The sequence below is a fragment of the Mesorhizobium caraganae genome, assembly GCF_016836705.1.
GTDB classification, from domain to species: Bacteria; Pseudomonadota; Alphaproteobacteria; order Rhizobiales; family Rhizobiaceae; genus Mesorhizobium; species Mesorhizobium caraganae.
Window position 1 is genome coordinate 107638 of the sequence record NZ_JAFCGY010000003.1, and the last position, 110386, is coordinate 218023.

The window sequence follows — 110386 nt, forward strand, 5'->3', positions numbered from 1 at the left end:
CCAAAACACGGCAAAAATTTCGTGACAGGCTAGCCCATCATACATGGGGCGAGTGCCCACAAATCCACGACGCTCTTCTATTGATAGACCCAAAATCACTTCTGGCTTTGCCCATCGATATGGACCGCGTTTACGTCTATAAACGTGCTGATTTTGAGGAAATTATCAGCGCCAATGATAGGCTTTGTGGCTATGGCGGCACGTTTCGCCAGATTATCGGCGACACCCTGAAGCATAAAGACTTTCTATACGAGCTGCTATACGCGGCACCTGAAGTGCGAGAAAAGCTAGGTCTTCAGGCATAGCCAAATCAATTTCCTCTCGCAAAATCTCCTCGATTGCGATTTTCAGTTTTTCAGTGCCGGCAGTCCCGAATCACTAGGCATTTTTTCCTCTGGTACGTCAAGTATATAATTAGGAAACGCCTATTGATCCCTGCTGGCCTAGCGCTTCTTCGGCTTCATTTCCTCGACCCGCACCTTGTCGCCGATCTTTTGGCCATATCGAGCGCCTTCTGCTTCAGGACTCAGTGCGGTTTCTCGAATCGCTTAGGCGTCACCGGCTCGTCAGCCATCAGCGGCTTTCCTCGGCAACGGCGAAAAAGGCCCGCTGCCGAGGGGGGAAACAGCAGCGGGCTAATCGATGGCCGGATGGGGAGTGGGCAACAATGGCATCCGGCCAGCATTTTCAACGAGGGGGGGCGAACATTGTTCCCGCGCCGTTCGCGTAAATTAGCGACAGCTTGACTAGGCCGTCGCTCGCCCGCGCATCCGGACCGAATCGGTCGCGGAGCTTCGTAAGGTCGAGTTCCAGCTTATGATGGCAGGCCGCGTTGTGGGCCAGCAAGCCGTCACCGTCATCTTGTCATCGATCAGAGATTGAACGTCCACTTGCCATGGCGTCGATATAGCGCCGCTGCGGTCAGTCCGCCACGACCGCATCGCGGTGCAAGATTGCGTTGCGGATTGCCTCGTAAACGCTGCCGGTGGCTTCCTCGATCTCGTTGCTGCTTATGCCGATCGCTTTGGCATCTTCGAATAGCTTCTGCGTCAACTCGGCAATCGAGATGACGTCGGCGCCAGCCGTGGCGGGAACGTTGGGCCAATCCATTTGTACAAAAAATCTGTGCCGCGTGTGCTCAATCAACGCCCCTCGGCTCGAACGGCATTAGACGCCTTGGCGAAGTATCGTTGTCAGGAAAACCTATATGCCGGTCTGCCGGCGCGGATTGTAGCGCGCTTTCAATATCAGCCCAGGCCTCGGGCTGGGTCATCATTTTCAGTAAAGCTGGGTGCAAGCCATCGCCGCGCGCCGCTGCAATTTCATGCATTGATCTAAAGAGCAACATGGGACGCATCCGTTATCCAGTGAGACCTGGAAAAAGCAAAACGACGCGTTTGAACCTATGTTCCAGCGAGATACAAAAAAGCCCGCGAGCCGAAGCCACAGTGTTCCGGAATAGCTCGTATATTAGGCTCCGCTCATCTTGACGTCGGCGCCGGCCGCACCAGAATTATCGGCATGGCTCGGGGTAATTTCAAAGTTGGCGATGAGGTCGCCGTCACGGCAGTTGTGCGCGGGCGCGTCACAGAGGATCGCATCAGCGTGACGATCCCCTCTTATGACTTCCCGCATTCCGTTGTCGATTCGACTTCGAAGGCTGTCATCGGCCAGCATATGGAACTGATCGGCCCGGTCACGCGCATCGACGGCGACAAGGTGACAATCAGCCTCCGGCCATTGGTGACCGTCGACGCCGAGCATGTCCGTCTGGTGGAGAGCTACGTGCCGCCCAAGCGGACGAGACCGCTCGTGGACGACCCTAGCCGAAAATGACCAAGCTTTCAGACCTTGGCCCGTTTATCCCCGGCAAACGACACGGCGCCGAGCAGGTCAACGAGCGAGACCACTTTTACACCTGCCCTAACTGTGGCCAACCCGTCGACCAGCGCGTTGCTAGGCAGGTGTTCTATCATGAAGGCCCAGGGCATGAGCCGCTCGAGCCAGAACATGCAGGAACGGTTTTGCAATTCCCCAGTACGCGCAAATGAAAAGCCCGTCGCTCGAAAGGGTTGAGCGACGGGCCTTTGTCGGTTGCTCTGTAACTGCGGTGCTTGAAGCCGCTCAATGAGGGTGAGCCGGAATTGGCCCGCGCCCATGGCAGTGCAGACGCGGGCCAACCAAGGTGCCCTTGGTCAACGGCCGGAAGGGCGAGGACTAGCCGCCGCGGATTAACTGGCCGTATCGGGGCGAGGTTCCCCAAGCGCAACGAAAAAAGCCCGCTGGCTCGTGCCGGCGGGCTTGGCTTTGATGTTGGGCTTATTTGCCCATCTTCATGGCCATTTTGCAGAAATCGGCGTGCGACTTCGCGACGGTTGCGTCGGCGCAGTCCTTCATAACCGCATTCCGGTCCTCTTCCGACATCGCCATCCATGCGGACTGGATGTCAGCCTCAGACCTCATGGTCTTCATGCCTGCATCCGTGAAAAACGGCGACATCTTTGCAGGATCGTCGAGAGCCGATGTACCTGTGCTGCTGCCGGCGAGAGCCGAGCCTGTAATCATTGCGAGCGCCATCGCGCTCACGGTGAGCATCTTTAATGTCATAGAAATTCCTCCTAAAGGCAGGCCGTTTTAGAACGGCCATCTCCTCAACGCCGAGAATTAGAAAAGTTTCCTCGTTTAATGCAAAAAGCCCGCCGGCCGGAGCCAGCGGGAGGGTTGTGGTGGCAGAGTGTGGTCTGACAGATTGCAAACGGTCTGGCCCGGCTTTGTTTCAGGATTGCTAAAACGATCTTGGAGTCGTGCCCCACGCCGACTCGGCGCTACTCAACTTTAAGCAGCCTTCAGGTTAATCACCCGCATCACGGCAACTACTGTTCCGTTGTTTGTAGCGGCCTCCTTCGTGCTACCCTTGCCGCAGCTCCATACGTCGCCTTCCTTGGCCGTGAACTCCATGTCCCCGGCCGTGACCTGCAGCTCGCCTTCAGTGACCGTGCAGACCATGTCGTCCGCCATGACGTCCCCCAGCGGGCTAGATCCTTTTGGCTGATAGACGACGTCTTCCATGGCAATTTTCTTATACCCCTTGATGTGGGAGTCTCGCGTTCCCAGCTCGACGAGCCGAACGCCGGGAAAAATCTCTTTGCCATCTGTCGGACCGTAGGCCTTGGCCGCTACCGGAGTGGGCTTTGCGATTAAAAGCGGAGCCGCCAACGAGGCGGCACCAAGGGCGAGAGCATTACGTCGATTTATCTTCATAACATCCTCCCTGAGTTGGTCCGCCCGGCTGGGCGAACCTGATATTTTACGCGCCCAAGCAGCCAGAGAGTCAAAACACAATTGAACTGTATCGCAAGGAGCCCCGCCAGCGCGCGTTTACCCCTGCCCGCTGTCCTACGCCGCCGAAGCCTGCCGCGCGTCCTGGCGACCGCCTGTGGCCAGCGCCATGCACTGCGAAGCCATTCCCCGGGAAAGCCCTTCCTGCTTGTCGAGCAATGGCCCGAAATGACCGTGCGGCAGTGACGCTTTGACAGCGAGCAAGCGCCGGCCGATCGCGAGCTTCTGGTCGACGGACATATGCCCGCCTGGCACCGCTCGAGGCTCTGCCAGTTCGGCTGCTGGCGTGTACGAGTTCGACGGCGACATGAGCGCGAGATAGGCGCGATCGACCTCTGCTTTGGTGGCATCAGGCAGTTTCATGAACTGGCGCGTCGTCATGCCGAGGCCCGCGGCAAGCGCCGCAATGTGCCGTTTCAGCCCGCGCAGCCGGTTGATGCGTTCCAACTGCCATTGGTTCGGCAAGCGATAGGTGCCAACGCCCTCGATCTCTATTTCGGTGAAGGGTGTCCTTGCCAGCATGCCGCGCCTCGCTGCGAACTGCCGGATATTGCATAAGTCATGGCTTATACGCAAGGTGCCCGACCTTGCGGCATCCGCCCGCTGGCCGGCACCTGTAAACTACAGTGCACATAATTGAATGCCCCAGCTTTTACCACAATCGGCAGGCGCAAATTCTGATATTTTCGGGCGTTGGTAAGGGAGGGCCTCTGCAATGCCTGAACTCTCGACTGTTCTCCGCGTACCGGCGGCGCAGTACGTTCGTATGTCAACCGAACACCAGTGCTATTCGCTGGAAAACCAAAGAGCAGCCATTTCCGAGTATGCCGAGGCGAGAGGCTTTGCCATTGTCCAGACCTATGCCGATGCGGGCAAGAGTGGGCTTAGCCTAAAAGGCAGGGAGGGACTCAAGCAATTGCTCGCCGATGTCGTGACCGGCCAGCGGAATTATTCTGTCATCCTGGTATTGGATGTCAGCAGGTGGGGACGGTTTCAGGATACCGACCAAGCCGCGCATTACGAATTCATCTGCCGCGACGCTGGCGTCAATGTCCATTATTGCGGGGAACCGTTCGAGAACGACGGCAGCATGGTCGCCAGCATCGTAAAGAACCTGAAGCGGGTGATGGCGGCCGAGTACAGCCGTGAGCTTTCCAGCAAAATTTCAAGGGCGCAGATCAATCAAGCTCGCCTTGGGTTTAAGCAGGGCGGCCCAACGCCGTATGGCATCACCCGCCTTTTGGTCAGCCGAGATGGAACTCCCCGATTTTTGCTCAACCCAGGCGAACGCAAGGGGCTGGATTCAGAACGAATAGTTTTTGTGCCCGGACCTCCGGAGGAACTCAAAGTTGTTCGCCGGATTTTCCGAATGTTTCTGGCGCACAAACGGAGTGTTGCGAACATCGCACGGACGTTGAACGACGAACACGTGCCGGCAAGGGGCGGCTTATGGGGCTGGGAACGGGTAAGACACGTCCTGCGCAACGAGCTTTTGACTGGCTTCTACGTCTTTAACCGGACCAACCACAAAATGAAGAAACCGCCCAGTCGCAACCCCTCCGGTCTCTGGGTACGAACGCGGGTTATGGAGCCTATCATCGATCTCAAGACCTTTGCGCGTGTGCAGCGGGAATTCCGGCTGAAGCGGGTCTATGCTCTCAAGAAACCGGAAATGCTCAAAAGTCTGAGGCGCCTTTTTCGAGAGAAAAAGATGCTTTCGCAGGACATCATCAACGAGTGCCCATACACGCCGTCCTCCCATGCATATTGGGTGCACTTCGGCAGTCTACTAAAGGCATATCAGGCCGTTAGTTTCAGGTGCCCGCCGGGTGGCCAACGAGGCAAATACTACTCAAATGACGAGTTGCTTCGTGGCGTTCGGCGATTGCACGCGACGTTCGGTTACGTCACAACCGCTCTCATCAACGGGGATCCCCATCTTCCGGGCGGTAAGGTTTTCAAGAGGCGCTTCGGCTCGATCGTGAAAGCATATGGCCTTGCCGGGTTCCCGACCACGATGCGCGAGAGTATGTCAGCGGCTCAAAAGCGAGCTGCGGCTCGGCGTTCCCTTCTTAAGCGATCGTGTTAGCCAATTTCCATACCTGGCGGACTGCGAAGGCAGCGCATAAAGAACTTGTAGACGCACAGCAGGATGAACTTATAGACGCACAACTCAATATCGTACTCGCCTGTGCCTTCTGCCCACCGCGTCCAGAAACTGTGAAGCCAGCATAGGGCACGTCCTCGACTGTCGTGACGATCGGGGTGCCGAAAATGGCGAGTGCGCCGCCGGCCGCGTTGCGGAACATTTGACCGGTAGATAGCAACATCGTCAGATCCTCTCCTCGGCGCCGGCGCGCGCCGTTGCTTCACATCCACGGACTAAAAAAACTTCGGCTTTTGCCATCCACGGACAGGAAAAACTCTGAAAAATGGACCTTGGCGAACCTATCGCGGACGGCTCAAAGCCATGTGCTGCAAGGGTTGGAGCGACGGAGGTTTTTCCGGTTTATTTGTCGGTTTCGGCTGAAATCGCGCAAACAGGAAAAAAAATCCGCGAATGCTGGTGCAGCGGCTATGAGCCGAAACGCGGCTTTTAGGTCAAATGGCCCCCCCATGGGTCTTGCAAGCGCTTGGGTCATCAATACCAGACCCCTTTCGGCATCGAGCTTTCCGCCTTCTGCTTCGTGGTGCTGTGGCAGGTGCGGCAAAGGGTCTGCAGCTTGCCTTCCCAGAACTTCACCGGGTCATTGCGATGGGGGATGACGTGATCGGCGACGAGGTTCGCGGTGTTCGGCTCGATCCGCTTGCACATGCGGCAAGTGAAGCGGTCTCGAGTGATCACCTCCATCCGCAGCTTGCGCCACCTGGCGGTATTGTACCAACGGAACGCCGGCTCGGTCTTAGACCGCAGCGATGATCGCTCCCGCTCATTGGCTGGGCCTGCCACGTTGAGGCGCGGTGCCATGCTGGAGAGCGCCGGCTTGAGGTTCGCGAGCTTAGCCATGGAGCACCTGCCACTCGCCTGGTCGCGCCGCATGAAGCCATTCGTCGGCAAGGAAGTGCTGAGGGTCGATCTCGATGGGCAGGTCGAACCACTGGCAGACGTCGTCATCGACGTTCGCACAATGGCCGATGACGATGACCGAGCGGCGATCATCTTCAGCAAGGACGGCTTCCACTGAGATGATGGTTGGCATCACTGCTGCCTCATCTCGGGCGGCTCGATGATGGTCTCGGGCACGCTATGGTATCGCTGCACCGCTACCCAGATCAGATCGGCCTCATGGCTTGTTGGAAAGCGCGAGTAGGCTTCGTGGAAGCGTGCCAGGCATCCCGACAGTGTCGACTTGAGGATGTCCGGGTCTCCGGCCCAATGCTGGCCTTGGCCCGTTATGTGGATACTGGCGATGGTCGGCGCCTCGGCCGGCGTATTGTCGTTGTCGTGGTTGGTCATGACCGCGCGTCCCTGCCTTTCTTGACCATCAATTTCCAGCCAAGCCCTTCGCCCGGCTGCAGCCCTTGAGCGTTGTCAAGCTCGCAATGCCAGCTGCTGCCCTGGTGGGTGCAGACATCGCCATGACGGTACGAAACACCTCGGTCCCAGACGCCGCGATAGGCCATGCTCGGCTTGCTCTCCAATTCGGCCAGGCGCTTCTCGATGGCCGCGCATCTAAGGGCATTCCACGCTTGGCCAGCCTCTGCTTGGGCAGCGACGAGCGCGACCAGGTCCAGATAAGCCCGGTCATCCGGGTGGCACCCGGCATTCTTCAGGTGCAGTTGCCGGTGATAGGTGAAGCCCGCCACGAAACGCTCGTAGGTCTCCGTGAATGCCTTCTGATTTTCCTCGGTTCTGGCGAGGGATGGGTACTCCGGCACCTGCACCGGCTCGAGTTTCCAATCCCGATGCACCTTGGCTGGTCCTGCCGGCGCCGCCTGTTGGCGCTTAGGTTCTGCCAGGTCGCCGAGTTCAACGTCGAAGCGCTTCTTGTGCATCTCGTCGACGTGACCGCGCAGAGCTCGAACCTGGGTTTCCAGCCGCTTCTGCATCTCCTCATCTTGGTCGAGTGGGTGCTTTTGCCGGTCAGCATCGACGACGGCGCGCTTGTCGGCGATCTGCTTTTCGAGGCGCTCGATCTCCTTATCGATTTTGCTGAGATCGGCTTGGCGCTGGTCGACGATGACTGGTCGCTTCATGTCGTGGCCTCGATCTCGTGGATGAGCCCATGCCGCAAGCACCAGTCGAGCGTTTGCTGTTCGTCTTTCGCGGCCTCGATCGCCAGTTCAGCGAGATCGGCACCGGAGCGATCGGCGATGATGTTGAGGTATTCGCCATCTCGCTTCCGCAGAGTGCGCATTGCCTCTAGATGCCGATACACCGTCCACCGCTCGCGATGGTCGGGACGGTCGGCGGTGAGGTGCATCAAATATTCGGTGTTGGCCGATGCGACGCGATGATCACAAGCCATCGAAATCAGAACGCCGGCCGACATGCACCGCTTTCCTAGCTTCGCCCGCTTCATGCCAGGGTGCCAGCGGATGGCACGATAGATCCGAACCGCAGCGGCGAAGTCGCCGCCCTCGCTGTCGATCACCACGTTGATTGCAGGGGAAAGCCGAGCCGATTCCAGTTGGTCGTGCACATTCAACGCCATGGCGTCGTCGATGTCGCCGATGATGCGAACTTCCGCCATCTCGACGACGGACATGCGGGCTTGGTCGCGCTTAATTTCGGCCTTGGCCCGAACTTCAGCCATCAGCCGGTCGCACGGCTCAAACACATTGCGGCGCCGCTCCAATGCCGCAGGGAGAAATTCCGCGAACTGTTCCTCCAGGGCGGCAAGTCGGCCAAGGATGAGGTCTGTGCTCATGCGCGCAAAGCCCTCAGCGATCGGCGTGATCGAGGACAGCGCGGACGAGCTTGAGGCGCTCGATCAAAGCCGGGCAGGCACCCGGAAGGCGGCTGATCTTGGAAAGGTCGAGGCCGGCCGCTGTGGCCCTGGCTTTGAACGCGACGCCGTGGCCGAGCAATGTTTCGAGATTGTCCAGAGCTTCACCGATCGCAGCCCTGTATTCCTTGCACGGCCCCAGGATCGCGGGCGCGATGCTTGCGTCGAAGGCCTCCACAATCTGGTCGCGTTGCACCCTGGCTTCGTTCTCCGCCGCGAACAGCGGCGCCAGTGCAAAGCCAAGGTCGTCGACTTCCTTCGCGGTGATCGTAGGCGGCTCACCCAGGCGCTGGGCGGCCAGGCGCTCGCCTGCCTCTATGTGGCGGCGCTGGCCTTCCTGGCGAGCCTGCATAGCCTTTTGCAGGGCTGCCTCTGCCTCGCCGATAGCGGCCGGTCGCTCCGGTATCTGGAGCAATGATTCGAAATCTGGTGCAGGCGAAGATTTCACACGGGCGAGCATGCAATCGGGCTCCTGATTTGGTTGTGATGATTCTCCCACCGAAGCCGTCGGCGGCATAGTTCGCTGCGGTTCGACGCGGTACGCTCAAACGCACTTTTCTCGGGCGAGCAGAGCCGCGGCGATGCCGGCGATGGCGTATTCGACGATTCGCCCGTTCTGCCGCGAAGCGATCGCAGCGCCGCCGTTCAGCCGCTGGTTTCGAAGCGTGAAGGGACTTACGCCAAGCAGTGCCGCGGCATCGGGCTGGCGGACAAAACCGTCGGCCGTGAGCAAGATGCCGCGCCTCAGGCAGGCCATTTCAACAACATCGATCTTCGCGTCGAGAGGCGAGCGCTCCAGGTTGGAGGACATCGCCCGCATGGTCTGGGCGAGATTGTTGCGATCGGCCGCGCTCATCACAAGCCTCCGAACTCATCGTCGGCGAGCGCGCCCGTCTTGCGCAGGTGCTCCTGTGCCTCCGCCAGCGACATCGTCATGATGTTTGGCTCTCGCGTGTGTGTGAGAGCCAAGTTATCTTCCTTTCTTCCCAGAGCAGAATCTTCTGGTGCTGGTGCTGGTGCTGGTGGGCATTGCTCAAGCATTGCTTTAGGCATTGCTTCAAGCATCCTTGGAGCATTGCTTGAAGCATTTCGCCTCCATCGAGCATCCGCGCCTTTCCTGGCTCGATCGATGGCGATTTCACGCTTTTCTGCTGCTGCTTCCCGCTCAATGTCGAGCCGCGGCAACCGCCATCCGTCATCGAAGAGCGAGCATATGGCCGAACGCACGGCCTCCCACCGATCAGGATCGACGCCGGTGATCCGCATCAGTCGGACATCGTCATCCGGCAGTATGCCGTGCTGCCAGTAGTGCCGGCGTAACCGCTCGAAGGCGCCGAACTCCTCAGCGCTGAGATGTGAGGTTATAGCGGCCTCGTCCCCGATGTAGGTTTTCATCCATGCGAGATCGGTCATGCGCCGCCTTCCAATCGTTCGACAAGATTGGCGAGTAAGGACCGCTCAAAAACCGCGGTTTGCGATTGCAACGGTTTCTCTTGAAAATCTGCGGGATTACCGTTAGATTTCTGAACACTGCCTGCTTTGATATCCCCCGATGCGCCTGCCGCTTGCCCCGCGGCGGGCGTTCGTGTTTCTGGAGTCGCCACCATCAGTGTGCCCTCGCAAGCCGAAGCGCGTTGGCAAGCCGGATCGCCTCGATCGCTTCCGGAGTCGTCAGGCCGTATCGAGTCCGCAGTTCGGGAACACAAGCTTGACCTGAACGCTCGCGCGGTCCAGCCAGGAACTCGGCTGCGGCTCGCACGGCTTCGTCGGGTTGGAGGTCGATGCTCATGGCGACCATCCGCAGATGATTGCGAGGACGAACAACAGAGCGGCGCCAGAGACGGCGTAAGGAAGGGTGCGCATCATGCCGCCTGCCCCTTCCGGGTCGTCTCCAGCATCCTTGCGAACGCTTCTTTTGGTACCTTCAGCAACTTGCCGAAACGGATCGTCGGTATCTCGCCTCTTGCCGCCGCTTCGTAACTGGCATTGCGGCCCAAGCCGAGCTTCGCGCCCGCTTCTGGCACTGTCATTACGACACTGTCAGTCTGCTCTTTCGTCATGTCTGTGCCCTTTCTGGCTTACATTATGTAAGGCAATATCGGCCTGTCCGTTGACCTACGCAATCGGACCGACTACATTCTGTAAGACAGTTTTCTGCAGTGGAGACATTTATGGGCAAGCGTGGACCGGCGCCAAAAGGCGAATACGAGAATAAATCCAACGTCTTGTCGACGCGAATAAGGAGTGACACCCGAGCGAATTTGGTATCAGCAGCTAAGGCGTCCGGCCGTTCTCTCAGTCAAGAAATCGAGCATAGATTGCGCCGCACGTTCATCGACGATGCGCGAATCGAGGACGCTTTCGGTGGTCGCCGAAACTATCTGCTGATGCGAATGGTCGCGCTCGCCGCTGAGACCGCGTTTCGCTTCGCTGGCAAGAATGAAAATTCGAATTGGCTGGATGAGCCGATCGCGTTCGACGCTGCCGTGAAAATGATCAATGAAGTCCTGAGCGCAATCCGGCCAGACGGCCCAGTCGATAGCGAAGATAATTGGGATGAGGAAGGCCGTGCCGATCTGGCGCGCGCCTATTCTGACATCACATGGTCAGACGTTCAGAAGGCTGACCCGACGCTTCCCTTGGACACACCGATCGAAAACGCGAGGGAAGCCTTATTCGACGGGATGCTGAAGGCCGATCTCGGCCCATTGGTAAATCGACCTCGCTATCAGATTGATGACGACGGAATTCCACACCGCACATCAAGCGGGAAAGGATGACGACAATGAGAGGTAACATCACGCGGCGCGGCAAGGCCTCTTGGCGCCTGAAATTCGATCTTGGAACCGATCCTGTCACCGGCAAGCGGCTTACTCAATTCGCGACTGTTAGAGGCACGAAAAAGGAAGCGGAAGCCGAACTAAACAAGCGCCTAAACCAGATCGATGAAGGCACGTTCGTAGAGCGGTCAATGGCCACGGTGGCCGAATATGCTCGGCACTGGTTGAAGGCGATCGCACCGTCCAAGACGTCGGCGAAGACGCTGGAGCGCTACGGCGAGATTGTCGAGCAGCACATCATCCCGCAGATAGGCGCCGTTGGTCTGCAGAAGCTCGACGGGACGCGAATCGATCAGTTCTATGAGCACCTGCGAACTGCCGGCCGGCGCGATGGCAAGGGCGGCTTGGCCCCGCAAACCATCCAGCATGTTCATCGGTTGCTTTCCCAGATCCTTTCATCGGCAGTGAAGGCGAGGAAGCTGCGCCAATCGCCCATGGAAGCCGTCCAGACAACGCCAAAGGTGCGCCGCGAGGAAATACAGGTGCTGGACGATGCGGAGTTGAAGGCACTCCTGGCCCACCTCAAAGGCCGATCTATCTACATGCCGGTGCTAATGGCAGCTTCGACAGGAATGCGCCGTGGTGAGGTCCTGGCGCTGCGGTGGAAAGATATCGATCTCGACCGCGCCACGCTGCAGGTCGTTCAGGTGGTCGAGGAGACCAAGGCAGGCATTGCGATCAAGGAACCGAAGACCGACCGCAGCCGCCGCACGATCGCCCTGCCCGCGCGTTTGGTGGTTGAACTCCGCCGGCATCGAAAGGACCTGGCCGAGCACCGCTTGAAGCTTGGCCTGGGCAAGGATGAAAAGGATTTGGCTTTCCCAACATGGGACGGCCGCATTCGGACCCCTCGCCCGTTCTCGAAAGAGTTCGCTCGTGAAGCCGAAACTGCCGGCGTTCCGCAAGTGACGTTTCATGGTCTTCGGCATACCCATATCACTCATCTGTTGCGCAGCGGCGTTCCTGTGCATGTCGTGTCGGCCCGCGCCGGCCATGCCAATCCGTCGGTCACGCTGAACATTTATGCGCACTTGTTGCCAGGACAGCAGGAAGGCGCCGCTGCGGTGGTTGACGCAGCCCTCAATGCCGCTTTACAGGAATGAAGCGCGAACCGGTCGGGAACGCCTTCGGTGCCAATCCGGTGCCAACCGCTCAAAATCGACCGATAGCGATGGTCCTAAGTGATTGAAAAATCACGACGGAGGGATGGCCGAGCGGTTTAAGGCACCGGTCTTGAAAACCGGCGTGGGTGCAAGCCCACCGTGGGTTCGAATCCCACTCCCTCCGCCAACCCCCTTGATTTTGCTATGTTTTTTGGCTTTTTTATCCTGTTGCCATAACCAAAAGAAAAGCCCGCCGAAGCGGGCTTCTGTCGTTGGGATGCGGAGCGGTCAGCCCTTCTTCGTAAGCCACGCTTCCTCTTCGGTGGCCAAGGCGGCAGCATCCTCTTCCGCAACGGGAACAAGCACCTCGCCAAGGATTCATGAGGTCGCGCACTTCACATGCTTCTCTTAGGCGCCGTACGCCATACACCTCGCGTCCCTTGGTGGTCCGCTCGTCCGACAACTTCCGAAAGCATCGGCCGATCACGGTGGGTTATCATCGCTTGAGGTGCAGTAGATCGAACGCCACGAAATAGAGGTCATGCTGCCGGCGGGTGATCGCCTTTCGCAACTCGCCGAAATCGGACAGGCCAGCGTCATTCAGGATGATCGATGATTGCGTTCTCGACGCCAAGCTCACCAGCGGCCTTGGCCAAGTCACGATACTTCGACGTCCAGTCGAGCCCACGCCGGGTGAAGATGCGCACGCCCTCGTCGTCGATGATCATCTGGGAGCGGTAGCCGTCGAACTTGACCCCGTGAATCCACTCGTCGCCCTCTGGAGGCTTCTCCACAAGGGTCGGCATCAAAGGCTCGACGAACTTCAAACGCATTACCCACACCCGGCGGATTCAATTAGCACGCGCTTCATTAGTTCAGGAGCATTTTAACGAATCATTGACCGCGCTGTCCCAAAATAGGACGGCGCGGTCAGTTCCCAACGGGCTGCGCGGGCGGCTCCGGCAAACCCTACCCGCCACTGTGTGTCGGAGCCGCTCCCACCCCCATCCGTATACCAACAATGGTTGAATCAACGGTTACGACACGTGCTTTCCGGTCCGCTTTTCCAGTCTTTAGACTTTGATGGAAAGTTTGGATTCGGGTTTCCCACACTGCCCAAGCTACAGGCGCATTAGCGATAGCTCAACTAAGACTGAAGTCCCCTAAGCCCTCTCCCGAAGGTCGGCTTCCACTCGCGATTGCGAGCCCTGTTAAGGCCCTCATAATGGGGAATGCATGTGAAGAACACACGCCTGAATATCGAGTTTTGTCGACTTGCAGCACATAGGATGCCCGCACTCACATAGATCGATTCGCGGGCGGCTAGGGTATCGGCTAGGGTCTTTTGGTGCATGGCGATCTCCGTTGAATGGGTCGCCTCTACGAGAGGATCATACTCCTGATCTCGGATCAAATGCCAAGGTGTTTTCCACCCTTTTGTTGCGTCATTCGTTCATTTGGTTGTGTTTCGCTTGTACTAGCGGGCGCGTATATCTCCCATCAGTCGGCGCCGCCATCTTGATGCCCCTGCCGGTTAGGCCCGGTGCTTACTGGCCTACCCGCCCCAAGTGCCGGGCCGCTGCTTTCGATAAGTGCCTCAAGTTCACCAAGCGTAATTTCAATCTGGTATCGGTATTTCGAATCATCCGAGTAAATGCCCTCGGCTTCGATCGTTATCACCGGGCCGCCTGTTCCAGGTTTGACATCGCCATCAATCAACGGTCGATCGAAGATGGTTCGAGAAGTTCCTTCCCGTTTGGCAGGCCTGACGAGCATCCGCATTTGCTTTACCCCGTTCCGTCGTTTCGCGACGAAGTGGCGGCCCCTCACCCACCCCCAACACATTCTGCTCCATGCAATTGCGGTGCCAAGTGACTGATCCAATATGGGTCACTCGGCATCAACGGCTCGACGAACTTCAAACGCATACACTGACCCACACCCGGCGGATTCAATTAGCATGCGCTTAATTAGTTCCGGAACATTTTAATCGACTGGAAATTGTTCGTTAGCAATGACGAAGCTATCAGACCCCGGCCCGCCCATCCCGGTCAAGCGACGCGGCGTCAAGCCGATGGAGCGGCTTGCCGAAAAACTCGCTCTTCGCGCGAAGGAACAAGCACTCACACAAACGAACGAGCGGGAAGCCCTGCGACACCAAATCGCCGAAGCCTACAAAAGCCTGGCTGAAATGTCTGAAAGACTCAAGGCCGCCGATCTCGCGAACGGGCGCCTGAAAATGTATCGGCCGCAATATGGAGGCAATTTCTCTTGCCCAATCTGTTGGGTGGAACGCGGTACAGTCAGGATGCTCCATCCCGAAGAGGAGCCGAACCCCGCGTATTGCTGCAAAGCATGCGGTTTCAACGAACTGAATGATCAATGACAGAAAAAGCACGTCGTCATGCGCGAAAAAGCCCGCCAGGAGAGACTAGCGGGCTTTAATATTTACGCTGACGAGGGGTTTGAATTCTCGTCTTAGGATAAATTAGCTGAAGCTCACATTGTGGGCAACTAGTCCTTACGGCGTATCGCGCTGCCCCAGCGCCCCGCACAGACGCGTGGAGCCCTGTCCGCCTCATTGCCCTGGACTTGGCCGGCAAGCTGGTCCTGGGCCTCGCTGTCGCCTCTAGGGCGTCGGCATTGGGATGGCGATCGCCGCTCCGGGGTTAAAGGTACACGGCGTGAACTAAACGGGCTAACGGAAGCCAGCCCAGGACGCGCGGCGTGGTATACCATCACTATCCGGGGAAGCATTGGATACGCAGCCGCTCAGCGCCATCAATATCAACACCAAAAATAGTCGCATCTTACCCTCCGAATTGGGGGCACTTAGGCACGGATGTCATGCTGGTGCCTGGCCGCCGACCGAAAGCGAGGCCCGTTCAGAAACTTATGGAGACGGACATTCCCCGGATGAACCGGTTTCTGGCGACACAGTGGCCGTCGTGGCCGCCCCAGGCAACTTTGAGCGGGTGCCAGCGCGCGTTCTTGCCGGCCGCTCTCGTATACCGCCGAAGCTTGTCGCGCGTCCTGGCGCCCGCCTGTGGCCAGCGCCATGCATTGCTGGGCCATGCTGCGGGAAAGCCCCTCCTGCTTGTCGAGCCAAGGCCCGAAATGACCATGCGGCAGCGATGCCTTGACCTGAAGCAGGCGCCGGCCGATCGCGAGCTTCATCTCGGCCGACATGTGCCCGCCTGGCTCGGCGCGAGTCTCGGCCGGCTCGCTTGCTGGCCTGTACGAGTTCGATGGCGACATTAGCGCCAGATACGCGCGATCGAGCTCGGCCTTGGTGGCGTCAGGCAGTTTCATGAATTGCCGGGTCGTCATCCTACAACCAGCGGCCAACACCGCAATGTGGCGCTTCAGCCCGCGCAGCCGCGAGAGGCGCTGTGATTGCCACATGTTCGGCCGAAATACGCCAACGCCCTCGATCTCTATTTCGGTGAAGGGAGTTCGAGCAAGCATGCCGGGCCTCGCTTGGGAGAACGCCGGAAATATCGCATAAGTCTCGACTTATAGGCAAGCCGCGGCCATCGTGTTCCGTGCTGGTAGACAACTCGCCGGGCGAAGACCCCCACGACCTCAAGCCCGGCGAGCCTACACCTGATCAGAGTACGCGATCAGGACCGGGGATCAGCCGGCAAAAGCTTGCGGTGCAATATTGATGCCGGCAATTTTGTCTCAGAATGGGGCGTTGCCCACGGCGTCCAGCCTTTGCCAGGCCGCTCGATTAGCTCGTGGTCTCGCAAGGGCGCACCTCATGCTGGGCGTGCGCCGATATTTGCATAAGCCGCAGCTTATCGGCAAGCCGCGGCATGGCTATCGCGGGATAGCGATCAGGGACGATTGACGGTCACTTCACCACGGCTAAATCACGACCCACCACACCAACCGGCTGCCCAGGCTTGCCGGTGGCGCCGGGCGCAGCGCGGGCATCTAAGTGTATGCCCCTGTCGGCTAGCCGAGGATCATTCCGGCAAACAACACCGTAATGAGGAGTGACAACGGAACGGCTAGGAGACCATACAACTCAATATTTTTTGTGTTTTGTCGCTTGTCCATCTTCGTCGCCTTGCGTCGTTGGCGGGGGCATATTGACGTTATCGGACAGTCATTGGAAGCGGTTCCGCGCGTGAGGAAGTCAGAGATGCAGTCGATGCTGTATATTAGCAACACCTTGACGGCCTGACGGGGTGGAGGCCTCACCAGCGCGCGTTCGGGCGGGGACTTGTTAATTCCTTACGCGATGGCGAGGTGTAGACGATGGATTGTCATTGCAGTGCCCCACCAGTAAAGCCGATGGAATCTGTGTTATCCGATGCCCGTTCAACGGCATGTGCGATTTGTTTCAGCGTCGCTTGAGCCGCGCCAGCCGACATGACGAGGCGGCACACAATGACGCGTTCGAACTTTCCACGCTCGTAGATCGCTCGCTGCCGGCTGTAGAATGTGCACCGGAAATTCCCGTCTCCCAAATTTTCCATGTCGGCCATCCCTGAAATGAAGACATCGGGGATGATGGCCGTTTCGACTAAGTCCATGACGATGGGATCGGTCATGATGCGTCCCTCACAAAGTTTAGCATTGGTATTGCTCCATTTGCGAAGCGGCGAGGCCCCAATTACTCCCTGCCGACAGCGCACCTGATTGAGCTACGAGCGCGAACATCTTGGTAGGCTAAAGGCGCAGGTGTCGTTTGATCAACTTGGAGATTGGAGGTAAGCGGCACCTGCAATGGAAGTAGGCCGCGCATGTCGCATCCACATTACCAAGTTAGCGGTAGTGATTGGCCGGCCTGCAGTCTTCCCCAGCCGGCGCCGCCGGTCACCGGACTGCTGTCTGTCTGGCTGTCTGCGCGAGGGCCGTAACGCGATGCCGTTTTGTCTTGGTTCTCGCAGCTCCATCCGGAAGATTACGCCTTCAACGTCGCACCGTTGCGCGCCGTTTCTGGTTTCAATTGCCAGTCCGGCTGGACGCGGCCGGGTCGGCACTCCGGTTGATTTTTGAACCGAAATATGCTGGTTCTCCCGCCCATGAAAAAACTATTCCTTGCGGCCCTGGCGTCCCTGACGCTGGCCTGGCCCGCCCACGCGATGGACGCCGCCTTGCGCGCCGGCCTGCTGAAACTCGATCCGCAGACCCGGCTGGAACAGCGATGCGACGCAGAGGTTCTCGACCGCATCAGCCATGACGACCACAAGTACAAGGCCGACCGCGTCGTCGCTTACGCCTTTGCGACGCCAGAAATGAAAGCCGATGCCATCCGCAGCCCGGGTGCGGCCTTCCGCAGCAAGGGGCAATGGTACCGGCTGAAATTCAAATGCGAGACGGCGCCGGACCATATGGAGGTTCTGCAGTTCCGTTACCGCATCGGTGACGAGATCCCGGAAGCCGACTGGGCGAAGTACAATCTCTACGACTGAATTTTCCAAACCAGAATTCTCTCTGGCAGAACGAGCTTCTCTATTCCTGTGGTTTTTTGGCCTTGCCCGTCGCGTTCTCTTGACGCGCGGGAAGCATACACGTTAGGGCGTCGGCATATCCGACGACGAACACGCGGCGAACAAAAAGGGGCCTCCGGTCGATGGACATTTTCAGCGCCGCAAGCATGACAGCCCTCCTCCAGGTCATCGCCATCGATCTGGTGCTTGCCGGCGACAACGCCATCGTCATCGGTTTGGCTGCAGCCGGCCTGCCGGTCGAGCAGCGCAAGAAGGCCATCCTCATCGGCGTCCTGGCTGCAACAGTGCTGCGCATCCTGTTTGCCGCCGTCACCGTCAAGCTGTTGGCAATCGTCGGCCTGCTGCTGGCCGGCGGCATCCTTTTGTTGTGGGTGTGCTGGAAGATGTGGCGCGAGCTGCGGACGTCCCATGCCGACGAGCAGGAGGCGACCGAGGCGCTGGCCAATGCCGATCTCGACGGCGACAAGACGGTTGCGACCGGCAAGGTGCGCAAGACGCTCGGCCAGGCAGCGCTGCAGATCGTCGTCGCCGATGTCTCGATGTCGCTCGACAATGTGCTGGCGGTCGCCGGTGCGGCGCGCGATCATTTCCCGGTGCTGGTCATCGGCCTCGTGCTGTCGATTGCGCTGATGGGCCTTGCCGCGAGCTTCATTGCCAGGCTGCTGCACCGCTACCGCTGGATCGCCTATATCGGCCTGCTGATTATCCTCTATGTCGCGCTCGACATGGTCTATCGTGGCGTTGTCGAGGTCTGGCCGCATGTCAGTCCTGCGGTGAGCTGACGCTGCCGGTCGTATAGCTTCTGTTACCGCCCAGTTATCAGCTGGAGGCTGCGGTCGCGTTCGCCGCAGCCGCTGCCCATACCAATGCCGCAATAAGTGTGGTACTGCCGCCGATCCCGAAAAACCCGGAAGTTGTTTCATGTCTGCCCCTCGCGTCAGTTTCGTCAGCCTTGGATGCCCGAAAGCCCTTGTGGATTCCGAGCGCATCATCACGCGCCTGCGCGCCGAAGGCTATGAGATCGCGCGCAAGCATGACGGCGCCGACCTCGTCGTCGTCAACACCTGCGGTTTCCTCGATTCGGCCCGCGACGAGTCGCTGAATGCCATCGGTTCGGCGCTTTCGGAAAACGGTAGGGTCATCGTCACCGGCTGCCTTGGCGCTGAGCCGGATGTCATCCGCGAAAAGCACCCCAACGTGCTCGCCATCACCGGACCGCAGGCCTATGAAAGCGTGATGGCGGCGGTGCATGAGGCCGCACCCCCGAGCCACGATCCCTATATCGACCTGTTGCCGCCGCAGGGCGTGAAGCTGACGCCGCGCCACTACGCCTATCTGAAGATTTCGGAAGGCTGCAACAACCGCTGCACCTTCTGCATCATTCCGGCACTGCGCGGTGACCTAGTCTCGCGGCCGGCGGCCGATGTGCTGCGCGAGGCCGAGAAATTGGCCAAGGCCGGCGTCAAGGAATTGCTGGTTATCTCGCAGGACACCAGCGCCTACGGCATCGACATCAAGTACCAGACCTCGATGTTCGGCGACCGCGAAGTGCGGGCAAAATTCCTCGACCTGTCGGAGGAACTGGGCAAACTCGGCATCTGGGTGCGCATGCACTATGTCTATCCCTACCCGCATGTGGCCGATGTCATTCCGCTGATGGCCGAGGGAAAAATTCTTCCTTACCTCGACATCCCGTTCCAGCACGCCTCGCCGCAGGTCTTGAAGAACATGCGCCGGCCCGCCCACGGCGAAAAGACGCTGGAGCGCATTCGCGGCTGGCGCGACGTGTGCCCGGACCTCGCGATACGCTCGACCTTCATCGTCGGTTTTCCCGGCGAGACGGAAGACGATTTCCAGATGCTGCTCGACTGGCTGGACGAGGCCAGGATCGACCGCGCCGGCTGTTTCAAATACGAGCCGGTCCGGGGCGCCCGCTCCAACGATCTCGGCCTGGAACAGGTGCCGCAGGAGATCAAGGAAGCGCGCTGGCATCGCTTCATGCAGCGCCAGCAGAAGATCTCGGCAACGCAGCTGGCAAAGAAGGTCGGCAAGCGCCTGCCGGTGTTGATCGACGAGGCGCATGGCACCTCGGCCAAGGGCCGCACCAAATACGACGCGCCCGAGATCGACGGTTCGGTGCACATCCAGTCGCGCCGCCCGCTGCGCCAAGGCGACATCGTCACCGTCAAGATCGACCGCGCCGACGCCTACGATCTTTACGGTTCAGCGGTCTAGAAAACCGCCGAAAGGGCGCCTCCCCGGCGCCCTCCAATTTTGGCGCACCCTTGGTCAGAGCTTCACCGATTCCATTGCGGCCAGCGACCGATCGATCGCCTGATTGAGGGTCTTGTCCAGCCGCGTGCCCGCCGAGCCAGCCGCGACCACGGACAGCCGTGCAGCAAATCCCAGATGATAGTCTACGAACCATTCGGGATGCGGCTCGGGTTCCGGAATCGGCGGCCACCACGGGGGCAGCTTCGGTATCTTCGGTCGCGTCGGGCACCAATCGTCGAGGTCGCTCATCAACGCCTTGCTATCGAGCCCGCCTCGCTCGGCGGACCAGGCGGAGCGGACGAATTCGTCCGCGATCGCGGCGCCCAGTTCGTGAGGCGGGAGCGGCTGAGGATTGAGTGCGATTTGCGCCAGCCGCCCCTGTGGTCCGCGCGGGATGACGTCATAAATGGCTGGAATGCGTTTACCGATAATGGCTAAGAGTTTTTTGCTCAATTGCATAAGATATTCTCCTGCTCAAATTAGTAACGTCGGCCAGTTTCGTCAGGCCGCAAGATGAGAATGCAAGTAAAAAGCAACTTCGTCTGTGAAGGGGGTCACGGAACCGTGTCGCAGACAATTGTGCCCGGTCGGATGCTTTCCGCCGCCATTTACCAAATTTCGCGATATTTGCCGCTGTTTACCCTGTTTCGTCGAGATCTGCGTTATGGTTTCCGGGCCGTAAACGCCGAGACTTCGCATGGATGCCAGACCTGCCCGACAGGATCATATCGCGACGCTAGACCTGTTGAGGCTGGCGGCGGCGTTGGCTGTGGTGTTCTTCCATTACTTCTTTCGCGGTGCGGCTGCCGAGGGTGCGCTGGCCGAGGGCTATCCGAGCGTGGCGCCGTTCGCCCTCTACGGCTATCTCGGCGTCAACCTGTTCTTCCTGATCAGCGGTTTCGTCATTGCCTGGTCGGCGGAAGGCCGCTTCTGGCAAGAGTTTGCGATCGCGCGTTTCGTGCGCCTCTACCCCGGCTACCTCCTGTGCATGACGATCACCTTCGTCATCGTCATGGCTTTCGGTGCACCGCTGTTTTCAACCTCGCTCGGTCAATACGCTGCCAACCTGTCGATGTTTGCGCCGGCCTTGGGCCAGCCTTTCATGGACGGCGTCTACTGGTCGATCCTGCTTGAACTGGTGTTCTACGGCTGGGTGACGCTGGCGCTCCTCGGCGGCGTTTTCCAGAAATGGAAGCTTGGGCTGATCTTCGCCTGGCTGGCGATCTCGGCGTCGAACGAGTTCTTCATCGAAAGCCGTGCGGCAAGGCTGTTGTTCATCACCGAATTCGGTCCGTTCTTCGCCGCCGGCGTACTCGTCCACCACATCCATGCGCATGGCCGCTCGCTGACAGCCCTGCTGCTGCTTGGTGCGGCTTTCCTTCTGTCGTGCAGCACGTTGTCGGTGACGCAGCAGTGGATGCTCAGAGAATATGGCATTGCCGTTTCGCAGCCGCATCTGGTGATCGCCAACATCGTCATGCATTCCCTGCTGATCGGCGCGATCCTGCTGCGCAGCTATGTCATGCCATCCGCGCTGACGCTGGCGCTGGGCGGGCTGACCTACCCGCTTTATCTCCTGCACCAGAAAATCGGCTATATCGCCATCAATACCGCCGCACCTTTGGTCGGCAAATGGGCTGCAGCGCTAGGCTGTGTCGCGCTCATGGTTCTGCTTTCCTGGGTGATCTGGCAGTATTTCGAACGGCCGGCCCAGCGCAGGGTGAAGGCCTGGATCGGCGGCGCGCTCGATACCGCACTGGCTCGGTTTCGCGGCAGGAGCGCACAGCCCGCGAAATGAGAAAGGGCGCCGGAGGGCGCCCTTTTTGCGTTGCGTTTCCTGGGCTTACTGCGGCAGTTTGTCGTCGACGCCCTTCACATAGAAATTCATGCCGAGCAGCGTGCCGTCCTCGGCGACTTCACCGTCCTTGAGCCACGGCGTGCCGTCCTGCTTGGCGATCGGTCCGGTAAAGGGGTTCCAGCCGTCGGCGATCTTCTTGGTGGTTGCCTCGGCCATCGCCTTCACATCGTCCGGCATGTTGGTGAAGGGCGCGAGCTTGACGGCGCCATCCTTGATGCCCAGCCAGACATTGTCGGGCTTCCAGGTGCCGTCGAGTGCTGCCTGCACGCGGCTGATGTAGTACGGGCCCCACTCGTCGGTGAGCGAGGTCAGCTGCGCGTTCGGCGCGAACTTGATCATGTCGGAGGACTGGCCGAAGCCGTGCAGCTTACGCTCCTCGGCCACCTGCAAGGCAGCGGTGGAATCGGTGTGCTGGACGATGATGTCGGCGCCCTGGTCAAACAGCGCCTTGGCGGCGTCGGCTTCCTTGCCCGGATCGAACCAGGAGTTCACCCAGACGATCTTGGCCTTGAAGTTCGGGTTGATCGACTGGGCGCCGAGCATGAAGGAGTTGATGCCCATCACCACTTCGGGGATCGGAAAGGAAACAATATAGCCGGCAACCCCTGCCTTCGATTCCTTGGCAGCGATCTGGCCGAGCACATAGCGGCCTTCGTAGAAGCGCGCATTGTAGATGCCGAGATTGTCACCGGTCTTGTAGCCGGTGGCGTGCTCGAACATCACCTTCGGGAATTTCTTGGCGACCTTCACTTCCGGGTCCATGAAGCCGAAGGAGGTGCCGAAAATGATCTTGCAGCCCTCGCGCGCCAGACGCTCGAAAGCGCGGTCGGCGTCGGGGCCTTCCGAGACGTTTTCGAGGTAAGCGGTCTCGACCTTGTCGCCGAGCGCCTTTTCCACCTCGAGGCGGCCCTGGTCGTGCTGGTAGGAATAGCCGAAGTCGCCGATCGGGCCGGTGTAGACCCAGCACGCTTTCAGCTTGTCGGCGGCTTGCGCGGACGCCGCCAGTGACATGGCGGCGGTCGTGGTCATCAACGCAATAAGCAGTTTTTTCATTGTGTTACCTCTCTGAGTTTAGCCTTGGAGCTTCCCGTTTGTTTTTGTTGTCAACGATCCGGAACGAATGGCTGCCCCAAGGAAGCCGGCGTGTTCATCATCGTCAGACGCTTGTTGCGCGAGATTAGAACGAGAACCACGACGGTTGCCAGATAGGGCAGAGAAGAAAGCAGCTGCGAAGGCACCGGAATGCCAAAAGCCTGTGCATGAAGCTGGCCGATCCAGACCGCGCCGAAGATGTAGGCGCCGGCCAGCACCCGCCACGGCCGCCAGGACGCGAAGACGACCAGCGCCAGCGCGATCCAGCCGCGCCCGGCGGTCATGTTCTCTACCCATTGCGGCGTGTAGACCAGCGACAGGTGGCCGCCGGCAAGGCCGGCGCAGGCGCCGCCGAAGATCACCGCGAGATAGCGGTACCGGATGACCTTGATGCCGAGCGCATGCGCCGATGTGTGGCTGTCGCCGATCGAGCGCAGCGTCAGCCCGGTGCGGGTCTTGAACAGGAACCACATGACGGCCGCCGTCAATGCGATCGAGATGTAGAAGATCGGGTCCTGGCCGAACAGCAGCCTGCCCACCACAGGAATGTCAGTCAGCACCGGGATGTAGAGATTTGGCAGCCGCTCGCCGGGCTGGCCGACAAAGCTGGTCCCCATCATGCCGGAGAGGCCAAGGCCGAGCAGCGTCAGCGACAGGCCCGTCGCCACCTGGTTGGTGGCGAGCGACAGCGTCATGACCGCAAACAGCAGCGAGAATACCGCGCCCATGGCGATTGCCGCGAGCAGGCCGATCCAGGGCGATCCGGTGAGATAGCCGGCGCCGAAGCCGCCGACGGCGCCCATGATCATCATGCCTTCGACGCCGAGGTTGAGCACACCGGAGCGCTCGACCACCAGTTCGCCGATGGCCGCGATCAGCAACGGCGTCGCCGCCGTGGCGATGGTCAAAAGGATGTTGACGGTGATGTCCATCAGCGGGCTTCCTTCAACTTCGGCGCAGCATCGAGTTTTGCAGCGCCCTTCGCCAGCGCCATGCCGACGAGACGAATGCGATAGTGGATGAGGGTGTCGCAACCGAGGACGAAGAACAAAAGCATGCCCTGGAACACGCGCGCCACCTTGTCGGAAATGCCGAGTGCGCTCTGCACCGCCTCGCCGCCGAGATAGGTCAGCGCCAGCACCAGGCCGGCGGCAACAATGCCGAGTGGGTTCAGCCGGCCAAGGAAGGCGACGATGATGGCGGTGAAGCCGTAGCCGGGCGAAATCACCGGCTGCAGCTGGCCGATGGCGCCAGAGACTTCCGAGATGCCGGCAAGCCCCGCCAGCGCCCCCGACAGCAGGAAGGCGAAGAAGACCATGCGGCTGAGGCCGAAGCCGGCGAAGCGCCCTGCCCGCGGGCTGGAGCCGAGCACGCGGACCTCAAAACCCTTGAGCAGGCGGCTCATCAGCACCCAGATCAGAACGGCGGCGACAAGCGCGAAGACAAAACCCCAATTGGCGCGGCCGGCATCCGGCATCAGCTCCGGCAAAACGGCCGAGTCGTTGAACTGGATCGTCTGCGGGAAACCGTGGCCCTGCGGATCGCGCCAGGGACCGCGCACCAACCAGTCGAGGAACAGCTGGGCGACATAGACCAGCATCAGGCTGGTCAGGATCTCGTTCGTGCCGAAGCGTGTCTTCAACAGGGCCGGGATGGCCGCGTAGAAGGCGCCGCCAACCATGCCGAACAACAGCATCAGCGGCAGTACGAGCGGGCCTTCGAAACCTGGGAACAACACCGGGATGATCGAACCGAAAATGCCGCCTAGGATGAACTGGCCTTCGGCGCCGATGTTCCAGATGTTGGCCTTGTAGCAGACCGACAGGCCGACCGCGATCAGGATCAGCGGTGCGGCCTTGATCGCCAGCTCATGCAGCTGCCAGACCTGGCTGATCGGCTCGATGAAATAGATTTCGAATGCAGTCAGCGGGTTGACGCCGAGCAGCGCGAACAGAATCGCGCCGGCAATGATCGTCAGGCCGAAGGCGATGAAGGGCGACAGCGCCGAAAACAGCATCGAGCGCTGCGGGCGTTTGACGAGTTCGAGGCGCATCATGCCGTCTCCAGCGTGTGTTCGGCGTGGCCGGGCTCGGCGCCGCCCATCAAAAGACCGATCTTTTCGAACGTGGCCTCGGCAATCGGCAGCGGCTTTGACAGCTCGCCATTGTGCATGACTGCGATCGCATCCGAAATCTCGAACAGCTCGTCGAGGTCCTGGCTGATGACCAGAACCGCCGAGCCGCTGCGCGCAAGTTCGATCAGCGCCTGGCGGATATGGGCGGCAGCACCGGCGTCGACGCCCCATGTCGGCTGGTTGACCACCATGACAGCCGGGCTGCGGTCGAGCTCGCGGCCGACGATGAATTTCTGCAGATTGCCGCCGGAAAGGGCTGCGGCTTCCGGATCGGGCGCGCTCTTGCGCACGTCCATCGCCACGATGATGCGTTGGGCGGCGGCATAGACCGCACCGCTTTTGACTGCGCCGCCGGCGCCGACAAAAACCTTGCCGTCGGTGGCGTGGCGCGACAAAAGCAGGTTTTCCGAAAGCTTCATGCGCGGCGCCGCGCCATGGCCGAGACGTTCTTCCGGCACGAAGGCGGCACCCATCAGCCGCCGGCCGGTGATCGAGAGCGCGCCGGCATCCTTGCCGCGAATGCGCACGGACGCGGCATCCTGCTGCAGCACCTCGCCGGAGACGGATTCGAAGAGCTCGCCCTGGCCGTTGCCGGCGACGCCGGCAATGCCGATGACCTCGCCGGCACGCACGTTGAGGTTGATGTTCTTCAGCGGGATCGAGAACGGCGTCGCCGGCTTTCGGCTGAGTGCGCGGATCTCGAGCAGCGGCTGCGCGGTCTCGATGCCTTCGGCCGGCGCGCGCACCACGGCTTTCACCTCGTTACCGACCATCATGCGGGCCAGCGACGAAGCGGTTTCCTCGCGTGGGTTGCAGTGGCCGACGACCTTGCCGTGACGCAGTACGGTGGCGCGGTCGCAGATGCGTTTGACCTCTTCCAGCCGATGCGAAATGTAGAGGATGGATTTGCCCTCCGAGCGCAGGCGCTCCAGCGTCTCGAACAGCTTGTCGGCTTCCTGCGGCGTCAGCACCGAGGTCGGCTCGTCGAGGATGATGAGTTGCGGCGTCTGTAAGAGGCAGCGGATGATCTCGATGCGCTGGCGTTCGCCCACCGAGAGATCGCCGACCAGCGAGTCCGGATCGAGCGGCAGGCCGTAGCTGAAGGAAAGCGCCCTCGCCTTGGCCGCGATCGAGCTGATCGGCGAGCCGTCATCCAGCGACAGCGCGATGTTCTCGGCCGCGGTCAGCGCCTCGAACAGCGAGAAATGCTGGAACACCATGCCGATGCCGAGTTTCTTGGCCATGCCCGGGCTGGTGATGCGGACCGCCTCGCCGTTCCAGAAGATATCGCCGGAATTGGGCTCCAGTGAACCGAACAGCATCTTGACCAGCGTCGACTTGCCGGCGCCGTTTTCGCCGAGCAGCGCGTGGATCTCGCCTTTGGCGATGTTGAGGTCGATGTGATCGCACGCAGTCAGCGTGCCGAATATCTTGGTCAGGCCACGAACCTCAAGCAGGTTCGCTCCATCATGATCTGCACTCACAGTGCCTCCCATCCGGTTTCCGGATATGTTCTGTGTTCCCGAAAGCATGGTATGCGCTGGCTGCTCTCGTGCGAAAGCAGCACCCACCTTGAAAGAGCTTCAAGAATTTCAGCGGAAACTCAAGGGGTAAAAATAAGCCTGCTTCGCACAAGAAACTGACCGACCGGTTTTCGCGCAAATAGCGCCCGGCACCTCGGCAAAGCGCTGAAAAGCTGGGCAAATTCCCGTTACGGAACCAGAATGGTGGTTCCCGTCGTCTTGCGGGCCTCGAGATCGGCCTGCGCCCTGCCGGCATCCTTCAGGGCATAGCGCTGGTTGATCTGGATCTTGACCGCGCCGCTCAGCACCACGTCGAAGAGTGCTGCAGCCGAAACTTCGAGGTCCTCGCGCTTTGCATTGTAGACAAACAGCGTCGGCCTGGTGACGAACAGCGATCCCTTCTGCGCCAGGAGCGACATCGAAAATAGCGGGATCGGCCCCGAGGACTGGCCGAACGCGACGAACATGCCGAGCGGCCGCAAACAGTCGAGTGAAGCGGGGAATGTGTCGTTGCCGACCGAATCGTAGACGACGTCGCATTTTTTGCCGCCGGTGATGGCGGCGACGCCGGCGACGAAATCCTGTTCCCTGTAGTTGATGACGTGGTCGAAGCCATGCGCCTTGGCGAGTTCGATCTTGTCGGTTGAGCTTGCCGTGCCGATGACGGTCGCGCCGAGATGTTTCGCCCATTGTCCCAGGATCAGGCCGACGCCGCCGGCGGCCGCGTGGAACAGGATGGTGTCGCCCGCTTTCACCTTGAAGGTGCGACGCAGGAGATACTCCGCCGTCATGCCTTTCAGCATCATGCCGGCGGCCTGCTCGTCGCTGATGCCGTCCGGCACCTTGACCACGCGGTCGGCAGCGACAACGCGCTGCTCGGCATAGGCGCCGACATTGACGGCATAGGCGATGCGATCGCCCGGCTTCAGCCAGTCGACGCCAGTGCCAACCGCCAGCACGACGCCGGCCGCCTCGCCGCCCGGGATCAGCGGGAAGCCGCCGGGTGGCGGATAGAGGCCGGTGCGATGATAGACATCGATGAAATTGAGGCCAATCGCCGTGTGCCTGACCAGGATCTGCCCTGCGCCGGGCTGCCCCGGATCGGCATCCTCATAGGTCAGGACTTCCGGACCGCCATGGGCGTGGATACGGATCGCTTTGGACATTTTCGGGCTTTCCTGCGGGTCAGGTTTTCTTGCTGTCAGTCGCTTTTGTTGGCGGCTTGGCGCCGAGCTTTGGGAAGAACTGCATGATACCGCCGATGCAGGCGAGGTAAAGCCCGGTGACGGTAATGCCGACCTTGGTGAAGATACTGACCTGTTCGCCCAGAACACCGATCTGGTCGTAGAAGGCGGCAAGGGCTGCCTGCGCCAGCGCCAGCGCGCCGAAAGCGCACCACAGCAGCGTCATGCCGAGATTGATGGGCCGCAGCCGCACCACCCGCACCGGATGGATGAAATTGATCGGCACGAAGGTCAGGATGCCGGCCGCCACGACGACGCCAAAGGACACCCATTGCCCCGGCTCGATGACGAACAGCGTGAACACCACCATGTTCCAGACCACCGGAAACCCTTTGAAGAAGTTCTCCTTCGTCTTCATGCCGGTGTCGGCATAATAGATGGCGCTGGACACGACGATGATGGCCGCCGACAGGAACGACAGTTTTTCGCCCATGAAGCCGCGCTGGTAGAGCGCGAAGGCCGGGATCAGCACGTAAGTGACATAGTCGATTATGTTGTCGAGGAGTTCGCCCGACCAGGTCGGCAGGATTTCCTTGACCTCGAGCTTTCGCGCGATCGGGCCGTCGATACCATCGACGAAAAGCGCCAGACCCAGCCACCAGAACATCGCCGTCCAGCGTTCCTCACTCGCCGCCACCAGCGAAAGGAAGGCCAGGAACGAGCCCGACGCGGTGAGCAGATGCACCGAGAACGCACGCGCCTGCGGCCAGGTGACCTTCTTCTTCGGCCTCGGAATCCGGTCGGTGATCTTTTTGGCGGCGTTCCTGGCGGTTGTGTTCTTGCTCACGGGCCCCGCCAATCCAGCTTGCAGATTTCGGCCGAGCGGCCGGCGAAATTCCAGTTGCGGCCGAAGGCACGCATCTTGCTCTTGTCGGACCTGGCCACGATGATCTCCGGCGCGATCCAGTATTCCGAATTGCTGATCACGGTGTCCTTCTCGCGATCCTTGCCGGGAATCGGTGTCACCGCCCCGTCGATGATCTTCGGTATCTGGAAAATACGGGTCTTGTCACGCGTCTCGTAGGTGATCGGCACCTGTTCGACGCCAAGGAATTTGCCGACGAGGATGGAGAGCAACGATGTGGTTCCGCCGGCCTTGCCAGTGAAAACCTTCGTCAACGCCTTCACCGCATAGACCGAGGCGCGCTTGTCGATGAACAGGCCCGCGGTCCAGTTGCCGCGGCTCATATAGCCGGGGATTTCCATGACCAGTCCGAGATTGAGACCGGACAGGTCGACCTCGCCGAAATGGCCGGCATCGATACGAAAACCCGCCCATGTCTGGCAATAGCCCTCTGTCGGCGGATGGCTGCCAAGCGACGCCACGCAAGGGCAAAAAACCGTGCAATTGCAGGAGAGTACGAGCTCTCCTTTCATTGCCCAGCCTTGCTCTGCCATTGAATTTTCCCCCGTCATGCCGAGACTACTAGCAGGGCGACTGCCCAGACAAGCAGTATCGTACCGGCCACCCGGGTAGGAACCCTGCCGGTGGTCTGTTTTTCGATCAAAGTGAACAGGCCGATCAGCGCCATCCAGAACACGTTCATGGTGCCGACGGCAAACATCACCAGCATCAGCGCCCAGCAACAGCCGAGGCACCACAGGCCCTGCTCCAGCCCGAGCCGGAAAATGCGACTGGGCTCAGCGCTCCAGTTGGAAAACAGGATCGAGAACGGGTTCCGGCATTTTGTCAGGCAGGCCTGCTTGAGGCTGCTGAACTGGTAGAGGCCGGCCACCAGCAAAGCGGCAGCAGCGGCAATGCCGCTCACCGGATCGAGCAATCGTCCGGACGAGGCGAATGTGTGGACGATCAACGTCAGCACCGCAAAGCCGGCCGAGGCAACCAGCCATGTGCAGAGGTAGCCGGCAACCAGGGCGAGCGGGTGGGCCACCGGTTCGCCCTTGATGTGGGCGGTGTCGGCGATTTCGCAATAGGTGCGGATCATCGGCGCTGCCGACGGCAACATCGCCGCCACGGCCATCAGGAACCACATGGCGATCAGTGCCAGAAATTGTGAGCCGCTGCCGGCATCGAGCGGTGCGGGCGTCAGGCACAGGCCGAAGAAGCGGTCGAGAAAATCCGGCAGCGGCAGCTGCGGCAGATGGCGCAACACCACATCACCCGGTGCGCCGGCGCCGGGAAGCCGGCCTTCGGCGCCGCGGATCGCCATGGCACTGATAATGAACCATGCGAGCAGAATGCCGCCGCCGATGGCGATGTTGACCGTCAGCCGGGGATGGCGGGCAAGGCCTGCCGTGGCGCGGCCGGCGCGGTCGAGATGGCTGAAATCGTCCTGCTGGCCGGTCATGGCAATCGAATGAGCCTAATCGCCGCGTTGATCAAGCCGGATGGTCTGACCTATATCCATGGACAGACAGGATGGATCTGCATCGCAAACTGGAAGTCCAATTTGGATCATCGCGAGACAGCACGGATACTGGTTGCCGGCAGCGGCCCTGCAGGGCTGATCGCGGCGCTCGGTTTTGCCGAGGCGGGATTTCCCGTGACTCTCATCGGACCCGAGGCGGGCGGTCCCGATAGCCGGACAACGGCGCTGATGAACCCTGCCCTCAAGACCCTCGACCGTCTGGGCGTGCTTGCTGAATTGACGCCGAAGGCAGCACCTCTGAAGGTGATGCGCATCGTCGATGCCACAAGCCGGCTGATCCGCAGCCCGGTGGTCACCTTTCGCGCCACGGAGATCGGCGAGGAGCAGTTCGGGCTCAATTTGCCCAACAGCGCGCTCAATCCGGCGCTGGCCAGGGCCGTCACCGCGCATCCCGGTATCGAATGGCTGAAAGTGATGGTCGAAAGCTGGCGCCTCGATGCCGACGAGGCGCATGCGGTTCTGACGGATGGCCGTGAAGTTTCCGCATCGCTGGCGATTGCCGCTGATGGGCGCCTGTCGCCGGCGCGTGAGGCGGCGGGCATAGCCGCGTCCGTGCGATCCTATCCGCAGGCAGCGCTGGTGCTGAATTTCGGCCATCGCAGCGAACACGGCTTCACCTCGACAGAATTCCACACCGAGACGGGGCCGTTCACCCAGGTTCCACTGCCCGGCAACCGCTCCAGCCTTGTCTGGGTGGTGAAACCGGAAACGGCAAAGGACCTTGCCGCGCTCGATGACGTGACACTTTCCGAGCGTGTCGAACAGCAGATGCAGTCGATGCTGGGCCGGGTTACGGTCGAGCCCGGCCGGCAAATCTACCCGCTGTCGGCGGCATCACCGGGACGCTTCGCGCAAAACCGGGTGGCGCTGGTTGGCGAGGCCGCGCATGTGTTTCCGCCGATTGGAGCCCAAGGCCTCAACCTCGGTATCAGGGACATCGACGATCTGATTGGAATCGCTGGTGAAAATCGCAGCGATCCTGGCGCGCCCAAGGCGCTCGCCGCCTATGATTCCCGGCGCCGTCCCGACATTCTGGCGCGTTCCGGCGCGGTCAATCTGCTCAACATGTCGCTGCTGTCGGACATGCTGCCGGCGCAGATGGCGCGCAGCGCAGGCCTTACTGTGCTCGGCAGTTTCGCGCCCTTGCGAGCCTTCTTTATGCGCGAGGGCTTGAGGCCGGGCAGCGGCTTTGCAGCACTTACTGGCCTAGGGAAACAGGTTCGACGGTAATATGCCGTGCCGGATCATGTTAGAGCAGCCGGTCAGACATTTTTGCCCTGGCCCGAAAACCCTGGACCGGGCTAGCCCGTAGCTTCACAAGGCGTCAAGCGCTTCGGCATTGAATTGAACGACCGTCTGCGCCAGATAGGGTCGGATACCAGCCTTAAAGTCGGGCTCGATTTTTGGTGACGGCGTGTGTAAATTCAAAGCCTTAGAGCGCGTGCCGTGCATTCCAAGGGACGCCGGGCGCTTCAGGGCTTAGTGGTGAGTATGATGAAAACAGCCAAATTCTCGATCGGACAGGTGGTTCGCCACAGGCTGTTTCCGTTTCGCGGCATCATTTTCGATGTCGATCCGCAATTCGCCAACACCGACGAATGGTACGAGGCGATCCCGGCCGACGTGCGGCCGCGCAAGGACCAGCCTTTTTATCATCTGCTCGCCGAGAATTCGGAAACCGAATACATCGCCTATGTGTCCGAACAGAACCTGCTCGAGGATCAATCGGGCGAGCCGGTCCGGCATCCGCAGATCGGCGAGATGTTCGACAAGCGGCCGGACGGACGCTACGAGCCGAAACGCCAGTCGAGACATTGACCGCATCCTGAACGGGGCAACAAAAAAAGCGAGGCAATGCCCCGCTTTTTGTATTTTGGAATTTTCCCGAGATCAGTTGGCGGCCTTGGCCTTGTCCTGCTCGTCCTTGAGCTTCTTGGCAAAATCCTGGTTGTTCTTGGCAACGAAGTCCTGAAGCTTCTTCTGCCGGTCTTCGATATCGGACTGCTGCAGCGGCGGGCCGTCATAGGCGCCGCTGAAGCCGGTCAAGGCAACCTTGATCGGATTCGGCTGGTTCTGGAAGTTGACCGAAGTGAGCGTGATCGCCTGGCCCTTCTTGAAGGAAGCGACGAGCGTGTCGGTCAGCGGCACTTCGGCCACGCAACGATCAGGGAAGCAGATGACATAATCGAGCTTCTGCGCCTTGCCGGTGTCGATCTGCAGGCCGATGCCGGGAGGCACCAGACGTCCGGTCGGAACCGTCACCTGGAACACCTTGCGGTTCACCTTGCCCTTCAGCTCGATCAGGCTGACGCCGGTGACCAGCTGGCCGTTGCCAGCGGTGACGATATTCTGGACATTGCAGATGTCGACGTCTTCCTGCTTGGTGCAGGCCTTGAACCAGCCCTGCGGAATCTGCTGCTGCTGTTGTGCCGAAGCAGAGAGAAGTCCGGCGCCCAGAAAGCCGACCACGCCCGCGGCAATGACCGAAAGGCGGTATGCGTTGCTGTTCAGGCTCGTCATGTCGTGCACTTCCTCTCAAATGATCCCGGAACCGGCTTCTTCGCGCCGCGTGGTCCAGCTACCTGTTGCCGAATTGAGGCAACAGGATGACTTCGGAGCGCGTGTTACACCGCATGCGCAGCCGAATCCAGCCCGGCGCCTGCGATTCTTGGCTGTGCCATTTGGGTCGTGCGATTTGGGCTGACGTATCTGGCCGGAGCGCGGCGGCGCCATGCTAGGGTGCACTCCGAATCATCAAGCCGCCCAGTAAGGAGACGGTCATGGGCCGCGTTCTTGTTTGGCTGATCGCCGCGATCTCGTTTCTCGCCTTTTCACTTCAGCCCGCAATGTCGGAGCCGAAACATGCCATTGCCATGCAGGGCGAGCCGGCGCTGCCGGCCGACTACACCCATTTCGACTACGCCAATCCCGACGCGCCGAAGGGCGGCAACATCACCTATTGCGTCGTTGGCAGCTTCGACAATCTCAACCCGTTCATTCTGAAGAGCCTGCGCACCACGGCGCGCGGCATGATGGATCTCAACTACGGCAACCTGGTTTTCGAGCCGTTGATGACGCGCAATTATGACGAGGCCTTCAGCCTCTATGGCCTGCTCGCCGACAGCGCCGACATGGATCCCGAGCGAAAGTCGATCGAATTCCACCTCAACCCAAATGCAAAGTGGTCTGATGGAGAGCCGGTGACGCCGGAAGACGTGCTGTTCACCTACAATGTCTTCACCGACAAGGGCCGCCCGCCCTACAGCGATCGCATGAGCCTGATCGCCAAGCTCGAAAAGACCGGCGATCACAGCGTGCGCTTTACCTTCAATGACAAGGCCAACCGCGAGACGCCCTTGATCATCGCGCTGACGCCGATCATCCCGAAGCACGCCTTCGACAAGGACACTTTCGACAAGACGACGCTGAAACCGCTGATCGGCAGCGGGCCCTACATCGTCGACAAGGTGCAGCCGGGGCAGCGCATCGTCTTCAAGCGCAACCCGAATTACTGGGGCAAGAACCTCCCCTCCAAGCGCGGCTTCGACAATTACGACCAGATCACCATCGAGTACTTCCTCAACGCCAATGCCAAGACGGAAGCGTTCAAGAAAGGCATCTGCGCCATCTATGATGAGGGCGATCCGATCAAGCGCGAGCGCGACATCGATTTTCCCGCGTTCCACCGAGGCGAGGTGATTGCCGAGACCTTCGACACTGGCATACCGCCAGTGGTGACCGGGTTCCTGTTCAACACCAGGCTGGAGAAGTTTTCCAATCCGGTGGTGCGGCGCGCGCTCGGCATGCTCTACGACTTCGAATGGGCCAACAAGAACCTGTTCGGCGGCAAATACACACGCACGATGAGCTATTGGCAGAATTCCGAACTGTCCGCGCTCGGCCATCCCGCCTCCGACAGGGAGAAGGCGCTGCTGGCGCCCTACCCCGGACGCGTGCCGGCCGATGTCATGGACGGCACCTGGCGACCGCCGGTGAATGACGGCACGGGCCAGGACCGGAAGGTGCTGAAGGTGGCTTTCGACCTGCTGAAGAGCCAGGGCTATGCCGTGAAGGATGGGGTGCTGCAGGACCCCAAGGGAAACCCCTTCGGTTTCGAAATCCTGACGGCCTCGCAGGACGAGGAACGCTTTGCCGCCATCTATCAGCGGACGCTGGAGAAGATCGGCATCACGGTGACCATCCGCAGCCTCGAAGCCGACCAGATCCAGTCGCGCAAGCAGCGTTTCGATTTCGAGGTGTTGATCGGGTCGAGCGGTTTCAGCAACTCGCTGTCGCCCGGCATCGAGCAGAGTTTTCGCTGGGGTTCTTCAGAAGCCAAGAGGGAAGGTTCGTTCAACCTGGCCGGCGTCGCCGATCCGGCGGTGGATGCTGCGATCGACGCGATGCTGAGAGCGCGGACCAAGGAGGATTACGTCGCCGCGGTGCGCGCCCTCGACCGATTGCTCATCTCCGGCAACTATATGGTGCCAATGCAATACAACGCGCAGCAATGGCTCGCTTACTGGAATTATCTGGACCATCCGAAAAAGACACCCATATTCGGTTATCAATGGCCGACCTGGTGGCGCAAAGCGAACTGAGCATGATCCCGAAAAGTGGTTACCGGTTTTCTCGGACAAACGGAAAACCGTTTTGTCCAGAGATCGCTCAAAGATGTGTTCGCGGCAGGAGATCGAGATGAGCGAAGACAATTCCATTACCGTCGACGTGGTTTCCGATGCCGTTTGCCCCTGGTGCTTCATCGGCCAGAAGCGGCTCGACAAGGCGATCGCCGCTGCCGGCGACATTGAGGTGCATGTGCGCTGGCGGCCGTTCCAGCTCGACCCGACCATTCCGCCCGGAGGCAAAGACCGGCGCGCATACATGCTGGCCAAGTTCGGCAGCGAGGAGCGTATCCGCCAGATGCATGCGCGCATCGAGCCGCTCGGCGAAGCCGAGGGGATCAACTTCGCCTTCGACGCCATCAAGGTCGCAGCCAACACGCTGGACGCGCATCGCGTCATCCGCTGGGCCGGGGCAGCCGGCGAAGCCGTGCAGAACCGCTTGGTGCGCCGGCTGTTCCAATTGTATTTCGAGGAAGGCGCCAATATCGGCGATCACGCGGTGCTGATCGAAGCCGCCCGCGAGGCCGGCATGGACGCTGCCGTGGTCGAAACGCTGTTGCCGACCGACGCCGACGTCGAGGCGGTGCGCACGGAAATCGCCACGGCATCGCGAATGGGCATCACCGGCGTGCCGTGCTTCCTGCTTGAAGGCAAGTATGCCGTTATGGGCGCGCAGGAAGCCGACACGCTGGCCGACGCCATCCGCCAGGTCGCCGCCGCAAAGGCCAAGGGCGAGCTGGAAAAGGTGGGCTAAGCCTACTTCACGTTCACCTTGGCCTTGCTGACGAAGAAGCCATGGCCGTTGCTGCCCGTGCAGGTCAGTCCCTTGGTTGACGACTGGCAGGTAAACGGCCCTTTGCTCCAGCTGTTGCCATAGGCCAGCTTGGCGACATCGCTGCAGCAGCCCTGCTCACCCGGATTCTTGATCAATGTCGCCGGCCCGTTCGGCCCGAGGATCACCGTGACGTAGCTCGGCTCGACGCGCGAACAGCTCAGTTCCGGACCGCCATCCTGCGGCTGGTAGGTGCTGGTGCCGCCCTTGGGCGTGTAAATGCAGCCGATGTTGCCGGAGGGCGTGTTGAACTCGATTTGGCCCTCGGCGCTCGCGGGAATGGTCTGGTTGCCGGCATGCGCCAGAGACAGAAAGGCAAAGAGCGACAGGATTGCTGGGGCGGCTGCGCGTGCAAGCATTGGGAGATTCCTTGTTGGAGAACCGGGTATGCATGGGTGCCGACAGTGCCGCGCAAGGTTCAACCGGCGGCGTATGAATTGTCAAATCTTGTTGAGCGGCTGCTAAAAAGCGCGCCTGGTCGAGCATGTCCGCTTCACCAGCGGCGAAACGGTGATCGACAGCTATGACGCCGCCGCCAGGACCATTTCCGGGCACTTCTCGGCTTCGGGAAAGGATGATTCGGGCAAACCCGAAGTGATCACAGACGGCAAATTTCCGGTGTTCCCGTCAGCCCGCGGTAGGAAAACCGGCCAATCGGCAATGTCGATCGGTTCACGAAACCGTGAATCCCGCTTCCCCAAGGGAAGCTTTTCGCACATCTCAGCGTTCTCACAAAACATTGAAACCAAACGGGATATTTGGCCTGGAGACAGCTGTCTCCAGGCACCACCTGTTGCCTCAAGGCAACGGCGCGTGGGCTGCCTCACATTCGCCGCGATAAAATTAATAGAAAATGATCAATTGGTGTTACTATCCGTAACAAAACTAAAAAAGGTTTGGGCGGGATTGTGATTCAGGTCGACAGACCGCGACGTTCAATATCGGCACTTTGGAACCGCGACGCCGCCGCTGGCCCGTCGCCCCTAACGCCAGTATCGTCGATGCGGACCTTCTGGGGACTGATGCGGGCCTACTGGTTCTCGGACCGGTGGAAGGAAGCCTGGACCCTCACCATCGTCATCGCAGCCCTCACAACACTCCTCAGCAAAGCCGGGGTCTGGTTGGCCCTGATGATCGGGGAATTGACCTACTCGATCAATTACTATCATGACGCCGCCAACACCGCGCCACTCAGGACGCTGCTGACTGATGCGGGGCTCGTCGTAGTCCTGTTTGTGCTCAAGGATGCCGGCCTCGTTGGTGCGAGAAGCCTGGTGTCGAAGACTTTGCACCGCAAATGGCGCGGTTGGTTGAACAGCCAGTTCAATCAAGCGCTGCTCGATGGCAATCATAGCCATTTCCACGCCCAGCATGGTTCGGCCGGCAGCGGGGCCCCCGCGCCGGACAATATCGACCAACGTATCCAGGAATCGATCAAAGGCATGACAGGCGGCGCAATCGGCCTCGCCATGGGCGTGCTTGGCGTTGCCACGTCACTCTATTTTATCGGCGAGAACCTCATCGAGACCTCCGTGGAGGTGGCGGGGCTGGAGTTCCTCGGGAGCTATGGCAGCGCTGTCCTCGCGCTGCTCGCCATCGCCACCTACGTGCCGTTCAACACCTGGATCGCGGTAAGGCTTGGAAGAGTGCTGGAGCGGCTGAATGTGCGGCTGCAGCAGGCCGAGGGCAGCTATCGCGGCGAATTGACGACCTTTCTTCGCCGCAGTTTCCACGTCGCCGCGTCAAGCGCAGAAGACGTGCAGAAGACGGTGAACAACCGACTCTATGGCGACATCGATCGGACCTGGGCACGGTTGAATATCGTCAACGTCTCTTACGACGCATTCGAGGCGGTCCACAATTTCATGGGCTTTCGCATCGTCGCTTATGCGCCCGGTCTGGTTTCCTTTATTCACAACAAACTTGACCTCAAAGGCTACGTGACCGGCGCCGAGATGATCAATCAGCTGATCGGCCAGTGTTCCTGGCTCATCCGCGTGATGCCCGACATCGCGACCTTGCGCGCCAACAGCCAGCGCGTCACCGAATTGGCGAACGCCATCGAGAACGTCCAGCAGCCGCAGGAGTTCTACAGCCAGACCGGCCGCTCCGACTTCCACTATGCCAGCCAGAACCCGGTCTTCGGCCTGACTATCCAGAAGCTCGAACTGGCGCATCAGGGCGAAGATGCCACGCCGTTCCTGAGCGCTGCCAATCTGCGCTTCCGGCGTGGCGAGTGGACGTTCCTCAAGGGCGAGTCCGGCTGCGGCAAGACTTCGCTGATCAAGGCGATCAACGGCCTGTGGCCCTATGGCCGTGGCACCATCGTCTTCCCCGACGGCGTGAAGAGTTTCTATGCCGCCCAGGAGGTCAAGCTGCAGCAGGTGTCACTGAAGCAGCTGGTGTGTCTGCCCGGCTCCGAGCAGGACTATGGCGATGCGCAGGTGGCGTCTGCCCTGCACAAGGCCGGCCTTGGCGACTTCATCGAACACATGGCCGACGAAAGCCGCGAGGGAAAGATCTGGGATCAGATGCTTTCCGGCGGCCAGAAGCAGAAGCTGGTGGTGGCTCGCATCGTGCTGCAGCAGCCTGGGCTTCTGTTCCTCGACGAAGCGACCGGCGCACTCGATCCGGATGGCAAGATCGCTTTCCACCAGGCGATCAAGGACAACTGTCCCGATGTCACGGTGATCAGCATCATGCACGAGGCGATTGCGCCACGATCAGCCACGGGCGAGGAATTCTACCACAGCGTGGTTGCGATCGCCGACGGTGTCGCCACCAAGAAGCTGCTTGCTCCGAACCTGCCGCGCGAACTCACCACCATCCTTACGCAGCCGCGACCGGTCGAAGACAAATGGCTGCGCTTCTCGCGCCGGCTGAAGCAGAAATAGCAACCACACCAAACTCTTGCCGGGCCGCAACAGTGCGGCAACGACGGCGGTCGATCACAGTCTCGCGATTGGCCTGTTCCCGGCAGTTTTCCGCCGTTCCTGCGATTGACTCGCCAAAATGCGCTCCTATGTTGCGCCCGGCTTGCAGCATTCCAAATCGAACCCGCAAGCAGAAAGGTCACCGCGCCATGCCTGGCGACAGTCACAGTCGAACGCAACCGCCGTCCGCCTAGACGTGACCTGATGGCTCACGTCCTGCCGGACGGCAAGGAGTGAGCCATGAACGAATTTTCCCCCGTCGTAGCGGGCGACGATGCCGTCGCGATCGCCCGTATCCTTGCCAATGATCACGTCGCCGATGTCGTCGAGGCCCTGAACCGGGAACTTCGCGAGACCGCGATCGAACTGCTTTGCGAAGTGCCGTTCGAGCGGCTGGTCGAGATCTTCGACCAACCGGACCTCGACGGCGCGTCCGAACTGGCCGAGGCTCTGCCGCGCGCCAAGGCGTGCAAGCTCCTCACCGCCATGTCGGTCGACCGCGCCGCCGATATCCTGCGCGAGCTGGACGAGCCGGCGCGTTCCGAGCTGCTCGGCGGGCTGGCGCCGCCGCTGCGGGCGACGCTGCTTTCCATTCTCGGCTACCCCGAAGGCAGCGCCGCCTCGATCATGACGACCGAGTTCGTCAGCGTGCCTTCGGATTGGACCGTCGGCCGCACGCTGGACTACATCCGCAAGGTCGAGCGGACGCGCGAGACCGTCTACGCCATCTACATCGTCGATCCCGACACGCATGTGCTGGTGCGCTCGACCGGGCTGCGCCGGCTGATCACCGGCGAGCCAGACGATCCAATCCTGTCGGTGGCGCCGGACCGCATGCCGGTGACGGTGACGCCGCTGACCGATCGCGAGACCCTGGCGCAGACGATCTCCAAATACGATCTGCTCGCGGTGCCGGTGGTCGACCACGGCAAGATGCTGGGCATCGTCACCATCGACGACATCATCGACACCATGATCGAGGAGACGACCGAGGATGTGCACCGTTTCGGCGGCATGGAGGCGCTCGACGAGCCCTACATGAAGATGAGTTTTCTCGCCATGATCAAGAAACGCGGCGGCTGGCTATGCGCGCTGTTCATCTCAGAGATGCTGACCGCCAATGCCATGCAAAGCTATGAGGGCGAGCTGGAGAAGGCGATCGTGCTCACTCTGTTCATCCCGCTGATCATGAGCTCGGGTGGCAATTCCGGCTCGCAGGCGACCTCGCTCGTCATCCGCGCGCTGGCATTGCGCGAGATCGGCCTTCGCGACTGGTGGCGGGTGGCATTGCGCGAACTGCCCACCGGCCTCGTGCTCGGCGGCATGCTTGGCGTGGTCGGCATCTGCCGCATCGCACTATGGCAATATATGGGCTTCTATGACTATGGGCCGCATTGGCCGCTGATCGCCACGACGGTGGGAGCAGCGCTCGTCGGCATCGTCACCTTCGGTTCGCTGTCGGGCTCGATGCTGCCGTTCGCGTTGAAACGGATCGGCTTCGATCCGGCGAGCGCGTCGGCGCCGTTCGTCGCGACACTGGTCGATGTCACCGGCCTGGTAATCTATTTCTCGGTGGCGCTGGTGATCCTGCGCGGCACGCTGCTGTAGCAGCCGCTAAACATCCTGCCGCCGGCAATGTCCGGCGGCGGGTTTGCCTTGCTCAGGCTTCAGGCCTGCCAGCCGTAGATGGCGTCGCGCAGTGCGTCGGGGAAAGCGCCCATCATCCGCCGACGACGCGCTCCTCCTCGACCGCCCGGTCGACGACCTCATCGACGCGCCGATCAAAATTGTCGTCGAGCGGCGCGGCGGTTACGGGCATAGATCGCTCTCGAGGAATAATAACGGGCGTCAATCGACGCGTACGCCGTCCTTCACGCGGTAGGTCGGCTTGTACATGGTGACCAGTTCTTCCGCCGCCGTCGGGTGGACGGCCATGGTGCGGTCGAAATCGTCCTTGGTGACGCCGGCCTTCAGCGGAATGCCTAGAAGCTGCGCCATCTCGCCGGCGTCCGGTCCCAGAATGTGGGCGCCGAGAACTTTTCGCGTGGCGCCGTCGACCACCAGCTTCGTCAGCATCTTTTCGTCGCGGCCCGACAGCGTATGCCGCATCGGCCGGAACGTGGCGCGGTAGATCTCGATGTCGGGGTAGCGCTTGACAGCATCGTCCTCGGACAGGCCGACAGTGCCGATCTCCGGCTGTGAAAACACGGCGGTCGGGATCGTGTCGTGGTCGGGCGCCGTCGGGTTTCCCTTGAAGGCGGTCTCGATGAAGCACATCGCCTCGTGGATCGCCACCGGCGTCAACTGCACACGGTTGGTGACGTCGCCGATCGCCCAGATGTTGTCGATGTTGGTGCGGGAATACTGGTCGACAACGATGGCGCCGGTCTTGCCGAGCTCGATGCCGACGCCTTCGAGGCCCATATTCTCGGTGTTGGGGATGCGGCCGATGGCGAGCATGACCTGGTCGACCGTCAACACCTTGCCGCCGGTGACCAGCGCGTCCAGCCTCCCATCCGGCCGCTTGCGCACCCATTCCGACACGGCGTGGCAGAGGATCTTTATCCCCTTCTTTTCCATGGTCTCGTGCAGCATGCGCCGCAGATCCATGTCGAAGCGCGACAGGATCTCCTTGCCGCGGTAGACCAGCGTGGTGTCGACGCCCAAACCATGGAAGATGTTGGCGAATTCGACGGCGATGTAACCACCGCCCTCGATCATGATCGCCTTCGGCAGCCGCTTGAGGTCGAAGACCTCGTTGGAAAAGATGCAATGCTCATGGCCGGGAAGTGCTGGATGCGGCGCCGGCCGGCCGCCGGTGGCGATCAGGATCTGGTCGGCGGTGACGGTGCGGTCGTCGCCCAAGAGGTGCACGACATGCGGGTCGACCAGCATGGCGCGCGAGTGGAACGTCTCGCCGCCGGCGCCTTTCACGTTCTTCTCGTAGATAGCCTCCAGCCGGGCGATCTCGCGATCCTTGTTGGCGACCAGCGTCGGCCAGTCGAAGCTCGCTTCGGGCACCGTCCAGCCATAGCCGGCGGCATCAGTGAAATGCTCGGGAAATTGCGAGGCGTAGACGTAGAGTTTTTTCGGCACGCAGCCTCTGATGACGCAGGTGCCGCCATAGCGGTATTCCTCGGCGATGCCGACGCGCTTGCCGAGTGCGGCCGCCACACGCGCCGCCCTCACCCCGCCGGAGCCGCCACCGATGACGAAGAGATCGTAGTCGTACCCGGCCATGCCGCCGCTCCTTGCCTCAGAAATGTTTGAGACAGGTAGGCTGCATGAGGCCAAAAGAAAAGCCCGGTTTGCACCGGGCTTTCTTGGTCCAGCGGCGAGGATGCCGGTTAGTTCTTCGGTGCTTCCGGCTGGTCGCCGTCAGCGGGTGCGGCGCCGTCAGCAGGTGCCGCGCCATCAGCCGGGGCAGCGCCGTCGGCGGGTGCCGCGGGAGCCTTGGCCTTCGCGGCCGCTGCCAGCGTCTCGCCGACCTGCTGGGCGAGATCGCGCGCCAGGCCATTCTGCCAGATGTCGGCCGCCTTGACCAAATCGCGCGTCACCGTCGGGCCGCTGTCGAGCAGCTTCTTGCCGGCTTCGGAATTGTAGAAGGCAGCGATGTCGGTGAGGTCCTTTTCGGAGAACACCTTGGCATAGGCCAGTGCTGCCTCCTTCTCCAGGTCGGCACGGCGTGAGGCCAGCGCCAGCGCCTTCTCGCTGATGGTCTTACCGATCAGCTCCTGCATGTCGGGGTTCTTCTGGATAAGCTGCTGCTCTAGCGCGGCAGCCGCCTGCGGCAGGATGTTGTCGAACGGGTCGGTCGCGTGGATGGCAGCGACCGCGGCGCGCGCCGCTTTCAGATGCGATTCGGTGACATCCTGCGAAAACGCCGGCGCGGTGAACGCCAGGACAGCCGAAGCCGCCAGGATGGCGGAGAATTGGCGAACCCGTTTATGCAACATCATGATCGGTAGAACTCCCTGGTTTTCGGGCGGCATGGACGGTTTGGATGCCGTCGCCGCCGGCGATGATGGCCGCTGACGCCAGCCCGATGAAAAGACCATGCTCGACCACGCCGGGGATGGCATGGAGAGCATTCGAAAGCGCTCTTGTATCCGGAATGCGGCCAAAAGATGCATCGAGGATAAAATGGCCGCCGTCTGTAACAAAAGGCTGGCCCCCCGTCATCCTCAATGTAATAGGCCCGGAAAGGCCGAGACTTTGGGCCGCTGCCGCGACCGCGATTTCGGTGGCGCGCAGGCCGAACTGATTGACTTCGATGGGCAGCGGAAATCGACCGAGCGTCTCGACCATCTTCGACTTGTCGGCAATGACGATCATGCGCCCGGAGGCCGCCGCGACGATCTTCTCGCGCAGCAGCGCGCCACCGCCGCCCTTGATCAGCGTCAGCGCCGGATCGACCTCGTCGGCGCCATCGACGGTGAGATCGAGCTCGGGCGTTTCCTCCAGTGTCGACAGCGGCACGCCGAGCTCGCGGCAAAGGGCAGCGGTGCGCTCCGAGGTCGGCACGCCGATGACGGTCAGCCCGGTGGCGACCTTCTCGGCCAGCAGCCGCACGAACTCTTCCGCCGTGGTGCCGGTGCCGATGCCGAGCCGCATGCCGTCGCTGACATGGGCAAGTGCTGCCCGCGCGGCCTCGACCTTCAACTGCCTCGCATCCATGCTTGCCCCGGAGGTTTTGGCTTGATTGTGATTTTTCTGATTGCGCGCTCGTAGCACTTTTGCCCGCTGGGTCAAAGACTTTGGCTGTCCGACTGCTTGCCTGAATGAGGCACAGACGCTATCGCCTGCCTGCAATGCACCAGCCACAGGACAGATCATGACCAGACCGATCATCGTGTTCGACCTCGACGGGACGCTGATCGATACGGCGCCGGACCTGCTCGACAGCCTCAACCACAGCCTCGCCGCCAGCGAGCTCGCCGCTGTCGACGAGGCCGGCTTCCGGCGCTTCGTCGGCCATGGCGGGCGGGTGATGATCGAGCGCGCGCATACCGCGCAGCAGAAATCGCTTGGCGTCGAGGAGCATGACCGGCTGCTGAAGCTGTTCCTTGATCACTACACGCTCAACATCCCCGGCAAGTCGCGCCCCTACCCCGGCGTGGTCGAAGCGATCGCCCGCTTCGAGAAGGCCGGCTATCTGCTCGCCATCTGCACCAACAAATATGAGGGCAATTCGAAAGCGCTGATCGAGGCGCTCGGCCTGTCAAAACATTTTGCCGCGATCGCCGGCCAGGACACGTTCGCCTTCCGCAAGCCCGACCCTCGGCATCTCACCGAAACCATCAAGCTCGCTGGCGGCGATCCGCATCGTTCGCTGATGGTCGGCGATTCGCAGACCGACATCGACACCGCCAAGGCGGCGGGCATTCCGGTGGTCGCCGTCGATTTCGGCTATACCGACCGGGATGTCAGAGAGTTCGAGCCGTCGGCTGTCATTTCGCATTTCGACGCGCTGACGCTCGACCTGGCGGAACGGCTGATTGCAGCGGCAAGCGGCTGAGAGAAACGGGCGATTGCGCCGCTGCCCTGCCCTCGCCTATTTCCGGCACAGAAGGCCAGCGCATCGCCTTGACTTCAACGGCCTGCCTCCCTTATATCGCGGCTCGCTTGGCCTTCGGGCAACGAGCGGGCGATTAGCTCAGCGGGAGAGCACACCCTTCACACGGGTGGGGTCGCAGGTTCAATCCCTGCATCGCCCACCATTTTTTTCGTGGAATTCCCATCATATTTGCTCTTCGGCGAGGTTTGTCGGCTTCGGCCACTCGGGACGGATACTCAATACCGGGGCCTTTTGTCGGAGACCACGACCAGCCTCCCTCCAACATTCTGGCAGCGTCTGCAGACAAGCTTCGATGCCAACCGCTTTTCGGCGATGAAATCGTAGTGCGTGCCGTAGGTCTCGATTAGACCATCGAGATCGAGCGAGCGTAGATGACCGCATCGGGGATTGCCGCAATACACGCTGAGGCCCATGCCTTGATCGCGAAGCTCGCCAAGCTTTGCGGGCTGAGCGATCGACAGAACAATAGCTGCCGGGTCCGCCGGATTTGCCACCACCACGAGGATAGGTCTTCGAACCGCTGCCCGATCAATGGCTCCGATTGCCTGGACCGCCTTATCCTGGGCGACGCCGATGAGGGAATCGATCTCTTCCATCGCCGCAGTATGGCCGCAGACAAACAGGGCCCTTCGCAGCACGTGCAGCGCATCTCTCGTTTCGCAAAGTGTCGTCCGGAGGGTGAGAGGCATTTCGCGCTCAATTCTTCATGTAGCTGTCGGGAAGACATTCGGCTTCAAGTGCCGCTGCTATGAAGGCTCGGTGAACGTCCCTTGTGCTGCAGCACCCCGTCCGTTCCCCCACCAAGGCAGCAAGCGCGGCCAGAAACAGTGGGCCATCGGATGGCCAGTCGTTCGCCAAAGCGTCGGCCATTTGAGGCAGCGTAGCAAGGACTGAGATCGTGCCGTCCCTGCGCGCGATCGGGATCCCTGAAAACGTGTTAGGCTGGCTGTTTGTCACTGCATAGCTCCCGCTGGGGCGGGAGAATGTTATGCTCTCTCAAGCACCAGCGCCCGTACAATGGCTGATGACAAAGCTGTTTGAGCACTTAAATAAGTCCATGTCCATTAACTATGACGTACAAGACGAGCGATATTCGAAATTTAATATCAGGTCGTCATTTACTTGATCTGACGTGTGCTCGCGTCGAGTGACTCGGCTCATCGCTCCAGCATCGGAGAAAATCCGCGCAAGCGGTTATCACTGCGCCACGAGGCTTGAGTCGGGACTGCCTCAGCAACTACAGCTCGCCCCCTCGCCGCCAAAATTCTTCTGGGCGAAATTCAGGGCGCTTGAGTAGCTCGTATAGCTCTGGAACTGGCAGACATTGGAGCCGCGGCGCACTTTCATCTGTTCGAGATCCCAGAACGAGACCTCGATGCGGTCGTCGGCGCAGTAGACCGTGTATTTTTCAGGCTCAAGCGCGCGCGCCTTCTCAAGCGGGATGGAGACGGCAGGAATGGAAAGCGCGGAAAGTGCAAACATGACGGCGTGACGCGCGCGCATGGAAAAGCCCCAGAGTGAAAACAGCCCGTAGTATCGCCGCTGTTTTGAAGCGGTGCATCGGCTTTTGGACGAACGGCCTTTTCCCGGCAGTCCGGGCTTTGGCCACGCCTATATGCTGATCCATATCTCCAAAGTGTTGGCACCGATAACCGGGACCGCCCTTGCGGTTACCGGCTGGCCGGCGGCTGTAAGGTCGGCGGCCAGAAGTTCGGCGGCGCTGCGGTCGGCGTCGTTGTCGGGTTTGTAGCGAACCTCGTTCTTGCCGGCGGCAGCGGCCACTCGCTCCTCTCCGGGCGTCGGGATGCCCCAGCCCAAGGCGCGCATCTTGGCGGAGAGCGCCTGGGCGTCTTCGCGCGTCATGCCGGCGAACTGGACGTAAGCCGTCTGCGGGCGCTGCTGGATGTGCAGCCGGTCCTTCAATGTGTTGAGCGCGGCGCGGTCCTGGTCGCCGATGATTGCCTGCCCGTCGGCTGCGGATGTATCGAGATCTGCGACGGCGCGGCGCGCGGCGGCGAACACAGGCAGCCAGTCCGGGCGGCTCCACAAGTCGGCCGGAACCCCGAGCAACGCTTCAAGCACGTTGCGGCGCCCGGCAGGCGTCAGTCCGGTCATGCTTTGGAGACCGGCCATCTTGACAAGAGCCGCCACGATCTTGCGCCGTTCGGGCACCGGCAGGTCCGGATTGCCGAGGACGGCAATCAGTCCACCGCGCAGCGCATCGCTGGCGCCGTCGGCGCTGTCGAGCAGTTTGACGCGCCCCGCCAACGCGTCTGCCGCGGTTCCATTCGGGCCGGGATTCTTCACCGAATCCGTCCATTCGATGAGCGTGCCGAAATTGAGGCTGGTGCGTTTTTCAAGCTCGGCAACCGGGAGCCGGTATCGCTCGGGATCGAACGCGCCCGTAGCGTCGGCCGGAATGAAGAACGCGTCGACGACGAATTCCGGCTCTGAGATTTCTCCCTTCACGGCAGCCGGCACGGAAGAGACGGCGAGTTTCCAATAGGCATAAGGGACCGGCACACCGTCGACCGGCTGGTCGGCGGGTCGGAAAACGGGACCGCTGAAAATGGTCACACGATTGGCCAGTGGGTTATGCTGCGAGCGCACCCAGCTTTCGAGCGGCAGCCACTGGCCGCCGTAGAAAGCACGCGGCTGCGGCATCGTGTTTGGCAGGAAAGAGGCATACTGCGCTAGCTTGAGCGCCGCGGTTGCCGAATCACCGGCGAACTCGGGACCCCAGGCGATGTCGCTGGCACTTGCGAATCGCGCCGCTAGCCAAGGCCGGTCCGCGCGAAAGTACCAGCTGGGACGAGGTTGAAAATCTACCGGCAATCGGCCGTCGGGTTTCAGTCTGCTGGCGGTGACTTGCAGGGGCAACCTTTGCGGCCGATCCAGGTTGACCGCCGAATAGATGGCCATGCGGTGACTTCGGCCCATAACCAGCGAGTAGTTGATGTAGTCCAGCGGCGGCGCCACGGCGTCGCTTCTCAGCTCGCCGGTTATCCTGGGCAAGCCGATCGTGGCCCCGATGAAATCGACCTTGTATCCCGAAAGAACGTTGGGCTGCTTGTCGATATCTGTGCCGAGCAGCGGTTCAAGCGCTGTCCGTAGCGGCGGCGACAACTGCTCGAGAGTGATCTCGCCGCTTTTCACCTGACCGGCCAGTTCGACCAGCACCCCTTGTTGCAAATCTTGCGACAACTTGTCCAGGGACACATTGCCCAGTTTGAGTTGTTCGACCACAAGCACGATCGCGGACCGCAAGATAACCTGCGTGGCTTGCAGCTCGGCGAGCCTTTTGTCGGCGTCTTTCGCTTTGTCCAGGGCAGCGTCGCGCGCTTGCACGGCTTGGTCGCGCGCGCTTGTTGCCTCTTTAAGGGCAGCGCTAAGATCATCGTTGAGCCTCCTGATCTCGTTCGCCTTCTGCAAGGCCTGCTCTTGCGCAGCAAAGGCGTCATTCCTCTGGAGGTAAGCAAAATAGGTCGTTGCCGCGAGGATCAAGGCCGCGGTGGCAAACAGCGCGATCAATATGTTCTTGCTGCGGTCACGCTGCTTCTGGCTGTCCGTCTCCGCCTTGGCGCTCGCCTCGACGAACTCGGCAATGTCAGGCCCCTGCGGAAGCTCCGACGCCTCCTTCAGCGCTTCGCCACGCAGGAGATAGCCCGGATAGCCGGTGTTCTTCCACTGCCGCGCCTGGGCGGCCACGCGGATGCGAAAGCGCTCGGTCAGCTCGTCCGAACTCAGTTCGTCGTCCGATGCGAAGCCGTCGCCGGATACGGCACTGTCCTTGGTCGCGACGGCCACCGATTCAGGAACGGCAATGGCGACCGCTCCGGGATCATCGATTTCACGCGATGCTGGTTCGGAGTCGACTGCGACGGCGACCGGTTCGGCCGTTTCGAGGCCGCTTGCGAAGGCGGCGAGACGCGCCGGGCTGACATCGGCTGAGGTGATGCCGGGGCGCGTGACCAGTTCTGCCGACCAATAGTCGAGGATGCGCTGCGCCGCGCGGCGGTCGGATTCGCGCGCCATGGTGCTGCCCGCGCGCCGCGCTCTGGCCAGGAAGTCGCGGATGGTCCGGGCGTCGGGAACCGTATTGTCGATGCTGGCTTCCGTCGTCTCGGCGCCGGCCTTGTCGCTGCGCTTCATTGAGGGATCGCCCGCTTCGTTGGCGCTGGCGATGCGCATCAGCTCGAGATGCGCGATCCGGATGTCGCTCAGCGAGACAAACTCGGCCGAGGTTTCGGTGCTTGCCACTGTTTCATTGCTCATGACCCCAGGTCCTCAATGATCTTGTGCAAAGGCGTGCTGACGCGGACGATCGAGGCGCATTCCGTTTTCAGCGCCAGATCGACCTGGACGAAGCGTTGCTGGGCCTCGTCCCGATAGGCTTCGAAGGCAAGGATGAAGGCGGTGTCGACGGTCTCGCGCGACAGCTGGTCGTTGACGTCGGTAGAGTAGCCGGCGAGCATTGCCCGCCATTGTCCGTTCGGGTCGAGATCGGCAAGAACCTTGACCTTCACTTCCAGGTTCCGCCACAGCGGCGAGAACTGGAACGGCAACGACTTGTCCGCCGCAGCACCCCCTTCTATCGGCTCGATCATGTCGGTGAGGCTGGCCAGCTTGTTGTCGATGTCCTGCCAGAGCTTGTGCTCGACCACCCGCGCATAGATGGTCGAGGACAATACCTTGATTGCGTCCTGCGCGGCTTTTATTGCCGGCACGGAAGGCTCATCGGCCGGAAGTTTGCCGGCTATGGTTTCGAGCCCCGCGGCCAGGATGCCGAAAGGCAGATTCTTGGCGGTGACGAAGATCTGCTGATTCAGCCGCGAGGGTACGACGCGCAGCACGGTGCGCACATCCAGCAAGGCGTCGTAGGCGTCAGCCGACGTGTCGGGGATTGCGCCCTGCAGTTTCGTCGCGGCGGACCCGAGATCGTCGAGCCATGCCTGCTCGATGTCGCGAAGCGCCGGGCCGGGGGGCAATACTGTGATCTTGTCGCCGGCGGATGCGCAGAAGAGTCTCAACTGGTTGAGGAATTTGCGCAGGACGCGGACTTGATTGAGATCCGCGCCCATGTCCCGCCCGGCGATCATGAGGCTCTGGAAGCTGCCGATGCCATATTGAAAGCTCTGCAAGCCGTCATGCAGGTTCTTGTAAGTCGCAAGAACATCGATCTGGCTGGTGACAGCAGTGAGCCCATCGCCGGCGGCGAGCACCGCCTGGATGTCCTTGGGCTGCTGGTTGACGGCGTTGAAGCCGGCAACCGCGGTGTTGACCCGATCGTCGGTGGTCAGGCCCGGCAGTTCAGGCGTCGGCTTCGCACCTGTTGTCAGTTCCTGGAGGTAGGCGGTGCACAGGGCCGCGCATTGCGGATTTTGCGCAGCGACGGTGGCCATCAGCGGCTGGGACAGTTTGTTGGCCTGCGCATAGTCAAGGATGCTGAACCAGACTGTGAGAGCCGGCCCCTGCAGGTTGACCGCACCGGCGAGAATACCGGCGTCCTTGGTCACCCTCAACCAATCGGGAGGCAACGGGTAGAGATCAGCCAGTTGAAGCCTGAGGTCGAAATAGGCGCTGATCTCTGAACTCCCCTGGCGCTCGGTGTGGCCTTATGGTCCGTCACATCCGAAAGAATTCACATGGCATTGTCTTAAATCGTCGCGCATCTCGTTACACCATCGGTCTGCGTACATCACCACTATACAGGCTTGGCCGCGAGGTCCTGGATGATGGTGTCGATCGCGATGCCCTCATTGCGGTAGTATGTGCTCTTGGTAGCCGCGTTGGGCTCGGTGAGCCAGCCGCCGCTGTGATGCAGCGCAATCAGATTCCAGTCGGTGTCGAAAACTGGCGAGCCCGACGAGCCCGGCAGCGTGTCGGTCAGATACTGGACGCGGCCACCGCCGACGAAGGCCACGACGTTGGCCACGAATGAAATCTGTTTTTGCGCGCCGCCGGGGTGCTGGATGATGTTGACACGGTCGCCGACCTTCACGGTCATGGGCTTCATGTCCAGCTCGCCCCATTTGGAGGCGTCGCCCTTGATGCGGACGGCCGACCAGTCATTGTCCTTGGAGGTGCGAAGCGGCACGGCGGGGTCGATGCTGAATTCCTCGAATGGCGCGTCGAGCCCGGCGACCGTGCGCTGATAGTTGAACTGGACCACGGCGCCCACCATGGATGCATCGTCCGGCAGCACATGGTTGTTGGTGATCAGGATCCCGCCCGCGGTCATGAAGCCGGTCCCGGAACTGCCATCGGCACGCTTGATGCGCACCACCGATTTCGCCCTGATAACGCCGAGTTCAAGATAGCTGATCGGCACCAGCGTGCTTTTGTCACCGAGGATCTTTTCGAGCTGGCCCGGCGCGCCGCTCCACTTGGTGGTAGCGGGCCCTTCGACCGGTGGTGGCGGGGCATGCTGCTTTGCCTGCAGCAATGCCTCGTCGCCGGGGTTCTCATCCAGCGCAAAGGCGACGAGGGCGTCGGCCTTGGTCTCCTGTTTTGCGCGCTGGACAATCGCAAACCAGTTGTTGATCGCCTTGTTGTCAAAGGCGATCTGGGCCGTCGCCAGCCCGACACCTTTGGCGACACGCATGCCGTCGCCGATCATCGGATAGAGATTGGCGAGGATCCGGTTGAGGCTGGTCAGCTCGGTCTGCGTCCACTCGGTCATCGGACGCCCTAGTCCTTCTTCTTTCGTTTGCGCGACCCGGCCCGCATGGCGATCTCGGTGCCGCGCACCGTGTCGTACTGATCGGCGTCGATCAGCGATTGGTCGAAGCTGACGCCGGTCATTTCGGAGATTTCGGTCAGCGGGTACATGGCGCCGATGAATTCTTCGGCGACAGTGAACTCCAGCTCCGTGTCGGTGAGGTCCTGTTCGAGCACGAAGCCATAGCTGGCAAGCCCGTCACTGACGCGGGCGACGACCACCTTCCAGAAGCGGCGCGGCACCGGTGCGCGAAGGCTGGTGCCTCTGGGCCCCTTGCCGGCAAAGGTCCGGTCGTCTTCGGCCAGGACCGGTCCGGCGAAGACGCAAAGTCGTTCGCTGGCCGCCTCGGACAAGACATGGTTCTCGAGATCGCCCCAATTCTTCTCGCCGCTGTCGGAGCGATTGTAGCCTTCGACCTGGGGCGAGCAGTTGGTGACGTGGAAGGAGCAGACATTGCCCCTCAGCAGAAGCTCGAAGGTGCTGCCCCAGGCCACGTCATCGCGCCTGACGATATGACCCTTGTCGAAAGCGCCCTGATCCTGGGTGTAGAAGACGTCGGGGATCTGGTACTTGTCGTCGAGCCGCAGATCCGGGAACCAGCGCTCGCTGAACAAGCCGCCGCGCGAATAGTTGCGGCCCTTTTCCGGTTCGCGCAGATTGCTCTCCTCGGTGACGTTGGAGGCGGTGAACAGGGCCAGCCGCCGCTTGGCGTGCATCTTGAGCGAGAAGTTCTGGTAGTCGAGCCGCGTGCCGCCGGCCTTGAGCGGCGCCAGAACGGAAGGGTCGGTGGCCTCCGGCATCGGCACCACGACCGGCGCGAGCTTGGTGCCGCCGGAGAGGAATTTTTCGTCGTAGCCCTCATAGCCGTCATAGTCGGCGACCGATTTGGGAACGAACGCGCCGCCGGGGGGCGTCGGTTTGGCCGCTTCGAGCTCTACCGATTCCGTAACCGCTTCATGGGCAGGAGTTGCGCCGAGCGAGACGGTGATGCGCAACGGCACTTCGAAGGTGACACTGCCGCCGGGCGAAACGACGACGCCTCCGCCGGTGGGTGGCGGCGCCTGGGTGACGACACCCGGGATCCGCTTTACGCCGCCGACCTCGATCAGGTTTACGCCCTCGGCCGGCGACGCGCTGTCGGCCTTGTTCCACCAGGCGCCCCAATCGTTGGGGCCGCCGCTGGCGGCGCTGGCGAAGTTGAGGCCGAGGTCGACGACACGCTGGTCTTTGGCCAGCGCGCCGGTGGGCGCGGCGTAGTTGCGCTCGAGATAGCGGCCGGCGAAATGCAGCGCCACGACCTCGCCGGTGGCGAGGTTGATCATGGCGGTACCGGAGTTGCCCCCAGTCGTCGAACAATCATGTGTGGCCGCGTTGACGATCTTGCCGAAACTCTCGGTGCCGAAGCCGCCCTGCAGCATGCCCGGCTGCAGGCGCTTGACCTGGAAGCGGTTGCGCATGAGGTCGTTCTGGACATCGACCGCGTTGCGGTTGTCGAACGCCGGATAGCCGATGGCGACAACTTCCTGACGCAGCATGTCGCGCGCGTCGGCGACGGCGAGCGACAGCGGCTTGATGTTGTCGGGCAGGCCCTCGACTTCGAGGATCGCCATGTCCCAATAGGGATGGATCATCCGGACATTGTGGATCTTGAAGACATTTCCTGCTGCCGAATCGCGCTTGAAGTCGATGCCGGCGGCGCGGCCGTTGATGAACTGCAGATTGCGGTCGCCGAGCCCCTCGGCAAAGATCTGCACGACATGCCGGTTGGTCATCAAGAGGTTGCGCCCGACGACAAAGCCGGTGCCGCCATAGGGGATGTTGGTGTTCCACAACAGTTCGATGCGCCCGATCGCCGGCAGGGCGGCTTCGATGCGCTGCTTCAGTGCGGCCTCGCTGGTTAGCTTCGTCCACAGCGAGTGACCTGGTGTCGGAGCCCCGTCGAAAGTCAGCGTCGTAAAGGTGCCGTCCTTGATGTCGTAGACGGGCCGCAACTCCGGGATGATTATGGCTTCCAGATCGGAAAGCTGGTCGGGCGCGACTTCGGCCCCTCGCGCCAGATTCTCCGCACCCGCGCGCGCAGATTCAAATGCCGCTTCCGTCCTGCCGCCGTCCGTGGGCGCAAGGGATTCCAGGGCGCCATCGGCCATCGTCTCCATGTTGGCCAGGACAGATTCAGTCCCCTCGCCGCCGGTGACGAGATCGAGATATTGACGGATACGCTGCTCTCTGCTGACCGGCATGGTCGCCCCTCCCCCAAAGGTTCTGCCAAAGTAAAGAACTGTATTGCCCCATTTTAGACTGGCGCAATTCTGGCTGGCACGCAAGGAAACAAATCAACGCGCGTCTAATATGACTGAGGCGTGACGCTGGCATGTCTCTTCGCCCGCAGTCGCTCGCGCGATGTATGACGCTCGCATTATTTTAGCCCCGCCGTATGTGATCTCGATCACAGACGCTCACGCTGCTTGCGCCCACCAATTGCAGCGGCGGAAACCGGCATTGCGGCTCATGTCGCCTTTCCCGATTTCGACAGTTCTGCAAGGATCAGCAGGCACCAGGAATTTTCATCACCTAACTCTTTTTATCAGTTGCCGTCTGCACGCCTCCGGCTCCTCCCGCCGGGCGTGCAGACGGCTTTCCGCCTGGCGCAAGCCAGCATTGGGCGCAACCGCCGCTCCACGCCTTTAGAAGGCGTAATGGCAAAGGGATGAACACCGGGCTTTGATGCGGTGCACTCTTGCCGTAAACTTTGCTGATTGCGGCAATTGGGAAGTTCAACATGGCTTTTGGCGGCGCGAACGACAGAAACGATCTGCCGCGCCTGGCGCGCATCGATCCAAAGCTGTTCGATATTCTTTTCAGCGGTTGCAAGGTCGAGCGCTACGCCGCGGGCCAGCATTTGTTCGTCCAGGAAGATGCCGCCGACCGCATCTATGGGGTGATGAGCGGCACGGTGGAAATCTCGATTTATTCGCCCGGCGGCCAGAAGCTGGTGGCCAATATCGAGCTGTCGCGAAGCCTTGTCGGAGAGATCGGCGCGCTTGACGGACGGCCCCGCACCGCCACCGCCATCTGTCTTACCGCGTGCGAGCTGGTCTCGCTGAGCAGGACACAACTCTTTGATCGAATTGAAAGAAATCCGCCACTGGCGCGCGCGATGATCGAACTTCTGTGCGCCAGGCTGCGCTGGGTCAGCGGCGAGCTCGGCGATCAGGCCTTTTTCGGCATCGAGGCAAGGCTGGCCAAGCGCCTGGTCTTCCTGGCCGAGGTGATGGCCGATAGCGCCGGCTGGATACCGATCTCGCAATCGGAGCTCGGAGAGTTCCTCGGCGCCACGCGCGAATCCGTCAACAAGACCCTCAATGACTGGCGCGCCCGCTCGTTCATTGCCATCAAACGCGGCGGCCTGCGCATCACCGACACCGGCGCGCTGCGCCACATCGCCGACTCGCACGACGACGACTGACGCCGAATCAGAGCCGCGAAATCAGATAGCGCAACGCTGACCGGCTGGGCATGAAGAAATACCCGCCCCCCTTTGTGGTGACGAATTGCGGCATGTCGCGGAGCGTCGTGACCTTTTCCCATGACGGAATGGTGAACCTGCCATCGCCGTCGCGCGACCCGATCGTCGGGTCCTTTTCAGCGACGAGGCCCTGGAATGTGGGCGACGAAACCCAGGTTTGCTGGATGAATTCATACTGGCGCTCGATGTCGGCGTTAAGGCACATAAAGAGCAGTCCCTTTTCGACCTTGCCATTCTTGCCGTCCTGCTTCTGGTAGGTGCGGCCGACCCGCAGGATACGATGGCGCTTGCCGATATTGATCTGCGTATCGCGGTCCTCACCCAGCGAATCGCGCGGGTTGGAGCGGCGTATGTGGGCACCAAGCGGGCAGCGATGGCCTTGCGGATCCTCGGCGCCAGTGGCGAAGTTGTTGTCGATGACGCGTCCCGGATGATCAGGGTTGCGCACCAGTGAGCTGCCGTTCTGCCAGCGGCCGAGCATCTTGGCGGCAATCCAGTCTTGCGTGATGGCTTGGTTGCCGAGTTGGCTCGCGACCAGGGCTGCAGCCTTTTTGCAGTAGTCGTTGAAGACGTCGACATGCTGCTCGAACTGGCGAATAACGAGGAATGAGCCGTTGCGGCCGAAATCGCGCGGCGGTGGCGGCAGGCCCGGAATAAGCCGGCTACGGCGCACCTGCGAAAGGATTCCAGTCCGATCGCGTGATGCGCTTACCGAGGGCGAGGCTGGATAGAACCCATGCTCGTCACGATAACCAAACAGGAACTCGCCGGGCGCGACCAGATGCATGGGCGCGGCACCCCTGCTGGCGCGGGTCGTGCCGCGGACAATCGGCTGCGAAATCCCGTCCGCGAAACCGAAATGCTCGTAGGCTGGCCCGCGTTCCGACCTATCGTCCCGCTTTGCCCCGTCGGACGATTTCGCATTCGTGTCGGTCGGACCCCGATTAACGGCGAGCGGCAGTTCGGCGACGACCTTCATGCCGGCACCGGTCGACTTTCGTTTGACGGTGGCAATCTCGGTCTTCAACCTTGCGAGGTCTTCAGCGTAGCAGACGATGACCACGTCCACAGGGTTCTCCAGCGACCCCCACTCCCATTCGTCCGGGCCGTCGCGGCCTCGGTCGTCCAGAATGCGCCCACGCTCGGGATTGCCCATGCCATGGCGAAAGGCAATCGGAAATGTTTCCAGTGGATCGCCCTCCAGACCCTCGTCGAGCCCAAACTGCCGCAGGCCACCGGGACCAAAGGCTACTATCATAGCTCGCCCGGCGGGCCTGCCTTCGCCGAAACTCGTCTGCTCGACAACGAAATCGAGCCAGGCTCTGCGCTTGGGCGCCGGCAACTTGTCCGGCACGCGGATCGCAAGCATATGCGAATAACCGAGCGGGCCGAGCGGGCCGAAGAAGATGGACTGGATCTCGCCGGTTTCCAGCTGCTGCTCGAGAGGTGCCGGAAAGACAGAGCTGATATTGGCCAGCAGCGAGGTGGTCTTTTGAACGGTGGTTGTTTCGCTCGCCGGGCGCCGTAGCGAACCAAACAAGCTCAGCCAGTCGCGCGCCTCGTTGCCGACGGCGGAAGCAATGCCGCGCCTGACCCGGGAATTGATCCGGATGCGCGTTGTGTTGATTTGGGGATAGGCGGAGTACCAGAACAGTGTCGGCACCTGCTGGCGCCGCGCCCAGCGCTTGAAGCGATCGCCATCACGCGCGCCGTCAAGGAACAGCCATCGCGTACGTGGATAGCCCACGGTGTTGCTCCAAACGCCGGTCAGGCCAGCGGATGCCTTGGCGATGAAGTCCTCAAGATAACTTTCCCAGCTGCCACCGTAGTTGGAGAAGAACATCAATCTGTTGGAGCCGGGCAGGAGTATCCAGCGGGCAAAATGGATGGTGTTGATGGTGTTGAGAAAGCCTGGCTTGAACACCTTCTGGGCAGCTATCGAGATCAGGTAGAAGGAAAACCTGAGCGCCAGCCGCCGCAAGATGCCAGCCTTCATCGTCGAAATCGCGGTCAGATGATTCTGCGCCGCGTGGTCCTCCTTGACGAGTATCGCGTTCAATTCAGATATGCCGATCGATGTGCTTTCCGGCTGATCTCTGTCCTCGCGGCGTCGCAGCGCCAGCAAGCACGCAAACACCAGCAGCGCCGCTGCCACCAACACTCCAAGCCCCGACAGCAGAAGTGAGGTGATTGCTACGGCTATGGCGGTGAAGGAGATTTCGTGGGAACTGATGTCGATGGATCTGCCGAACACCACACTATAGGTCATGTACCAGCAAGCAGCCCAGATGATCGCCACCGTGGCGAAGACCGGCGGGACCAGCAAGGTCGTCATCAGGGCACGACCCCAATGGCCCGGCGGCTTTTCCAGCAGGCTTTCGGCCGGCTCGAACGCCCAGGCAAACGTCCCCAATGACTGAAGATGCTGGCGAGCTTCGGCGAGCACGGCGGGAGCGTTGCCGGTGCCTTGGCGTGGCCGCTCCACGATGCCGCGCACAGCTTCGAAAAGCTCTGCCTCGGCCATGATGCGCTGGACCGAGTGACCGGGCGTGCCCGAAAACACCAGGCCGGCATTGCTGCCGAAGGACGGCGAGATGTCGACATTGTGCTTGCGCAGGAAATCGTTCAAGGCACCGCCGTCACGCAGGTCGCAGACGTCCTTGAAGATCGGCCGCAGCCGGTGCCCGATGGCGTGCGTCACGGCATTGATGACATCGTCGATGCTGCCGTCGCCGGAAATCTCGAGAACCAGAGCTCCCTTTTCCTGGCCGGAATCAGCGTCCATCTCGCCCGTGCCGACAACCGCCAGGCTGGTGAAATGGATGGTGCCGACAATGTCGAGCGCGGTGCGGATCTCTTCGCCGGCCGGATTGCCGAGGCTGGCGACCTTGTCGCGGAGAGCGTCCAGCGATCCGGACCGGGTGACCGGGCAGACCACCGTCACCATCGACTGGGTGACGGTGCGGCAAAGTGCTGCCGGTTCGAAATCGACCTTGAGGGTTTCGGGATAAGCGCCGATGCGCGTCATCCGCCCAGCCTTGCCCGACATGCGGCGCAGGTTCTGCTTCTGGAACAAGGCGCGCAGGCTTTCGCCGATCTGGATCCTGGCGATCTCGGCGCCGATGCACTGATGGATGCCGTGGCCGAAGACCATGTAGTCGCGATGCGGGCGCGATGTATCGAACTGGTCCGGGTTCTGCACGGCGTCTGCATCGAACATCGCCGACAGCGTAGCCGGCATCACCACGGTGCCCGCCTTGACGAGGCGCTCGCGTCGCGTGCCCTTGCCGATGATCGCGTCGCGTGCGGTGTAGCGCCACGGGCCGATCCAGATCGGCTTGAAGCGCATGGCCTCAAGGACGGCCTTGTCCAGCTTGCCGGTGTCGTTTTCGGCAAGTGCGGCGTCGACGGCTTGCCGTGCATCGGGCCGCGACAGGATCACGTCGAGGCAATTGCCGCTGGCCAGAACATTGGTCGGGACGAAGCCCGCGATCATGCCCAGCATGATCGAGTTGAGGTCGTCCCGCGACAAGCGGCCCTGGTCCATCTGGGCAACCAGCCTCGCCAGCGGCTGCTCGGTCTTCAAGCCCCGGTCCCTGACTGACTGGATGGAGCGGTCGATGACTTTGAGAAGACGATCGCCCGCCACCACTGCAAGCTCGCGCATGACGGGGCTCGCCCCCGGGTCCGAAAAGAACAGCGCGCTGAGCGCGATCGACCAATCGGCGAATTCCGATTCGTCGTCGATCTCGATCCCGAAATAATCGCGGCAGATGTGCGCCGGAACGAGCTTCAGCAATCCGGAGATCGCATCGAAACCGGGGCGGGCGCGCATCATGATCTCTTGCGAATGACGCGCGGCGATCGGCCTGACGACGGCTTCGACTTCGGCTGGCGGAAAGGCGCTGAGCACCGACGATTTCATGCGGCGGTAGTCGGCGCCGTCCTGCATGCCGAGGATGAAATTGGAACCTCGCGCGAACTCGGTCATTTCCGGCCCGTACGGGGTCTGGAATTCGTCGCCGCGCTCCAATATGTCGCGGACATCGGCGTTCTTGGTGACGAGCAGAACCCCGAATAGTTTGCCGGTCGGGCGGAAGCGCCGCAAGAACGCCAACCACACGCGCGGATGATCTTCGACGATAAATTCGGCGATGCGCGCAATCAGCCCTGTCTTGCGGATCCGGCCGAGATCGAAAGGCGGCATTTCCGATAGCGGTCGCTGGTTTTTCTGGGCCTCACGAATGCCGTCGAAATACTTCAGTTTGGTCATGCGCGTTCAAGCCCCCCGGCTGTCCACGTTATTGCGATGCCGGCCCTTCAACGCCTAGGTTTGCATCGATTGTACGTATGTGAATTTTTTCACAGTTAATCGGTGTTCGGCCAGCATTGAACGCCATGCTCATTTGGCCAGTTGGAAATTGGCGACGAGGAACTCGTTCGCGGTCTTGTCGGTAAACGGTATCCAGCGCACGCGCTCTTCGGAAAAATCGGGATGCCGGGTGGCGAAAATGGCCATCTCGCGCCGTGCCTGTTCCGGCCGGCCGCTGCGCATCAGTGCGCCGATTTTCAGGAACCTGGCGTAGAAATAGCCCGGAGACAGGTTGAGCGAGCGGTCGGCGGCGGCGATTGCCGCCGGCCAGTTCTCGACGAAACTGTAGGCTGCCGTCAATTCCCCCAGATTGTGGAAGCGGTAGAGGTCGAACGGGCTCAGTCGCTCGGTGTCGAGAAAGAACGGAATCGCCGACGCGGCATTGCCGAGCAGCAGCTGGGCGCTGCCCATGGCCGAGCGCGCGAAGGCAAAGCTCGGATTGATGTGGATCGCTTCCTCGAGATGGTCGACCGCCGATCGCGGTTCGCCTCGCATGATGTCGACAGCGCCGAGGTGGGCGTGCGGACGCGCATCCAGGCTGTCCATCAGCAAGGCCTTGCGGGCAAACTGCTCGACCTTGTTCAAATCGTCGCTGTCGCCGAACCGCAGCCATGCCCGCCAGAAATACCACCACGCCAGTTCGTTGAGCACGGCGCTCGAATTGGGGTCCTCGCGGTAGGCCTTCTGGAAGAATTCCAGCGCCATTTCGGTGTCGCCGCGGGTGCGCCGGTTCATGTGCCAGCGTCCGCGCCGGACCAACTGCCAGGTCTCCAGGCTCTCCCAGGGCACCTGGAAGGTGCGCGCCTGCTCTGCCCGGTCGACCTCCTTGTCGAGGATCGAAACGATCTCGGCGCCGATCTGGTCGCGCAGGTTGAAGATGTCGACCAGGTCGCGATCGAAGCGCTGCGACCAGACCAGCCGCCCGTTGGACGCGTCCGCCAGTGAGGTGTTGAGGCGGATCTGGCCACCATTGCGCATCAGCGTGCCGCTGACGATGTAGCGCGCGCCGAGCGCGTTGCCGATCACCCGCGTGCCCAGCGTATCGTCGCGAAACTGGAAGCTGGAACCCTTGGCGATGACCGAGAGCCACTTGGTGTTGGAAAGACCGTAGATGATGTCCTCGGCAATGCCATCGGCCATATAGCCGATGTCGTGCTCGCCGCCATTGCCCTGAAAGGGCAGCACAGCGATCGCCGGCGGGCCCTTGGACGACAGTTTCTGGGGGGGCGCTGACCTGAGGGATGGCCGCGAACGATGCCGCCGGCGAGGATCCGTTGCCGCCGCGCCCGGCGATCAGGACACGCACCGGCAGGGCAATGTTCTTCAGCATGAATTCGCCGAGATCGGTGAATTCGGCCGCCGTCTTGTCCTTCACATGGTGCCAGGTCGTCTCCGAAACGGCGAGACCGTCACCCGGCGCGAACTCCTGAATGCGGGCAGCGATGTTGACGTCGTCGCCGTACAGTTGCCCGCCACGCACGATGACGTCGCCGGTGTTGATGCCGGCACGAAACGGCATGCGCATGTCGTCGGCGACCGAAGCGTTGAGCGCGACGATGCGGCCCTGGAAATCGAAGGCCGCGCGCAGGGCCTCGATCGGGTTGCCGAATTCGGCCATGATGCTGTCACCGGCGTCGCCGAACGTGCGGCCGCCAAACCTGCCACAGCTGTCGGCGATGATGTCGCGCCGTTCCTCGAATGCCGCGACAGCGGACTCATCGTCGATGCCCATCAGCCGCGAGAACCCGACGGCATCGATAGAAATGATTGTCGCCAGCTGACGGGTGTAGTTCCGTACAGCCATGTTGGAGCCCCGGTCCCTTCTGGTTCTGGTCTAGCACAGGCGACGACCCGTTCCTGAAACGCTTCGCCGTGCGCTGAGAGAAGAAGATCCCGGCAGGTCTGGCGCGCCATGCCACCCTGCCAGGACCAGAAGTCTAGCAGGGTCTAGGCGAAAGCTCTACCACCATCGGGTTGTCCGGCGCAGGTCACGGCAGCGGCCATGGTTAGCCGCCGGTTACCGCAAATGCGTGGGGGGAATTCGCCCCTCTGGGTTGCGGTTCCGGAGCTTTGCGGAAGCCACGCCTCGTTTGCCGTGGGCGGAACAAATTGGCCTGCGAGCGAGTTTCCGGTGCGATCCATGCCAACATGAAATGAGGGCAATCATGCGAAATCTTGTTTTGGCGACCGGCCTTGCACTTCTTCTCGCCGGCGCAACGGCCTTTGCCGCGGATGATGACAGGCCATTGCCGCCGCAGAATGCCCAGAAACTGTCGGCAATCATCGCCAAGGTCGAACAGCGCGACGGCTTCCGCTATGTAAAGGAAGTCGACTGGGACAAGGACGGCTACACCGTCACCTATTACACGGCCGACAAGGCGAAAGTCGAAATCACCTTCGATCCCGTGACCGCCGAACCGAAATAGCGCTGCTGGCGCGCCGCCTCGGCAATTCCTTACAGCGGACTTTTTGCCTAGAATGGTGAGCAAAGTGGTGCGTGAGTGGGGCGGTCATGCTTTCTTCCAGCCGGGGTTTCAGTTGGCTCGTGCCCGCCATTGCCTTGGCCTGCGCGATAATCTGCGGGACCGCGGCACGTGCCGAGGGGCCGTCCTTCGACTGCCGCAAAGCCAGCCTGCCGGCGGAAAAGGCAATCTGTGCCGATCCACAGCTTTCCGCCATCGACGCGCTGGTCGCGAAGGCTTTTACGGGTTTCGAACCGGCCTTTGGCGGCGACAAGCGCAAGATCGCACGTGCGCTGATCGCCGACAGGAATGCCTGCGGGCAGGACGCCGCGTGCATCGTCAGCGCCCAGAACAACGCCCTGCAGACCTACGGCAATGCGCCATCCTGGGTGCAGGACTACAACATCGCGTTGATCGGCAAGAAGGCGCTCGACATCGCTGCACGCCATTCGGGCAGCCCCGACCAGCCCCTGCCCTCGTCGATCGGGCAATGCGCCTTCACCCACATTACGGCGCTAACGACGCGGCTTGGCGACGACCCGCTGGAAACCGCCAGTCCTGAAGCCGGCAGTCTGGCGCGATTCAGCAATGATGGTGCTGGCGTCTCCTATGAGCGTGAGCCTGGCCTCGCCAGTTCGAAGGTCGGCGACCCGGTCGTGATGTGCCTGATATCGATCCCGCGCGACTGCCCGGAGGGCGACGACCGCGGCCGGGTCTATTACGGCGTGGACCTGACCCTCAAGGGCACCTGGGCGCTGCCGGATTCGCAGCATATGTGCGGCGGGGCCTGAAGATTTGCCGCAAAGCACTGCTGGATGCACTCTTGCGCCAGTACGCCTTTGATGGCTGAGTGCGCGCAACGATTGCAGGGCACGGGGGTGCATGGCGATGGTAAAGCACGTTTTGAAGCGCATCCTGATGATGTTCGCCGGCTTCTTCGTTTCGGTGCTGATCGGGTTGATCGCGGTGGCGGTGATCTACAGCGCGCTCGCCGCGCTGCCCAACGCGCCGGACTATTTCGGCGCCACGGGGGTGACACCCGTCGTGGTGCTTTTGTGGCCGCCGCTCGGCATGTTCGTCTATTTCCTGACGATCATACTGACCGGTCTGCAGACGCTGATCTTCGCGCTGGTTGCCGAATTCTTCGCGCTGCGCAATTTCCTGGTCCACATGCTGTTTGGCGCTGCCGCTGCCGCGGCCGGCTTCTTCCTGATCTGGCCAGGTGCCGAGGAGGATGTCGAGCGTTGGGCCGATATCGGCATCATCGCCGGCGCCGGCCTGGTCGCGGGTCTCGTCTATTGGCTGATCGCCGGCCGTGACGCCGGCTTCCGGCGTCCGCTCATCCAGCGCTGATCGCTCGAATCGCGCGACCGTCTATCGACTAAAACCTAAAGAAACCAAAGAGATAGGAATGGTTCCTCGTTTGGACGAACGCCGAACCATCGTGAGATCAGCTCGTCGGTGAGCGCACTGCCTCGGTCGCGTCCAGGGCCTGCATCAGCCGCGTATCGCGATCATAGACGTCGTTGAAATATTCGACGTTGCCGGACAGATCCGGCCAGGCGGTGAAGTACGCGACGTAGACGGGAATCTTGCGCGTCACGTCTTCGGTCGCATGGCCGTGCTTCAGCTTCTCGGCGATGTCGTCGACCGAGGTGCCGAGCACCGCCGCCGCCATGCCGCGCGGGTCTTGCAGGCGAATACAGCCGTGGCTCAGCGCGCGCATGTCGCGCTGGAAGAACGATTTTTGCGGTGTGTCGTGCATGTAGATGGCGTGCTTGTTGGGGAAGAGGATCTTCAACTCGCCGAGCGCATTGGCTTCGCTCGGCTGCTGGCGCACGCTGTAGGGAATGTTGGCACCGTAGGCGCCCCAATTGACGGAGGACGAGGGAACCCGCCTGCCGCGCGAATCGGTCACCTCGTAGCCGGCACGGTCGAGATAGCCCGGATCGCCGCGCAGCCTGGGCAGCATCTCATTGACGATGATCGACTGCGGCACGCCCCAATAGGGATGGAAATCGACCTGCTTGATCTCCTTGAAGAAGAAGGCGGTCTGGTTGGTGGTCCGGCCGATGACGACACGGGTCTTCAGCTTCTCCTCGCCATTGTCGATATAGCTGGCGGTGAAGGCGGGCTGGTTGATGAAGACGCGCGGACTGCCGAGATCGGACGGCATCCAGCGCAGCTCTTCAAGTGCTACCTGCACCTTCTGGAGCCGGTCGGCCTTGGAGGCGCCGGCGAGCGAGGCGACGGTGCGCGGGCCGATGACGCCATCGCCCTTCATGCCGGCCTTCACCTGCACGGCCTTGATGACCGGCACCAGTTCGGGAACATAGACGTCGCTGGTTCCGAGCCGGGCCAGGATCTCGCCATAGGCGCCGCCCATCTCGTCGTCGAGATTGCGCGCGATCAGCGTCAGCAGCTTCGGCAGTTCGGCGCTGGTCTCGCCGGGCTTCAGCAACAGCTTGGGATCGACGACGATTTCGTTTTCGGCGCTGGCCTGCAACGATTCCAGTTCGACGCGCAGCGCCTGATATTCCGCATTCTGCGGATGGCGCGATTCGAGATAGGTGCGCACTTGCTGGGTGTGGGCGAGTGTCTTCAGCACGCCTTCCATGTCGACCGGCTTCGGCGGAAATTCATAGTAGCCGGTGATGCGGTTCGGATCGACGCGGCCGCTCTGCGCATCATGGGCATAGCGCAGCACGCGCGCCGACAGCGCCATCTCGAAGCGCACGAGTTCCTTCAGATGCGCGTCGGCATCGATCGCCGATGCGTTGGCAGCCGGTACCTCGACCGAGTAGTCGGCCGGCGTGAGGCCATAGCTCGCCGCCTCGCCCAGCACCCGTACCGCATCCTTGGCGCGGGCATTGGGGCCCGCGTCGGCTACCCAGATGAAGTCCGGATTGGCCGAGTAATAGGCAATCAGCGCCTTGGCGATATCGGGCTCGGCATAGAGTTCGTAATCGCTGAGGCCTGCAACCGCTTCGCGAAAGGCCGTGCTTGTCGCCGACGGCACAAAGGCAGCGTCCTGAGCTGTGGCCACCTGGGGCGGTGCCGCCACCAATGTGGTGAAGTCGACGCGTACCAGCCGGTCGGCCTTGTAGGTGTAGTAGCTCGGGCTGCTGATTTTGGTACCACCGCCCGATACTGCGGGCTTCGGCTTGCGCTTCGGCGGTGGTGGGAACTCGCCCTGCGGATCGTGCCTGACGCCGCCGCCGAACAGCATGTCGAACAGCCCCTGCGCGCCCGCCTGCGGTGCACCGAAGGCCAGCGTTGCCGCAACGGCAAGCGGCATCACAGTGGCTTTATTTCCGAGGAATTTCATTAATCACCCGCTCCGGCTGCAAGCCGGCTCCCGTTCCGCGCCGCTAGACGATCTTGCCAACTGCATGGCGGATGTAAGGCGCTACTATACTGATTCATACTGATTTCGTTAAGCTTCCATAAATTTTGACGGGCCTGTTGCAGAACGGTTTCACAACATCGTGACGGCTGGAGCGGCGTTGCCGCCGCCCCAGACCGGTCAAAGCGGGCTGTTGCGTCAGGCGTTGGCGCCGCCGTCGATGGTCAGCGCCGCGCCGGTGACGAATCGCCCTTCCGGACCGGCGAGCCACGCAACCATGCCGGCGATCTCGTCGGCCTTGCCGAAGCGGGGCGTCGCCATCTTCTGCCGCTGGTGTTCGGCATGCGGGCCTTCGGCCGGGTTCATGTCGGTGTCGGTCGAACCGGGGTGAACGACGTTGGCGGTGATGCCGCGCGAACCGAGGTCTCGTGCCAGCGCCTTGGTCAGGCCAACCAGCGCCGCCTTGCTGGTCGAATAGGCGCTTAGGCTGGTGTCGGTGACGCGCTCCGCCAGATTGCTGCCGATCGAGATGATGCGGCCGCCCTCGCTCATATGGGCCGCAGCCGCTTTCGAGGCGACGAACGGGGCTCTGAGATTAACCTCCATGGTTTCATCGAAGTCGGCCAACGACATTTGCTCGATGGGCGCTGCACGCCAGATGCCGGCGCTGTTGACGAGGATGTCGAGCCGGCCGAAGGCATTCACCGCCTCGGCGACCGAACCTTCGATTGCCGCGGCGTCGCGATTGTCGGCCTGGATGGCGATGGCGCGGCCGCCTGCCGCAATGATCTCGGCAACGACCGCCTGGGCCGGCGCCTCGCTGTTGACGTAGGTGATGGCGACATCGGCGCCATCGGCCGCAAGCCGCTTTGCAATCGCGGCACCGATGCCGCGGCTGCCGCCGGTGACGAGCGCTGCCTTGCCGTTCAATCCGTTCGATGACATGTCATTCTCCTTTATGTAACGATCGATACATAAATATCTGGCAGCCTTGCCCGGCCAGGTCAACTGAATTATGTATCGATCAACACAGAAAAGAGCGCCATGCCGGAAAGAGGCCGTCCCCGCACCTTCGATCGAACCGCCGCCTTGCGGCAGGCGATGGAGCTGTTTTGGGCCAAAGGCTATGAAGGCACCTCGATGGCCGAGTTGACCGCTGCGATGGGGATCAGCTCACCCAGCCTCTATGCCGCCTTCGGCAGCAAGGAGGCGCTGTTTCTCGAAGCGACCGACTATTACACAAGGACCGAAGGCACCGAGATCTGGACTGCGCTGGACGAAGCGCCGACGGCATGCCAGGCGATCGAGAATTTCCTGCGCCAGACAGCCAGGGCCTATTCGCAGAACGACCGACCGCAGGGCTGTCTGATCGCGCTTGGCGCGTTGCACAAGGACTCAAGCAGCGGCGCGATCTGCGATGATCTGCGCCGCCGGCGCGCCGAAAACCATACCCTCTTGCTGAGACGACTGGAACGCGGTGTGGCGGAAGGCGAATTGCCGCCAGGCTTCGACAGCGATGCGGCGGCGACCTTCTATGCGACGGTGCAGCATGGCATGTCGATCCAGGCCCGCGACGGCGCCTCATGTGACGCGCTGATGGCTACCGTGGCCGGAGCGATGGCGGCGTGGCAGGGGCTTGCCGGAACGGCGTGACAGCGCTGGCGTTGTGCTGGAAATCCGATGAGCGGCGGAAACGCGCCGGGAGGGATTGTCCATGAAAAAAGGCTATCGCGAGTTGCTCGACGAGGCCAATGCCGAGATCGAGGTGGTGTCGCCTGAGGAAGCGGCCGGGCTGCTCGACGACGAAGACACCATTTTTGTCGATCTGCGTGATCCTCGCGAAGTGGAGCGGGACGGCCAAATTCCCGGCGCCAAGCATGTCACGCGCGGCATGCTGGAATTCTGGATCGATCCCGAAAGCCCATACCACAAGCCGTTCTTCGCCTCGGGCAAGAGCTTCGTGTTCTTCTGCGCCGGCGGCTGGCGCTCGGCGCTGGCCACCAAGACGGCGCAGGATATGGGGCTGTCGCCGGTCAAGCACATCCTCGGCGGCTACACCGCCTGGAAGGCGGCGGGACTGCCGGTCGAACCGGGCGGCAAGAAGAAATAACCAGTCAGGTCAGTGCAACGATACTGCGTCCTGGTGACCGGTCACAAAGCCGACTGCACGTTCGACGACGCCTTTGTCGGCGAGAATGCGGCGGTGGCCGAGCCCGTCGGCCCAGTGCAACCGCACATGGCTGCCGGCGCCGGCATAGCGCCTGGCATGGTCAGCAGGGACCTCGCGGTCATCGGGCGCGTGGATGACCAGTGTCGGCACCGGCGCTTCGGCCAGCTGGCGGTCGCCGGTAAATTCGTTGAGCGGCCGGCCGGACAGCCGCTTCACCTGATCGGCCATGGAAACCTGCGAACGCGGGCCGACATTGAGCATGCGGCTGAAGTCGGCAAAGATCGCCGGCAGGGAGCTGGGTGCTGCGACCAGCACCAGCCGCTCGGCCGCCACCGGCTGAATGCCGTTGATGGAACCGGCAATGGCATTGGCGGCGACGGCGCCGCCGAAGGAATGGCCGACGATCGCCTTGAACGGCCCGAACCAGTCGCTGGCCACCCTGGCCGCCTCGACCGCATTGACCATGTTGAGACGACGGCCCAGCGACTGGCCGTGGCCCGGCAGGTCGAGCGAGGCGACCCGGTAGCCGGCATTGCGAAAGCCTTCGATCAGAGCGCGCATATATTCGGTGCGCGAGCGCCAACCATGGATGACCAGCACCGTGCCGGCGGACGCCCTGCCCGGCTCCGGCCGGAATTCGTGCACCATGACGCAGCCTTTTTTGGTCTTCAGCCGATGATGGCGCGCCTCGGCCATGAAGCCGGCGGCACGGTCGACCGCGCGGCGCTCGCCGTCGCTCAGCGCCTTCACGCTGGGCGTGCGGCAGAACAGTTCAAAGGCGGCGCGCCCGCTCAGGCGTGGCGCCACATGCTCGGCGGCGCCGAACACGCCCCGGATGACCTTCAGTCCAAATGATGCCATAGTGGCGATCCATCCATTCCGTTCAAGCATGAACATAATAGTTCAAACATGAACATTAAACAAGAGCTGCCCTGGGACAACCCGCGCTTTCGCAACTGGGTCGCGGTGGCGCGCGCCTGCCATGTGCTGGAGCGTGCGCTGGCGGTGAAGCTGGCGCCGCTGGACCTGAAGCCGGCGCAACTCGACGTGCTGATGAACCTCTATCGCCACCCCGGCATGTCGCAGCACGATCTCGCCCGCAAACTGCTGGTCGGCCGCTCCAACATCACGATGCTGTTGCCGCAACTCGAGAGCCGTGGACTGCTGCGCCGCGAAGGCGACGAGAAGGACAAGCGCGTGCTGCGGCTGACGCTTACCGAGGCCGGCACGGAGCTGCTGATGAAGGCGCTGAAGGTGCATATGGCGCTGATCGAGAAGGCGATGAGCCAGTCGACACCGGAACAATGCGACATGATCGGCGAACAGATGCGCAAGATCTACGATGTGCTGAAGGATACCTGAGCGGTTCGATCCGCGCCTCCCACCTTACCACATCGTCTTCTTCGCCCGCTCCGGCCATTCCTTGTCATAGGCCTCGCCGTCGATATTCTTGCGGCTGGTAACCTCCAGGATTTTTCCCGGCGTCGGCAGCGACTTCGGGTCGACATGCTTGGCCGGATTCCACAGTTCCGAGCGAACGATGGCGCGGGCGCACTGGAAATAGACCGAATCGACATCGACTACCGTGACTGAGCGCGCCGGCTTGCCTTCGACCGTAAAGGAGGCGCAAAGCGCGGCGTCAGTGCTGATGCGGGCGCGGCCATTGACGCGCAAAGTCGTGCCCGAGCCCGGCACCAGGAACAGCAGCCCGACGCGCGGATCCCGGATGATGTTCTTCAGCGAATCGGCGCGGTTGTTGCCGCGCCGATCCGGCATCATCAGCGTCTTCGGATCATGGATGCGCACGAAACCGGCGAGATCGCCACGCGGTGAACAGTCTAAGCCCTCCGGCCCACTCGTTGCCAAAGCGACAAAGGGCGAAGCCTCGATGAAGGCGGCATATTCGGGGATGACATGATCGAGTTCCTTGACCGTCGACGCTTCGCCGGGCAGGCCATAGAGCGCTTCGAGCTGTTCAACCGATGTGATCTCAGACATTTTCCCGTCTCCGAACCTTTGCCGGCGTTACCCCAATCAATGACGTTTTGACGACACTGGCGAACTAGCGGTCGCGGCTCAGCCCCTTCTCCTGGAGTTCCGCAAGATAGGCATTCCAGCGCTCTTCCTTCTCGTGGCCGAGCGTATGCAGATAATTCCAGGTGAAGATGCCGGTGTCATGGAAATCGTCGAAGGTGATGCGCACGGCGTAGTTGCCGACCGGCTCGATCTTGAGGATGGCGACGTTGCGCTTGCCGGGAACCGTCACCCGCTGCTCCGGCGAGTGGCCCTGCACCTCGGCCGAGGGCGAGGCAACGCGCAAAAGTTCGGCCGGCAGTTCGAACGGTAGGTGACCGGGAAAGGTGACGGACAGCAGTTTTCTGTCCTTCGAGACCCTGAGTTCCTTCGGCGCCGTCATTGTCGTCCACCCTGCATCAATCCACCCTTCCCTACGCTGCTTCGCTCAGCCGGAAAAGGTCATTTAGACCCTGCCGACATCGGATGTCGGCCAGGGAATGTTACCAAAGATCAAGAGCGGCTATCTTGAATGGCGGGTTGGTTCGTATCACATAGCCGTATATAACGGCGCCACTAGTAGCCATTGGAAACGCTTGACGCATGGACATGATCGATCCTTTCGGTCGCACGATCAGCTACTTGCGCGTGTCGGTCACCGACCGCTGCGATTTCCGCTGTACCTATTGCATGGCCGAGGACATGGCGTTCCTTCCCAAGAAGGATCTGTTGTCGCTTGAGGAACTTGACCGGCTCTGCACCGTCTTCATCGAAAAGGGTGTGCGCAAACTGCGCCTCACCGGCGGCGAACCGTTGGTGCGCAAGAACATCATGCATCTGATGCGCCAGCTTTCGCGGCATTTGAAGAGCGGCGCGCTGGAAGAACTGACGCTGACCACCAATGGTTCGCAGCTGTCGCGTTTTGCCCCCGAGCTCGCCGATTGCGGCGTCGAGCGCATCAATGTCTCGCTGGACACGCTCGACGCCGACAAGTTCCACGCCATCACCCGCTGGGGTCATCTCGACAAGGTCATGCAAGGCATCGACGCCGCGCAGGCGGCGGGGCTGAAGGTCAAGCTCAACGCGGTGGCGCTGAAGGATTTCAACGACGCCGAGATTCCTGAGATGCTGCGCTGGGCGCATGGCCGCGGCATGGACCTCACCGTCATCGAAACCATGCCGATGGGCGAGATCGACGCCGACCGCACCGACCAGTATCTGCCGCTGTCGCTGCTGCGCGCCTCGCTGGAGCGGCAGTTCACGCTGAGCGACATCCCCTACAAGACCGGCGGCCCCGCGCGCTATGTCCATGTCGCCGAGACCGGCGGCCGGCTCGGCTTCATCACACCGATGACACATAATTTCTGCGAAAGCTGCAACCGCGTGCGGCTGACCTGCACCGGCACGCTCTATATGTGCCTGGGCCAGGAGGATGCAGCCGACCTGCGCGCGCCGTTGCGTGCGTCCGAAGGCAACGAACTTGTAGCCACCGCAATCGACGAAGCGATCGGCCGCAAGCCAAAGGGCCATGATTTCATCATCGACCGACGCACCAGCCGCCCCTCGGTATCGAGGCATATGAGCGTCACCGGCGGCTGATTTTCTCCGCGATTTGGTGCAAGAAGTGTCTCCCATTGTTGGCCGGAGACATCGAATGAAGCGTCTTTTCCTTGGTTTGGCGGCCGTTGCGCTGATCGCGGCAGGCAGCGCCGTCGCGGCACCGTTCACCTACACCAATGCGCGCTTCGGCACCGTCTGCACCTTTCCCGACGAGATTTTCACCCAACGCCAGCCCGAGCCGGACAATGGTGACGGACAGCAATGGCTCAGCGCCGACGGCGCCAGCCTGATCTGTTCCGGCATCTTCAATGTTAGTGAGGACACCCCCAAAAGCTTCGTTGCCGAGGAGAAGGCCAGCAAGGAGGCGGGCTACGAGATTACCTACAGCAAGACCGGCAAGAACTGGGCGGTGCTGTCGGGGCTGAAGGATGGAAAGATCTTTTACGAGCGGCGCCTGTTCGGCAAGGAAGGCGTCATTCACACCATATGGATCGACTATCCGCCGGCGGTGAAAGCGAAATACGATCCGCTGGTCGGCGCCATCGCCGGCAGCCTCGAAGCCCGTTAAGCATTTTCGGACACATCCCAGAAAAGTCTTCTGCGCAAAACGGCCGGCGGATTTACCGCAAGCGCGATCAGGCCTAGCTTCCCGCCCTGTAGCGGTTCTTTGTTCACTGGGGGAATACGACATGCGCAAACTCTTACTTTCACTTGCAGTGGTTGGGCTTGCAGCCGCGCCGGCAGCAGCACAATCGATCGGTGGCAGGTACACCGTCGCCGGCACCAATTTCGACGGCTCGAAATATGGCGGCGAAGCAACCATCACGCTGACCAGCGAGACCACCTGCACCATCCACTGGGAAACCGGCGGCTCGTCCTCGGACGGCATCTGCATGCGCAACGACAATGCCTTCTCTGCGGGCTATGTCATGGGCGAAGAGATCGGCCTCGTCGTCTACAAGGTGGAGGATGATGGCTCGCTGCACGGCCTGTGGACGATCGCCGGCAAGAACGGCAGCGGCACCGAGGTGCTGACGCCGAAATGAGGCTCCCGATCATCTGATCGGCCCTCGCTGGGATTTTACAGGCCACGGGTGAAAATCCTTGGCCTATTTCTTTGACGTTGCTGTCTTGCCGCCGACTGCTACAGGCTTGATTTAGTGCAAACCGGTAACGCCCTTGCCTCTTTCCCCAAATCTTCGCGGTGCGCTGTTCATGATGGTGGCCATGATCGGCTTCACCCTCAATGACGCCATCACCAAGTTCTCGTCGGAATCGATGAACATGGCGCAGGTCATGCTGGTGCGCGGCGCCTTTGCGTCGGTGCTCGTCGGCCTGCTCGCCTGGCAGCAAGGCGCGCTCGCACGTCCGGGCTCGATGCTACAGCCGCTGGTGGCGTTGCGCGTCGTCGGCGAGGCCGGCGCTACCGTCGCCTTCCTCGTTGCGCTTGCGCATTTGCCGATCGCCAATGTGTCGGCGGTGCTGCAGGCACTGCCGCTGGCGGTGACGATGGGCGCGGCCCTTGTGTTTGGCGAAGGGGTCGGCTGGCGGCGCTGGCTGGCGATCGCTGTCGGGTTCGGCGGCGTGCTGATCATCGTGCGGCCAGGCTTTGAAGGGTTCAGCGTCTATTCGCTATACGCACTCGTCAGCGTCGCCTGCTGTGCGGTGCGCGATCTTGCTACCAAACGCATCCCGCAGGCCATCCCGACGTTGCTGGTGTCGACAGCAACCGCGATCGCCATGACCATTGTCGGCGCCGTCCTGCTGTCGCCGATGGGCGGCTGGACGCCCATGTCGGGCAAGGGAACCGCGCTGCTGGCGCTGGCGGCTGTGCTGGTGCTGATCGGCTACCAGTTCATCATCATGGCGATGCGGGCCGGCGACATCTCCTTCATCGCGCCGTTCCGCTACACCGCGCTGTTGTGGTCGATGCTGCTTGGCCTCGGCATCTTCGGCGACATCCCAGACCTGCCGATGATCGCCGGCTCCGCCATCATCATCGGCTCCGGCCTCTACGCGCTCTATCGCGAGCGGGTCGTCGGCCGGCAGAAGCCCGCGGCCGAAAGCGCTGGACCCGACATGGCGCCGGACGGCATATAGGGCCATGAGCCGAGACATTGCAGGGATCATCCTGGCCGGAGGCCTGTCGCGGCGCATGGGCGGCGGCGACAAGACCTTGCTCGCCCTTGGCGGGCGTCCGCTTCTCGGCCATGTCGTTGCCCGTTTGGCGCCACAGGTCGGATCGCTGGTGCTGAGCGCCAATGGCGATCCGGCACGTTTTGCGGCGTCCGGACTTTCGGTTCTCGCCGATACGGTCGAAGGCCATGCCGGACCGCTGGCCGGAATCCTCACCGGCCTCGAATGGGCAGCGGCAAACACCGCCTGCAAATCCTTGGTGACGGCCGCCGGCGACACGCCGTTCCTGCCGGCCGATTTAGTCGCAATGCTGGCCTCCGCCGCAGCCGGTCGGCCAGGCTCGATCGCTGTCGCCAGTTCCAGCGGCAGGCGGCATCCGACCTTCGCGCTATGGCCGCTCGGGCTGCGTCAGGCCTTGCGCCATTTCCTGGTCGATGAGGACAATAGGCGCGTCTCGGCCTTCGTCGAGCACCATGATTTTGTCGAGGTGGAGTTTCCCTTGTCCGCTCTTGGCGGCAATGAGATCGACCCGTTCTTCAACATCAACACGCCAGACGATCTTGCGGTGGCCGAGCGTCTGTTGCAGAGCATCGGGCCATGAACATCTTCGGCATCACCGGCTGGAAGAATTCCGGCAAAACCACACTGACCGAGAAGCTGGTCACCGAGCTCGTCCGGCGCGGCTGGACGGTGTCGACGGTCAAACACGCCCATCATGAGTTCGACATCGACAAGCCGGGAGCCGACTCCTTCCGCCATCGCCAGGCGGGGGCCACCGAGGTCGCGATTGTGTCGGGCGTGCGCTGGGCGCTGATGCATGAATTGCGCGCAGAGAACGAGCCGACGCTGGAGACGATCCTGTCGCGGCTGGCACCGTGCGACATCGTGCTGGTCGAAGGCTACAAGCGCGAGGCGCACAAAAAGATCGAGACCCGGCGCCTGGAGGCCAAGGACCGCTCGCCGCTCTCGGCGAATGACGGGCATATCGTGGCGATCGCCGCGGACTTCGAAATCACCGGCGAAAGCCTGCCGGTGTTCGATCTCGACGACACCGGAGGGATAGCCGACTTCATCGAGCGCGCCACCGGCCTAAAACCGTGAGGCCCCTGTCCGAACCCGGTTCAGCCGCTCTCCCCAGCTGTTTCATTGTCTAACCCGGCGTCAGCATTGGCTGGACCCGCAAATCCCGCAAGCAACGGTTTTACAGTTGCTTTTCTCCCGAAAACAGTGGGAGTATCGCGCCAGCGGGCGGTCAAAAGCACCGCCCCACAAGAGCCGTTTCGGAACGACGGCCGGGAGCCATAAAGAGAGGACTATCATGCGTATTGCACTGCGTATCGCGCTCGCCGCATCGGCTGCGCTGCTGACGCTCGGCGTCGCCCAGGCTCAGGAAACCCTGAGGATCGGCACCGAAGGCGCCTACCCGCCCTTCAACAATTTGACCGCCGATGGCCAACTCGTCGGCTTCGACATCGACATAGCCAACGCGCTCTGCGACGAGATGAAGGTCAAGTGCACCTTCGTCGCCCAGGATTGGGACGGCATCATCCCGGCGCTGCAGGCCGGCAAGTTCGACGCCATCGTCGCCTCGATGTCGATCACTGCGGAGCGTAAGGAAAAGGTCGACTTCTCTAACAAATACTACAACACCCCCTCGGCGATCGCCGTGCCGAAGGACTCGACCCTCAAGGGCGTGACCAAGGAAGATCTGGCCGGCAAGACCATCGGCGTCGCAACCACGACGACGCATTTCAACTATGCCTCGAAGACCTATACGGACAGCACGGTCAAGGGCTATCCGAGCAGCCCCGAAGAGCAGGCCGATCTCGCCAATGGGCGTCTCGATGCGATCGAGGACGATATCGTCGTCTTGCAACAGTTCCTGGATTCGCCTGAAGGCGCCTGCTGCAAGATTCTCGGCCAACCCTCGCCGCAGCCGGTCGATATCTTTGGACCGGGCGCCGGTATCGCCGTGCGCAAGGGTGAGACCGATCTGGTCAACAAGCTGAACAGCGCGATCGACGCCATCCGCAAGAACGGAAAATACAAGGAAATCAACGACAAGTACTTCAAGTTCGACGTCTACGGCGCCGAGTCCTGATCACCTGAAACAAGGCGGCAGGGGAATTTCTCCTGCCGCCTTGGGCTGACAGAAGTGGAGACAAGACCCGTCAATGCCAAGCCAGAACATATGGATACTTCTGAGTTGGGGACCCGATGGCTGGATTGACGATATTGCCTATGGCGCACTGGTTACCATCGCGCTTGCGCTGGCGACGCTGCCCATCGGCCTGACGATCGGCTTTTTCGTCGCCTGGGCCAAACAATCCGATGAACCGTCGCTGCGGCTGGCAGCCAACATCTACACCACCGTCTTCCGCGGCCTGCCGGAACTGGTGACGCTGTTCCTGTTTTTCTTCGGCGTGCCGATCCTGCTGCAGCATCTCGTGCGATATTTCCGACCAGACGCGACCATCGACGTCAACAGCTTCGTCGCCGGCATGATCGTGCTGTCGCTGATCTTTTCATCCTATGCCAGCGAGGTGTTTCTTTCAGCCTTTCGAGCCATACCGAAAGGTCAGTATGAGGGCGGCTATGCCATCGGCCTGTCGAACTGGCTGACCATGCGAAAGGTGATCTTGCCGCAACTCCTTCGCATCGCGTTTCCCGGACTTGAGAACTGCTGGCTTAGCCTGCTCAAGGATACGTCGCTGGTATCGGTCGTCGGCCTCGCCGAGACGCTGCGCAATGCTTATACTGCTGCCCGCGTTACCAAGCACGCTTTCCTGTTTTATGGCGTTGCGGCGATGGTCTTCCTTGGTCTGGCTGTCGTTTCTTCCTTTGCTACCAGCGCGATCCTGCGCTCGCTCGGCCGGCGAGAGGCGCAACGATGAGCGTCACCGCCACCCTTGTAGAACGACCGCCACCACGGGCGCGCGGCTGGCCGCGCAGCCGTGTCATCGGCTATGCGATGGTCGGTTTCTGGATCCTGTTTGGCCTCGGCATCGTCAGCTATCTGATCTTTGCCTGGAACGCCGACTTCTTCGCCAAATATGCCCCGGCCTATCTGAAGGGCCTGCAAACCACGCTGTTACTGGTTTGCATATCGATGGTGCTCGGAGCGATCCTGTCGGTGCCGGTCGCTTATGGGCGCATGTCCAGCAACCGGCTCCTGTCCGGCCTCGCCTATTGCTATGTCTATTTCTTCCGCGGCACGCCGCTGCTGGTCCAGACCTATCTGGTTTACTACGGGCTGGGATCGTTCAGGACTGAGCTTCAAACGGTTGGCCTCTGGGATTTTTTCAAAGACGCTTTCAATTGCGGTGTGTTTGCCTTCGCACTCAACACCGCCGCCTATCAGGCCGAGATCCTGCGCGGCGCCATCGAAAGCGTGCCAAGAGGCCAGTGGGAGGGTGCTGCCTCGCTTGGGCTGCACAAGTTGCAGACGCTGCGAAAGATCATTCTGCCGCAGGCGTTGATCGTCGCCTTGCGTCCCTATGGCAACGAGTTGATTCTGATGGTCAAGGCTTCGGCCATCGTCGCCATCATCACCGTTTACGATTTGATGGGTCAGGCCAAGCTTGCCTTTGCCAATTCGTTCGACATCCAGGCCTATATCTGGGTCGCCCTCGTCTACCTGGTGATGGTCGAGATCTTGCGCCATGGCGTTGAATGGATCGAACGTCGGATCACCATACATCTGAAGCGCTGACTGGCTGCACCAGTCGATCGGCTCATGCGCGTCTTGACGAATTGCGCGCGGAGCCTAGAGCTTGCGCGGACAATTCCGTTTCCATCTGAAGGGCAAACCTATGGCATCTGTGGCATTTCTCGGTCTTGGCGTGATGGGGTATCCCATGGCCGGGCACCTCAGGAACAAAGGCGGCCACGAGGTTACCGTCTACAACCGCACCGCGGCGAAAGCCGAGCAATGGGTGGCCCAGCATGGCGGCAAGCTTGCCCTGACGCCGGCCGAGGCATCCGAGGGCCAGGATTTCGTCTTTTCCTGCGTCGGCAATGACGAAGATCTGCGCTCGGTGACGACCGGAGCCAACGGCGCCTTCGCCGCGATGAAGAAAGGTTCGATCTTCATCGACAACACCACCGCTTCGGCCGAGGTCGCGCGCGAACTGGCCGAAGCTGCTGAAAAGGCCGGCTTTTCCTTCCTCGACGCGCCGGTCTCCGGCGGCCAGGCGGGCGCCGAAAACGGTGTGTTGACGGTGATGGTCGGCGGTGACCAGACTGCCTTCGACAAGGCCAAACCGGTCATCGATGCCTTTTCCCGCATGGTAGGGCTGATGGGGCCATCGGGCGCCGGTCAGCTCACCAAGATGATCAACCAGATCACTATTGCCGGGTTGGTTCAGGGACTGGCCGAAGGCATCCATTTCGGCAAGAAGGCCGGGCTCGACATTGAGAAGGTCATCGAGGTGATCTCCAAGGGTGCTGCCGGGTCCTGGCAGATGGAGAACCGCCACAAGACGATGAATGCCGGCAAATATGATTTCGGCTTTGCCGTCGACTGGATGCGCAAGGACCTCGGCATCTGCCTTGATGAAGCCGACCGCAATGGCGCGAAACTGCCGGTTACCGCCCTCGTCGACCAGTTCTACAAGGACGTACAGGCGATGGGCGGCAAGCGCTGGGATACGTCTTCCCTGCTGGCGCGCCTGGAAAAATAGGCGGGATGGTCGAGCTATCGCCTCATTCCAGCGCCGACGACATTGTCGCGCATTTGCGGTCGATCGGCTCGGAAGAAAATCGCCGCGGCATGCTGCGCTACGGCATCAAGATCGAACGGGCGCTCGGCATCTCGCATGGCATGCAGCGGCAGATCGCCAGGAAGATCAAGCGCAACCACGAACGTGCCTTTGAGCTCTGGCAGACCGGCATCATGGAGGCGCAGTTCATCGCTTCCGTCACCGCCGACCCGAAGCGCTTTTCCGCAGCGGATGCAAGGCAATGGGCGGCGTCCTTCGATTCCTGGGATATCGTTGACGGCGTCTCCGATCTCTTCGTCGACACGGACGCCTGGAAGGAACTGATCGAAGAGTTCGCGGCGGACGAACGGGAGTTCGTCCGACGCACGGCCTTTGCCATGATGGCCTGGTCCGTCGTGCACCGGAAGCAAGAGCCGGTAGCGACCTTCCTCGGCTTCCTGCCGATCATTGAAGCGCACGCCACCGACAGCCGCAATTTCGTGAGGAAGGCGGTAAACTGGGCGCTTCGTTCGATCGGCAAGCGCTCAATGGAGATGCACGGCGCTGCCCTTGCCGTGGCCGAACGCCTGGCGCAGTCGACTGACAAGACGGCACGCTGGAATGGCAAGGACGCAGTCAGGGAGCTGACCAATGCCAAAACGCTCGAGCGGATCGCCGCCAGAAAAGCCTGATCTCGCGAAACTCCGGTTCACTGAGGTGACGCGGAAAACCCGCGCCGATTTCGAAAACCTGTTCGAGGCGCCGGGCGGACCGAAATATTGCTGGTGCATGGCCTGGCGCCATTCCAGCCGCGAGCATGTCGAGAACGATGAGAAGAAACGCATGATGATGGCGCTTGTCGAGGCCGGCACGCCGGTTGGCATCCTGGCCGAACTCGACGGCAAGACCGTCGGCTGGTGCTCGGTCGCGCCGCGCCAGACCTACCGCAAGCTATCGCCGCAACAGGATGATGCCGAGACGGATATCTGGTCGATCGTCTGCTTCTATGTGCCGAGAGCGCTGCGCGGCGGTGGGCTGGCGGCTGCCCTGCTCGACGCTGCCGTCGACCATGCCTTTGCCAAGGGTGCGCGCACCGTCGAGGCCTATCCGGTCGACCAGGCATCGCCGAGCTATACCTTCATGGGTTTTCGCGACATGTTCGCCGCTCGCGGGTTCCACGAGACCGGCATGGCCGGCTCTCGCAGACATGTGATGCGGCTCGAGCGTTGACGCAATCGGCCACGGCGTCTTTACTCCCAGCACAAAGGAAGCGGCCGATGAGCAGACTTTTCCAATCGACCCTGGCGCTTGCAGCTGCGTTGTTTGTGTCCACTTCACCTGCTTCGGCACAAACCGCGCACATCTTCTGGAAGGATCTGCGGCCGGCGACGCAGGCGGTTGCCGAAGATGCCGGCCTGCCGATGATCGCGGCAAAACTGCCCGATCATGGCGAGACGCTGTCGCTCAACCTCCAGGACAAGACCGTTCAATTAGCCGGCTATGCATTGCCTGTCGACCGCGATGGCGACCTCGTCTACCAGTTTCTGCTGGTGCCGTGGACAGGCGCCTGCAGCCACATGCCGACGCCGCCGCCGAACCAGATCGTGCTGGTCACCCCGGCCCATCCCTACAAGATGTCGGAGGCCTATGAGGCGGTTGCCGTGACCGGCGCTTTGCAGCCCGGCATGGAGAAGAGCCAGCTGTTCATTCTCGACGGCGTCAGCATCATCCAGTCGGGTTACACCGTGCGCAAAGCCGAGGTGGCGGCTGTCGACAACGTGCCGGATACGATCACGCTGCCGGTCAGCTCGCCCTGGACTTTTCTAAACAAAAAGAAGAACTAGCGGGTTTAGCCTTAAGCCGCGTTGGCCCCGGATTCCTTGTCCAGCACCATGTAGTCGAGCGGCATTTCGGTCGTGTACTTGATCTGCTCCATGGCGAAGGACGACGACACGTCGCGGATCTCGATCTTGGCAATCAGCCGCTTGTAGAAGGCATCATAGGCGGCGATGTCGGGCACAACCACGCGCAGGAGATAATCGACGTCGCCGCTCATGCGGTAGAATTCGACCACTTCGGGAAATTCCTGGATGACTTCGGAGAAGCGCCGCAGCCATTCATGGCTGTGCGAATTGGTGCGGATCGACACGAAGACGGTGACGCGCACATTGACCTTCTCGTGGTCGAGGATGGCGACGCGCCGCTTGATGACGCCCTCTTCCTCGAGCTTCTGGATACGGCGCCAGCACGGCGTTGTCGACAGGCCGACTTTCTTGGCAACATCGGCAACCGCGAGCGTCGCGTCCTCCTGCAGGAGGCGGAGAATTTTTCTGTCGAGGCGATCCATTGAGATGCTCCCTGGTGCAGGCCGCGTTCCCTGGGGCGCGACGCGCTTTGGGAATAGATTGGCTATACTCCCTCTTATTTCGGCCTTTCACAAGAAAGAAATTCTGCCGAATGGCATAAAAGCGAGTGATATCTTGCTTAAAGCTTAAGCAATGCGATAGCGGATTTCCGATCTCAGGAAGGGCAGCAAATCCATTTCAAACCATGGATTCTGCTTCAGCCAGCCGGAGTTGCGCCACGATGGATGTGGCAGCGGCAGCACTTTCGGGCTGGCCGGCGCGTCCCAGATGGCGCGCCAGTCCATCACGGTTTCGGTCAGCGACGGCCGCCTTGCTTCACCCATATGCCAGGACTGCGCGTAGGAGCCGATGGTCAGAACAAGATCGATCTGCGGCATCAGCGCCATCAGTTGCGCGCGCCAGGCCGGCGCGCATTCGCGGCGCGGCGGCAGGTCGCTGCCCTTGGCGTCCTGGCCGGGAAAGCAGAAGCCCATCGGCACGATGGCGAATTTCTCGGTGTCGTAGAATTCGTCGGCGCTAACCGCCAACCAGCTTCGCAAGCGGTCGCCGGACGCGTCGGTAAACGGCATGCCGGACACATGCACCTTGGTGCCCGGCGCCTGGCCGGCGAGCAGGATGCGGGCGCTGGACGACGGCAGCAGCACCGGGCGCGGCTCGTGCGGCAGCGGCCGTCCCACAGGATTGTCGATGCAGATGCGGCAGGCGCGGACCGTTGCCGTCAGGCGTTCGAGCTCTGCCTCCATCTCAGGCGGATGCGCTCGGCCGGCTGGTGACGGCGCTGTACCAGCGCAGCACGTTGGCGCACTCGTCCGGCACCTTGATGCGCGCGGGTTTCATGAAATCGATGGCGATCATCCCGGTGATATCGGCGATCGAATAGGTGTCGCCGGCGGCGAATTCCCGGCTTGCCAGTTCGCTGTCGAGCAGGTTCAGGAATTCGACCGCTTTCGCCTTGTTGGCCTCGCCCCATTCGGGGATTTGCGGGATTTCCCATTCCTTCATCGCCGGATGGATGTGGCGAAAGGCCTGTGCGACGCAGCTGAGCAGATTGAACTCCATGCGCCTTTGCCACATCTCGACCTTGGCCTTGCCGAGCGCGCCTTGCCCGAACAGCGCCGGCTCTGGCTGCAATTCCTCGAAATAGCGGCAGATGGCAACGGATTCGGTGAGGATGCTGCCGTCGTCGAGCTCAAGCACCGGCAACCGCTGCAGCGGGTTGCGCGAACTGACCGGCTCCTGCTTGTGACCCATCGCGCCCATGTCGACCGGCACCAGCGGCACCTCGATGCCTTTCTCGGCGAGGAAGACCCGGACACGCCGCGGATTGGGGGCACGGCCACCGTCGAACAGTTTCATCTCAATCCTCCCGGTCTGGTCCTTCAAACTATAATGCGCGTGCCCAGAAGCGAAACATCTCGCGCAAGGCGTCACCGAGCGAAGCCAGCGTGCCGTGCCGTTTTTCGACTGGGCCTTCATGGTGGCTTTCGCGCCAGTCCTGCGGCTGGTCGAATGTGCCGGCCCAGATGCCGGCCTTGCCGGCGCGGGCAACGGCCTGCTCGGTTTCGTAGTCGCCATAGGCGATGGCCCAGCCGGCCTCGACCTGGGCCCGGTTCAAATCCTTGCCGCCGGCCTTGCAGTCGCCGAGCAGGCGGCCGTAACGATCGCGCTGCCAGCCGCTGCAGGTCACCGGATTGCCCGATATCAGCCGCACCAGCGCCTGCCGCGCCAGCCTGCCGCAGGCATAGTCGGCGCCGTCCTTGCGGCAGATCTGCTGGTATTCCGGAGCATCGATGCCGCGCATGCGGATGCGTTCAGTGCCAAGGGTCAGCGAGTCCCCGTCATTGACGATCGCGCTCCCTTCAGCCTTGCGCGTCTGGAAGCGGTCGAGGCGTGCGGCGAGCAGGATCAGCAGGCCGAGCAGGATGATCGTCAGCCCATAGTCCAGCAGTCTGCGCCACGGGCTTCGCGGTGGCGGCGGATAGTATCGCCGGCGCGGCCTTGGCGACCACGAACGGCTCATATGGCAAACAGTCTCTTAATCATTCGAACGTAGCTTAACGAATTGAGATCGCTGCGCGCATAAATTGAAGTTTCCATGCCTCTGCTACGCTCGAACACAGCGGATAAATTCATTGTGGACCGCAGGAAACCGCACCGCAACAGCGATGTGGCGCGCGCGGTGCGCAGAACGCGCGACCGTCTTTCGCAACAGGTCGGCAATCTCGACTTCGACCGCGAGCTCCTGAGGCTGCATGCCCGCGCCATGGTTAGGGGTGCGACCGTCATTCCGCTTTTGGTGCTGGCGATCGCGGCGACCGGGATTCTGGCGGGCATGGACAAGCAGATCAGCATCTGGGCGCTGTTCACGCTGATCTGCTATTCGATCGTCGCCTTCATGGCACGGCGCGTCGAGCGCACCGAAGCCGCCGAACTCGACCCTTTTCGGGCACGCCGGGATTTCCTGATCGGCCATTCGCTGTGCGGCCTCGGCTGGGCCTGGTTCGCCTGGCTCGGCTGCGCCTCCTGCCAGATCGATTATTTCCCGGTGATCAAGGCGATGGTGCTGCTGCTGGCGATGGCGGCGACCGCCATTACCGCGTCGTCCTTGCGCAGCGCGCTGCTCGCCACCTTCGTCATTCCGGTGGCGGTCTATGCCTATGCCGAATCAAAACTGTGGATGTCGGTCGAGACTATGATGGCCGCACTGCTGGTCGCGGCTCTGCCGTTCTTCGCCTACTTCGCGCGTCATCTCAACCAATCGTCGTTGATGTTGTTGTCGTTCCGCTCCGAAAAGGATGCGTTGCTCGCCGAAGTAGAGACGGCAAAATCGATGTCGGACGAAGCGCGTCGGCGGGCCGAAGACGCCAACCTGGCGAAGTCGCGCTTTCTCGCCTCGATGAGCCATGAACTGAGAACACCGCTCAACGCCATTCTCGGTTTTTCCGAGGTGATGGCCAATGAGGTGCTGGGGCCGATGAGCAACCCCACCTACCGCGACTACGCCCGCGACGTGCACGATTCCGGCCAGCACCTGCTCGACCTGATCAACGAGATCCTCGACCTGTCGCGCATCGAGGCCGGCCGCTACCAGCTCAACGAGGAGCCGGTGATGCTGCTCAACATCGCTGAGGATTGCTGCCACATGATGGAGTTGAAGGCGCGCAACAAGGACATCCGCATCGTCCAGGATTTCGAAAGCGCGCTTCCGCGTCTGTTCGCCGACGAGCGCGCGGTGCGGCAGATCACGCTCAACCTCCTGTCCAACGCCATCAAATTCACCGCCACCGGCGGCGAAGTCCGCGTGCGCGTCGGCTGGACGGCGGGCGGCGGCCAATACATCTCAGTCAAGGACAATGGGCCGGGCATTCCGGAAGACGAAATCCCGATCGTGCTGTCGGCCTTCGGCCAGGGCTCGATCGCCATCAAGAGCGCCGAACAGGGCACCGGGCTCGGGCTGCCGATCGTGCAGGGCCTGCTCGCCATGCACGGCGGCGAATTCGAACTTCTTTCCAAATTGCGCGAAGGCACCGAGGCGATCGCCATCTTCCCGCTGAGCCGGGTGATGGAGGAGTTGCCGGCGCTGCCGACCAAGGCGGTAGCGGCGCGGCGGCGCTAGCGGCCTGTTCTATGCTTTGACCGCAGCCGCCATGCCCGAACTGGTAAGCGCGGCGGCCTTGACCAGGCCAGCGGCAAGGGCTGCCCCTACCCCCTCGCCGTGGCTGACGCCGAGATCGAGCAGCGGAATGAGGCCGAGCCGCTCGGCGGCAAGCCTTTGGCCGGGCTCCGGCGACAGGCTGGCCAACAGACAATGGTCGAGCGCCGCGGGATTGGCGGCGTGCAGCACGGCCGCCGCGGCGGTCGCGGCAAAGCCATCGAGCAGCACCGGGATCTTCTGCATCCGGGCAGCGATGATGGCGCCGGCGATGGCAGCGAATTCGCGGCCACCGACCCGGCGCAATGCCTCCAGCGGATCCCTGAGAGCAGGGCCGTGAAAGGCAAGGGCGGCGTCGACCACGTCAGCTTTGCGCGCCTGCATGGCCGCGTCGGCGCCCGCGCCTGGGCCGACCCAGTCGCCGCCGCTGCCGCCGAACAGGGCCGCGCACAAGGCGGCCGCAACGGTGGAATTGCCGACGCCGAGATCGCCAAGGCAGATCAGATCGGCGCCGCCGGCAATGGCTTCCATGCCGAAGGCCATGGTGGCGGCGCAGCCGCGCTCGTCGAGGGCGGCGTCCTCGGTGATATCGGCGGTCGCAATGTGCAGCGCCAGGTCGAACACCTTGAGGCCGAGATCGTTGGCGATGCAGACCTGATTGATCGCGGCACCGCCGGCAGCGCAAAGCTCGACGGCACTGGCGGTCGCAGCGACGGCGCGCGGCGAAATGCCGTGACGGGTGACGCCGTGGTTGCCGGCGAAAATCGCCACCAGGGGCCGGTTCACCGACGGCGGCGCGCGCCCGCTCCAGGCTGCAAGCCAGGCCGCGATGTCCTCGATGCGGCCGAGCGAACCCTTCGGCTTGTCGGCCCTCGCAAACAGCGTGCGCACGCGGGCCTCGGCCGCCTCGTCAGCCGGCGGCAGGTTCGCCAGCAGATCGCGGAAATCGTCGAAAGGCAGTGCGCTGGTCATGACGTCGGTGCTCATCTCCAAGATTGCCAAGCGGCATAGCCGCCTTGCCCGGCCGGCACAACCATCAAGCCGCAATCACAAAATCAAGCCGCAACACTGGGCCGTGCCGCAAAAGCGGCTGCAGGCGGCGAAATCCGGAGGGCTTGCATTGGCTTTGCCGTTGCACCATGTGGAAGCGGGACAAGGGATTCCGCAAAGGGATCTCACGAGAACATCATGACGGCCATCGAATCCCCCTGCATCCTGGTCTGTTCGATCGACTTGAAAACCGGCTTCTGTTTCGGGTGTGGTCGCACGCGCGATGAAATTGGCGCCTGGATGGGCATGACGCCGGAAAACCGCCGCAGCGTCATGGCCGAATTGCCGGCCCGGCTGGAGACGGTCGAGCGCCGGCCGCGCCGGGAAACACGCCGTAGCCGCATGGCGCGCGAGCGCGACGTCCTCTCTTGAAACGGCAGGTCCAATGAACCGACTGTTCTGGATCGTGATGGCGGCAATCGGCGTCGGGCTGGTGCTGCTGATGATCAATGACGACGCCGGCAGCACGTTCGGCATCGAGAACTACGATTTCAGCCGGCTGGTCTGGCTGGGCGCGATCGGCTTGCTGGTCAGCGCCGGCCTGATCCGATCCGGCAGGCCGCTCGGCGCCATGGCCCGCAATCTCGGCACCTGGGCCGCGATCGTGCTGGCGCTCATCGCCGGCTACCAGTATCGCTACGAGTTGCAGGATTTCGCAAGCCGGGTGACGGCAGGCCTCATTCCCGGCAGCCCGCTGGCGCTCGGCGTCGAGGATGGCCACGCCACGGTGACCCTGGACAAGGCCGACAGCGGCCATTTCGAGGCCCGCATCACGATCAACGGCGCGCCGATCCGCGCTGTGGTCGATACCGGCGCGACCAGCACGGTGCTGACGGCCGAAGACGCGCAAGCGGCCGGCTTCAATCCGGCTGCATTGAGCTTCACCGTCCCGGTCTCGACCGCCAACGGCATGGCGCGCGCCGCTTCGGTGAGGACCGACGAACTGGCGATCGGTGGCATCGTGCGCAAGAACATGCAGGTCATGGTCGCCGCACCGGGCGCGCTCAGCCAGAGCCTGCTCGGCATGAATTTTATTGGCTCGCTGTCGGGCTTCGACGTGCGCGGCGACCGAATGATTTTGCGCGACTGAACCGCTTAAGCGGCCTGTTCGGCGCGGTCGAAATCGACGGCAGCGAACGCCACCTTCAACACATCCGGCCCTGCGCCGGGCTTCGTCGCATCGGTCGACAGGATCTGCCGGAAGCGGCGCGCGCCGGGCAGACCGTGGAACAGGCCGACCATGTGGCGGGTGACATGGCCGAGCCGCCCACCCTGCTCGATATGCCGCGCGGCGTAATCCGCCATCGTGTCGATCAGCGCGGCAAAATCGAATGCGCCGGGTTCAGCCCCGTAAAACGCAGCATCGACACCGGCCAGAATGCCAGGCGTGTGGTAGGCGGCGCGGCCAAGCATGGCGCCATCGACATGGTCGAGGTGGCGAGCAGCCTCCTCGAGCGATTGAATGCCGCCATTGATGCCGATGAATTTGTTCGGTTTTCCGGCCTTCAGGCGATAGACCCTATCATAGTCGAGCGGCGGGATATCGCGATTTTCCTTCGGGCTCAATCCTTCCAGCCAGGCCTTGCGCGCATGCACCCAGAGCGCGTCGGCGCGGGCCGCGAAGACGCCGTCGGCCAGCGCATCGAGCGCGGGCTCAGGATCCTGCTCGTCGACGCCGATACGGCATTTGACCGTCACCGGGATCTTCACCGCCACCTTCATCGCCGCCACGCTATCGGCGACGAGGTGCGGCACTTTCATCAGGCATGCGCCGAACGTGCCCGACTGGACGCGGTCCGACGGGCAGCCGACATTGAAATTGATCTCGTCATAGCCGAAGGCCTCGCCGATGCGCGCCGCCTCGGCCAGCTTTTGCGGATCGGAGCCGCCGAGTTGGAGTGCTACCGGATGTTCGGTGGCGTCGAAGCCAAGCAGGCGTTCGCGTGCACCATGGATAACGGCATCCGCCACCACCATCTCGGTGTAGAGCAGCGCGCGACGCGTCAGCTGGCGATGGAAGAACCGGCAATGCCGGTCCGTCCAGTCCATCATGGGCGCCACGGCCAGTCTATGGTCTTGATTTTTCAGCATTTTGTCTTTAACATCAATTCGTTAGGCGCAAGCGTAGCCACGCCACTTTACGCAAGAATACGACCCTTTTCGCCACGTTTCGATCTCTCACGGCACACGGATCGCACACGAAAAATGGCCACCTACACAAAACTCTCGTCTGGCTCCTGGCGTGTCCAGTCGCTACGCCAGCGAGACCTTCCTGCGCCGAGACGACGCTGGGCGACCGACGCCGAGCGTCAAGTCGATCGAGACGCCGACCAAGTCCCGTACAGCGCGTCTGAAGACCTTCGGCGAACTCATCGACCTCCATATCGACGACATGTGCGATGTAGGCAAGTCCCCTCGCCGCTCCAAGGCCGCGGCCCTCGCTATGCTCCAACGACATCTCGGCAAGTGCAACATCGCGGCTCTCGATCGCGAACGGCTCATTCGTTTCGGCCGTGACCGGGCTGCCCAAGGTGCTGGACCGATGACGCTAGGCATAGATATCGGCTTTATAAAACTTATCCTGTCTCATGCTGCGGCCGTCCACGGTCTACCGGTGAAGGTCGAACCCGTCGATCTCGCGCGCATCGCGCTTAAGCGCCTCGGCGGTGTCGGCAAGGGATGTGAGCGCGACAGGCGCCCCACCCAGGATGAACTCGACAGGCTAGTCGCTCACTTCGATTCAAACCCTCTTCAGATAGCGCCGGTTGGGCGCATTATACGTTTCGCCGTTGCATCCGCGATGCGTCAGGAGGAAATTTGCAAGGCGCGTTGGTCCGAACTGGATTCTCGCACGCGGATGCTTCTCATCCGGGACCGAAAGGGATAAGAAAGGCAACAATCAGCGCATTCCGCTATTCGCGACGACTGGATACGATGCATGGGCCATTGTTGAGGAGCAGCGCACAAAGCGAAGCAATGACGATGATCGCATTTTCCCATTCAATCATAGGTCAGTCGGAACCGCCTTCCGTAGGGGATGCGCTGACCTGGGCATCCACAGCAGCTGGGCCTGGTCGCGCACCAGGGAAAATGCGGTGATTGCACTGAAACCTGAGAGCTTGGTCGAACTGGCCGCTCATGAATTCGACTCCGGCGATGCCGAACTCCAGCCACCGCCTTTCGGAACCATCGATGCCACGGCGCTGCACATCGCCCAACTGATCAAAGCCGAGCTTGCGCAAAGGGAAAGCGCCAACGAGCTCTATATCGATTCGTTAATCACGCTGTTCGGCGTCCACCTGCTCCGAAAGTACACAAGCCAGAAAAAGCCGACAGCGAAATTAACGAGCGGACTTTCCTCCAGTAGCACCCGTAGATTGCAGGAGTTCCTGAGCGAGAACTTTGCTCGCAAACTGTCCGTCGGCGAACTCGCTGCGGTCGCGGGCTTTTCGCCCGGGCACTTCATCCAGGCGTTCACCAAAACGTTCGGAACGCCGCCGCATAGCCATGTCGTCAAGTTGCGCCTGGACTTTGCCGAAAAACTGCTTGTCAAAGGCAGTCTGACGGTCGCGGAAGTTGCCTATCTCAGTGGGTTTTCGAGCCAGAGTCACCTCACGGCATCGATGACGAAACACAGAAGTACAACCCCCACGCAGATGCGGGCTCGGCGAGAGAGATAGTTCCAGTTGCCTTCTCGATAACCGTGACGGTCCGCTGCATCGATCAGGGTTTGTTGACGGTGTCGTCAACTGCGTTCGCCGTCGATTTGACGTCCCTACCGACGCCTCGGACGGTATTAGCGCAAGCGGAAAGAGCCAGGGCGCAGGCAAGAATAGCGATGGGGGCAAGGTGCAGCAGTTTCACGGCGATATCTCCTCTTCATGACGTAACCCACGGATGCCCATCAAGTTCCAATTAAATAGAGGATCAGCCGCCCCACCTTGCGACTGGAACAAATTTGGCGGCCACAAGTCCGCCAGGAATTCAACCGAAGGGGGAGACTTGATTTGCGGGAGCCGTGGGTACTGAGAAAATGCGATCTGCCCAAGCATGGAAGATCACAACTGGTCACTCGATACACCTCCCAAAATCGATGGCTTACGAATTTCCCTGCCGCCGGCTCTATCGCCGTGCGACGGTGGTAGAAAGCAAATGTAGCGAGTTGTCCTGCGACTACGTTGTTGAGGGCAAGACATGCGCCGTTCCCTACCCCACAATGCAGCGTCAATTTCGCGCCTCTGCACCTTTTGACAAACCTGCTGAACGCCGGAGATATCGGCAATCGCCGCTCGCTGAAAGGATACCCCCAGGAACGGCAATACTGGCCTGCGATCGGGATGACTGAAATGGGCCGACAGCGGACAGTTCGCTTTGGGCTGCGATACACGAGAGCGGACATTCAGATCGTCGCGAACATCGTCGTGAGCTGATCCAAAGGAAGACTCCGAATGCGCGGGCAAATAGGTGCCTCCTACAGTCCCGGGACTATTGGTTGTTGATAATGACGCGCCGTTTCCGGGTGGAGGCCCAAAAAAACCCGCGTTCCAGAGGGGGACTTTGGAAGCGGGCTCTTTAACGACCAAACGCTTGGGGCGTTCGATGTGTCTCTCAACACATCACCGAGGCGTTTGTTCCATTCGCGGCATGATTAGTCGATGACCTGCACGATCCTGCGTGTGTCCGGGTCAACCAGCACCGTACGATTTTGAACGACGACGTACTTGTATTTCACGTCGGGCACGTCGATCGTATGAAGTTCAACCGTGTCGGGCAGAGGCGAACCGACATTGAGTTCCACGCCGAGCAGGCTGACCGACGCAAGCTTCTGCTTGTGCACGTATTCGCGTATGACGGTCTGCTGTTCGGGAGCAATCACGATGACGTCCTCTGCAACGGCCGCACCAACACCGGCGACCAGAACAAACCCGGCGGCGGCAGCGATAAGATAATTCTTCATTGTAAACTCCTGTGAGCTTCGCCTTTGGATCGTCGCGGGCGACTGGCTAGATAGTCCCGTTATGGCGAGCCCATGGAGCTAACTCTGGCCGCTGCCTATCGTTCCCATCAGCGCCGTCTAAATGGTCAGCCCGCTCGGATAGGTCCGGTTGGCGCCTGCACAAATCTTCGCCCATGCCGAAGTTTCGCATGTTGATGGTGGGGATGCCGTCAATCGGAATAATTCGCCTGCGAGACTCGTTAATTCCTCAGACGATGGCGGGGTAAGCCTCTGCCTTCATTGAAGCCGCCAGACAGGCCGCGGCTTGTCCTGGCCCAACTCGGAGGGAACCAGAGATGAAAACGGCTGTTTCGACCTCTTTCACAAGACGGATCGTCGTCGCAGGGCTGGCAGTGACCGCGGCGACTACGGCTGTATTGTCGGCGGAGAACGCGCACGCGCAGGACGGGCAATCCACGCCTGAGAAAAGTCTGTACGAACGGCTGGGTGGCGTCTTCGCCATCGCAGCGGTGGTGGATCACTTCAGTGACGCCGTCGTGAAGAATCCCATCGTCGGCAAGAAATCCAAGAACCCGCAGCTGCGGAAATGGCACACCAAGAACCTGGAAAGGCTGCCCGGCCTCAAGTTCATGCGCACGCTATGGGTCTGCGAGGTTTCTGGTGGACCCTTCAAATTCACGGCCACCAAGCCTGGCACGACGCCGCTCGGCCTTGAGGAGGCGCACCGGGACCTGCGGATATCTCCCGCGGAATTCGATGAGGTCGCAGCGGAACTCGGACGGACCCTGGACCACTTCAAGGTTCCGAAGGCCGAGAAAACCGAGGTCCTGGCAGCCTTCGCCGCGCACAAGGATGAGGTCACCGCCGGCCACGTCAAGAAGGGCTGAAATTCCTGTGTTTCCGCGTTAGGCGGCGGGGCCATGAGAAACGACCCGATGGATGGGGTTCCGGTTGCGCAACAAAGCGCAGTCCCGAGAGATTTCCAGGAGACAACAAAAACCCGCGCCTCTGATGGAGGGCGCGGGCCAATCGGGCGGAGTGCGGGAACGAAAGGGTTTCGGACTCGTCGATGATCTTCGCGGTTTAGTACCAGCGTCCACGGCCGTAGAAGCCGCCGCCGCCTAGTAAAATGACAATAAGAACTATGACCAGAATTGTGGTGATATCCATATCCGCCATGCGCCTCCTATGAGCGTTTCCCTTTATCTCGAGAGCCATGGCGAAAACTATTATCAATAGACATAGCGACTGTGGAGTATTTTTGTTCCAGTGGATTGGATTTATAGGTCGGAAGAATTTCGACAGGTCATCATTCCTGGACGACGCTACCCGACTCTGAGAGGATGCAGACCAATCAGCGCCTTCTAAAATGAGCGTCCCAGCCGCGCTGACCATTGCCTTGATCAAGGAGAAAGAAGGCGCTCGAGTTTGCTGCTGAGTTCGTCAAAGCTGAACGGTTTGCGAAGGACGGCACGGTTGCTGAAGCCTTCGCGCATGTCGCGACCGCTGTTGCCAGTCGAATAGATGAAGGGCACGCCGCGCTCGGCAAGCGCGTCGGCCACGGCATTGCTGTCGTCGCCATCCAGATTCATATCCAGCATGGCTGCATCGAAAGCCTGCGCTTCGATCAGGGCGATCGCCTTTTCGATCGTGGCGGCTGAGATCACGGACTGGCATCCAAGATCGCCCAGCATGTCCTCAATCATCATCAGCACCAGAATTTCATCCTCGACAACGAGGAAGCGACGGCCAGAAAGCAGTTTATTCATCGCGAGCTCCCGGTACCGGAATGTTCATCGTGCAGATCAACCCGTCCGGGCGATAGTCAAGTTGCACAGCGCCTCCGAGTTCGTGGGTCAGGCCGCGCTCGATCACGCGCGAGCCGAACCCCTGTCGCAGCGGTGGCGCAACCGGCGGCCCATCCTTCTCTCGCCAGGAAAGGACCAGCAACCGGCCATCGGGCGTCGGCTTGATCGTCCAGTCGATCCGGATCGAACCCTTGTCGTTGGAAAACGCGCCGTATTTCATTGCGTTGGTCGCCAGTTCGTTGAAGGCGATGCCAAGCGCGAGAGCCGCCTTGGTCGAGAGGCGAATGTTTTCGCCTGAAATCGCCAGGCGCTGCGCCCGCCCGTCGGAGACTCCGAACGGTTCCAGGGCATCGTGGAGGACATCGAGCAACCCGGCGCTGTGCCAGTTTTCGCGCGTCAGCAGGTTGTGCGACCGGGAAAGCGCAAACAGCCGGGACTCGACGGCCTCGCGGATCACCTTTGGATCGGAATTGGCTCGCGATGCCTGCCAGACGATGGACTGCACCGTTGCCAGCGTGTTCTTCACCCGGTGAAGAAAAGGATGCCTGGATCGGCGCTGCCACCTGACACTGAGCTGGCAATTATGCCGGCGAGGGACGCATTCCTGACACTTGTCACGACTGCTTCAGTTTCCGGATCGACCCATTCACGCAGCCGCCCGATTCCGCTGACCAGGACACCGACCATGATCGCCATCATCAGCGATCCGAACACGCCAAGCTGGGAAAGCACCGCGATCGGCCAGCTCGATGCCCGCGAACTGCCGAAACCGACGCCAAGGCCGCTGGTGTCCAGGAAGGACTGAAGGCTCTTGATGTTCCAGTAGGTGCGCTCCAGGCCGGAGGCCGAATCCGCCTTGCTGATAATGGTGGAATTGAGCAACCTGACGAAGGGTTCAAGGACTCCGGCGTTGTAGAGGCTGACGCCCATTATGGCGACCACGCCTGTCGCCATAAAAGCGGTTATCAGTATCTCCTCGCGTTCAACTCGCCCTCGAAGGACCGAAACCAACATCGAGAAGGCGACCGGAAGGCACAGGAGAGTTAGACCGACGTAAGCGGTCGACGAAGTCGACAGAACGGTCAGGAAGAGCAGGATGCCCGCCAACCACTGGGCAAGTCGTGATTTGGTCTTCCTCCAATACGTGTAGCAGAATGCCAGGCAGGCCAGGGAAACGCTGGCGAAGGAAGAGGCCTCCGAAAAAGGTCCCGTGATCCGCACGAATCCAGCCTCGACTGCTTGTGTTATGAGTGCGTAGTTGGCGGTCTTGATCGGCGCCAGCAAGTCTCCTGCCCCTGCATTCTTGCCGACAAGATCGACCAGCCCCATGCCCGCGTGCAGACCGCACCACAAGAAGAAGCCGCGGCGGACCTGGTCAATCCTGTTGGAATGCAGCAGCAACGCACAAAGCGCGATGGCGGTGAGTCCGCCAAGAATGAAGTAGCCCGTCTGTGAAGTGTTGCCTGAAACCGGCGCCAGAGACGCTTCGACGACCGAACCCCGGTTTTTCGACTGCACGAAGACGGTGGTCTGTCCTTCGAAGAATCTTGGAAACAGCCATGCCCCGATGATTGCGTAAGCCATCAGGCTTGTCAGAATCCAGACCGGGCGGATGCTTCCGAACACCGTTCCAAGATCGAACCAGAAGCGACGTCGCGCGGCAACGGCGGTAACCAGCAGTGCCGCAAACATAGTGTAGATCAGCGGAGACGACCCACCCAAGAAAGTCAGCGTCATGATTGCCGTCGCCCCGAATGCCTGGGAAGCGACAAGGCCGATAATCAGCATTCCCCTGGAATAGTAGGCGATGACCAAAATGGCCACGACCACCAGCAGCCCCGGCAAGGACACCTGCATTGCTGACCGAGCCTCCCGCTTGGCTCCGGGTTACGCGGACGCGCGAAGCTGTCCGACGGCTCATCTTTCGGCAGATGGATATCCCGGGCAAGAGAGCCAAAGTGCGTAGCCCGACACCCGCATCTGCAAGACACGGCAAGTACTTCTACCTACGATGGGAACCAAGAGGTGGTCGTCCGCTCGGCGGAGGCTTGAAGACTGAATGGCTGCATGTCCCGCCCACGGCTGTCGCAAAACGCACGCGGCATGATCGCAGGACGTGAAAATAGGTGCCCTTTCGCTTTCGAGAGGGGACCATCTAGTCGATGGACTCCTCGAGTTGTTTCGCGATTGCGGTCTTTTCGTAATCCGGCTCACGCCTCCTGCAAACGGCTAACCTCAATTCGCGAACGCCTACTAAAGAACGCCTCGACCAGAGAAAAGGGTAATCTATACTAGGATTGCAGGTTGTTTTTGGTGCCAATCGCAAAACCCTGTGCTAATGATGAAATCGCGGGAGCGCTGGGCAACGGGTGGGTTGTTGGAGTGCCGGCACGAGGAGGAGAAGCGGTATGACCATTCAGGTTGTACATAGCGCATTCGGTCCCAAGCAAGTCAGGCAACTCAAGGAAGTTTACGAGCGTGCGCGGGCCGTGGAGGCAAAGTACCCCGAGTCCCACATTGCCAGCAAAGCCGCCAAAAGGCTGATAGCCGCCTTCGAAGCCGTGATCCAGACGGACGGGACGGTTCTGGATGTGCACTGGCTAAGCGAGGCTGATCCTCAAGGAAACGCCTGAGACCAGGCCTCCATCCAGCGTCCGCGAAGCCTTCGGGCAGACGACTAATTGCTGTCGACGCCAGCTACGCCCTGCAGGCGGATCCTGCTTGCCGTTCCAAATCAAACTTCTCTGGGAACTGGCCTGACCGCGTGTTTGCCGCGCGGGGCGATAGGGGAGCCGTTGGGCGGGCAGTGACTCCCCTATCCTGTCCTCCGCGTTTTCGCCGCAGACAGGCAGCGTAAGCCTTGAGCACACGCCGGCATTCCAATGTTCAGCCTGGTGCATGTGCCGTCAACGAAGCTTTTGGAGGTAAGATGTAGTGTCGTCAGGGGATACGAGCAGATCCTGCTTCGGCCTATCGGATGAGGACCGGCCGAACAGTCGCAATCGGGGTGATCTGCTTGGCTGATTGGCTGACGGCATGATGTGTCCGACAAGGTACGGTGCTGGCCAAGCGTCCTCAAGGGATCGCAGCGCTTTGGGGTCCAGCTTGGCTACGTCTTTTTGAAGACTTAAAAATTTATAGAAAATTAACCTAAGTTAGAGACTGCTTATGAAGAACTCATAGACTGCTCAAGCTGTTCTAGGTGGCGGGCAGTGAGGAACTGCTCAAGGCTCCAAGCTGGGGTAATCCAGCCTGAAGCTTTTCAATGGGCTGGGTATCAAACTTCAATCCAAAAGAATGAGGGAGCTCTATTGGGCCGCCGTCAGGCAGATCGCGTTGGGGAAAGGCGGGTATTAATATGAGTTCTACAGTAGGGTTGCATAGTTACACTTCAACAAATCAGACAGGAGTTCCGTCCGGCGGAACTGAAAATGTCAACGAACAGGCGGGCAGGCAGTGCCTCCTCATCCTGGACGGAAGGGCCCTAGATCGCGAGTGTCTCGCATCGGCCCTTGAGGACCACGAACTCGGCATGGCGGTCGTCGCTATGGGTTCGATCGACGAATGGCGCGTGAAGAAGGGTTCGGCCCCTCCCCTTGCAGCCATACTCTTCAACCTTGGCGGCCGGAAAGTCACCGACCATGGCATCGCAGACGAGATCAGGCATATCTCATCCGAGTTCAAGTCAGTGCCGGTGGTTATCTTGGCCGACACAGAGGATCTTGCACAGATATTGACGGCTCTCGAATGCGGCGCACGCGGCTACATTCCGACTTCGGTCGGGATCGATGTGTGTGTCGAAGCGATCAACCTTGCGGCCGCGGGAGGCATCTTCGTCCCGGCGAGCAGTGTCCTTTCCATGCGGCACCTGATAGATTCAGGCAACTGCGACACGCGGCCTTTGACGGGCATGTTCACGCTCAGGCAGGCTGAGGTCGCTCAGGCGCTCCGACGTGGCAAGGCGAACAAGATCATCGCCTACGAGCTGAACCTGCGTGAAAGCACAGTGAAGGTCCACATCCGAAACATTATGAAGAAGCTGAAGGCGACCAACCGGACGGAAGTCGCCTACAAGGTCAACGATCTCTTCGCAGACGGAGCTCTGGCGGAAGAGTGATCGCGAGTGACAAGACGGCCCGCCTTGGTGAAATCCTGGCGGGCCGCGTTTGCATTGTTTTGATACAAATTCATTGAGCTTGCGAATGTCGTGGGATCTCCGTTGGAGCGAATGACATCCGGGAGCCGCGACGAACACGGCCGCGGTCCGATGCGGTTCGTTGCCCAAGCTTCCTGTCGATGACAATGACGAGGTGCTCGAAACGCCCGGGTTCGCCGCGGTGATCTCGTTCTGAGCTTCGAAAACTGTTCCATCGCGCGGTGTCAAGGCCCGTGCCCGCCTCGGTATCCACCATAAGTTCTAACCGATGACCTTATGGAGAACGCGAAATCCCGAGCCGAAAATGTAGACTTGCTGCCGGAATGGAGTGGTCGGCATGTCTGAGCAAAGCCTTCGTTTTCACAAGTCCGTCCGCCTGCAGGAACGCGGCCGTGAACTGATCCCGGGCGGCAGTCACACCTACGCGAAAGGTGAGGACCAGTTTCCCGTCCTTGCGCCAGGCTTCATCGAGCGTGGTTTGGGGTGCCATGTCTGGGACGTCGACGGGAACGAGTACATCGAATACGGCATGGGCAACCGTTCCGTTGGGCTGGGGCATGCCTATCCGACCGTGCTGAGAGCGGTGGAGACGGCCCTTCATGGCGGCTCCAATTTCACGCGGCCCGCCAGGATCGAGGTCGACTGCGCCGAGACGTTCCTGGAGCTTATCGGCGCTGAGATGGTGAAGTTCTGCAAGGACGGATCGGATGCAACTTCAGGGGCCGTCCGTCTTGCCCGCGCCTACACTGGCCGCGATCTCGTTGCCTGCTGCGCCGACCATCCTTTCTTTTCGACAGACGATTGGTTCATCGGGACCACGCCGATGAATGCCGGAATTCCAGAGACGGTACGAAACCTGACCGTCACTTTCCGGTACAACGACATCGCCTCCGTGAAGGACTTGTTCGACAGATACCCCGGCAAGCTGGCCGCCCTCATCCTGGAGCCTACCCGTGGCGACGATCCAGAGGACGGGTTCCTGCATCAAGTACAGCGCCTTTGTAGGGAAAAGGGTGCGCTGCTCATTCTCGACGAGATGATCACCGGCTTCAGGTGGCATAAGTCCGGGGCGCAGAAGCTCTACGGCATCGAACCGGACCTGTCGACGTTTGGCAAGGCGCTTGGCAATGGGTTTTCGGTCTCTGCCCTGGCGGGCAAACGCGAATACATGCGGCTCGGCGGCCTCGAGCATACCGATCGCCCAAGGGTGTTTCTGCTGTCCACCACACACGGCGCGGAGACCCATGCGCTCGCGGCGGCGATCGCGACCATGCGCACTTACCAGAGCGAGCCTGTGGTCGAACACCTGTACCGACAGGGGACGAAACTGAGGGAAGGAATAGGAGAGGCCGCCAAACGACATGGCGTGGATGGGCACTTCAAGGTTGTCGGCCGCTCCTGCTGTCTGGCCTATGCAACGCTCGACCCCAACGGCAAGCCATCGCAGGCATACCGCTCGTTGTTCCTGCAGGAGACGATCCGGCGTGGAGTGCTCATGCCGTCGCTCGTCGTCAGCTACACTCACGACGACGCGGCAATCATGAAGACGATAGAAGTCGTCGACGGTGCGCTGGCGGTGTATGCGCAGGCCCTGGAATCGGGGACGAGCCGTTTCTTGGTAGGCCGCCCCTCGCAGGTCGTCTTCCGCCGCTATAACAATGGCGATGAACGAGCTGAAATTGTTACTCCAGAACCTCAACCCACGAGCAATGCGACCAGGAGGCAATCAGCAACCCGGCTCGCGGTGACATCTTGACGCCCCGAAAGCATTGCTTTCTCGCATTCCTTTGGTCAAGGAAGGAGCCGTTTCCGCACAAGGCGACGGGTTCTCACTTCGTTTTGGAACCGGTAGGGTAAAGTCTGTCTGACAGACGAGCCGACGTATCAGGACACGGGCCCAGAGGCTTCGCTGCTGCGGAATCCGCCGATCAATCTACAGCGGGAACAGGCTCGGCGAAGGTGTATCTGCCCACCCATCTAACGGCTTCCTCGATCGTATCGAAGTTCTTGTGCTGCCCACTCAGCAGCCCGAATCCGGTCTCGAGGAACCATTTGCCTTTCGTGCAATAGGCTTCCTCGTCGATCTGTGTAAGGACTGCAACTAGCTGGTCGGATTTCCACACCAGAACACCGGATTCTCCGCCCTCGACCGTTCCGATCCGCGCTTCGCTGAGCGAGAATCCACGAGCAATCTCTTCTTTGCCCACGTTGATGCTTCCCCAACTTCAAAATGGATTGTAAAAATCCGGCAGCTTGAATGGCTGCTTCTGGAGGTATCTTTTTCGTCCTTTTCGCCAACGGCGACAGTCGAGTTGTTAGCAGATCGCCCCGTGAGTTCAATGCCCTTTCACTCGATTTGTTCGTTGATCCACCGATAGTTTTTCGCGAGAGAAAGTGTGAGAACTTCTAAAGAATTTTGGCCTTTCGCAGCGTGAAAGCCTCGGCGAAATGCTCGGGCGCCCGGCATTCCATCCCACGCAATCTGGCAAGCCCGGCGAATGTCTCGCGGTCGAACCAGTCCTTGGAGCGCTGCGTCCCGAAGTGCTCATGGAGAAGTTCGATCTTGCGTTCCAGCACGGCGGCCGTGAGCGGCACGTAGGCATTGGGCTGGCAGAGGTCACCATCCCATTTCGGGATCTCGTATTCGAGCACCAAGTGATCGCGGAAGATGTTCCAGGTCAATTGGTTGACCTCCCGATGGTCCTGATGGGCGTCCAACCTGGCGTGGGTTAACACAACGTCGGGATGAACCCGTGATCTCACATCCATCAGCCACTGCTTTATCGATCGGCTATGGGCGGGGAAGTAGCTGTCTTCGAAATCCGCAACGTCGACTGTGGACGAGCGCGATCCTTCGAGAAAGGCCTCGGCCGAAGCCCTTGCTTCCGCCGACCGCTGACCGTCTGCGCTCAGCACACACCAGTGGACGTCCAGTTTGACCCCCGAGGCTATCAAGCCGAGTATTGTGCCACCCGCGCCGATCTCGATGTCGTCGGAATGGGCGCCAACGCAGAGGATCGAGAGCTCCTCGCCGGGATGTGCGAGGCGAAGCCCTCTCATGATGCGGCCAGCACCATGCTGCGCCTTTTCTTTTCGGCGGTGACCTTCCTATTCCATGGCATGTCGCCCTTCTCGACCATGTCTTCGAGCGATTGCCAATCACGCAGCGTATCCATCGAACGCCAGAAGCCCTCGTGTTTATACGCCATCAGCATGTTGTCATCGATCAACCGCCTGAAGGGTTCGAGAACGAGTTCCTCACCGTCGCGCATGTAGTCGAAGATCTCGGGACGGAATACGAAATAGCCGCCATTGATCCAGATCTCCGAGGTGTCCGTCGTACGGAACTCGCGCACGCGCCCGTCCTCCGCGATGTCGGCCAAATGGTACGTCAGTGGCGCCCGCACTGCGAGGAAGCAGCCGATCTTGCCGCTGGCCTCGAACTTCGCAATCACATCGTCGAGGTCGACATTAGTCAGGCCGTCGGAGTAGTTGGCCAGGAACATCTTCTCGTTCTTGACGTGATCCCTCGCGGCCCACAGGCGCTCTCCGATGTTGCGCCAGATGCCCGTGTCGAGCAGGGTGATGCTCCAGTCCTTGACTGTGTCGCCGAGCAGTTGCACGTCCTGGCCGCCACGGGTAACCACGCAATCGGAAAAGGTCTGCGGCCGGGTGTTCAGGAAGAAGTCCTTGATGACGTTGGCCTTGTAGCCCAGGCACAAGACGAAGTCGTCATGCCCGTAATCGCTGTACCACTGCATGACATGGCGCAGGATCGGCTGGTGGCCGAGCGGAATCATCGGCTTCGGTATGCTGTCGGAATAGTCGCGAATCCGGGTCCCGCGCCCGCCGCAGAAAAGGACGACTTTCATCTCGGTGGCTCCGATGGATCGATCACTGTCACGAAAGGAATTGGCACCACGAACTTCGCGCCCCAAGCGGCGACATGGTGCAGTTGCTTGATGATCTCGTCCTTCAGGTTCCATGGAAGGATCAGTATGTAGTCCGGCTTGGCCTGGTCGATCGCCTCGATGGATTTGATCGGGATGTGCATGCCCGGTGTGAAACGACCGTGCTTGTAGGGATTGCGGTCCACCGTGAAGTCGAGGAAGTCGGTGCCGATGGCGCAATAGTTGAGCAGCGTGTTGCCCTTGCCGGGCGCGCCATAACCGCAAATCCTCTTGCCTTCGTTCTTGGCCGAGATCAGGAACGCCAGGAGATCGCGTTTCGCGCGCTCCGCCTTGTAGGCGAAGGAGGTGTAGGTCGTCATGTCCGTCAACCCATGCCTTTTTTCGCGCTCGAGGAGTTCGGCCACACGGTCATCTGTGGCCCACCTGCTGTCCTCGTTGGCGAGATAGACGCGAAGCGAGCCGCCATGGGTCGGAAGTTCCTCGACGTCGATCAGCCGCAGTCCATGGCGGGTCGCCATCAGGTCGATCGTCAGCAGCGAGAAATATGAAAAATGCTCGTGGTAGATAGTGTCGAACTGGTTTTCGGCCATCAGCCGCTCGATATGCGGGAACTCGAGGGTGACCACGCCCTCTGGTTTGAGCAGGATTTTTATCCCCGCGACGAAGTCGTTGAGGTCAGGCACCTGCGCCAAAACGTTGTTGCCGATGATGAGGTCGGCGCGCAGTCCCTCGGCCACCATCTGAAGTGCCAGCCGTACCCCGAAGAAGTCGACCCGGGTGGGCACGCCCTTCTCGATAGCCGCGCGCGCGACATTGGCGGCCGGCTCGACACCCAGTACGGGAACGCCGAGTGGCAGGAAGTGTTGCAGCAGATAACCGTCATTGCTTGCCAGTTCCACCGCAAAGCTGTCGGCGCCAAGCCCAAGGCGCTTCGTTATCGTTTCGCAATAGGCTTTCGAATGAGCCACCCAGCTTGTCGAAAAGGACGAGAAATAGGCGTATTCGCTGAAGATGGTCTCGGGACTCACATACTCCTTGAGCTGCACCAGGTAGCAGCGCTCGCAGACCATGACGTTGAGCGGAAAGTAGAGTTCCATCTGGTCAAGCTGGTCGGCCTGCAGGAAGCTCTCGCAAGGAGGCGACATGCCAAGGTCGACCAGAGTGTGGCGCAGGCGCGATCCGCAGAGCCTGCAACCGACATTTCGGCGTGCCGTGTTATAGTCGCGAACGATTTCGACAGCCTCAATGTTCATTCCGTACTCCTGTCGCGATGGCGCGGTGGTTTGAAAAACGGAAAACGCGGGGGCCTGACACTGAACCTGTGCCCGCCGCGTCTCCGTAGGAGGCTCTCCTTTGGAGAGTGCTTCTTGGTGAGTGCTTCTTTTGCGTCGCAGGTTAGGACGGAGCGCCCAAGGGTTCGATTTGCCAATCCGTTGGGAGCCTTAATCCTTATAGCGAAACGGCTGCCGCATTGGCCGCCGTCAGGACCACCGAACGGGTAGTACTGCCGGCCCGGCATACCGCCATCGGAGAGGCCCTCTAAGGCTTAGGTAGCTCTTCCAGCCGGGCACGCCGTGCCGACAATCGGACTGCCGGTCCTTGCCCGGCCATTGGGGGTTAGGGCGATATGCAGTTTACCGAGACTGAGCTGAAGGGTGTCTGGCTGATCGAGCCGACGCCGGTGATTGATGACCGCGGTTCCTTCACCCGCCTCTTCTGCGAAAAAGAGATGGCCGACTGCGGGCTGGCGACGCGCTTTGTCCAGCACAGCCGCGCACATTCCGTCAGAAAGGGTACTCTTCGGGGGCTGCACTATCAGGAGGATCCATACACCGAAGTGAAGCTCGTCTCCTGTGTCCGCGGCGCGATTTTCGATGTTGTCGTTGACCTGCGCCCGAACTCACCGACACGCCACAGCTGGCTGGCCTTCGAGTTGACGCCCGAAAACATGAAACAGGTCTACATCCCAGCAGGGTTCGCCCACGGGCTACAGACCCTGACGGATGATGCCGAGGTCTCATACCTCATATCGCAGTTCTATACGCCTCACGCATCGACGGGCGTCCGCTACAACGACCCTGCGTTTTCGATAGGCTGGCCTTTGATGCCGACGGCGATGTCGGAAAGGGACAGGACGTGGCCGCTGCTCAAGCAGCGGACCGCAGCCGGCGTCTCATAAAGCCGCAGCCAGGAGACCATGATCCAACAGTAATTTCGCGGCGGCGGCCAGTTCCCAGAATGGCAGGCCCGAGCGTTCCGCCATAGCCAGAAGCGAATGCTGTCCGTCGGCTAGATTTAACACCCAGAGCAGCGACATCGAGGTGGCGCCCGAAGATTTCTGCCCTCCCAGCGCAGCGTAGAGGCCGCGCTTTCCGAGTTGTGGTTCGCCCTTGGGAAAGAGGTTCAACGGCGTCCAGTCCTCTTCGACGATGTCGATCACCTCCGTCAGGATGCGGAAGGAATCCTCCAGGTGTTCCGGCCTGATGAAGTCGAGATTGTCGGCAGATGTGTGGTATTCGGGAAATGTGCCGTGGACGCTCCGCTGGAACATGCCGACCGGAAGATTGAAGCCCGGCGAACAATACTGCCTCTCGTCATAGCCGTAAGGGGAGAAATCCATCAGCTTTGCCCCGGCTTCACCCCCGAGCACGTAGGCCATGGCGCGGTCGATGAAGGCGTCGCCGCGGCGGCTGCGCTTGTATGCCGGGCTTCCTGCATCACCTAGGCATGACAGCACCAGACCGTGGTCGATGAGATATGTCCTGTCCTCGTTGCGGGACAGCCACGCGAGCGCGCCGATCGTGCCAGGGGCGAACAGGAAGCGGTAGCTGTATCGTGTCTTCCTTGCCTTCAGGCTTCGCGCAAGGGTCGCCAGCAGGGCCAGGCCCGAACAGTTGTCATTGGCGAGTGACGGATGGCAAATGTGCGCCGAAAGCAGGAATTCTCGCTCCGTATGTCCGCGGTGCAGGTATTCGCCGTAAGTGAGGCAGCCGTCCTTGAGTTCGGCATCGATCTCGACCCGGTAGAGACCCTCGGGCATTTTGGCCACGCGGTCGTGAGCTACGCAGAAGCCCCATGTCGGGGCGTAGTAGGAGGTGCGGTAGGGGATCAAGCCCGGCTGTTCGGGCAATGTATGGATATGCCGCCTCAATTCGTCGAGCGGCAGGGTCCCCTTGAAGGGCATGCTGTAGTTGACGACGTGCAGATTGGAGTCGGCAAAGTCTACGACCGTTTGCCCGTCCGGGCCTGTAATGCTCGCCGAGCGGATGTTCCACTCCTGTGGAACAGTCCAGTCGAACACCTGCGTCCCTGTGGGCACCTCATGCCGTTCTAGGTCAACTTGCTCCGACAGGATATCCAGCGTTCGTCGCACACCGTCTCCGGTGATGCTCCTGCAAATCGGAAAGAGACGTTCGGACAAGGAATAGATTTCCTGGCCGACGCCGGTAGAAGACGGCGACAGGCCGAGTCCGCCGGGGTTCAAATGTTCCATCCGGTTACCCCGCCGCGCCCTCCAGCGCTCGCGAAGGTTCGGTGACCCGCATCCGCTGGTCGAGAAGTCCGCTGGCCAGAAGGTACCGGATGTGGCCAATGCGCTGGAAGCGCGGCCCCTCGAACTCCTCGAGAGTGATGTTCGACTTGCAATAAGCCTGGTAAAGCTGCTCGGCGCCCCTGTGCGCATCCCATTGCGGCCTGAAGGCAGGAAGAGCGCGCGCGATCTTGTCGAAGCTGACACGGTAGGACCGCTTGTCGGGCCCAGCATCCGCCGCAAATTCAAGCCGGCAGCCCGGCACGACCTTGGCGACAATCTCGGCTATGTCGCGAATCCTGTAGTTGTGGTCCGTTCGTCCCACATTGAAGGCCTCGTTGTGGATGATCTCGCGTGGCGCTTCCAGTCCGGCGATGAACGCCCTTGAAATGTCCTCGATATGGACGATCGGCCGCCACGGTGTCCCGTCGGACTTCAGGAGGATCACGCCTTTGGTGATGGCCCAGGCAACCAGATTGTTCAGCACGATGTCGAAGCGGAGCCGGGGCGACAGGCCGTAGGCCGTGGCGGGCCGGAAATAGATGGGAGAGAAGCTGCTGTCGGCCAGTTCTGAAATATCACGTTCCGAAAGCACCTTGGACCAGCCATAGGCCGTAACCGGGTTCAGTACGACCGTTTCGTCGACCATTTCGTCGCCCGCCTGTCCGTAGTTACTGCACGATGACGCGAACAGGAAGCGCGACACGCCGGCCTCCTTGGCCGCCTTTGCGAAACGGACGCTGCCCCTGTGGTTGATCTCGTAGGTGATGCCCGGATCGAGATCGGACAGCGGATCGTTGGAAAGAGCCGCCAGGTGGATGACGGCATCGAACCCTTCGAGGTCGCGCGCATCCACATCCCTGACGTCCTTTTGAACGGCCGGAACGGAAGCCCGCTCCCCGCCCGAAGCAAAGGTGCAGCGCCGGTAGAGATCGCTGTCGTAACCCGTCACCGTATGCCCTGCGCGCAGCAGCATCGGCACCATTACCGAGCCGATATAGCCTAGATGGCCGGTTACCATGACTTTCATCGCACACCTTTTTGTCGAGCGGATATGATCGCGCAGAGGCTACTTGGGCTGAAAGGGTTGGGCGAGAACGCCAATAGGCGGTCAGAATGCCCTGTTGGACGAGCTCTTGCCGCCGGCTAGTTCCTTCGGATGGCGCGCGCCTAATCCTTTCGGATACTCTCTCCGGGGGCGTCGCGAGCAGGAATTATTCGGGACCTCGAGGTTCGACGCGATTGCAAACGTGCCGGACGGCAGCTCAAAAGACGATGAAGCATTTTGACGTGGACCCCGCGAAATCCGCCGAGTTCTGTCCGCTTGGTCCTCCTCGCGCCAAGATATTGATTCTGCGCGGTGTCCTATAGTCCGAAGACAAACAGTGCCCGACCGGCTTCGATCGCGATGACCTGCCGACCGTCCACGTTAAACGAGATCGGAGCCGCTCTCGTCTCTCCGCCAAGCGGCACGCGCCAAAGTTCTTGTCCGGAGGCGGAGTCGAGCGCGAACAACACCCCGCCGGAGGCGCCGAAGACCAACCCGCCGGCAGTGGCGAGGAGGCCGCCGTAACCTGAGTCCTTTGCCGTGGGGGAGCGGAATTCCCATCTCCTCTTGCCAGTCGCAGCATCGAGCGCTCGCACGGCCCGCACGGGCGGAGCGACCCACGCGGCCCCGCTTGCAACAAACAGTCCCCCCTCCCCCCGTTGCACGTTGTCCGGATCGGTTTTCGTAAAAATCGATGCCCCTTCGGTCGTCGGTACGAAGACCAGCCCTTGACCTTGGTCGAAGGCCGGATTTTGCCAGTTCGTTCCGCCGCCGCCTGGTCGTATAAGGCGTCCCTCCGTCGAAGCGCCCGCGGATAAGACCGGCCGCCCCGCGTGATCCAGGCCATCGGCCCAATTCTGCTCCACAAAGTTTACGCCGGTCAGGAACTCCCCTGTGACCCTGTCGAGCACATAGTAAAATCCATTCCTGTTTGCCCAGCAAATCACCTTGCGTTTGACGCCGTTGATCGTGAGTTCGGCAAGGATGGGCGTCTGGTTGGAGTCCCAGTCGTGTTCGTCATGTGGCGTGAACTGGAAGTGCCATGCGAGCTTGCCGGAATTCGCATGCAGCGCGATCGCGCTGTTGGTGTACAAGTTGTCGCCCGGGCGCACGTCGCCATTATAGTCGGGACTCGGGTTTCCAACCCCCCAATATAAGAGATCAAGTGAAGAGTCGTAGCTGCCCGTCACCCATGTCGGGCCGCCGCCGGTTCGCCAGGCGTCGTTCTCCCAAGTCTCGTGCCCCGGTTCGCCAGAACCAGGGATGGTATTGAATTTCCACAGTTGTTTGCCGCTCGCGGGGTCATAGGCCGCCAGAAATCCGCGAATGCCGAACTCGCCGCCGGCGACGCCTACTACGATGGCATTGTTCGCGACCAGAGGCGCCCCGGTCATTGTGAAGCCTTCGGAGGGCTTCGCTACTTCGGTTTCCCAGACCTCCATCCCGGTGTTGACATCCACAGCGACGAGGACGCCGTCCAGGGTACCCAGAAAGAGTGTGGTGCCGAGAACAGCAAGGCCTCTGTTCACCCGACCGCAGCACATGGGCAGATTATCGGGTAAGGGCCTGTCGTACTTCCAGATCACCTTGCCCGATTTTGTGTCGAAGGCAACGATGCTGGCAGGAGGCACGCTGGTGAAGAGCGCTCCGCCGACGACGAGCGGCGTTGCCTCTATAACTCGGTCATCGGTGTCGAGTTGGCTAATCCAGCGGACACGAAGTCGGGACACATTTTCCTTGGTGATTTCGGAGAGCGGCGAATAGCGTTGGCCGTCCAACGAACCCGAATAGGTCAACCATTGGCCCAGATTCGGAGCAAGCAGGTCGTCGCCCTTCACGCGGATATCAAGATGAGTCGCGTTGTCGTCGCTCGTGGCCGAAGTCCTGGCCTGAAGCGATCTGATATAGCTTACAACCCTCCAACGGTCGTCGAACGACAGATCAGCGTGGGACGCCATGGAAGTGGCGGGAATACCGTCGCGCACGACCTTGTAAATGGCCAGGTCGCTGTCGCCATGTCTAAGTGACCGGTCGAGAAGCGGAGCGTGTGTCCCCGATCCATCGTGGCAGGCCGCGCAGCTCCTGCGAAATATCTCGGCACCGCTGGCGCGATCCTCCGCACTGATAAAAGGATTGCTGACTGCGGCATCCAGGGAGCGCCCTTCCGTCACCGTCGTAGTCAAAACGAACCCGCTCGAAGGGTTCGTCATCCGAAGAAGCTCCGACCAGGATAGATCCGAAACGCCCCCCAACACCTTACGCGTATAGAGTTGTACTCTCCAGGTCAATGAATGCCATATCTTCGTACTTTTCGCTTCATCTTCTGGCTTGGGCATATTGTTGTAAAATACAAATCCACCAATTACGGCAACTAAGACGAAAAGCATCGCAGCATATAAAAATCGTAGCTTCCACTTTCTTTTTTTGATTGAATGTGCCATTTATCTATTTTGGTATTTTCCTGCTTGCCGCGCGCTTATTGTTGTATTTGTTATCATGCGAGCAAAGCGGTCACATCGAGACCATTCCAGTCGGCCGTCGGGAGGAGTCAAGGGCAACATCCCTGTACTGTCGCCCCGATACGGTTTGGTCGACGCCTGATGCTTGTCAAGGCATTTTCCCAGCAAGCGGGGCCGGTCCGCAAGAAAGGCAAAAGGAGTAACAGCACGAGGACTTAACTCCTAAGCCCTATGAATGGGACTCCTGGCCGCATTGCCGATCCGCGCAACAAGAGTGGTAGTCTGCGGAGGAAAAGCCGGCTTGCCGAGGGCAATCCGTAGGCAGCGAGATGCTTTCCAGACCGTGCCGGGGCCTCCGTGATCAACACGCCGGCTATCCGCGCCTTGCTCGCATGCATAGACCGAACGAGTTCCTTCAGTGCATCCATGGAGGTTCTGCCCCATCCGGCGACCAGGATGACGCCATCGAGAACCGAGTTGACCGCCAATTTTGAAGGTCCCGAAGTAAACGACGGAAGGACCACGATGACAATATCGTACGATTGCAATTCTGCGACGGCGGCGTGCATCGTCTGCGGGACAAGCAGCTCATTGGTGTCGGACGACGAGCATGGAAGCAGGTCGAACTTCCGGTTCGGCACAGGTACTATGCTCGACGTCACGGGTCCCGCCGACTGCTCGCCAGCAGCAGGCGATCCCCCCAACAGCAGCCTGGTCAACTCCGGGTGAGAGAGGTTCGCGTCGAGGAGCAGCACGCGCTGGCCACTCATCGAATAGACCGAAGCGAGATTGATTGCTGTCGAGCATTTGTCCTCGCCCTCCGTCGTCGACGTAATGCCTAGCCACTTCATGGGATGGGCGGTGTCGGCGAGGCTGATCGCAGTCTTGACCCGCCTGAGACTGTGGCTGAGGGGCGAATGTGGAGAGTTCGTCACCTCGTCCATTCGGCCGCTATGTCCTCTCCGGTCGAATGGCGGCAACTCGCCCATGCATTCCAGCCCGAGCCCCTCACGGACTTGCCGCGGCCAACGAATGGTCTTGTCGAACATGTTCCGGATAAAGGCCAGGGCCACTCCGACCATGATGCCGAAGAGAGCGCCGAAAGCCAGCATCAGCGAACGCCGCGGGTGGCTGGCTGACGGCGATGGCGAGGCTGGCGTGATAACCCGCAGGTCGGCAATCGGATATGTTTCCTGGTTGAGCGAACTGGTGTGCGCCTGCAAGAAGTCGCGGTACATCTTGCGGTAGATGTCTGCGGTAAGATCGAGTTCTTCGAGCGTAGACTCATGTGTCTCGCCGCCCGCATTCTCCATCGCCTTGTCCCGGACCGCCGCGACGGCCGACGGTCTGCCGACGCTGTAGTCGTGCCGGGCGCGGAATTCCTGGGCGATCTGCGTGGCGTTGTTCATTTGGCTGCGCAACACCTCCAGACGTTTGTCCAGCCACGCGCCATCCTCATGGGCCACCGCCCCCTTGGTCCCCAGTTGTTCGAGCACGAGCGCGTTCGCTGTGGCGTTGGCTACCTTGGCCGACAGTTCGGGATCATGGGAGCTGAAGGAGATTTCGATCGCGTAGGAGCCACCCATCTGACGGATGTCGAGTCCATTCTGAAAGGCCTGCATCGTGTGGCGGGTGCGCCTGAATTCCGCGATCTCGGACGCCGTGCCGTCGGCGCTGCCCGAAGGCGGTTGTCCATCGCCGGCGGATTCGGACGCATCGGCACTCGCGCCTGTCCGAAGGCCCAGCGTTTTCAGCACAAGCGCGCCGAATTGGTGGAATCGTTCGGACAAGGTAAGACTTTGCGGCCGATTGAACGTCGCGTCGTCCCGCAGGTTGAGTGAGTCGATGACCATCATCGCGGTCTTTTCCGACCTCATGAGGGCGATCCGACTTTCGATCTGCGCCGTATCCAGGGACACGTTGGCCTCGCCCGGCTGCTGCTGGAGCAGCTTGGCGAGGTTCGGCTCGATGAGGATCTGGGTGCTCGCCGTGTAAGTCGGGTCCGTGGTCACGACATAGAATCCCGCCGCGAGGATGCCTGCCGCCAGGCAACCCATGATGGAGCGCGCATACAGCTTCAGGAAGCCCGTAATGTCGGAAAGGCCTATGAATTCGCGGTCGATGGGATTCTCCCAGTCGGACGCGGGCGGCCACTGCCCGGATATCGCTACTTGTCTGGCGACAGTCGGATCATCGATCAGTTGCGGGGATTTTTGGTATCCCTTCAACGGCCGTTCGAGAGCATGCTTGTTCCTGCGGGCGAGCACCCTGGTCGAGGCGATGACGGCGAGTGCGATGAAGAAAACGATGCCGGGATCCGCGCTCCCGCTCGAAATGGAGGCGGCGACGATTCCTGCCAGGGCGGATGCCCGGACGGACGACACCACCGCATCCGTTTCGCGATCGACGTAAGGCTTCAGCCCCCCCAGTCCGCGGATCAGCACGCCCAGGAGCGTCACCATCATCAGGCTGCCGACGAAGCCGAGCTGCGAGACGACGGCAATCGGCCAGCTGGAAGCGCGCGAGCTGCCGAACCCGACGCCCAGGCCGCTGGTGTCGGCGAAGGACTGTAGGCTCTTGATGTTCCAGTAGGTCCGTTCGTGGCCGGAGTCCGTGCTGCCCTTGCTGATGATGGTCGAGTCGATGAGGTCGATGACCGGATCGAGGATCCGTTCATCGTAGACGATGATCGCCATCACCGCGCAGACCCCGATCGTCAGGAGGGCGACGATCAGGATTTCATCGGCAGTGACACGACCGGCCAGAAACGAACGTGCGAGGGAAAACGCAACGGGAAGGCTCAGCGCGGCCAGGCCGACATATGCCGTCGACGACGTGGAAAGAAGCAGCAGCAGCAGCAGGGCCGCGGACAACCAGCGGGCCAGCCGGGAGCCTGTCTTGCGCCAATAGACGTAGCAAAACGACAGGCACGCCAGGGACGCGGCGCCGAAGGCCGATGCTTCGGAATAGGCTCCGGCAAGACGGAAGAAACCCGACTGGACCTGATCCGTGAGCATTGCGTAGCTGGCTGTCCGGATCACCAGCAGAAGGTCCCCGGCACCCGCGAACTTGCCCGCCAAATCGAGCAATCCCATCGTGACATGGAGGACGCACCAGACGAAGAAACCGCGCCGGATTTCGTCTGTTCGGTCCTTGTTGAGGAGCAGGACGCAGAGGGCGACGACCGTGAGGCCGCCAAGAATGAAATATCCGGTTTGCGAGATGTTGGACGAGACCGGCCCGAGCGAGGCCTCCACGACGACGCCGTGGCGTGTCGTGGATTGGACGAACGCGCTGGTCTGTCCCGCAAACAGGCGCGGGAAAAGCCACGCTCCGACCGCTGCATAAAACATAAGGCCAACGAGAACCCAGACGGGCCGGATCTTGCCGAACACATCGCCCAGGTCCTGCCAGATCCGCCTCCTGGCGGCCACTCCCATCAGCAGAAGAGCGCCGAAGAAGGTGTAGATAAGCGGCGACGATCCTCCCAGCGAACTGAGCGTCATCAGGGCCGTCGAGCCGAAAGCCAGCGATGCAATAAGCCCTACGATCAGAGGCGCCCGGTAGTAATAGGCCAACAGCAGCACTGCCGCGCAGACAACGAGACCGGCAGGCGAGATCTGCATGTGTCAGACCCACCCGAGCCGGCCGCAGCCCTGGGTTTCCTTCATATGGCTGGCTCCCGGCGCATCGGCATGCATGTCATAATTTCCTGGGCTGGCGACCCCGCAATAAAGTCCCGGTTCCGGGCGCGATCGCCGATGCCTGACTTTCGGGAAACAACGCCTGACCGGCAAGCGTGGCAATGGAAGTAGGAGGCGGCGACAAGGTTGAGCGCACTATCCTTTTGCCGTATTGCCATACCTCCATAAGCCTATTCATCGGCTCTTTCGGATCGCACGGACCTGCTTCGTCGCCATGGCGCCGAGCGGCTCCGGGTGCGTCACCGCGAAAGCAAGGACAGTATCTTTCGCCTGCGTGTATATCTGCGCCAAGGATACACCCACTTCATGCGAAATCTGTTGCGCTCCCGGTGGGAAAGACCCGCAACAATCTGCGCCTTTGGAGGAACCGGAAGCGTGACGCTGCAGTTCCGCAGCAGCGACTCCGCCTGGCGATAGAATTTGTTGAAATACTCGTCCCAGGGCCAGCCGGGCGCGTCCCAGGGTTTGGGCGCGCCGACGAAGTGCCAGATCGTTGGCTTGAATCCCAGCTCGCGCGGATCCAACGCCATCATGTATTCGCTCTGATAATTGTAGCGAAGA

At 61.1% G+C, this 110386-nt stretch carries 116 protein-coding genes, 2 tRNA genes and 1 pseudogene (2 of these 119 running past the window's edge); 52 read left to right on the forward strand and 67 right to left on the reverse strand.

Annotated features, from left to right (window positions below; all coding sequences use genetic code 11):
• A protein-coding gene (locus JQK88_RS10410) for a hypothetical protein (RefSeq protein WP_203278241.1) crosses the window boundary here: on the forward strand, positions 1-305 show its 3' end. Its footprint begins 307 nt before the window's first position; only the last 305 of its 612 coding nucleotides appear in the window; the start codon falls outside the window, past its left edge; it ends in the stop codon at positions 303-305.
• Positions 306-921: 616 nt separating this feature from the next.
• On the opposite strand, the gene JQK88_RS10415 is transcribed toward JQK88_RS10410, so the two are convergent.
• The 6 genes from JQK88_RS10415 to JQK88_RS10440 all read right to left on the reverse strand — a co-directional run bounded on the left by JQK88_RS10415 (position 922) and on the right by JQK88_RS10440 (position 3861).
• Complete coding sequence (locus tag JQK88_RS10415) at positions 922-1146, reverse strand: DUF768 domain-containing protein (RefSeq protein WP_312037257.1); 225 nt, start codon at positions 1144-1146, stop codon at positions 922-924.
• Between the two features lie 324 nt (positions 1147-1470).
• A complete protein-coding gene (locus tag JQK88_RS37145) occupies positions 1471-1764 on the reverse strand; it encodes a hypothetical protein (RefSeq protein ID WP_203278242.1) in 294 nt (97 codons plus the stop codon).
• 80 nt (positions 1765-1844) lie between these two features.
• Entirely contained in the window at positions 1845-2012 is a 168-nt protein-coding gene (locus tag JQK88_RS10425) for a hypothetical protein (RefSeq protein ID WP_203278243.1), read from the reverse strand.
• Between the two features lie 307 nt (positions 2013-2319).
• Positions 2320-2607: a hypothetical protein gene (locus JQK88_RS10430; RefSeq protein ID WP_203278244.1), complete on the reverse strand. Its 288-nt coding sequence runs from the start codon at positions 2605-2607 to the stop codon at positions 2320-2322.
• Positions 2608-2835: 228 nt separating this feature from the next.
• Positions 2836-3261: a hypothetical protein gene (locus tag JQK88_RS10435; RefSeq protein ID WP_203278245.1), complete on the reverse strand. Its 426-nt coding sequence runs from the start codon at positions 3259-3261 to the stop codon at positions 2836-2838.
• A gap of 135 nt (positions 3262-3396) precedes the next feature.
• A complete protein-coding gene (locus JQK88_RS10440) occupies positions 3397-3861 on the reverse strand; it encodes a hypothetical protein (protein WP_203278246.1) in 465 nt (154 codons plus the stop codon).
• Between the two features lie 193 nt (positions 3862-4054).
• On the opposite strand from JQK88_RS10440, the gene JQK88_RS10445 reads away from it, so the two are divergent.
• Together JQK88_RS10445 and JQK88_RS10450 are read left to right on the forward strand one after the other, a co-directional pair.
• Entirely contained in the window at positions 4055-5428 is a 1374-nt protein-coding gene (locus JQK88_RS10445; protein ID WP_203278247.1) for a recombinase family protein, read from the forward strand.
• A gap of 343 nt (positions 5429-5771) precedes the next feature.
• The gene (locus JQK88_RS10450) at positions 5772-5939 is read left to right on the forward strand and encodes a hypothetical protein (protein ID WP_203278248.1); all 168 of its coding nucleotides are present in this window, start codon (positions 5772-5774) and stop codon (positions 5937-5939) included.
• Between the two features lie 41 nt (positions 5940-5980).
• On the opposite strand, the gene JQK88_RS10455 is transcribed toward JQK88_RS10450, so the two are convergent.
• The gene (locus tag JQK88_RS10455) at positions 5981-6346 is read right to left on the reverse strand and encodes an HNH endonuclease (protein WP_203278249.1); all 366 of its coding nucleotides are present in this window, start codon (positions 6344-6346) and stop codon (positions 5981-5983) included.
• On the opposite strand from JQK88_RS10455, the gene JQK88_RS10460 reads away from it, so the two are divergent.
• Positions 6345-6524 (forward strand): hypothetical protein, encoded by a 180-nt coding sequence (locus JQK88_RS10460; protein ID WP_203278250.1) that lies wholly within the window; start codon positions 6345-6347, stop codon positions 6522-6524. The two genes, JQK88_RS10455 and JQK88_RS10460, sit on opposite strands and share 2 nt — an antisense overlap.
• Positions 6525-6538: 14 nt before the next feature.
• On the opposite strand, the gene JQK88_RS10465 is transcribed toward JQK88_RS10460, so the two are convergent.
• The 8 genes from JQK88_RS10465 to JQK88_RS10505 all read right to left on the reverse strand — a co-directional run bounded on the left by JQK88_RS10465 (position 6539) and on the right by JQK88_RS10505 (position 10348).
• Positions 6539-6796 (reverse strand): hypothetical protein, encoded by a 258-nt coding sequence (locus tag JQK88_RS10465; protein WP_203278251.1) that lies wholly within the window; start codon positions 6794-6796, stop codon positions 6539-6541.
• Positions 6793-7536 carry a hypothetical protein gene (locus tag JQK88_RS10470; RefSeq protein WP_203278252.1) on the reverse strand — a complete coding sequence of 248 codons (744 nt, stop codon included), beginning with the start codon at positions 7534-7536 and terminating at the stop codon, positions 6793-6795. The genes JQK88_RS10465 and JQK88_RS10470 overlap by 4 nt, the downstream gene beginning before the upstream one ends.
• A complete protein-coding gene (locus tag JQK88_RS10475; protein ID WP_203278253.1) occupies positions 7533-8210 on the reverse strand; it encodes an ATP-dependent Clp protease proteolytic subunit in 678 nt (225 codons plus the stop codon). Before JQK88_RS10475 ends, JQK88_RS10470 begins: the two co-directional genes overlap by 4 nt.
• Before the next feature lie 13 nt (positions 8211-8223).
• Positions 8224-8748, reverse strand: a complete 525-nt coding sequence (locus tag JQK88_RS10480) for a hypothetical protein (protein WP_203278254.1) — start codon at positions 8746-8748, stop codon at positions 8224-8226.
• Between the two features lie 84 nt (positions 8749-8832).
• Positions 8833-9144: a hypothetical protein gene (locus JQK88_RS10485; protein WP_203278255.1), complete on the reverse strand. Its 312-nt coding sequence runs from the start codon at positions 9142-9144 to the stop codon at positions 8833-8835.
• Complete coding sequence (locus tag JQK88_RS10490) at positions 9144-9701, reverse strand: DUF1376 domain-containing protein (RefSeq protein WP_203278256.1); 558 nt, start codon at positions 9699-9701, stop codon at positions 9144-9146. The genes JQK88_RS10485 and JQK88_RS10490 overlap by 1 nt, the downstream gene beginning before the upstream one ends.
• Positions 9702-9894: 193 nt before the next feature.
• Positions 9895-10077: a hypothetical protein gene (locus tag JQK88_RS10500; RefSeq protein ID WP_203278258.1), complete on the reverse strand. Its 183-nt coding sequence runs from the start codon at positions 10075-10077 to the stop codon at positions 9895-9897.
• 73 nt (positions 10078-10150) lie between these two features.
• On the reverse strand, positions 10151-10348 hold the full coding sequence (locus JQK88_RS10505) for a helix-turn-helix domain-containing protein (protein ID WP_203278259.1): 198 nt from the start codon (positions 10346-10348) through the stop codon (positions 10151-10153).
• Between the two features lie 111 nt (positions 10349-10459).
• Here JQK88_RS10505 and JQK88_RS10510 point away from each other — a divergent pair, with 111 nt between their 5' ends.
• The 3 genes from JQK88_RS10510 (at position 10460) to JQK88_RS10520 (ending at position 12418) form a co-directional block, all read left to right on the forward strand.
• On the forward strand, positions 10460-11068 hold the full coding sequence (locus JQK88_RS10510; protein ID WP_203278260.1) for a hypothetical protein: 609 nt from the start codon (positions 10460-10462) through the stop codon (positions 11066-11068).
• A gap of 5 nt (positions 11069-11073) precedes the next feature.
• Complete coding sequence (locus tag JQK88_RS10515; protein ID WP_203278261.1) at positions 11074-12231, forward strand: tyrosine-type recombinase/integrase; 1158 nt, start codon at positions 11074-11076, stop codon at positions 12229-12231.
• A gap of 97 nt (positions 12232-12328) precedes the next feature.
• A tRNA-Ser gene (locus JQK88_RS10520) sits at positions 12329-12418 on the forward strand.
• 409 nt (positions 12419-12827) lie between these two features.
• On the opposite strand, the gene JQK88_RS10525 is transcribed toward JQK88_RS10520, so the two are convergent.
• Together JQK88_RS10525 and JQK88_RS10530 are read right to left on the reverse strand one after the other, a co-directional pair.
• On the reverse strand, positions 12828-13064 hold the full coding sequence (locus tag JQK88_RS10525) for an ATP-dependent DNA ligase (RefSeq protein WP_246501627.1): 237 nt from the start codon (positions 13062-13064) through the stop codon (positions 12828-12830).
• A gap of 667 nt (positions 13065-13731) precedes the next feature.
• Positions 13732-14013, reverse strand: coding sequence for a hypothetical protein (locus JQK88_RS10530; RefSeq protein WP_192254114.1), 282 nt, complete (start codon positions 14011-14013; stop codon positions 13732-13734).
• A 232-nt stretch (positions 14014-14245) separates the two neighbouring features.
• Here JQK88_RS10530 and JQK88_RS10535 point away from each other — a divergent pair, with 232 nt between their 5' ends.
• Positions 14246-14617, forward strand: a complete 372-nt coding sequence (locus JQK88_RS10535) for a hypothetical protein (protein WP_192254112.1) — start codon at positions 14246-14248, stop codon at positions 14615-14617.
• A gap of 446 nt (positions 14618-15063) precedes the next feature.
• Here the strand turns inward: JQK88_RS10535 and JQK88_RS10540 are convergent, their stop codons facing one another.
• Positions 15064-15699, reverse strand: coding sequence for a DUF3102 domain-containing protein (locus tag JQK88_RS10540; protein ID WP_192254110.1), 636 nt, complete (start codon positions 15697-15699; stop codon positions 15064-15066).
• Positions 15700-16505: 806 nt separating this feature from the next.
• Positions 16506-16793, reverse strand: coding sequence for a hypothetical protein (locus tag JQK88_RS10545; protein WP_192254108.1), 288 nt, complete (start codon positions 16791-16793; stop codon positions 16506-16508).
• Positions 16794-17249: 456 nt separating this feature from the next.
• Between JQK88_RS10545 and JQK88_RS10550 the strand changes: the two genes are divergently transcribed.
• Positions 17250-17657 (forward strand): DUF930 domain-containing protein, encoded by a 408-nt coding sequence (locus JQK88_RS10550; protein ID WP_192254106.1) that lies wholly within the window; start codon positions 17250-17252, stop codon positions 17655-17657.
• Positions 17658-17697: 40 nt separating this feature from the next.
• Here JQK88_RS10550 and JQK88_RS10555 read toward each other — a convergent pair whose 3' ends face one another.
• The gene (locus JQK88_RS10555; RefSeq protein ID WP_192254372.1) at positions 17698-17844 is read right to left on the reverse strand and encodes a hypothetical protein; all 147 of its coding nucleotides are present in this window, start codon (positions 17842-17844) and stop codon (positions 17698-17700) included.
• On the opposite strand from JQK88_RS10555, the gene JQK88_RS10560 reads away from it, so the two are divergent.
• Entirely contained in the window at positions 17819-18478 is a 660-nt protein-coding gene (locus JQK88_RS10560; protein ID WP_192254105.1) for a TerC family protein, read from the forward strand. The genes JQK88_RS10555 and JQK88_RS10560 overlap by 26 nt on opposite strands.
• A gap of 139 nt (positions 18479-18617) precedes the next feature.
• Entirely contained in the window at positions 18618-19931 is a 1314-nt protein-coding gene (gene rimO, locus JQK88_RS10565; RefSeq protein ID WP_192254103.1) for a 30S ribosomal protein S12 methylthiotransferase RimO, read from the forward strand.
• Between the two features lie 54 nt (positions 19932-19985).
• Here rimO and JQK88_RS10570 read toward each other — a convergent pair whose 3' ends face one another.
• Positions 19986-20429, reverse strand: a complete 444-nt coding sequence (locus tag JQK88_RS10570) for a hypothetical protein (RefSeq protein WP_112561741.1) — start codon at positions 20427-20429, stop codon at positions 19986-19988.
• Between the two features lie 238 nt (positions 20430-20667).
• On the opposite strand from JQK88_RS10570, the gene JQK88_RS10575 reads away from it, so the two are divergent.
• On the forward strand, positions 20668-21768 hold the full coding sequence (locus JQK88_RS10575; protein WP_192254101.1) for an acyltransferase family protein: 1101 nt from the start codon (positions 20668-20670) through the stop codon (positions 21766-21768).
• A gap of 45 nt (positions 21769-21813) precedes the next feature.
• On the opposite strand, the gene JQK88_RS10580 is transcribed toward JQK88_RS10575, so the two are convergent.
• The 8 genes from JQK88_RS10580 to JQK88_RS10615 all read right to left on the reverse strand — a co-directional run bounded on the left by JQK88_RS10580 (position 21814) and on the right by JQK88_RS10615 (position 30130).
• Positions 21814-22881, reverse strand: a complete 1068-nt coding sequence (locus JQK88_RS10580; RefSeq protein WP_203278262.1) for a BMP family ABC transporter substrate-binding protein — start codon at positions 22879-22881, stop codon at positions 21814-21816.
• 50 nt (positions 22882-22931) lie between these two features.
• Positions 22932-23852, reverse strand: coding sequence for an ABC transporter permease (locus tag JQK88_RS10585; protein ID WP_142865655.1), 921 nt, complete (start codon positions 23850-23852; stop codon positions 22932-22934).
• On the reverse strand, positions 23852-24976 hold the full coding sequence (locus JQK88_RS10590) for an ABC transporter permease (protein ID WP_192254097.1): 1125 nt from the start codon (positions 24974-24976) through the stop codon (positions 23852-23854). The genes JQK88_RS10585 and JQK88_RS10590 overlap by 1 nt, the downstream gene beginning before the upstream one ends.
• Positions 24973-26550, reverse strand: a complete 1578-nt coding sequence (locus tag JQK88_RS10595) for an ABC transporter ATP-binding protein (RefSeq protein ID WP_203278263.1) — start codon at positions 26548-26550, stop codon at positions 24973-24975. Before JQK88_RS10595 ends, JQK88_RS10590 begins: the two co-directional genes overlap by 4 nt.
• Before the next feature lie 215 nt (positions 26551-26765).
• Complete coding sequence (locus JQK88_RS10600; protein WP_192254093.1) at positions 26766-27743, reverse strand: quinone oxidoreductase family protein; 978 nt, start codon at positions 27741-27743, stop codon at positions 26766-26768.
• A 19-nt stretch (positions 27744-27762) separates the two neighbouring features.
• Positions 27763-28608 carry a phosphatidylcholine synthase gene (pcsA, locus tag JQK88_RS10605; RefSeq protein WP_142865659.1) on the reverse strand — a complete coding sequence of 282 codons (846 nt, stop codon included), beginning with the start codon at positions 28606-28608 and terminating at the stop codon, positions 27763-27765.
• Positions 28605-29219 (reverse strand): DUF1326 domain-containing protein, encoded by a 615-nt coding sequence (locus JQK88_RS10610; RefSeq protein ID WP_192254091.1) that lies wholly within the window; start codon positions 29217-29219, stop codon positions 28605-28607. The genes pcsA and JQK88_RS10610 overlap by 4 nt, the downstream gene beginning before the upstream one ends.
• Positions 29220-29233: 14 nt before the next feature.
• On the reverse strand, positions 29234-30130 hold the full coding sequence (locus tag JQK88_RS10615) for a DUF2182 domain-containing protein (protein WP_203278264.1): 897 nt from the start codon (positions 30128-30130) through the stop codon (positions 29234-29236).
• Positions 30131-30232: 102 nt separating this feature from the next.
• Between JQK88_RS10615 and JQK88_RS10620 the strand changes: the two genes are divergently transcribed.
• Both JQK88_RS10620 and hspQ read left to right on the forward strand, forming a co-directional pair.
• Positions 30233-31441, forward strand: a complete 1209-nt coding sequence (locus tag JQK88_RS10620) for a UbiH/UbiF family hydroxylase (protein WP_203278392.1) — start codon at positions 30233-30235, stop codon at positions 31439-31441.
• A gap of 264 nt (positions 31442-31705) precedes the next feature.
• A complete protein-coding gene (hspQ, locus tag JQK88_RS10625; RefSeq protein WP_023668971.1) occupies positions 31706-32029 on the forward strand; it encodes a heat shock protein HspQ in 324 nt (107 codons plus the stop codon).
• 72 nt (positions 32030-32101) lie between these two features.
• Here the strand turns inward: hspQ and JQK88_RS10630 are convergent, their stop codons facing one another.
• Positions 32102-32731 (reverse strand): invasion associated locus B family protein, encoded by a 630-nt coding sequence (locus JQK88_RS10630; protein WP_112561729.1) that lies wholly within the window; start codon positions 32729-32731, stop codon positions 32102-32104.
• A 260-nt stretch (positions 32732-32991) separates the two neighbouring features.
• On the opposite strand from JQK88_RS10630, the gene JQK88_RS10635 reads away from it, so the two are divergent.
• Entirely contained in the window at positions 32992-34812 is a 1821-nt protein-coding gene (locus JQK88_RS10635) for an extracellular solute-binding protein (RefSeq protein ID WP_192254087.1), read from the forward strand.
• A gap of 97 nt (positions 34813-34909) precedes the next feature.
• The gene (locus JQK88_RS10640; RefSeq protein WP_192254085.1) at positions 34910-35590 is read left to right on the forward strand and encodes a DsbA family oxidoreductase; all 681 of its coding nucleotides are present in this window, start codon (positions 34910-34912) and stop codon (positions 35588-35590) included.
• 2 nt (positions 35591-35592) lie between these two features.
• Here the strand turns inward: JQK88_RS10640 and JQK88_RS10645 are convergent, their stop codons facing one another.
• The gene (locus tag JQK88_RS10645; protein ID WP_112561726.1) at positions 35593-36027 is read right to left on the reverse strand and encodes a hypothetical protein; all 435 of its coding nucleotides are present in this window, start codon (positions 36025-36027) and stop codon (positions 35593-35595) included.
• A 151-nt stretch (positions 36028-36178) separates the two neighbouring features.
• Here JQK88_RS10645 and JQK88_RS10650 point away from each other — a divergent pair, with 151 nt between their 5' ends.
• From JQK88_RS10650 to mgtE, 3 genes are all read left to right on the forward strand, one after another.
• Positions 36179-36580, forward strand: a complete 402-nt coding sequence (locus tag JQK88_RS10650; RefSeq protein ID WP_203278265.1) for a hypothetical protein — start codon at positions 36179-36181, stop codon at positions 36578-36580.
• Between the two features lie 89 nt (positions 36581-36669).
• Complete coding sequence (locus tag JQK88_RS10655) at positions 36670-38562, forward strand: ABC transporter ATP-binding protein/permease (RefSeq protein ID WP_203278266.1); 1893 nt, start codon at positions 36670-36672, stop codon at positions 38560-38562.
• 279 nt (positions 38563-38841) lie between these two features.
• Complete coding sequence (gene mgtE, locus JQK88_RS10660) at positions 38842-40209, forward strand: magnesium transporter (protein WP_203278267.1); 1368 nt, start codon at positions 38842-38844, stop codon at positions 40207-40209.
• Between the two features lie 240 nt (positions 40210-40449).
• On the opposite strand, the gene gor is transcribed toward mgtE, so the two are convergent.
• The 3 genes from gor to rpiA all read right to left on the reverse strand — a co-directional run bounded on the left by gor (position 40450) and on the right by rpiA (position 43278).
• On the reverse strand, positions 40450-41841 hold the full coding sequence (gene gor / locus JQK88_RS10665) for a glutathione-disulfide reductase (RefSeq protein WP_192254077.1): 1392 nt from the start codon (positions 41839-41841) through the stop codon (positions 40450-40452).
• A 107-nt stretch (positions 41842-41948) separates the two neighbouring features.
• Complete coding sequence (locus JQK88_RS10670) at positions 41949-42560, reverse strand: DUF2059 domain-containing protein (RefSeq protein ID WP_203278268.1); 612 nt, start codon at positions 42558-42560, stop codon at positions 41949-41951.
• Positions 42547-43278, reverse strand: coding sequence for a ribose-5-phosphate isomerase RpiA (gene rpiA / locus JQK88_RS10675; RefSeq protein ID WP_203278269.1), 732 nt, complete (start codon positions 43276-43278; stop codon positions 42547-42549). The genes JQK88_RS10670 and rpiA overlap by 14 nt, the downstream gene beginning before the upstream one ends.
• 157 nt (positions 43279-43435) lie before the next feature.
• Between rpiA and JQK88_RS10680 the strand changes: the two genes are divergently transcribed.
• Both JQK88_RS10680 and JQK88_RS10685 read left to right on the forward strand, forming a co-directional pair.
• Positions 43436-44119: a phosphoglycolate phosphatase gene (locus JQK88_RS10680; protein ID WP_203278270.1), complete on the forward strand. Its 684-nt coding sequence runs from the start codon at positions 43436-43438 to the stop codon at positions 44117-44119.
• 127 nt (positions 44120-44246) lie between these two features.
• A tRNA-Val gene (locus tag JQK88_RS10685) sits at positions 44247-44321 on the forward strand.
• 73 nt (positions 44322-44394) lie between these two features.
• Here the strand turns inward: JQK88_RS10685 and JQK88_RS10690 are convergent.
• The 6 genes from JQK88_RS10690 to JQK88_RS10720 form a co-directional block, all read right to left on the reverse strand.
• Positions 44395-44775, reverse strand: coding sequence for a hypothetical protein (locus JQK88_RS10690; RefSeq protein WP_203278271.1), 381 nt, complete (start codon positions 44773-44775; stop codon positions 44395-44397).
• Between the two features lie 634 nt (positions 44776-45409).
• Entirely contained in the window at positions 45410-45682 is a 273-nt protein-coding gene (locus JQK88_RS10700) for a hypothetical protein (RefSeq protein WP_203278273.1), read from the reverse strand.
• A gap of 108 nt (positions 45683-45790) precedes the next feature.
• Positions 45791-48370, reverse strand: coding sequence for a DNA/RNA non-specific endonuclease (locus JQK88_RS10705; RefSeq protein ID WP_203278274.1), 2580 nt, complete (start codon positions 48368-48370; stop codon positions 45791-45793).
• Between the two features lie 80 nt (positions 48371-48450).
• Positions 48451-49695, reverse strand: coding sequence for a hypothetical protein (locus tag JQK88_RS10710; RefSeq protein ID WP_203278275.1), 1245 nt, complete (start codon positions 49693-49695; stop codon positions 48451-48453).
• 188 nt (positions 49696-49883) lie between these two features.
• Positions 49884-50861, reverse strand: a complete 978-nt coding sequence (locus JQK88_RS10715; protein ID WP_192254063.1) for a trypsin-like peptidase domain-containing protein — start codon at positions 50859-50861, stop codon at positions 49884-49886.
• Between the two features lie 8 nt (positions 50862-50869).
• Positions 50870-53140, reverse strand: a complete 2271-nt coding sequence (locus JQK88_RS10720; RefSeq protein ID WP_203278276.1) for a DNA/RNA non-specific endonuclease — start codon at positions 53138-53140, stop codon at positions 50870-50872.
• Positions 53141-53679: 539 nt separating this feature from the next.
• Here JQK88_RS10720 and JQK88_RS10725 point away from each other — a divergent pair.
• The gene (locus JQK88_RS10725) at positions 53680-54366 is read left to right on the forward strand and encodes a Crp/Fnr family transcriptional regulator (RefSeq protein WP_203278277.1); all 687 of its coding nucleotides are present in this window, start codon (positions 53680-53682) and stop codon (positions 54364-54366) included.
• Positions 54367-54373: 7 nt separating this feature from the next.
• On the opposite strand, the gene JQK88_RS10730 is transcribed toward JQK88_RS10725, so the two are convergent.
• From JQK88_RS10730 to JQK88_RS36045, 3 genes and pseudogenes are all read right to left on the reverse strand, one after another.
• A complete protein-coding gene (locus tag JQK88_RS10730) occupies positions 54374-58699 on the reverse strand; it encodes a cytochrome P450 (RefSeq protein WP_203278278.1) in 4326 nt (1441 codons plus the stop codon).
• Positions 58700-58828: 129 nt separating this feature from the next.
• Positions 58829-59983 carry a hypothetical protein gene (locus JQK88_RS10735; protein WP_246749800.1) on the reverse strand — a complete coding sequence of 385 codons (1155 nt, stop codon included), beginning with the start codon at positions 59981-59983 and terminating at the stop codon, positions 58829-58831.
• 196 nt (positions 59984-60179) lie between these two features.
• Positions 60180-60602, reverse strand: a pseudogene (locus JQK88_RS36045) (adenylate/guanylate cyclase domain-containing protein); the annotation flags it as partial.
• A 361-nt stretch (positions 60603-60963) separates the two neighbouring features.
• Between JQK88_RS36045 and JQK88_RS10740 the strand changes: the two are divergent.
• The 3 genes from JQK88_RS10740 to JQK88_RS10750 all read left to right on the forward strand — a co-directional run bounded on the left by JQK88_RS10740 (position 60964) and on the right by JQK88_RS10750 (position 62613).
• The gene (locus tag JQK88_RS10740) at positions 60964-61224 is read left to right on the forward strand and encodes a PepSY domain-containing protein (RefSeq protein ID WP_192254054.1); all 261 of its coding nucleotides are present in this window, start codon (positions 60964-60966) and stop codon (positions 61222-61224) included.
• Positions 61225-61310: 86 nt separating this feature from the next.
• Entirely contained in the window at positions 61311-62051 is a 741-nt protein-coding gene (locus JQK88_RS10745) for a lysozyme inhibitor LprI family protein (RefSeq protein WP_203278279.1), read from the forward strand.
• A 91-nt stretch (positions 62052-62142) separates the two neighbouring features.
• Positions 62143-62613: a hypothetical protein gene (locus JQK88_RS10750; RefSeq protein ID WP_203278280.1), complete on the forward strand. Its 471-nt coding sequence runs from the start codon at positions 62143-62145 to the stop codon at positions 62611-62613.
• A 97-nt stretch (positions 62614-62710) separates the two neighbouring features.
• On the opposite strand, the gene JQK88_RS10755 is transcribed toward JQK88_RS10750, so the two are convergent.
• The gene (locus JQK88_RS10755; RefSeq protein ID WP_203278281.1) at positions 62711-64588 is read right to left on the reverse strand and encodes a L,D-transpeptidase family protein; all 1878 of its coding nucleotides are present in this window, start codon (positions 64586-64588) and stop codon (positions 62711-62713) included.
• Between the two features lie 216 nt (positions 64589-64804).
• Positions 64805-65551, reverse strand: coding sequence for a 3-oxoacyl-ACP reductase family protein (locus JQK88_RS10760; RefSeq protein WP_203278282.1), 747 nt, complete (start codon positions 65549-65551; stop codon positions 64805-64807).
• A gap of 99 nt (positions 65552-65650) precedes the next feature.
• Between JQK88_RS10760 and JQK88_RS10765 the strand changes: the two genes are divergently transcribed.
• On the forward strand, positions 65651-66259 hold the full coding sequence (locus JQK88_RS10765; protein WP_203278283.1) for a TetR/AcrR family transcriptional regulator: 609 nt from the start codon (positions 65651-65653) through the stop codon (positions 66257-66259).
• Positions 66260-66320: 61 nt separating this feature from the next.
• The gene (locus JQK88_RS10770) at positions 66321-66716 is read left to right on the forward strand and encodes a rhodanese-like domain-containing protein (RefSeq protein WP_192254046.1); all 396 of its coding nucleotides are present in this window, start codon (positions 66321-66323) and stop codon (positions 66714-66716) included.
• A gap of 9 nt (positions 66717-66725) precedes the next feature.
• Here the strand turns inward: JQK88_RS10770 and JQK88_RS10775 are convergent, their stop codons facing one another.
• A complete protein-coding gene (locus JQK88_RS10775; RefSeq protein WP_192254045.1) occupies positions 66726-67637 on the reverse strand; it encodes an alpha/beta hydrolase in 912 nt (303 codons plus the stop codon).
• Positions 67638-67685: 48 nt separating this feature from the next.
• On the opposite strand from JQK88_RS10775, the gene JQK88_RS10780 reads away from it, so the two are divergent.
• Positions 67686-68138 (forward strand): MarR family winged helix-turn-helix transcriptional regulator, encoded by a 453-nt coding sequence (locus JQK88_RS10780; protein ID WP_192254043.1) that lies wholly within the window; start codon positions 67686-67688, stop codon positions 68136-68138.
• A 24-nt stretch (positions 68139-68162) separates the two neighbouring features.
• Here the strand turns inward: JQK88_RS10780 and JQK88_RS10785 are convergent, their stop codons facing one another.
• Together JQK88_RS10785 and JQK88_RS10790 are read right to left on the reverse strand one after the other, a co-directional pair.
• Positions 68163-68774, reverse strand: a complete 612-nt coding sequence (locus JQK88_RS10785) for a pyridoxamine 5'-phosphate oxidase family protein (protein ID WP_203278284.1) — start codon at positions 68772-68774, stop codon at positions 68163-68165.
• A gap of 64 nt (positions 68775-68838) precedes the next feature.
• Positions 68839-69192 carry a gamma-butyrobetaine hydroxylase family protein gene (locus JQK88_RS10790; protein WP_203278285.1) on the reverse strand — a complete coding sequence of 118 codons (354 nt, stop codon included), beginning with the start codon at positions 69190-69192 and terminating at the stop codon, positions 68839-68841.
• Positions 69193-69392: 200 nt separating this feature from the next.
• On the opposite strand from JQK88_RS10790, the gene moaA reads away from it, so the two are divergent.
• The 13 genes from moaA to JQK88_RS10855 all read left to right on the forward strand — a co-directional run bounded on the left by moaA (position 69393) and on the right by JQK88_RS10855 (position 79029).
• The gene (gene moaA / locus JQK88_RS10795; RefSeq protein ID WP_203278286.1) at positions 69393-70388 is read left to right on the forward strand and encodes a GTP 3',8-cyclase MoaA; all 996 of its coding nucleotides are present in this window, start codon (positions 69393-69395) and stop codon (positions 70386-70388) included.
• Positions 70389-70443: 55 nt separating this feature from the next.
• Positions 70444-70917, forward strand: coding sequence for a hypothetical protein (locus JQK88_RS10800; protein ID WP_203278287.1), 474 nt, complete (start codon positions 70444-70446; stop codon positions 70915-70917).
• 121 nt (positions 70918-71038) lie between these two features.
• Positions 71039-71395: a hypothetical protein gene (locus tag JQK88_RS10805; RefSeq protein WP_203278288.1), complete on the forward strand. Its 357-nt coding sequence runs from the start codon at positions 71039-71041 to the stop codon at positions 71393-71395.
• Positions 71396-71528: 133 nt separating this feature from the next.
• Positions 71529-72449 carry a DMT family transporter gene (locus JQK88_RS10810; protein WP_203278289.1) on the forward strand — a complete coding sequence of 307 codons (921 nt, stop codon included), beginning with the start codon at positions 71529-71531 and terminating at the stop codon, positions 72447-72449.
• 4 nt (positions 72450-72453) lie between these two features.
• Positions 72454-73086 (forward strand): molybdenum cofactor guanylyltransferase MobA, encoded by a 633-nt coding sequence (gene mobA, locus JQK88_RS10815; protein WP_203278290.1) that lies wholly within the window; start codon positions 72454-72456, stop codon positions 73084-73086.
• On the forward strand, positions 73083-73586 hold the full coding sequence (gene mobB, locus JQK88_RS10820) for a molybdopterin-guanine dinucleotide biosynthesis protein B (RefSeq protein WP_192254031.1): 504 nt from the start codon (positions 73083-73085) through the stop codon (positions 73584-73586). Before mobA ends, mobB begins: the two co-directional genes overlap by 4 nt.
• A 217-nt stretch (positions 73587-73803) precedes the next feature.
• Positions 73804-74586, forward strand: coding sequence for an ABC transporter substrate-binding protein (locus JQK88_RS10825; RefSeq protein ID WP_203278291.1), 783 nt, complete (start codon positions 73804-73806; stop codon positions 74584-74586).
• A gap of 73 nt (positions 74587-74659) precedes the next feature.
• A complete protein-coding gene (locus JQK88_RS10830; protein ID WP_192254027.1) occupies positions 74660-75379 on the forward strand; it encodes an ABC transporter permease in 720 nt (239 codons plus the stop codon).
• Positions 75376-76197 carry an ABC transporter permease gene (locus tag JQK88_RS10835; RefSeq protein WP_203278292.1) on the forward strand — a complete coding sequence of 274 codons (822 nt, stop codon included), beginning with the start codon at positions 75376-75378 and terminating at the stop codon, positions 76195-76197. The genes JQK88_RS10830 and JQK88_RS10835 overlap by 4 nt, the downstream gene beginning before the upstream one ends.
• A gap of 100 nt (positions 76198-76297) precedes the next feature.
• Positions 76298-77167: an NAD(P)-dependent oxidoreductase gene (locus JQK88_RS10840; protein WP_203278293.1), complete on the forward strand. Its 870-nt coding sequence runs from the start codon at positions 76298-76300 to the stop codon at positions 77165-77167.
• 5 nt (positions 77168-77172) lie between these two features.
• On the forward strand, positions 77173-77877 hold the full coding sequence (locus tag JQK88_RS10845; protein WP_203278294.1) for a DNA alkylation repair protein: 705 nt from the start codon (positions 77173-77175) through the stop codon (positions 77875-77877).
• Between the two features lie 25 nt (positions 77878-77902).
• Complete coding sequence (locus JQK88_RS10850) at positions 77903-78415, forward strand: GNAT family N-acetyltransferase (protein ID WP_312037258.1); 513 nt, start codon at positions 77903-77905, stop codon at positions 78413-78415.
• Positions 78416-78462: 47 nt separating this feature from the next.
• Positions 78463-79029: a DUF3299 domain-containing protein gene (locus JQK88_RS10855; RefSeq protein WP_203278296.1), complete on the forward strand. Its 567-nt coding sequence runs from the start codon at positions 78463-78465 to the stop codon at positions 79027-79029.
• A gap of 11 nt (positions 79030-79040) precedes the next feature.
• Here JQK88_RS10855 and JQK88_RS10860 read toward each other — a convergent pair whose 3' ends face one another.
• The 4 genes from JQK88_RS10860 to JQK88_RS10875 form a co-directional block, all read right to left on the reverse strand.
• Positions 79041-79532, reverse strand: coding sequence for an Lrp/AsnC family transcriptional regulator (locus tag JQK88_RS10860; protein ID WP_006333679.1), 492 nt, complete (start codon positions 79530-79532; stop codon positions 79041-79043).
• A 144-nt stretch (positions 79533-79676) separates the two neighbouring features.
• Positions 79677-80294, reverse strand: coding sequence for a uracil-DNA glycosylase family protein (locus tag JQK88_RS10865; protein ID WP_203278297.1), 618 nt, complete (start codon positions 80292-80294; stop codon positions 79677-79679).
• A gap of 1 nt (position 80295) precedes the next feature.
• Positions 80296-80907, reverse strand: coding sequence for a glutathione S-transferase (locus JQK88_RS10870; RefSeq protein ID WP_203278298.1), 612 nt, complete (start codon positions 80905-80907; stop codon positions 80296-80298).
• 28 nt (positions 80908-80935) lie between these two features.
• A complete protein-coding gene (locus JQK88_RS10875) occupies positions 80936-81571 on the reverse strand; it encodes a thermonuclease family protein (protein ID WP_203278299.1) in 636 nt (211 codons plus the stop codon).
• Positions 81572-81646: 75 nt separating this feature from the next.
• Between JQK88_RS10875 and JQK88_RS10880 the strand changes: the two genes are divergently transcribed.
• Positions 81647-83167, forward strand: coding sequence for a sensor histidine kinase (locus tag JQK88_RS10880; protein WP_203278300.1), 1521 nt, complete (start codon positions 81647-81649; stop codon positions 83165-83167).
• A 9-nt stretch (positions 83168-83176) separates the two neighbouring features.
• Here the strand turns inward: JQK88_RS10880 and JQK88_RS10885 are convergent, their stop codons facing one another.
• Entirely contained in the window at positions 83177-84175 is a 999-nt protein-coding gene (locus tag JQK88_RS10885; RefSeq protein ID WP_203278393.1) for a nicotinate-nucleotide--dimethylbenzimidazole phosphoribosyltransferase, read from the reverse strand.
• Between JQK88_RS10885 and JQK88_RS10890 the strand changes: the two genes are divergently transcribed.
• From JQK88_RS10890 to JQK88_RS10900, 3 genes are read left to right on the forward strand one after another with little or no spacing between them, the layout of a single operon-like run.
• On the forward strand, positions 84174-84395 hold the full coding sequence (locus JQK88_RS10890) for a hypothetical protein (RefSeq protein ID WP_203278301.1): 222 nt from the start codon (positions 84174-84176) through the stop codon (positions 84393-84395). The two genes, JQK88_RS10885 and JQK88_RS10890, sit on opposite strands and share 2 nt — an antisense overlap.
• Positions 84392-84625, forward strand: coding sequence for a DUF1289 domain-containing protein (locus JQK88_RS10895; RefSeq protein WP_203278302.1), 234 nt, complete (start codon positions 84392-84394; stop codon positions 84623-84625). Before JQK88_RS10890 ends, JQK88_RS10895 begins: the two co-directional genes overlap by 4 nt.
• A 13-nt stretch (positions 84626-84638) precedes the next feature.
• Positions 84639-85343: a TIGR02281 family clan AA aspartic protease gene (locus JQK88_RS10900; RefSeq protein ID WP_192254009.1), complete on the forward strand. Its 705-nt coding sequence runs from the start codon at positions 84639-84641 to the stop codon at positions 85341-85343.
• A gap of 5 nt (positions 85344-85348) precedes the next feature.
• Here JQK88_RS10900 and dusA read toward each other — a convergent pair whose 3' ends face one another.
• On the reverse strand, positions 85349-86344 hold the full coding sequence (gene dusA / locus JQK88_RS10905) for a tRNA dihydrouridine(20/20a) synthase DusA (RefSeq protein ID WP_192254007.1): 996 nt from the start codon (positions 86342-86344) through the stop codon (positions 85349-85351).
• A gap of 151 nt (positions 86345-86495) precedes the next feature.
• Between dusA and JQK88_RS10910 the strand changes: the two genes are divergently transcribed.
• Complete coding sequence (locus JQK88_RS10910) at positions 86496-87140, forward strand: site-specific integrase (protein WP_203278303.1); 645 nt, start codon at positions 86496-86498, stop codon at positions 87138-87140.
• Between the two features lie 208 nt (positions 87141-87348).
• Complete coding sequence (locus JQK88_RS10915) at positions 87349-87933, forward strand: helix-turn-helix domain-containing protein (protein WP_312037259.1); 585 nt, start codon at positions 87349-87351, stop codon at positions 87931-87933.
• A 968-nt stretch (positions 87934-88901) separates the two neighbouring features.
• Here the strand turns inward: JQK88_RS10915 and JQK88_RS10920 are convergent.
• The gene (locus JQK88_RS10920) at positions 88902-89210 is read right to left on the reverse strand and encodes a DUF1236 domain-containing protein (protein ID WP_203278304.1); all 309 of its coding nucleotides are present in this window, start codon (positions 89208-89210) and stop codon (positions 88902-88904) included.
• A 335-nt stretch (positions 89211-89545) separates the two neighbouring features.
• Between JQK88_RS10920 and JQK88_RS10925 the strand changes: the two genes are divergently transcribed.
• Positions 89546-90097 (forward strand): group I truncated hemoglobin, encoded by a 552-nt coding sequence (locus tag JQK88_RS10925; RefSeq protein WP_203278305.1) that lies wholly within the window; start codon positions 89546-89548, stop codon positions 90095-90097.
• 516 nt (positions 90098-90613) lie between these two features.
• On the opposite strand, the gene JQK88_RS10930 is transcribed toward JQK88_RS10925, so the two are convergent.
• From JQK88_RS10930 to JQK88_RS10940, 3 genes are read right to left on the reverse strand one after another with little or no spacing between them, the layout of a single operon-like run.
• Positions 90614-90979: a response regulator gene (locus tag JQK88_RS10930; RefSeq protein WP_203278306.1), complete on the reverse strand. Its 366-nt coding sequence runs from the start codon at positions 90977-90979 to the stop codon at positions 90614-90616.
• Positions 90972-91544, reverse strand: a complete 573-nt coding sequence (locus JQK88_RS10935) for a sensor histidine kinase (RefSeq protein WP_312037260.1) — start codon at positions 91542-91544, stop codon at positions 90972-90974. The genes JQK88_RS10930 and JQK88_RS10935 overlap by 8 nt, the downstream gene beginning before the upstream one ends.
• A complete protein-coding gene (locus JQK88_RS10940) occupies positions 91541-92875 on the reverse strand; it encodes a hypothetical protein (RefSeq protein ID WP_203278307.1) in 1335 nt (444 codons plus the stop codon). Before JQK88_RS10940 ends, JQK88_RS10935 begins: the two co-directional genes overlap by 4 nt.
• A 551-nt stretch (positions 92876-93426) precedes the next feature.
• Here JQK88_RS10940 and JQK88_RS10945 point away from each other — a divergent pair.
• The 3 genes from JQK88_RS10945 to JQK88_RS10955 all read left to right on the forward strand — a co-directional run bounded on the left by JQK88_RS10945 (position 93427) and on the right by JQK88_RS10955 (position 96930).
• Positions 93427-93651: a hypothetical protein gene (locus JQK88_RS10945; RefSeq protein ID WP_192253997.1), complete on the forward strand. Its 225-nt coding sequence runs from the start codon at positions 93427-93429 to the stop codon at positions 93649-93651.
• A gap of 725 nt (positions 93652-94376) precedes the next feature.
• On the forward strand, positions 94377-95135 hold the full coding sequence (locus JQK88_RS10950; protein WP_192253995.1) for a response regulator transcription factor: 759 nt from the start codon (positions 94377-94379) through the stop codon (positions 95133-95135).
• 376 nt (positions 95136-95511) lie between these two features.
• Complete coding sequence (locus tag JQK88_RS10955) at positions 95512-96930, forward strand: glutamate-1-semialdehyde 2,1-aminomutase (RefSeq protein WP_192253993.1); 1419 nt, start codon at positions 95512-95514, stop codon at positions 96928-96930.
• A gap of 172 nt (positions 96931-97102) precedes the next feature.
• On the opposite strand, the gene JQK88_RS10960 is transcribed toward JQK88_RS10955, so the two are convergent.
• From JQK88_RS10960 to JQK88_RS10975, 4 genes are all read right to left on the reverse strand, one after another.
• Positions 97103-97381, reverse strand: coding sequence for a hypothetical protein (locus tag JQK88_RS10960; protein WP_246501622.1), 279 nt, complete (start codon positions 97379-97381; stop codon positions 97103-97105).
• Positions 97382-97580: 199 nt separating this feature from the next.
• A complete protein-coding gene (locus tag JQK88_RS10965; RefSeq protein ID WP_192253992.1) occupies positions 97581-98234 on the reverse strand; it encodes a PIG-L deacetylase family protein in 654 nt (217 codons plus the stop codon).
• On the reverse strand, positions 98231-99046 hold the full coding sequence (locus JQK88_RS10970; RefSeq protein WP_192253991.1) for a sugar phosphate nucleotidyltransferase: 816 nt from the start codon (positions 99044-99046) through the stop codon (positions 98231-98233). Before JQK88_RS10970 ends, JQK88_RS10965 begins: the two co-directional genes overlap by 4 nt.
• Positions 99043-100338, reverse strand: a complete 1296-nt coding sequence (locus tag JQK88_RS10975) for a class I SAM-dependent methyltransferase (protein WP_192253990.1) — start codon at positions 100336-100338, stop codon at positions 99043-99045. Before JQK88_RS10975 ends, JQK88_RS10970 begins: the two co-directional genes overlap by 4 nt.
• 374 nt (positions 100339-100712) lie before the next feature.
• On the opposite strand from JQK88_RS10975, the gene rfbC reads away from it, so the two are divergent.
• Positions 100713-101264 (forward strand): dTDP-4-dehydrorhamnose 3,5-epimerase, encoded by a 552-nt coding sequence (gene rfbC / locus JQK88_RS10980; RefSeq protein ID WP_192253989.1) that lies wholly within the window; start codon positions 100713-100715, stop codon positions 101262-101264.
• On the opposite strand, the gene JQK88_RS10985 is transcribed toward rfbC, so the two are convergent.
• From JQK88_RS10985 to JQK88_RS11005, 5 genes are all read right to left on the reverse strand, one after another.
• Positions 101259-102578, reverse strand: coding sequence for a DUF4910 domain-containing protein (locus tag JQK88_RS10985; RefSeq protein WP_203278308.1), 1320 nt, complete (start codon positions 102576-102578; stop codon positions 101259-101261). The genes rfbC and JQK88_RS10985 overlap by 6 nt on opposite strands.
• Before the next feature lie 4 nt (positions 102579-102582).
• The gene (locus tag JQK88_RS10990) at positions 102583-103644 is read right to left on the reverse strand and encodes an NAD-dependent epimerase/dehydratase family protein (protein WP_203278309.1); all 1062 of its coding nucleotides are present in this window, start codon (positions 103642-103644) and stop codon (positions 102583-102585) included.
• Positions 103645-103979: 335 nt separating this feature from the next.
• Complete coding sequence (locus JQK88_RS10995; protein ID WP_192253985.1) at positions 103980-106103, reverse strand: outer membrane protein assembly factor BamB family protein; 2124 nt, start codon at positions 106101-106103, stop codon at positions 103980-103982.
• Positions 106104-106336: 233 nt separating this feature from the next.
• Positions 106337-109747: a GumC family protein gene (locus JQK88_RS11000; protein ID WP_203278310.1), complete on the reverse strand. Its 3411-nt coding sequence runs from the start codon at positions 109745-109747 to the stop codon at positions 106337-106339.
• Between the two features lie 317 nt (positions 109748-110064).
• Positions 110065-110386: the 3' portion of a glycosyltransferase family 8 protein gene (locus JQK88_RS11005; RefSeq protein WP_312037261.1), read on the reverse strand. 680 nt of this gene lie beyond the right edge of the window; only the last 322 of its 1002 coding nucleotides appear in the window; its start codon lies off the right edge, out of view; it ends in the stop codon at positions 110065-110067.

Excerpts from the sequence above, each read along its gene's own strand:
- JQK88_RS10445 (WP_203278247.1), top strand. The coding sequence starts at position 4,055 with ATGCCTGAACTCTCGACTGTTCTCCGCGTACCGGCGGCGCAGTACGTT.
- moaA (WP_203278286.1), top strand. The coding sequence starts at position 69,393 with ATGGACATGATCGATCCTTTCGGTCGCACGATCAGCTACTTGCGCGTG.
- JQK88_RS10595 (WP_203278263.1), bottom strand. The coding sequence starts at position 26,550 with ATGGGAGGCACTGTGAGTGCAGATCATGATGGAGCGAACCTGCTTGAG.
- JQK88_RS10875 (WP_203278299.1), bottom strand. The coding sequence starts at position 81,571 with ATGAGCCGTTCGTGGTCGCCAAGGCCGCGCCGGCGATACTATCCGCCG.
- JQK88_RS10705 (WP_203278274.1), bottom strand. The coding sequence starts at position 48,370 with ATGCGCATCGCCAGCGCCAACGAAGCGGGCGATCCCTCAATGAAGCGC.
- JQK88_RS10485 (WP_203278255.1), bottom strand. The coding sequence starts at position 9,144 with ATGAGCGCGGCCGATCGCAACAATCTCGCCCAGACCATGCGGGCGATG.
- JQK88_RS10680 (WP_203278270.1), top strand. The coding sequence starts at position 43,436 with ATGACCAGACCGATCATCGTGTTCGACCTCGACGGGACGCTGATCGAT.
- JQK88_RS10460 (WP_203278250.1), top strand. The coding sequence starts at position 6,345 with ATGGAGCACCTGCCACTCGCCTGGTCGCGCCGCATGAAGCCATTCGTC.
- hspQ (WP_023668971.1), top strand. The coding sequence starts at position 31,706 with ATGAAAACAGCCAAATTCTCGATCGGACAGGTGGTTCGCCACAGGCTG.
- JQK88_RS10945 (WP_192253997.1), top strand. The coding sequence starts at position 93,427 with ATGACCATTCAGGTTGTACATAGCGCATTCGGTCCCAAGCAAGTCAGG.
- JQK88_RS10760 (WP_203278282.1), bottom strand. The coding sequence starts at position 65,551 with ATGTCATCGAACGGATTGAACGGCAAGGCAGCGCTCGTCACCGGCGGC.
- JQK88_RS10585 (WP_142865655.1), bottom strand. The coding sequence starts at position 23,852 with ATGGACATCACCGTCAACATCCTTTTGACCATCGCCACGGCGGCGACG.
- JQK88_RS10575 (WP_192254101.1), top strand. The coding sequence starts at position 20,668 with ATGGATGCCAGACCTGCCCGACAGGATCATATCGCGACGCTAGACCTG.
- JQK88_RS10615 (WP_203278264.1), bottom strand. The coding sequence starts at position 30,130 with ATGACCGGCCAGCAGGACGATTTCAGCCATCTCGACCGCGCCGGCCGC.
- JQK88_RS11000 (WP_203278310.1), bottom strand. The coding sequence starts at position 109,747 with ATGCAGATCTCGCCTGCCGGTCTCGTTGTCTGCGCGGCAGTGCTGCTG.
- JQK88_RS10690 (WP_203278271.1), bottom strand. The coding sequence starts at position 44,775 with ATGGAAGAGATCGATTCCCTCATCGGCGTCGCCCAGGATAAGGCGGTC.
- JQK88_RS10955 (WP_192253993.1), top strand. The coding sequence starts at position 95,512 with ATGTCTGAGCAAAGCCTTCGTTTTCACAAGTCCGTCCGCCTGCAGGAA.
- JQK88_RS10880 (WP_203278300.1), top strand. The coding sequence starts at position 81,647 with ATGCCTCTGCTACGCTCGAACACAGCGGATAAATTCATTGTGGACCGC.
- JQK88_RS10840 (WP_203278293.1), top strand. The coding sequence starts at position 76,298 with ATGGCATCTGTGGCATTTCTCGGTCTTGGCGTGATGGGGTATCCCATG.
- JQK88_RS10770 (WP_192254046.1), top strand. The coding sequence starts at position 66,321 with ATGAAAAAAGGCTATCGCGAGTTGCTCGACGAGGCCAATGCCGAGATC.
- JQK88_RS37145 (WP_203278242.1), bottom strand. The coding sequence starts at position 1,764 with ATGCTCGGCGTCGACGGTCACCAATGGCCGGAGGCTGATTGTCACCTT.
- JQK88_RS10805 (WP_203278288.1), top strand. The coding sequence starts at position 71,039 with ATGCGCAAACTCTTACTTTCACTTGCAGTGGTTGGGCTTGCAGCCGCG.
- JQK88_RS10515 (WP_203278261.1), top strand. The coding sequence starts at position 11,074 with ATGAGAGGTAACATCACGCGGCGCGGCAAGGCCTCTTGGCGCCTGAAA.
- JQK88_RS10860 (WP_006333679.1), bottom strand. The coding sequence starts at position 79,532 with ATGGATCGCCTCGACAGAAAAATTCTCCGCCTCCTGCAGGAGGACGCG.
- rfbC (WP_192253989.1), top strand. The coding sequence starts at position 100,713 with ATGCAGTTTACCGAGACTGAGCTGAAGGGTGTCTGGCTGATCGAGCCG.
- JQK88_RS10430 (WP_203278244.1), bottom strand. The coding sequence starts at position 2,607 with ATGACATTAAAGATGCTCACCGTGAGCGCGATGGCGCTCGCAATGATT.
- JQK88_RS10470 (WP_203278252.1), bottom strand. The coding sequence starts at position 7,536 with ATGAAGCGACCAGTCATCGTCGACCAGCGCCAAGCCGATCTCAGCAAA.
- JQK88_RS10995 (WP_192253985.1), bottom strand. The coding sequence starts at position 106,103 with ATGGCACATTCAATCAAAAAAAGAAAGTGGAAGCTACGATTTTTATAT.
- JQK88_RS10525 (WP_246501627.1), bottom strand. The coding sequence starts at position 13,064 with ATGCGTTTGAAGTTCGTCGAGCCTTTGATGCCGACCCTTGTGGAGAAG.
- JQK88_RS10435 (WP_203278245.1), bottom strand. The coding sequence starts at position 3,261 with ATGAAGATAAATCGACGTAATGCTCTCGCCCTTGGTGCCGCCTCGTTG.
- JQK88_RS10845 (WP_203278294.1), top strand. The coding sequence starts at position 77,173 with ATGGTCGAGCTATCGCCTCATTCCAGCGCCGACGACATTGTCGCGCAT.
- JQK88_RS10785 (WP_203278284.1), bottom strand. The coding sequence starts at position 68,774 with ATGTCTGAGATCACATCGGTTGAACAGCTCGAAGCGCTCTATGGCCTG.
- JQK88_RS10720 (WP_203278276.1), bottom strand. The coding sequence starts at position 53,140 with ATGCCGGTCAGCAGAGAGCAGCGTATCCGTCAATATCTCGATCTCGTC.
- JQK88_RS10555 (WP_192254372.1), bottom strand. The coding sequence starts at position 17,844 with ATGCTTGCGGCGCTGAAAATGTCCATCGACCGGAGGCCCCTTTTTGTT.
- JQK88_RS10920 (WP_203278304.1), bottom strand. The coding sequence starts at position 89,210 with ATGAAGAATTATCTTATCGCTGCCGCCGCCGGGTTTGTTCTGGTCGCC.
- JQK88_RS10550 (WP_192254106.1), top strand. The coding sequence starts at position 17,250 with ATGCTGGTTCTCCCGCCCATGAAAAAACTATTCCTTGCGGCCCTGGCG.
- JQK88_RS10775 (WP_192254045.1), bottom strand. The coding sequence starts at position 67,637 with ATGGCATCATTTGGACTGAAGGTCATCCGGGGCGTGTTCGGCGCCGCC.
- JQK88_RS10895 (WP_203278302.1), top strand. The coding sequence starts at position 84,392 with ATGACGGCCATCGAATCCCCCTGCATCCTGGTCTGTTCGATCGACTTG.
- JQK88_RS10490 (WP_203278256.1), bottom strand. The coding sequence starts at position 9,701 with ATGACCGATCTCGCATGGATGAAAACCTACATCGGGGACGAGGCCGCT.
- mobB (WP_192254031.1), top strand. The coding sequence starts at position 73,083 with ATGAACATCTTCGGCATCACCGGCTGGAAGAATTCCGGCAAAACCACA.
- JQK88_RS10830 (WP_192254027.1), top strand. The coding sequence starts at position 74,660 with ATGCCAAGCCAGAACATATGGATACTTCTGAGTTGGGGACCCGATGGC.
- JQK88_RS10455 (WP_203278249.1), bottom strand. The coding sequence starts at position 6,346 with ATGGCTAAGCTCGCGAACCTCAAGCCGGCGCTCTCCAGCATGGCACCG.
- JQK88_RS10970 (WP_192253991.1), bottom strand. The coding sequence starts at position 99,046 with ATGAAAGTCGTCCTTTTCTGCGGCGGGCGCGGGACCCGGATTCGCGAC.
- JQK88_RS10870 (WP_203278298.1), bottom strand. The coding sequence starts at position 80,907 with ATGAAACTGTTCGACGGTGGCCGTGCCCCCAATCCGCGGCGTGTCCGG.
- rimO (WP_192254103.1), top strand. The coding sequence starts at position 18,618 with ATGTCTGCCCCTCGCGTCAGTTTCGTCAGCCTTGGATGCCCGAAAGCC.
- JQK88_RS10580 (WP_203278262.1), bottom strand. The coding sequence starts at position 22,881 with ATGAAAAAACTGCTTATTGCGTTGATGACCACGACCGCCGCCATGTCA.
- mobA (WP_203278290.1), top strand. The coding sequence starts at position 72,454 with ATGAGCCGAGACATTGCAGGGATCATCCTGGCCGGAGGCCTGTCGCGG.
- JQK88_RS10965 (WP_192253992.1), bottom strand. The coding sequence starts at position 98,234 with ATGAGAGGGCTTCGCCTCGCACATCCCGGCGAGGAGCTCTCGATCCTC.
- JQK88_RS10755 (WP_203278281.1), bottom strand. The coding sequence starts at position 64,588 with ATGAAATTCCTCGGAAATAAAGCCACTGTGATGCCGCTTGCCGTTGCG.
- JQK88_RS10790 (WP_203278285.1), bottom strand. The coding sequence starts at position 69,192 with ATGACGGCGCCGAAGGAACTCAGGGTCTCGAAGGACAGAAAACTGCTG.
- JQK88_RS10990 (WP_203278309.1), bottom strand. The coding sequence starts at position 103,644 with ATGAAAGTCATGGTAACCGGCCATCTAGGCTATATCGGCTCGGTAATG.
- JQK88_RS10475 (WP_203278253.1), bottom strand. The coding sequence starts at position 8,210 with ATGAGCACAGACCTCATCCTTGGCCGACTTGCCGCCCTGGAGGAACAG.
- gor (WP_192254077.1), bottom strand. The coding sequence starts at position 41,841 with ATGGCCGGGTACGACTACGATCTCTTCGTCATCGGTGGCGGCTCCGGC.
- JQK88_RS10765 (WP_203278283.1), top strand. The coding sequence starts at position 65,651 with ATGCCGGAAAGAGGCCGTCCCCGCACCTTCGATCGAACCGCCGCCTTG.
- JQK88_RS10930 (WP_203278306.1), bottom strand. The coding sequence starts at position 90,979 with ATGAATAAACTGCTTTCTGGCCGTCGCTTCCTCGTTGTCGAGGATGAA.
- JQK88_RS10890 (WP_203278301.1), top strand. The coding sequence starts at position 84,174 with ATGACGTCGGTGCTCATCTCCAAGATTGCCAAGCGGCATAGCCGCCTT.
- JQK88_RS10835 (WP_203278292.1), top strand. The coding sequence starts at position 75,376 with ATGAGCGTCACCGCCACCCTTGTAGAACGACCGCCACCACGGGCGCGC.
- JQK88_RS10540 (WP_192254110.1), bottom strand. The coding sequence starts at position 15,699 with ATGCTTGCTCGAACTCCCTTCACCGAAATAGAGATCGAGGGCGTTGGC.
- JQK88_RS10570 (WP_112561741.1), bottom strand. The coding sequence starts at position 20,429 with ATGCAATTGAGCAAAAAACTCTTAGCCATTATCGGTAAACGCATTCCA.
- JQK88_RS10750 (WP_203278280.1), top strand. The coding sequence starts at position 62,143 with ATGGCGATGGTAAAGCACGTTTTGAAGCGCATCCTGATGATGTTCGCC.
- JQK88_RS10950 (WP_192253995.1), top strand. The coding sequence starts at position 94,377 with ATGAGTTCTACAGTAGGGTTGCATAGTTACACTTCAACAAATCAGACA.
- JQK88_RS10640 (WP_192254085.1), top strand. The coding sequence starts at position 34,910 with ATGAGCGAAGACAATTCCATTACCGTCGACGTGGTTTCCGATGCCGTT.
- JQK88_RS10510 (WP_203278260.1), top strand. The coding sequence starts at position 10,460 with ATGGGCAAGCGTGGACCGGCGCCAAAAGGCGAATACGAGAATAAATCC.
- dusA (WP_192254007.1), bottom strand. The coding sequence starts at position 86,344 with ATGCTGAAAAATCAAGACCATAGACTGGCCGTGGCGCCCATGATGGAC.
- JQK88_RS10610 (WP_192254091.1), bottom strand. The coding sequence starts at position 29,219 with ATGGCAGAGCAAGGCTGGGCAATGAAAGGAGAGCTCGTACTCTCCTGC.
- JQK88_RS10635 (WP_192254087.1), top strand. The coding sequence starts at position 32,992 with ATGGGCCGCGTTCTTGTTTGGCTGATCGCCGCGATCTCGTTTCTCGCC.
- JQK88_RS10425 (WP_203278243.1), bottom strand. The coding sequence starts at position 2,012 with ATGTTCTGGCTCGAGCGGCTCATGCCCTGGGCCTTCATGATAGAACAC.
- JQK88_RS10545 (WP_192254108.1), bottom strand. The coding sequence starts at position 16,793 with ATGACCGATCCCATCGTCATGGACTTAGTCGAAACGGCCATCATCCCC.
- JQK88_RS10715 (WP_192254063.1), bottom strand. The coding sequence starts at position 50,861 with ATGACCGAGTGGACGCAGACCGAGCTGACCAGCCTCAACCGGATCCTC.
- JQK88_RS10740 (WP_192254054.1), top strand. The coding sequence starts at position 60,964 with ATGCGAAATCTTGTTTTGGCGACCGGCCTTGCACTTCTTCTCGCCGGC.
- JQK88_RS10480 (WP_203278254.1), bottom strand. The coding sequence starts at position 8,748 with ATGCTCGCCCGTGTGAAATCTTCGCCTGCACCAGATTTCGAATCATTG.
- JQK88_RS10440 (WP_203278246.1), bottom strand. The coding sequence starts at position 3,861 with ATGCTGGCAAGGACACCCTTCACCGAAATAGAGATCGAGGGCGTTGGC.
- JQK88_RS10725 (WP_203278277.1), top strand. The coding sequence starts at position 53,680 with ATGGCTTTTGGCGGCGCGAACGACAGAAACGATCTGCCGCGCCTGGCG.
- JQK88_RS10855 (WP_203278296.1), top strand. The coding sequence starts at position 78,463 with ATGAGCAGACTTTTCCAATCGACCCTGGCGCTTGCAGCTGCGTTGTTT.
- JQK88_RS10925 (WP_203278305.1), top strand. The coding sequence starts at position 89,546 with ATGAAAACGGCTGTTTCGACCTCTTTCACAAGACGGATCGTCGTCGCA.
- JQK88_RS10885 (WP_203278393.1), bottom strand. The coding sequence starts at position 84,175 with ATGACCAGCGCACTGCCTTTCGACGATTTCCGCGATCTGCTGGCGAAC.
- JQK88_RS10450 (WP_203278248.1), top strand. The coding sequence starts at position 5,772 with ATGGACCTTGGCGAACCTATCGCGGACGGCTCAAAGCCATGTGCTGCA.
- JQK88_RS10560 (WP_192254105.1), top strand. The coding sequence starts at position 17,819 with ATGGACATTTTCAGCGCCGCAAGCATGACAGCCCTCCTCCAGGTCATC.
- JQK88_RS10780 (WP_192254043.1), top strand. The coding sequence starts at position 67,686 with ATGAACATTAAACAAGAGCTGCCCTGGGACAACCCGCGCTTTCGCAAC.
- JQK88_RS10700 (WP_203278273.1), bottom strand. The coding sequence starts at position 45,682 with ATGCGCGCGCGTCACGCCGTCATGTTTGCACTTTCCGCGCTTTCCATT.
- JQK88_RS10465 (WP_203278251.1), bottom strand. The coding sequence starts at position 6,796 with ATGACCAACCACGACAACGACAATACGCCGGCCGAGGCGCCGACCATC.
- JQK88_RS10655 (WP_203278266.1), top strand. The coding sequence starts at position 36,670 with ATGCGGACCTTCTGGGGACTGATGCGGGCCTACTGGTTCTCGGACCGG.
- JQK88_RS10745 (WP_203278279.1), top strand. The coding sequence starts at position 61,311 with ATGCTTTCTTCCAGCCGGGGTTTCAGTTGGCTCGTGCCCGCCATTGCC.
- JQK88_RS10985 (WP_203278308.1), bottom strand. The coding sequence starts at position 102,578 with ATGGAACATTTGAACCCCGGCGGACTCGGCCTGTCGCCGTCTTCTACC.
- JQK88_RS10535 (WP_192254112.1), top strand. The coding sequence starts at position 14,246 with ATGACGAAGCTATCAGACCCCGGCCCGCCCATCCCGGTCAAGCGACGC.
- JQK88_RS10670 (WP_203278268.1), bottom strand. The coding sequence starts at position 42,560 with ATGATGTTGCATAAACGGGTTCGCCAATTCTCCGCCATCCTGGCGGCT.
- JQK88_RS10590 (WP_192254097.1), bottom strand. The coding sequence starts at position 24,976 with ATGATGCGCCTCGAACTCGTCAAACGCCCGCAGCGCTCGATGCTGTTT.
- JQK88_RS10825 (WP_203278291.1), top strand. The coding sequence starts at position 73,804 with ATGCGTATTGCACTGCGTATCGCGCTCGCCGCATCGGCTGCGCTGCTG.
- JQK88_RS10600 (WP_192254093.1), bottom strand. The coding sequence starts at position 27,743 with ATGTCCAAAGCGATCCGTATCCACGCCCATGGCGGTCCGGAAGTCCTG.
- JQK88_RS10645 (WP_112561726.1), bottom strand. The coding sequence starts at position 36,027 with ATGCTTGCACGCGCAGCCGCCCCAGCAATCCTGTCGCTCTTTGCCTTT.
- JQK88_RS10800 (WP_203278287.1), top strand. The coding sequence starts at position 70,444 with ATGAAGCGTCTTTTCCTTGGTTTGGCGGCCGTTGCGCTGATCGCGGCA.
- JQK88_RS10630 (WP_112561729.1), bottom strand. The coding sequence starts at position 32,731 with ATGACGAGCCTGAACAGCAACGCATACCGCCTTTCGGTCATTGCCGCG.
- JQK88_RS10500 (WP_203278258.1), bottom strand. The coding sequence starts at position 10,077 with ATGAGCATCGACCTCCAACCCGACGAAGCCGTGCGAGCCGCAGCCGAG.
- JQK88_RS10530 (WP_192254114.1), bottom strand. The coding sequence starts at position 14,013 with ATGCGGATGCTCGTCAGGCCTGCCAAACGGGAAGGAACTTCTCGAACC.
- JQK88_RS10975 (WP_192253990.1), bottom strand. The coding sequence starts at position 100,338 with ATGAACATTGAGGCTGTCGAAATCGTTCGCGACTATAACACGGCACGC.
- JQK88_RS10865 (WP_203278297.1), bottom strand. The coding sequence starts at position 80,294 with ATGGAGGCAGAGCTCGAACGCCTGACGGCAACGGTCCGCGCCTGCCGC.
- mgtE (WP_203278267.1), top strand. The coding sequence starts at position 38,842 with ATGAACGAATTTTCCCCCGTCGTAGCGGGCGACGATGCCGTCGCGATC.
- JQK88_RS10730 (WP_203278278.1), bottom strand. The coding sequence starts at position 58,699 with ATGACCAAACTGAAGTATTTCGACGGCATTCGTGAGGCCCAGAAAAAC.
- JQK88_RS10505 (WP_203278259.1), bottom strand. The coding sequence starts at position 10,348 with ATGACGAAAGAGCAGACTGACAGTGTCGTAATGACAGTGCCAGAAGCG.
- rpiA (WP_203278269.1), bottom strand. The coding sequence starts at position 43,278 with ATGGATGCGAGGCAGTTGAAGGTCGAGGCCGCGCGGGCAGCACTTGCC.
- JQK88_RS10940 (WP_203278307.1), bottom strand. The coding sequence starts at position 92,875 with ATGCAGGTGTCCTTGCCGGGGCTGCTGGTGGTCGTGGCCATTTTGGTC.
- JQK88_RS10900 (WP_192254009.1), top strand. The coding sequence starts at position 84,639 with ATGAACCGACTGTTCTGGATCGTGATGGCGGCAATCGGCGTCGGGCTG.